The 115343-nt window shown below is 61.8% G+C and carries 90 protein-coding genes, 10 pseudogenes and 1 riboswitch (1 of these 101 running past the window's edge); of the genes and pseudogenes, 59 read left to right on the top strand and 41 right to left on the bottom strand.

Annotated features, from left to right (window positions below):
• The 17 genes and pseudogenes from gltB to JWR98_RS02975 all read left to right on the top strand — a co-directional run.
• On the top strand, positions 1 to 1864 hold the final stretch of the coding sequence (gene gltB / locus JWR98_RS03050; RefSeq protein WP_205489261.1) for a glutamate synthase large subunit. The gene continues 2582 nt to the left of window position 1, outside the view; 1864 of the gene's 4446 nt are visible here — the last part of the coding sequence; its start codon lies beyond the left edge, outside the window; it ends in the stop codon at positions 1862 to 1864.
• Between the two features lie 35 nt (positions 1865 to 1899).
• Positions 1900 to 3318, top strand: coding sequence for an FAD-dependent oxidoreductase (locus tag JWR98_RS03045; RefSeq protein WP_078731229.1), 1419 nt, complete (start codon positions 1900 to 1902; stop codon positions 3316 to 3318).
• A 143-nt stretch (positions 3319 to 3461) separates the two neighbouring features.
• Complete coding sequence (gene hemE / locus JWR98_RS03040; RefSeq protein ID WP_078731230.1) at positions 3462 to 4529, top strand: uroporphyrinogen decarboxylase; 1068 nt, start codon at positions 3462 to 3464, stop codon at positions 4527 to 4529.
• A 328-nt stretch (positions 4530 to 4857) separates the two neighbouring features.
• Positions 4858 to 6315: an N-acetylglucosamine-binding protein GbpA gene (gene gbpA, locus JWR98_RS03035; protein ID WP_205489260.1), complete on the top strand. Its 1458-nt coding sequence runs from the start codon at positions 4858 to 4860 to the stop codon at positions 6313 to 6315.
• A 179-nt stretch (positions 6316 to 6494) separates the two neighbouring features.
• Positions 6495 to 6992 carry a type II secretion system protein N gene (locus JWR98_RS03030; RefSeq protein ID WP_205489259.1) on the top strand — a complete coding sequence of 166 codons (498 nt, stop codon included), beginning with the start codon at positions 6495 to 6497 and terminating at the stop codon, positions 6990 to 6992.
• Positions 6993 to 6996: 4 nt separating this feature from the next.
• Positions 6997 to 8865 (top strand): type II secretion system secretin GspD, encoded by a 1869-nt coding sequence (gene gspD / locus JWR98_RS03025; protein WP_205489258.1) that lies wholly within the window; start codon positions 6997 to 6999, stop codon positions 8863 to 8865.
• A complete protein-coding gene (gspE, locus tag JWR98_RS03020; RefSeq protein ID WP_078731234.1) occupies positions 8862 to 10310 on the top strand; it encodes a type II secretion system ATPase GspE in 1449 nt (482 codons plus the stop codon). Before gspD ends, gspE begins: the two co-directional genes overlap by 4 nt.
• A 2-nt stretch (positions 10311 to 10312) precedes the next feature.
• Entirely contained in the window at positions 10313 to 11518 is a 1206-nt protein-coding gene (gene gspF, locus JWR98_RS03015) for a type II secretion system inner membrane protein GspF (RefSeq protein WP_078731235.1), read from the top strand.
• A pseudogene (gspG, locus tag JWR98_RS03010) lies at positions 11519 to 11952 on the top strand (type II secretion system major pseudopilin GspG).
• Positions 11953 to 11956: 4 nt separating this feature from the next.
• Positions 11957 to 12418, top strand: coding sequence for a type II secretion system minor pseudopilin GspH (gene gspH, locus JWR98_RS03005; protein WP_179119873.1), 462 nt, complete (start codon positions 11957 to 11959; stop codon positions 12416 to 12418).
• A complete protein-coding gene (gene gspI, locus JWR98_RS03000) occupies positions 12408 to 12803 on the top strand; it encodes a type II secretion system minor pseudopilin GspI (RefSeq protein WP_225908518.1) in 396 nt (131 codons plus the stop codon). The genes gspH and gspI overlap by 11 nt, the downstream gene beginning before the upstream one ends.
• Complete coding sequence (locus JWR98_RS02995) at positions 12796 to 13344, top strand: type II secretion system protein GspJ (RefSeq protein WP_078731237.1); 549 nt, start codon at positions 12796 to 12798, stop codon at positions 13342 to 13344. Before gspI ends, JWR98_RS02995 begins: the two co-directional genes overlap by 8 nt.
• A complete protein-coding gene (locus JWR98_RS29945) occupies positions 13341 to 13652 on the top strand; it encodes a hypothetical protein (RefSeq protein ID WP_341870851.1) in 312 nt (103 codons plus the stop codon). Before JWR98_RS02995 ends, JWR98_RS29945 begins: the two co-directional genes overlap by 4 nt.
• Positions 13649 to 14200, top strand: a complete 552-nt coding sequence (locus JWR98_RS29940; RefSeq protein WP_341870850.1) for a type II secretion system minor pseudopilin — start codon at positions 13649 to 13651, stop codon at positions 14198 to 14200. The genes JWR98_RS29945 and JWR98_RS29940 overlap by 4 nt, the downstream gene beginning before the upstream one ends.
• 92 nt (positions 14201 to 14292) lie before the next feature.
• Positions 14293 to 15297, top strand: a complete 1005-nt coding sequence (gspL, locus tag JWR98_RS02985; RefSeq protein WP_225908517.1) for a type II secretion system protein GspL — start codon at positions 14293 to 14295, stop codon at positions 15295 to 15297.
• Positions 15294 to 15725 (top strand): type II secretion system protein GspM, encoded by a 432-nt coding sequence (gene gspM, locus JWR98_RS02980; protein ID WP_078731240.1) that lies wholly within the window; start codon positions 15294 to 15296, stop codon positions 15723 to 15725. The genes gspL and gspM overlap by 4 nt, the downstream gene beginning before the upstream one ends.
• Before the next feature lie 41 nt (positions 15726 to 15766).
• Complete coding sequence (locus tag JWR98_RS02975) at positions 15767 to 16384, top strand: cytochrome b/b6 domain-containing protein (RefSeq protein WP_225908516.1); 618 nt, start codon at positions 15767 to 15769, stop codon at positions 16382 to 16384.
• Here the strand turns inward: JWR98_RS02975 and JWR98_RS02970 are convergent.
• Positions 16308 to 17528 (bottom strand): MFS transporter, encoded by a 1221-nt coding sequence (locus JWR98_RS02970; RefSeq protein ID WP_225908525.1) that lies wholly within the window; start codon positions 17526 to 17528, stop codon positions 16308 to 16310. The two genes, JWR98_RS02975 and JWR98_RS02970, sit on opposite strands and share 77 nt — an antisense overlap.
• Positions 17529 to 17698: 170 nt before the next feature.
• Between JWR98_RS02970 and JWR98_RS02965 the strand changes: the two are divergent.
• Both JWR98_RS02965 and JWR98_RS02960 read left to right on the top strand, forming a co-directional pair.
• Positions 17699 to 18591, top strand: a pseudogene (locus tag JWR98_RS02965) (LysR family transcriptional regulator).
• Positions 18592 to 18678: 87 nt separating this feature from the next.
• Positions 18679 to 18933, top strand: coding sequence for a type II toxin-antitoxin system PemK/MazF family toxin (locus JWR98_RS02960; protein ID WP_225908515.1), 255 nt, complete (start codon positions 18679 to 18681; stop codon positions 18931 to 18933).
• 343 nt (positions 18934 to 19276) lie between these two features.
• Here JWR98_RS02960 and JWR98_RS02955 read toward each other — a convergent pair whose 3' ends face one another.
• The 20 genes and pseudogenes from JWR98_RS02955 to JWR98_RS02860 all read right to left on the bottom strand — a co-directional run bounded on the left by JWR98_RS02955 (position 19277) and on the right by JWR98_RS02860 (position 36571).
• Positions 19277 to 19729, bottom strand: a complete 453-nt coding sequence (locus JWR98_RS02955; protein WP_078731244.1) for a hypothetical protein — start codon at positions 19727 to 19729, stop codon at positions 19277 to 19279.
• A gap of 26 nt (positions 19730 to 19755) precedes the next feature.
• Positions 19756 to 20982: a beta-ketoacyl-ACP synthase gene (locus tag JWR98_RS02950; protein ID WP_205489257.1), complete on the bottom strand. Its 1227-nt coding sequence runs from the start codon at positions 20980 to 20982 to the stop codon at positions 19756 to 19758.
• Positions 20982 to 21710, bottom strand: a complete 729-nt coding sequence (locus JWR98_RS02945) for a 3-ketoacyl-ACP reductase FabG2 (protein ID WP_078731246.1) — start codon at positions 21708 to 21710, stop codon at positions 20982 to 20984. Before JWR98_RS02945 ends, JWR98_RS02950 begins: the two co-directional genes overlap by 1 nt.
• On the bottom strand, positions 21707 to 22168 hold the full coding sequence (locus JWR98_RS02940) for a hotdog family protein (RefSeq protein ID WP_078731247.1): 462 nt from the start codon (positions 22166 to 22168) through the stop codon (positions 21707 to 21709). The genes JWR98_RS02945 and JWR98_RS02940 overlap by 4 nt, the downstream gene beginning before the upstream one ends.
• Positions 22165 to 23328, bottom strand: a pseudogene (locus tag JWR98_RS02935) (beta-ketoacyl-[acyl-carrier-protein] synthase family protein). Before JWR98_RS02935 ends, JWR98_RS02940 begins: the two are co-directional and overlap by 4 nt.
• Complete coding sequence (locus JWR98_RS02930) at positions 23325 to 23807, bottom strand: hypothetical protein (RefSeq protein WP_003171239.1); 483 nt, start codon at positions 23805 to 23807, stop codon at positions 23325 to 23327. Before JWR98_RS02930 ends, JWR98_RS02935 begins: the two are co-directional and overlap by 4 nt.
• Positions 23804 to 24538 (bottom strand): class I SAM-dependent methyltransferase, encoded by a 735-nt coding sequence (locus tag JWR98_RS02925; RefSeq protein WP_078731249.1) that lies wholly within the window; start codon positions 24536 to 24538, stop codon positions 23804 to 23806. The genes JWR98_RS02930 and JWR98_RS02925 overlap by 4 nt, the downstream gene beginning before the upstream one ends.
• Positions 24535 to 25781, bottom strand: a pseudogene (locus JWR98_RS02920) (NAD(P)/FAD-dependent oxidoreductase). The gene JWR98_RS02925 and the pseudogene JWR98_RS02920 overlap by 4 nt, the downstream one beginning before the upstream one ends.
• Before the next feature lie 33 nt (positions 25782 to 25814).
• A pseudogene (locus JWR98_RS02915) lies at positions 25815 to 28126 on the bottom strand (MMPL family transporter).
• Positions 28116 to 28706, bottom strand: coding sequence for an outer membrane lipoprotein carrier protein LolA (locus JWR98_RS02910; protein ID WP_078731252.1), 591 nt, complete (start codon positions 28704 to 28706; stop codon positions 28116 to 28118). The pseudogene JWR98_RS02915 and the gene JWR98_RS02910 overlap by 11 nt, the downstream one beginning before the upstream one ends.
• Positions 28703 to 29128, bottom strand: a complete 426-nt coding sequence (locus tag JWR98_RS02905; protein WP_205489256.1) for an acyl-CoA thioesterase — start codon at positions 29126 to 29128, stop codon at positions 28703 to 28705. Before JWR98_RS02905 ends, JWR98_RS02910 begins: the two co-directional genes overlap by 4 nt.
• Entirely contained in the window at positions 29121 to 30662 is a 1542-nt protein-coding gene (locus tag JWR98_RS02900; protein WP_078731254.1) for an HAL/PAL/TAL family ammonia-lyase, read from the bottom strand. The genes JWR98_RS02905 and JWR98_RS02900 overlap by 8 nt, the downstream gene beginning before the upstream one ends.
• Positions 30646 to 31581: an LpxL/LpxP family acyltransferase gene (locus JWR98_RS02895; RefSeq protein ID WP_078731255.1), complete on the bottom strand. Its 936-nt coding sequence runs from the start codon at positions 31579 to 31581 to the stop codon at positions 30646 to 30648. Before JWR98_RS02895 ends, JWR98_RS02900 begins: the two co-directional genes overlap by 17 nt.
• Positions 31578 to 32311, bottom strand: a pseudogene (locus tag JWR98_RS02890) (glycosyltransferase family 2 protein). The gene JWR98_RS02895 and the pseudogene JWR98_RS02890 overlap by 4 nt, the downstream one beginning before the upstream one ends.
• 33 nt (positions 32312 to 32344) lie before the next feature.
• Positions 32345 to 34014, bottom strand: a pseudogene (locus JWR98_RS02885) (ApeI family dehydratase).
• A complete protein-coding gene (locus JWR98_RS02880; protein WP_078731258.1) occupies positions 34011 to 34556 on the bottom strand; it encodes a COG4648 family protein in 546 nt (181 codons plus the stop codon). The pseudogene JWR98_RS02885 and the gene JWR98_RS02880 overlap by 4 nt, the downstream one beginning before the upstream one ends.
• Positions 34553 to 34807: an acyl carrier protein gene (locus JWR98_RS02875; protein WP_003171252.1), complete on the bottom strand. Its 255-nt coding sequence runs from the start codon at positions 34805 to 34807 to the stop codon at positions 34553 to 34555. The genes JWR98_RS02880 and JWR98_RS02875 overlap by 4 nt, the downstream gene beginning before the upstream one ends.
• Before the next feature lie 9 nt (positions 34808 to 34816).
• Entirely contained in the window at positions 34817 to 35086 is a 270-nt protein-coding gene (locus JWR98_RS02870) for a phosphopantetheine-binding protein (RefSeq protein WP_078731259.1), read from the bottom strand.
• Positions 35064 to 35876 carry a lysophospholipid acyltransferase family protein gene (locus tag JWR98_RS02865; protein WP_078731260.1) on the bottom strand — a complete coding sequence of 271 codons (813 nt, stop codon included), beginning with the start codon at positions 35874 to 35876 and terminating at the stop codon, positions 35064 to 35066. The genes JWR98_RS02870 and JWR98_RS02865 overlap by 23 nt, the downstream gene beginning before the upstream one ends.
• Positions 35852 to 36571, bottom strand: a complete 720-nt coding sequence (locus tag JWR98_RS02860; protein ID WP_078731261.1) for a beta-ketoacyl synthase chain length factor — start codon at positions 36569 to 36571, stop codon at positions 35852 to 35854. Before JWR98_RS02860 ends, JWR98_RS02865 begins: the two co-directional genes overlap by 25 nt.
• A 327-nt stretch (positions 36572 to 36898) precedes the next feature.
• On the opposite strand from JWR98_RS02860, the gene JWR98_RS02855 reads away from it, so the two are divergent.
• Positions 36899 to 37669 carry a ParA family protein gene (locus JWR98_RS02855; RefSeq protein WP_078731262.1) on the top strand — a complete coding sequence of 257 codons (771 nt, stop codon included), beginning with the start codon at positions 36899 to 36901 and terminating at the stop codon, positions 37667 to 37669.
• A gap of 377 nt (positions 37670 to 38046) precedes the next feature.
• On the top strand, positions 38047 to 38280 hold the full coding sequence (locus JWR98_RS02850; RefSeq protein ID WP_205489255.1) for a DUF6124 family protein: 234 nt from the start codon (positions 38047 to 38049) through the stop codon (positions 38278 to 38280).
• A 67-nt stretch (positions 38281 to 38347) separates the two neighbouring features.
• On the opposite strand, the gene trxC is transcribed toward JWR98_RS02850, so the two are convergent.
• The 6 genes from trxC to JWR98_RS02820 form a co-directional block, all read right to left on the bottom strand.
• A complete protein-coding gene (gene trxC, locus JWR98_RS02845) occupies positions 38348 to 38782 on the bottom strand; it encodes a thioredoxin TrxC (protein WP_012721842.1) in 435 nt (144 codons plus the stop codon).
• A gap of 102 nt (positions 38783 to 38884) precedes the next feature.
• Positions 38885 to 40048, bottom strand: coding sequence for an MFS transporter (locus JWR98_RS02840; RefSeq protein ID WP_341869764.1), 1164 nt, complete (start codon positions 40046 to 40048; stop codon positions 38885 to 38887).
• Positions 40049 to 40079: 31 nt separating this feature from the next.
• The gene (locus JWR98_RS02835; protein WP_141063058.1) at positions 40080 to 40355 is read right to left on the bottom strand and encodes a hypothetical protein; all 276 of its coding nucleotides are present in this window, start codon (positions 40353 to 40355) and stop codon (positions 40080 to 40082) included.
• 123 nt (positions 40356 to 40478) lie between these two features.
• Positions 40479 to 41942: a protein adenylyltransferase SelO gene (gene selO, locus JWR98_RS02830; protein ID WP_205489253.1), complete on the bottom strand. Its 1464-nt coding sequence runs from the start codon at positions 41940 to 41942 to the stop codon at positions 40479 to 40481.
• 48 nt (positions 41943 to 41990) lie between these two features.
• Positions 41991 to 45374, bottom strand: a complete 3384-nt coding sequence (gene mscK / locus JWR98_RS02825; RefSeq protein WP_205489252.1) for a mechanosensitive channel MscK — start codon at positions 45372 to 45374, stop codon at positions 41991 to 41993.
• 52 nt (positions 45375 to 45426) lie between these two features.
• Positions 45427 to 47169 carry a potassium/proton antiporter gene (locus JWR98_RS02820; protein ID WP_078823016.1) on the bottom strand — a complete coding sequence of 581 codons (1743 nt, stop codon included), beginning with the start codon at positions 47167 to 47169 and terminating at the stop codon, positions 45427 to 45429.
• Between the two features lie 359 nt (positions 47170 to 47528).
• Here JWR98_RS02820 and JWR98_RS02815 point away from each other — a divergent pair, with 359 nt between their 5' ends.
• Entirely contained in the window at positions 47529 to 47759 is a 231-nt protein-coding gene (locus JWR98_RS02815; protein ID WP_042944076.1) for a hypothetical protein, read from the top strand.
• A complete protein-coding gene (locus tag JWR98_RS02810; protein WP_205489251.1) occupies positions 47756 to 48046 on the top strand; it encodes a cell division protein ZapA in 291 nt (96 codons plus the stop codon). Before JWR98_RS02815 ends, JWR98_RS02810 begins: the two co-directional genes overlap by 4 nt.
• Here JWR98_RS02810 and JWR98_RS02805 read toward each other — a convergent pair.
• Together JWR98_RS02805 and putA are read right to left on the bottom strand one after the other, a co-directional pair.
• A complete protein-coding gene (locus tag JWR98_RS02805) occupies positions 48043 to 49845 on the bottom strand; it encodes an acyl-CoA dehydrogenase (RefSeq protein ID WP_205489250.1) in 1803 nt (600 codons plus the stop codon). The genes JWR98_RS02810 and JWR98_RS02805 overlap by 4 nt on opposite strands.
• A gap of 166 nt (positions 49846 to 50011) precedes the next feature.
• On the bottom strand, positions 50012 to 53965 hold the full coding sequence (putA, locus tag JWR98_RS02800; RefSeq protein ID WP_205489249.1) for a trifunctional transcriptional regulator/proline dehydrogenase/L-glutamate gamma-semialdehyde dehydrogenase: 3954 nt from the start codon (positions 53963 to 53965) through the stop codon (positions 50012 to 50014).
• 461 nt (positions 53966 to 54426) lie between these two features.
• Here putA and putP point away from each other — a divergent pair, with 461 nt between their 5' ends.
• The 3 genes from putP (at position 54427) to JWR98_RS02785 (ending at position 58875) form a co-directional block, all read left to right on the top strand.
• Positions 54427 to 55911: a sodium/proline symporter PutP gene (putP, locus tag JWR98_RS02795; protein WP_078731270.1), complete on the top strand. Its 1485-nt coding sequence runs from the start codon at positions 54427 to 54429 to the stop codon at positions 55909 to 55911.
• 207 nt (positions 55912 to 56118) lie between these two features.
• Positions 56119 to 58134 carry a type VI secretion system Vgr family protein gene (locus JWR98_RS02790; protein ID WP_205489248.1) on the top strand — a complete coding sequence of 672 codons (2016 nt, stop codon included), beginning with the start codon at positions 56119 to 56121 and terminating at the stop codon, positions 58132 to 58134.
• Positions 58135 to 58149: 15 nt separating this feature from the next.
• On the top strand, positions 58150 to 58875 hold the full coding sequence (locus JWR98_RS02785) for a DUF4123 domain-containing protein (RefSeq protein WP_078731272.1): 726 nt from the start codon (positions 58150 to 58152) through the stop codon (positions 58873 to 58875).
• On the opposite strand, the gene JWR98_RS02780 is transcribed toward JWR98_RS02785, so the two are convergent.
• The gene (locus JWR98_RS02780) at positions 58861 to 60138 is read right to left on the bottom strand and encodes an O-acetylhomoserine aminocarboxypropyltransferase/cysteine synthase family protein (protein ID WP_078731273.1); all 1278 of its coding nucleotides are present in this window, start codon (positions 60136 to 60138) and stop codon (positions 58861 to 58863) included. The genes JWR98_RS02785 and JWR98_RS02780 overlap by 15 nt on opposite strands.
• Before the next feature lie 174 nt (positions 60139 to 60312).
• Here JWR98_RS02780 and JWR98_RS02775 point away from each other — a divergent pair, with 174 nt between their 5' ends.
• Positions 60313 to 61149, top strand: a complete 837-nt coding sequence (locus JWR98_RS02775; protein WP_078731274.1) for a 23S rRNA (adenine(2030)-N(6))-methyltransferase RlmJ — start codon at positions 60313 to 60315, stop codon at positions 61147 to 61149.
• A 94-nt stretch (positions 61150 to 61243) separates the two neighbouring features.
• On the opposite strand, the gene msrA is transcribed toward JWR98_RS02775, so the two are convergent.
• From msrA to aceE, 4 genes are all read right to left on the bottom strand, one after another.
• The gene (msrA, locus tag JWR98_RS02770) at positions 61244 to 61891 is read right to left on the bottom strand and encodes a peptide-methionine (S)-S-oxide reductase MsrA (protein WP_078731275.1); all 648 of its coding nucleotides are present in this window, start codon (positions 61889 to 61891) and stop codon (positions 61244 to 61246) included.
• 72 nt (positions 61892 to 61963) lie between these two features.
• Entirely contained in the window at positions 61964 to 64657 is a 2694-nt protein-coding gene (locus tag JWR98_RS02765) for a putative bifunctional diguanylate cyclase/phosphodiesterase (protein ID WP_078731276.1), read from the bottom strand.
• 316 nt (positions 64658 to 64973) lie between these two features.
• Complete coding sequence (aceF, locus tag JWR98_RS02760) at positions 64974 to 66593, bottom strand: dihydrolipoyllysine-residue acetyltransferase (RefSeq protein WP_205489247.1); 1620 nt, start codon at positions 66591 to 66593, stop codon at positions 64974 to 64976.
• Positions 66594 to 66604: 11 nt separating this feature from the next.
• Complete coding sequence (aceE, locus tag JWR98_RS02755; protein ID WP_078731278.1) at positions 66605 to 69250, bottom strand: pyruvate dehydrogenase (acetyl-transferring), homodimeric type; 2646 nt, start codon at positions 69248 to 69250, stop codon at positions 66605 to 66607.
• Positions 69251 to 69633: 383 nt separating this feature from the next.
• Here aceE and glnE point away from each other — a divergent pair, with 383 nt between their 5' ends.
• From glnE to JWR98_RS02675, 16 genes and pseudogenes are all read left to right on the top strand, one after another.
• Entirely contained in the window at positions 69634 to 72573 is a 2940-nt protein-coding gene (gene glnE / locus JWR98_RS02750) for a bifunctional [glutamate--ammonia ligase]-adenylyl-L-tyrosine phosphorylase/[glutamate--ammonia-ligase] adenylyltransferase (RefSeq protein ID WP_205489246.1), read from the top strand.
• 54 nt (positions 72574 to 72627) lie between these two features.
• Positions 72628 to 73662, top strand: coding sequence for a lipopolysaccharide heptosyltransferase II (gene waaF / locus JWR98_RS02745; protein WP_078731280.1), 1035 nt, complete (start codon positions 72628 to 72630; stop codon positions 73660 to 73662).
• Position 73663: 1 nt separating this feature from the next.
• Positions 73664 to 74725, top strand: coding sequence for a lipopolysaccharide heptosyltransferase I (gene waaC, locus JWR98_RS02740; RefSeq protein ID WP_078731281.1), 1062 nt, complete (start codon positions 73664 to 73666; stop codon positions 74723 to 74725).
• Complete coding sequence (locus tag JWR98_RS02735) at positions 74725 to 75849, top strand: glycosyltransferase family 4 protein (RefSeq protein WP_078731282.1); 1125 nt, start codon at positions 74725 to 74727, stop codon at positions 75847 to 75849. Before waaC ends, JWR98_RS02735 begins: the two co-directional genes overlap by 1 nt.
• Complete coding sequence (gene rfaP, locus JWR98_RS02730) at positions 75846 to 76652, top strand: lipopolysaccharide core heptose(I) kinase RfaP (RefSeq protein WP_078731283.1); 807 nt, start codon at positions 75846 to 75848, stop codon at positions 76650 to 76652. Before JWR98_RS02735 ends, rfaP begins: the two co-directional genes overlap by 4 nt.
• Entirely contained in the window at positions 76652 to 77386 is a 735-nt protein-coding gene (locus tag JWR98_RS02725; RefSeq protein ID WP_003171289.1) for a lipopolysaccharide kinase InaA family protein, read from the top strand. The genes rfaP and JWR98_RS02725 overlap by 1 nt, the downstream gene beginning before the upstream one ends.
• On the top strand, positions 77383 to 78135 hold the full coding sequence (locus tag JWR98_RS02720; RefSeq protein WP_078731284.1) for a lipopolysaccharide kinase InaA family protein: 753 nt from the start codon (positions 77383 to 77385) through the stop codon (positions 78133 to 78135). Before JWR98_RS02725 ends, JWR98_RS02720 begins: the two co-directional genes overlap by 4 nt.
• Positions 78135 to 79585: pseudogene (locus tag JWR98_RS02715) on the top strand (lipopolysaccharide kinase InaA family protein). Before JWR98_RS02720 ends, JWR98_RS02715 begins: the two are co-directional and overlap by 1 nt.
• A 162-nt stretch (positions 79586 to 79747) precedes the next feature.
• Positions 79748 to 80083: a YceK/YidQ family lipoprotein gene (locus tag JWR98_RS02710; protein WP_078731286.1), complete on the top strand. Its 336-nt coding sequence runs from the start codon at positions 79748 to 79750 to the stop codon at positions 80081 to 80083.
• Positions 80084 to 80216: 133 nt separating this feature from the next.
• Positions 80217 to 81974, top strand: a complete 1758-nt coding sequence (locus JWR98_RS02705) for a carbamoyltransferase family protein (protein WP_078731287.1) — start codon at positions 80217 to 80219, stop codon at positions 81972 to 81974.
• Positions 81958 to 83088: a glycosyltransferase gene (locus JWR98_RS02700; RefSeq protein WP_078731288.1), complete on the top strand. Its 1131-nt coding sequence runs from the start codon at positions 81958 to 81960 to the stop codon at positions 83086 to 83088. Before JWR98_RS02705 ends, JWR98_RS02700 begins: the two co-directional genes overlap by 17 nt.
• Positions 83088 to 83984, top strand: coding sequence for a GNAT family N-acetyltransferase (locus tag JWR98_RS02695; RefSeq protein WP_078731289.1), 897 nt, complete (start codon positions 83088 to 83090; stop codon positions 83982 to 83984). Before JWR98_RS02700 ends, JWR98_RS02695 begins: the two co-directional genes overlap by 1 nt.
• Positions 83981 to 85378 carry a PIG-L deacetylase family protein gene (locus tag JWR98_RS02690; protein ID WP_205489245.1) on the top strand — a complete coding sequence of 466 codons (1398 nt, stop codon included), beginning with the start codon at positions 83981 to 83983 and terminating at the stop codon, positions 85376 to 85378. The genes JWR98_RS02695 and JWR98_RS02690 overlap by 4 nt, the downstream gene beginning before the upstream one ends.
• A gap of 11 nt (positions 85379 to 85389) precedes the next feature.
• On the top strand, positions 85390 to 86346 hold the full coding sequence (locus tag JWR98_RS02685; RefSeq protein WP_078731291.1) for a glycosyltransferase family protein: 957 nt from the start codon (positions 85390 to 85392) through the stop codon (positions 86344 to 86346).
• A 41-nt stretch (positions 86347 to 86387) separates the two neighbouring features.
• Positions 86388 to 87152, top strand: a complete 765-nt coding sequence (locus JWR98_RS02680; RefSeq protein ID WP_205489244.1) for a glycosyltransferase family 2 protein — start codon at positions 86388 to 86390, stop codon at positions 87150 to 87152.
• Positions 87153 to 87191: 39 nt separating this feature from the next.
• Complete coding sequence (locus JWR98_RS02675) at positions 87192 to 88289, top strand: glycosyltransferase (protein WP_205489243.1); 1098 nt, start codon at positions 87192 to 87194, stop codon at positions 88287 to 88289.
• Here the strand turns inward: JWR98_RS02675 and JWR98_RS02670 are convergent.
• Positions 88278 to 88844 carry a BUD32 family EKC/KEOPS complex subunit gene (locus tag JWR98_RS02670; protein WP_003171302.1) on the bottom strand — a complete coding sequence of 189 codons (567 nt, stop codon included), beginning with the start codon at positions 88842 to 88844 and terminating at the stop codon, positions 88278 to 88280. The genes JWR98_RS02675 and JWR98_RS02670 overlap by 12 nt on opposite strands.
• 148 nt (positions 88845 to 88992) lie before the next feature.
• On the opposite strand from JWR98_RS02670, the gene JWR98_RS02665 reads away from it, so the two are divergent.
• The 4 genes and pseudogenes from JWR98_RS02665 (at position 88993) to JWR98_RS02650 (ending at position 94460) form a co-directional block, all read left to right on the top strand.
• Complete coding sequence (locus JWR98_RS02665) at positions 88993 to 90171, top strand: O-antigen ligase family protein (protein ID WP_078731293.1); 1179 nt, start codon at positions 88993 to 88995, stop codon at positions 90169 to 90171.
• Between the two features lie 8 nt (positions 90172 to 90179).
• Complete coding sequence (gene msbA, locus JWR98_RS02660) at positions 90180 to 91988, top strand: lipid A export permease/ATP-binding protein MsbA (protein WP_078731294.1); 1809 nt, start codon at positions 90180 to 90182, stop codon at positions 91986 to 91988.
• Positions 91989 to 92108: 120 nt separating this feature from the next.
• A pseudogene (gene hldE / locus JWR98_RS02655) lies at positions 92109 to 93532 on the top strand (bifunctional D-glycero-beta-D-manno-heptose-7-phosphate kinase/D-glycero-beta-D-manno-heptose 1-phosphate adenylyltransferase HldE).
• On the top strand, positions 93525 to 94460 hold the full coding sequence (locus tag JWR98_RS02650) for an NAD-dependent epimerase/dehydratase family protein (protein WP_205489242.1): 936 nt from the start codon (positions 93525 to 93527) through the stop codon (positions 94458 to 94460). Before hldE ends, JWR98_RS02650 begins: the two are co-directional and overlap by 8 nt.
• A 61-nt stretch (positions 94461 to 94521) precedes the next feature.
• On the opposite strand, the gene JWR98_RS02645 is transcribed toward JWR98_RS02650, so the two are convergent.
• The 4 genes from JWR98_RS02645 to JWR98_RS02630 form a co-directional block, all read right to left on the bottom strand.
• A complete protein-coding gene (locus JWR98_RS02645) occupies positions 94522 to 95481 on the bottom strand; it encodes a hypothetical protein (protein ID WP_003171312.1) in 960 nt (319 codons plus the stop codon).
• 41 nt (positions 95482 to 95522) lie between these two features.
• Complete coding sequence (locus JWR98_RS02640) at positions 95523 to 96335, bottom strand: aldo/keto reductase (protein WP_078731297.1); 813 nt, start codon at positions 96333 to 96335, stop codon at positions 95523 to 95525.
• A complete protein-coding gene (locus tag JWR98_RS02635; RefSeq protein ID WP_078731298.1) occupies positions 96332 to 97501 on the bottom strand; it encodes an NAD(P)/FAD-dependent oxidoreductase in 1170 nt (389 codons plus the stop codon). Before JWR98_RS02635 ends, JWR98_RS02640 begins: the two co-directional genes overlap by 4 nt.
• Positions 97502 to 97629: 128 nt before the next feature.
• Positions 97630 to 97965: a DMT family transporter gene (locus JWR98_RS02630; RefSeq protein WP_003171317.1), complete on the bottom strand. Its 336-nt coding sequence runs from the start codon at positions 97963 to 97965 to the stop codon at positions 97630 to 97632.
• Between the two features lie 103 nt (positions 97966 to 98068).
• Here JWR98_RS02630 and JWR98_RS02625 point away from each other — a divergent pair, with 103 nt between their 5' ends.
• Positions 98069 to 98959, top strand: a complete 891-nt coding sequence (locus JWR98_RS02625) for a LysR family transcriptional regulator (RefSeq protein ID WP_078731299.1) — start codon at positions 98069 to 98071, stop codon at positions 98957 to 98959.
• Positions 98960 to 98982: 23 nt separating this feature from the next.
• Positions 98983 to 100260, top strand: coding sequence for a lipid IV(A) 3-deoxy-D-manno-octulosonic acid transferase (waaA, locus tag JWR98_RS02620; protein WP_205489241.1), 1278 nt, complete (start codon positions 98983 to 98985; stop codon positions 100258 to 100260).
• A 16-nt stretch (positions 100261 to 100276) separates the two neighbouring features.
• On the opposite strand, the gene JWR98_RS02615 is transcribed toward waaA, so the two are convergent.
• On the bottom strand, positions 100277 to 101716 hold the full coding sequence (locus tag JWR98_RS02615) for a TolC family outer membrane protein (protein WP_078731301.1): 1440 nt from the start codon (positions 101714 to 101716) through the stop codon (positions 100277 to 100279).
• 196 nt (positions 101717 to 101912) lie between these two features.
• Positions 101913 to 102018, top strand: a riboswitch (TPP riboswitch).
• A 149-nt stretch (positions 102019 to 102167) separates the two neighbouring features.
• On the opposite strand from JWR98_RS02615, the gene thiC reads away from it, so the two are divergent.
• The gene (gene thiC / locus JWR98_RS02610) at positions 102168 to 104057 is read left to right on the top strand and encodes a phosphomethylpyrimidine synthase ThiC (RefSeq protein WP_205489240.1); all 1890 of its coding nucleotides are present in this window, start codon (positions 102168 to 102170) and stop codon (positions 104055 to 104057) included.
• Between the two features lie 143 nt (positions 104058 to 104200).
• Complete coding sequence (gene cytX, locus JWR98_RS02605; protein ID WP_205489239.1) at positions 104201 to 105490, top strand: putative hydroxymethylpyrimidine transporter CytX; 1290 nt, start codon at positions 104201 to 104203, stop codon at positions 105488 to 105490.
• Here the strand turns inward: cytX and JWR98_RS02600 are convergent.
• Entirely contained in the window at positions 105459 to 106196 is a 738-nt protein-coding gene (locus JWR98_RS02600) for an RsiV family protein (RefSeq protein ID WP_205489238.1), read from the bottom strand. The genes cytX and JWR98_RS02600 overlap by 32 nt on opposite strands.
• Before the next feature lie 192 nt (positions 106197 to 106388).
• Between JWR98_RS02600 and JWR98_RS02595 the strand changes: the two genes are divergently transcribed.
• The 8 genes and pseudogenes from JWR98_RS02595 to JWR98_RS02560 all read left to right on the top strand — a co-directional run bounded on the left by JWR98_RS02595 (position 106389) and on the right by JWR98_RS02560 (position 115193).
• Entirely contained in the window at positions 106389 to 107006 is a 618-nt protein-coding gene (locus tag JWR98_RS02595; protein WP_003171322.1) for an NUDIX domain-containing protein, read from the top strand.
• On the top strand, positions 106997 to 107446 hold the full coding sequence (locus JWR98_RS02590; RefSeq protein ID WP_003171323.1) for a DUF1249 domain-containing protein: 450 nt from the start codon (positions 106997 to 106999) through the stop codon (positions 107444 to 107446). The genes JWR98_RS02595 and JWR98_RS02590 overlap by 10 nt, the downstream gene beginning before the upstream one ends.
• 98 nt (positions 107447 to 107544) lie before the next feature.
• Positions 107545 to 108360 carry a 3',5'-cyclic-AMP phosphodiesterase gene (gene cpdA / locus JWR98_RS02585; RefSeq protein WP_078731305.1) on the top strand — a complete coding sequence of 272 codons (816 nt, stop codon included), beginning with the start codon at positions 107545 to 107547 and terminating at the stop codon, positions 108358 to 108360.
• A gap of 49 nt (positions 108361 to 108409) precedes the next feature.
• A complete protein-coding gene (locus JWR98_RS02580) occupies positions 108410 to 109018 on the top strand; it encodes a YqiA/YcfP family alpha/beta fold hydrolase (RefSeq protein ID WP_205489237.1) in 609 nt (202 codons plus the stop codon).
• 54 nt (positions 109019 to 109072) lie between these two features.
• Positions 109073 to 110977 carry a DNA topoisomerase IV subunit B gene (gene parE, locus JWR98_RS02575; RefSeq protein WP_205489236.1) on the top strand — a complete coding sequence of 635 codons (1905 nt, stop codon included), beginning with the start codon at positions 109073 to 109075 and terminating at the stop codon, positions 110975 to 110977.
• Entirely contained in the window at positions 110977 to 111972 is a 996-nt protein-coding gene (locus tag JWR98_RS02570; RefSeq protein WP_078731307.1) for an esterase-like activity of phytase family protein, read from the top strand. Before parE ends, JWR98_RS02570 begins: the two co-directional genes overlap by 1 nt.
• 73 nt (positions 111973 to 112045) lie before the next feature.
• A pseudogene (gene parC / locus JWR98_RS02565) lies at positions 112046 to 114309 on the top strand (DNA topoisomerase IV subunit A).
• Positions 114310 to 114485: 176 nt separating this feature from the next.
• Positions 114486 to 115193 (top strand): PqiC family protein, encoded by a 708-nt coding sequence (locus JWR98_RS02560; RefSeq protein ID WP_078731308.1) that lies wholly within the window; start codon positions 114486 to 114488, stop codon positions 115191 to 115193.
• Positions 115194 to 115343: the final 150 nt, after the last annotated feature.

Raw genomic sequence — 115343 nt, 5'->3', positions numbered from 1 at the left:
TATTTCCCTGGGCGCCCTGTCGCCCGAGGCACACGAAGCCCTGGCCGAAGCCATGAACCGCCTGGGTGCGCGTTCCAACTCCGGCGAAGGCGGCGAAGACCCGGCGCGCTACGGCACCATCAAGAGCTCGAAAATCAAGCAGGTCGCCACCGGTCGTTTCGGTGTGACCCCGGAATACCTGGTCAACGCCGAAGTGCTGCAGATCAAGGTCGCCCAGGGCGCCAAGCCCGGTGAAGGCGGCCAGCTGCCAGGCGGCAAGGTCAACGGCCTGATCGCCAAGCTGCGTTATGCGGTGCCGGGCGTGACCCTGATTTCGCCACCGCCGCACCACGACATCTATTCGATCGAAGACTTGTCGCAGCTGATTTTCGACCTCAAGCAAGTCAACCCGCAGGCCCTGGTCTCGGTGAAACTGGTGGCGGAAGCCGGCGTGGGCACCATTGCCGCCGGTGTGGCCAAGGCCTATGCCGACCTGATCACCATCTCCGGCTACGACGGCGGCACCGGCGCTTCGCCGCTGACCTCGATCAAGTACGCCGGTGCGCCATGGGAACTCGGCCTGGCGGAAACCCACCAGACTCTGCGCGGCAACGACCTGCGCGGCAAGGTGCGGGTACAGACCGACGGCGGCCTGAAAACCGGCCTGGACGTGATCAAGGCTGCGATCCTCGGCGCCGAAAGCTTCGGCTTCGGCACCGCGCCGATGATCGCCCTGGGCTGCAAATACCTGCGCATCTGCCACCTGAACAACTGCGCGACGGGCGTTGCGACTCAGAACGAAAAGCTGCGTAAAGATCACTACATCGGCACCGTCGACATGGTGGTGAATTTCTTCACCTACGTCGCCGAAGAGACCCGTGAGTGGCTGGCCAAGCTGGGTGTGCGTTCGCTGGAAGAGCTGATCGGGCGTACCGATCTGCTGGAAATCCTCGAAGGCCAGACCGCCAAGCAGCATCACCTGGACCTGACGCCGCTGTTGGGCAGCGATCACATTCCTGCCGACAAGCCGCAGTTCTGTGGCGTTGAGCGCAACCCGCCGTTCGACAAAGGCCTGCTGGCCGAGAAGATGGTCGCGATGGCCGGTTCCTCGATCAGCGACGCCAGCGGTGGTGAATTCGCCCTGGATATCTGCAACTGCGACCGTTCCATCGGCGCACGCGTCTCCGGCGAAATCGCGCGCAAGCACGGTAACCAAGGCATGGCCAAGGCACCGATCACCTTCCGCTTCAAGGGCACCGCGGGCCAGAGCTTTGGCGTGTGGAACGCCGGCGGCCTGCACATGTACCTGGAAGGCGACGCCAACGACTACGTGGGCAAGGGCATGACCGGCGGCAAGCTGGTCATCGTTCCGCCCAAAGGCAGCGTGTACAAGACCCAGGACAGTGCCATCATCGGCAACACCTGCTTGTACGGCGCCACCGGCGGCAAGCTGTTCGCCGCGGGTACGGCCGGTGAGCGTTTCGCCGTGCGTAACTCCGGTGCCCACACCGTGGTGGAAGGCACTGGCGATCACTGCTGCGAGTACATGACCGGGGGCTTTGTCGCGGTACTGGGCAAGACCGGCTACAACTTCGGCTCGGGCATGACCGGCGGTTTCGCGTACGTGCTCGACCAGGACAACACCTTCGTCGACAAGGTCAACCACGAGTTGGTCGAGATCCAGCGGATCAGCGGCGAAGCCATGGAGTCCTACCGGAACCACTTGCAGCACGTGCTGGACGAGTACGTCGAGGAAACCGGCAGCGAATGGGGTCGTAACCTCGCCGAGAACCTCGATGATTACCTGCGTCGTTTCTGGCTGGTCAAGCCCAAGGCTGCCAACCTGAAATCGTTGCTTTCCAGCATCCGTGCCAACCCGCAGTGATATGCGCCTGAAGAGTTTGATGAGGTTTTTTTAACATGGCTGAACGTCTGAATAACGACTTCCAGTTCATCGATGTCGGGCGCAAAGATCCGAAGAAGAAACTGTTGCGTCAACGCAAGAAAGAGTTCGTGGAAATCTACGAGCCCTTCAAACCCCAGCACTCGGCCGACCAGGCCCACCGCTGCCTGGGGTGCGGTAACCCGTATTGCGAATGGAAGTGCCCGGTGCACAACTTCATTCCCAACTGGCTCAAGTTAGTGGCCGAGGGCAACATCCTCGCGGCCGCCGAGCTGTCGCACCAGACCAACACCCTGCCGGAAGTCTGCGGCCGGGTGTGCCCGCAGGACCGTCTGTGCGAGGGTGCGTGCACCCTCAACGACGGCTTCGGCGCGGTGACCATCGGTTCGGTGGAGAAGTACATCACCGATACCGCGTTCGCCATGGGCTGGCGCCCGGACATGTCCAAGGTCAAGCCGACCGGCAAGCGTGTCGCGATCATCGGCGCGGGCCCTGCCGGCCTGGGTTGTGCCGACGTGCTGGTGCGCGGCGGCGTGACCCCGGTGGTGTTCGACAAAAACCCGGAAATCGGCGGCCTGCTGACCTTCGGCATCCCCGAGTTCAAGCTGGAAAAAACCGTACTGAGCAACCGTCGTGAAGTGTTCACCGGCATGGGTATCGAGTTCCGTCTCAATACCGAAATCGGCAAGGACATCACCATGGAACAACTGCTCGCCGAATACGATGCCGTGTTCATGGGCATGGGCACCTACACCTACATGAAGGGCGGTTTTGCCGGTGAGGACCTGCCGGGCGTGTATGACGCGCTCGACTTCCTGATCGCCAACGTCAACCGCAACCTGGGCTTTGAAAAGTCGCCGGAAGATTTCGTCGATATGAAAGGCAAGAAGGTCGTGGTGCTCGGCGGTGGCGACACCGCGATGGACTGCAACCGCACCTCGATCCGCCAGGGCGCCAAGTCGGTGACCTGTGCCTACCGTCGTGACGAAGCCAACATGCCCGGCTCGCGTAAAGAGGTGAAGAACGCCAAGGAAGAAGGCGTGAAATTCCTCTACAACCGCCAGCCGATTGCGATTGTGGGTGAAGACCGCGTCGAAGGCGTGAAGGTGGTCGAGACCCGTCTCGGCGAACCGGATGCCCGTGGCCGTCGCAGCCCCGAGCCGATCCCGGGTTCCGAAGAGATCATCCCGGCCGACGCCGTGGTCATCGCCTTCGGTTTCCGCCCAAGCCCGGCGCCGTGGTTCGAGCAGTTCGAAATCCAGACCGACAGCCAGGGGCGTGTCGTGGCCCCGGAACAAGGCCAGTACAAGCATCAGACCAGCAACCCGAAGATCTTCGCCGGCGGCGACATGGTGCGCGGCTCTGACTTGGTGGTAACCGCGATCTTCGAAGGCCGCAACGCCGCCGAAGGCATCCTGGATTATCTGGGCGTCTGACGACGCCCGCTTCGAGCTATAAGCTGCAAGCGGCAAGTTGAAGCAACAGCGCTTTTCACTTGCAGCTTGTAGCTTGTCGCTAGTCACTGTCTTTCTCCGTCTCGCTCTGAGAAAATGCCCGCACTTTTTTTGCGGATGCCGACATGACTGCCCTCAAGAACGACCGTTTCCTTCGTGCCCTGCTCAAGCAACCCGTAGACGTCACCCCGGTGTGGATGATGCGTCAAGCCGGTCGCTACCTGCCGGAATACCGCGCCAGTCGCGCCAACGCCGGTGATTTCATGAGCCTGTGCATGAACCCGGAGTTCGCCTGCGAAGTCACGATGCAGCCGCTGGATCGCTACCCACAACTGGATGCGGCCATCCTCTTCTCCGATATCCTCACCATCCCTGACGCCATGGGCCAAGGCCTGTACTTCGAAACCGGCGAAGGCCCGCGCTTCAAGAAAGTCGTCAGCACCCTGGCCGATATCGAAGCCCTGCCGATCCCTGACCCACACAAAGACCTGGGCTACGTGATGGACGCCGTGAGCACCATCCGCCGCGAGCTGAACGGCCGCGTGCCGCTGATCGGTTTCTCCGGCAGCCCCTGGACCCTGGCCACCTACATGGTCGAAGGCGGCTCGTCGAAAGACTTCCGCAAGACCAAAGCCATGCTCTACGACAACCCGCAAGCCATGCACCTGTTGCTGGACAAGCTGGCGCAGTCGGTCACGTCCTACCTCAACGGTCAGATCATGGCGGGTGCCCAAGCAGTACAGATTTTCGACACCTGGGGTGGCAACCTGTCGGCGGCGGCGTACCAGGAGTTCTCCCTGGCCTACATGCGCAAGATCGTCAGCGGCCTGATCCGTGAACACGAAGGCCGCAAGGTTCCGGTGATCATGTTCACCAAAGGCGGCGGCCTGTGGCTGGAAAGCATCGCTGACGCGGGCGCCGATGCATTGGGCCTGGACTGGACCTGCGACCTCGGCGAAGCGCGCCGTCGCGTCGGCAACCAGGTTGCCCTGCAAGGCAACATGGACCCGACCGTGCTGTACGCCAAGCCAGAAGCGATCCGCGCCGAAGTCGGACGCATTCTGGCCAGCTATGGCAAGGGCACCGGTCATGTGTTTAACCTGGGTCATGGCATTACGCCTGAAGTGAATCCTGAGCATGCCGGGGCTTTCCTGCAGGCGGTGCATGAGTTGTCCGCGCAATATCACGTGTAGTCCCAAGGATTTACGTCATCACCCTCTTTCAATAAGAGGGTGATGTTGTCACTGATAACTTGAAAAAACTGTTTATGGCTGGGCGGATTTCTTATCGCCTGGCCACAATTCGTTTAAATTGTTTCAGTGCGTAGGACTATTCCTGCTCTAACGTGGTGTTTTTGTTTTTTGAGAGAATTCGGTTGGTAATATTCAACTATTCCTACATTAATTAATTTCTCTATCCGTAAAATTCGATCCCGAACGTAGTACAGAAACCTTAAAAAACGTATTCCATATTTTCGGATGTGGTTTTTATTGTCTGGTTAAGTAGGGCTCGAATTTAATGATGAAAAAAGACCTGTCACGTTGGGGCGGTGTTTCTTCGCTGGCGTTGTTAAGTGCATTGTTGATACCCGCTCAGAGTGCACAGGCGCATGGTTATCTGAACGATCCACCTTCACGCGCCTTCCAATGCCAGAAAGGCCTGAACAAAGATTGCGGCGGCGCGCAATACGAGCCGCAAAGTGTGGGTGAAACCTTCAAAGGGTTTCCCGCCGGGGTAGGCGGTGCTCCGTTGCAGGGCCCTATGGACGGCAAGATCGCCAGCGGTGGTATCGGCCTGTTCTCGGCCATGGACGCCCAATCCGCCAATCGTTGGTACCAGACCGAAATCAAAGACAGAAACATCAACTTCGACTGGAAATACACGGCGGCGCACCCAGCCACCAAACATGAGTACTTCATTACCCGTAATGGCTGGAACCCCAACGAACCGCTCAAGCGTGCATCGTTTGACGGTACGCCATTCTGTGCGGTGGATGGTGGCAATGTGCTTCCCGTCAGTGGCGACAAGCATGCCTGTGTGATCCCCCAGGATAAGAGTGGGCCACATGTGATCCTAGGCGTCTGGACGGTCGGTGATACCGACGCGGCCTTCTATAACGTGGTCGATGTGAACATCCTGGCGGAGCCCGAGTTGCCGGGCGGTTGGAGCGCCGTTGGTAGCATCGCGCCATCCGCTACGTTGCTGGTGGGTGACAAGGTCAAGGCCCGGGCTTTCAGCGCTAGTGGCGAGAGCGCGGCCTATTCGGTTGAAATCACGATTGATAGCGTCGACGAGGGTCAACCGCAGAACTGGTCGTTCAAGCTGGCTGAAAAGGTCAATCAGTCCCAGACCCTGATCCAGGCGGGCATTCGCGATGAGCAGGGCAATATTGCCCCTGTCAAAGGCAGCAACAATCTGTTCGCTCAAAAGGACAGCGGCGTTATTCGCTATGAGCTGACCCTGGACGTCAAGGAGGACACGCAGGCGCGCATGGCGTTGTCCGCAATCGCCAGCGAGTACGTATTGGACAAGGGCCGCGCAAAGGTACGCTTTGCGATGATCGCCAACCGCGACATGAACGTCGAAGCCACGCTGTTCGATGCCAACAACAAGTCGGTCGGCACGCTCAAGGCCCTCGCGCAGGGCTACAGCAACTGGCTGGAAATGGACGTGCGTAGCGAGCCGGGCACGCATCATATGACGCTGCTGGGCACCACGGTCGATGGGCGTACCACGCGCCAGGATACCCAGCCTGTGAACCTGACGGGTGAAGGCGGGGCGAAGGACTATCACTTCGTCTTCCCTGAAGGGCTGGCAAGCTACGAAGCGGGTACCCGCGTATTGCATTCGAAAACGGGTGAAGTTTATGAGTGCAAACCGTTCCCTGCGTCGGGTTACTGCAAACAATACCTGCCCACTGCCAACGGCTTCGAACCGGGGGTAGGCCATCACTGGCAGGCGGCGTGGGATCAACTTTGATTCATTAGTCAACTAAGCCCAGGCAAGTTGTATCGAACTTGCCTGGGTGTTTTTTCTTATATGAATACTTTTTTAACAGGCTGTATTAATTGATGGCGCCTCTAGGTTGGTCCGTTGCCAGGACTTTCGTGGGTCTCTGTTACTTGATGCTATTTGTTTCAAGGTTTTGATTTCTCGCTATGAAGCCGACCGTATTGTTGCTGCTATTGCCTTTAAGCTATGGGCTCACGCTCGCCTATCAAGAATGGCAGTTGCGCCAAGCGTCGATTACATCTGTGCCGACGGCGCCTCTGCCGGTAGCCGCGGCACCGCAGGCCGTCACGCTCAATCCCCTTGCAGTGGCGACAGTGTTTGGCCTGGCGACCCAAGGCAGTCGCTTGAACAGTGCCGAGCCGCTGACACTGCGGGCCATTGTAGTTGCCAACGACAGCGATTCGCGCGCGCTTTTGGACGGCCCTGACGGGGCGCGGTTTTACCGTACCGGCGAGCGCTTGCCGGGAGGCAGCGTGCTGCGTCGCATCGAGACGGCGCAGGTGGTGTTGTGGCGCCAGGGGCGTGAAGAGTCGCTGAACCTGCACAGGGCAAGCACCGGGCGATTTCTTCAGCTTGCGCAGGTGCAGAGCTCGGCCGCCACCGTTCATTTACGGCCTACGGTCGAAAAAACCAGGAGTCACTAGGCCCATGAGTACCCTGAAAGGCGCTGTCGGGGCATTGATGCTAGGCATGTTGTGGTATGCCGGGCAATCGTTGGCAGCAGAGCAACGCTGGCAGTTGGCGATGAACGATGCCGAGCTGCGCGATGTCGTGGAGGAGATGTCGAGTATCCTCGACACCACGGTGATCCTGGACCCGACGGTCCAGGGACGCATCAGCGTGGTGTCGCGTCAGGCGTTGGATCGCGAGGGTGTGCGACGACTGTTTTACAGTGTGCTCGATGCCCATGATTTTACGGTGATCGACCAAGGCGACCAGTTGCTCATCATTCCGGCAGCCCAGGCCAAGAGCCAGTCCGGTGATGCCGACGCGCAGGTATCGGCTGCACAGCAGTTCGTCACTCAAGTCATTGCCTTGGGGGCCAGCAACGCAGCAGATCTGGCGGGACTGGTGCGGCCATTGATTTCGGCCAACGGTTACGTCGGTCCTTCGGTATCAGCCAATGCGTTGGTGATCACGGATACCGCTCGCAATGTGCGTCGTATTGGCGATGTCGTCCGGCAGTTGGATTCCGGTGCGAAGAATGCGCACGAACTGGTGGTCTTGCAGCATGGTGTGGCGGCAGATATTGCGCGCCTGATGGAGGCGTCCATCGGCAAGCAGAGTGCCGACAGTCCCATCCAGGTGCTGGCCGATACGCGTAGCAACCGGCTGGTGATCGTGGGCACGGCGGCTGCGCGCCAGCGTCTGGTGCAACTGGCGCGTAGCCTGGATACGGCGACGCCCGCCCGCCTGGACAATGCCCGCGTCATCCGCCTGCGCTACAGCGACGCCAAGCAATTGGCCGAGGTGCTGGATTCCATGGGGCAAGGGATGAAAACCCAACCCTCCGGCGCAGCCCTGAAAGAATCGACGGCCAACGCGCCTTTCATGGTCAGGGCCGATGAAAGCCAGAATGCTCTGGTGGTCGTTGCCGAAGCGGTACAACTGGCCACCCTTGAGGGCATCGTGCGCGAGCTGGACCAGCCGCGCGCCCAAGTATTGATTCACGCCGCCATCGTTGAAGTCAGCGGTGATATCAGCGAGGCACTGGGGGTGCAATGGTCGTTCAATCGCGGTAGCAGCCAAGGGCTCGTGAACTTCCCCGGTACTGGTATCCCGATCCTTGGCGCGCTCAAGTTCGATGATAAAACCGTCGCGCCGGAGGGGGCCCTGCTCAAGCTGGGTGGCGATCGATTCGGTGCGTTGGTATCCGCCCTGGCCAGCAACACGCGTAGCAACCTGTTATCGACGCCGAGTCTGCTGACCCTGGACAACCAGGAGGCGGAAATCATCGTCGGTCAGAACGTGCCGTTCAAGACCGGCTCCTACGCGACCAACAGCAGCGGTGCGGATAATCCCTTCACTACGGTGGAGCGCAAGGACGTCGGGATCAGCCTCAAGATCAAGCCCTATATCAACGAGGGCTCGACCCTGCGCCTGGAAGTCGCGCAAGAGGTGTCCGATATCGCGCCTGCGGTCGCCGGCGTCGACTCCTCTGACCTGATCACCAACAAGCGCGCGCTCAAAAGCACGATCCTGGCGGATGATGGCGAGATCATCGTGATCGGTGGCCTGATCAAGGACAGCGTACGAACGCAGGCCAGCGGTGTGCCGCTGTTGCGTGACATTCCTTACCTGGGCGCATTGTTTCGCTGGAGCCGTGATACCCAGGTCAAGAGCAACCTGATGGTCTTCCTGCGCCCGACGATCGTCCGCAGTGGCCAGGACTTGTCCAGGCTCAGCCAGGAACGCTATCAGGACTTGCGCGGCGAGCGTCCACCTGGCGCCATGCAATTGCCCGATGAAGCGGCGCAATTGTTCGACCCGCGCCAGCGTCCCGGGGTCAGCCAATGAAGCCATTGCCCTTCGGGTTTGCCCGGCGTTTCGGTGTACTGATCGACGATGGACATTTAATGGTCCGTGGCGCTACGCCATTGAGCGCGATTACCGAGGCCCTGCGCCTGTGTGAGCAAGAACTGCCGCCACGCCTGGTGACTGACGAAGCGTTTGCTCTGGCGTTGGCGAGGATTTACAGCGAGGGGCAGGCGGCAGCTGAACAGGTCGCCCAAGGCTTGGACGAGGAACTGGACTTGTTCAGCCTGGTGGACCAGGTGCCGCAAACGGCCGACCTGCTGGAGCAGCAAGGGGATGCGCCGATCATTCGGTTGATCAACGCATTGCTCAGTGAGGCCGTGCGGGCAAAGGCCTCGGATGTCCACCTGGAGACCTTCGAGCACACGCTGGTAGTACGCATGCGCGTTGATGGGCAACTGCGCGAAATGCTGCGGCCACGGCGTGAGCTGGCGACCTTGCTGGTGTCGCGAATCAAAGTCATGGCACGCCTGGATATCGCCGAAAAGCGTGTGCCGCAGGACGGCCGCATGGCGCTGCGCCTGGCAGGGCATGAGGTGGACGTACGGGTATCCACCTTGCCTTCGGCTCACGGCGAACGTGTGGTACTGCGCCTGCTCGACAAACAGGCCGGGCGCCTGCAACTGGCGCGCCTGGGGATGTCGCCGAGTACCCTCAGTCAGTTGCAGCAATTGCTTGGCAGACCTCACGGGATCTTCCTGGTGACCGGCCCGACCGGTTCGGGCAAGACCACCAGCTTGTATGCCGCGCTGGCCCATCTCAATGACCAGACCCGCAACATCCTTACGGTGGAAGACCCGATTGAATATCACCTGCCGGGCATCGGCCAGACGCCGGTCAACCCCAAGGTCGACATGACGTTTGCGCGTGGCTTGCGAGCGATCCTGCGCCAGGATCCGGACGTGGTGATGGTGGGCGAGATCAGGGACAGTGAAACCGCCGAAATTGCCGTTCAGGCTTCCCTCACCGGGCACCTGGTGCTGTCGACGCTGCACACCAACAGCGCGATTGGCGCCGTCACTCGCCTGGTGGATATGGGCGTAGACGCTTATCTGCTGGCTTCGTCCCTGGTGGGTGTACTTGCGCAGCGCTTGTTACGCACGTTGTGCCCCGCCTGCAAGACCGCCGTGGCGGCCGATGCCGAGGTGTGCCGCCGGCTGGGGCTCGATCCTGCCCAGGCGCCGCGTGTGTTCAAGGCTGCGGGCTGCGAAAACTGCCGGCAGGGTTACTGCGGGCGTATCGGTATCTACGAACTGGTCACGGTTACGCCGGCACTGTCCGCATTGATACATCAGGGGGGCAGTGAGCAGGCGCTACTGGCCGAGGCACGGCGGTACTCGTGCAGCTTGTTCGAGGATGGTCGTCGGTGCGTGCTTGAAGGGCTGACCAGCGTGGATGAGTTGCTGCGGGTAACCCAGGAAGACTAGCCATGCCTACCTATGACTATCGCGCCCATGACCGATCTGGCCGTTCATGCAAGGGGCGCCAAGAGGCCGACAGCCCGCGCCATGCCCGGCAATTGCTACGTGAGCGTGGCCTGCTGCCGAGCCGCATGCGACTGGCAAGCGAACGCATGGGGGCTGGAGTGGGCGGGGCGACGAGAATGAGCGCTGCGGACCTGGCGCTGTTGACCTTGCAGTTATCGACCCTGGTCCAGGCCGGGCTTCCGCTGGAACAGGCACTGCAAGCGGTGGCCCAGCAAAGCCAGAGGCGCCGGGTCAGCACGATGCTCTCGCAGGTACGCGACCGGGTGATGGAGGGGCAATCCCTGGCTTCGGCCCTCGGCGCCTATCCCAGGGCCTTTCCTGATGTGTTGCGCGCCACCATTGCGGCGGGTGAGCGCTCTGGGTACTTGGGGCATGTCCTTGACCAGTTGGCGGCGTATACCGAAGCCCGTCAGGCGTCGCGCCAGAAGATCCAGTTGGCGCTGGTGTATCCGGCGTTGTTGATGTTTGCCTGCGTGGCCATCGTCGGTTTCCTGCTCGGCTATGTGGTGCCGGATGTGGTGAAAATCTTCGTCGACAGTGGCCAGCCGTTGCCCTGGCTGACCCAAGCGATGATCACCCTCAGCCAGGGTGTGCGCGGATATGCCTGGGTACTCGCGCTGATGCTGGCGGGCGCAGGCCTGCTGCTGCGTTGGAGCCTGCGTCAGCCGCACTGGCGCTGGCGGTGGCACCGCCTGATGCTGCGCCTGCCGTTGTTGGGGGGTGTGTTTCGTGAGATGGAGGCGGCCCGGTTCGCCAGTACCTTGGCCATCCTTGGCAAGAGCGCCGTGCCTCTGGTGGATGCGCTGGAAATTGCCGCGGCGGTAATCGGTAACGTGACTATCCGCAGCCGCATGTGCGATGTCGCGCGCTCGGTGCGAGAGGGCGGCACGTTGACCCGAGGCCTCGAGGCCGGTGGGGATATACCGCCGCTGATGCTGCACATGATTGCCAGCGGCGAACGCGCCGGTGAACTCGACAGGATGCTGGCGCGCGCCGCCGAGCAACAGGAAAAAAGCCTCGCCGCCCGCATCACGCTGGTGGTGAGTTTGTTCGAACCGGCAATGCTGGTGGTGATGGGCGGTGTGGTGCTGCTGATCGTCATGGCCATTCTGTTGCCGATCCTCAGCCTTAACCAACTGGTGAACTGAATGCCCAAGGGACAACGCGGTTTTACCCTGATCGAAATCATGGTGGTGGTGGTCATCATCGGGGTGCTGGGGGCCATTGTGGTGCCGCAGTTCATGGGGAGCCTGATCAGGCCAAGGTGACCGCGGCCAGGACCGATGTGCAGGCCGTCGCCACCAGCCTGGAGATGTACCGCCTCGACAATGGGCACTATCCGTCGACCCTGCAAGGCCTCGAGGCCTTGAGCAAACGGCCCGCGGGCAGCCCATCGCCGAGGCACTGGAACCCCCAGGGCTACCTGAAAAGTGTGCCGGTCGACCCTTGGGGTACGCCCTATCAATACCTGAACCCGGGCGTGCGTACCGTCAATGGTGGCTACGACCTGTATTCCCTCGGCGCCGATGGCGCGCCGGGCGGCGAGGGGCATGCCGCCGATATCGGTAACTGGGGAGACTGATCCAGTGCCCAGGTATAGCCGTGGTTTTACCTTGCTGGAACTGATGGTGGTGATTGCACTGGTCGGCATCGTGCTGGGCGCGATAAGCCTGGTGTCCGGGAATAACCCCGCTCGTCAGGCGCGGCAGGAGGCTTCGCAGTTAGTGCAACTGATCGAGCATTTGCGCGAGCAAGCGGTGATCGAAGGGCATGAATACGGCATTCGCGTGCGGCGCGACGAATTTCAGGCCTATCGCCTCGACCCCGAGGGTTGGCGCCCTGCGGGTGGGGCCCGGCTGCTGGAGGAAGGCGTGCAGTTGCACCTTGAACAGGAAGGGCGGCGCTCGAGCCTTGAAAGCTTCGCGCCGCAAGTGCTGATGCTCAGCAGCGATGAAGTCAGCGCGTTTGTCTTGTCCTTCGTATCCGAAGGGCAGGTGTGGACGCGCATTATCAGTGATGGGATCGGAGCGTTGTCCATTGAAAGCTAAGCACCGGCGGCGTCGCAATCGCCACGCGAGCGATCGTGGTTTCACCTTGCTGGAAGTCATGATCGCCTTGGTGATCTTCGCAACACTGGCCGGCGCCGTGATCACTGCCAGTCACTACTCGTTGCGCCAGAATGCACGACTGCAAGAGCTGGCACAGTGTGCCTGGGTGGCGGACAACCAACTGACTGAACTGCGTTTGCAGCCAGCCGCGTCGGGACATCAGCAACTGCTGCGGCGCTTCGATGGACGCGATTGGCTCGTCGATCAGGCGATAACCCCGACCACTGATGCTCGCCTGCTCAAAGTCGATATCAGCGTGAGTCCCGTCGGCAGTGATTTGCCGGTCTATCACACCCAGGGTTGGATACGCGCCGAGGATGAATAAGCAGGCGGGTTTCACCCTGTTGGAGCTGGTGATCGCATTGGCCATTTTCGCCCTGCTTGGGCTGGCCAGCGGGCGTCTGTTCGACACCGTGGTACGGGCGCAACAAGGCACTGCCAGTCATGAACAGGAACTGCGTCGCCTGCAACGCGCCATTGCGGTCATCGAGCGGGATGCCTTGCAAGTGGCTTCCTCGGTGTTTGCCCTTGGCCCCACCTCCCTGCAACTGCTGCGCACTCACTGGCGTAACCCGCAGGACTTGCCACGCAGTGAGCGCCAGCAAGTGCTCTATCGCCTGGACAATCAGGTGCTGTGGCGTGAAAGCCGAGGCTTGGAGTCGTCGAGGGTCGAGCGCCAGAAGTTGCTGGAGGACGTGCGCTTGTTGAATTGGCGCCTGTTTGACCCCGACACCGGCTGGAGCAATGTGTGGCCGGTGGGCAGGGGCGCTGCCCAGACGCCTCCTCAAGCACTCGAGCTGGTGTTGTCGGTCGGTCGCTTCGAGCAGATACGCCGCGTGTTGCTTCTGCCCCAGGGGCCGCCATGAGACAGCGGCAGCGGGGCGTCGCCCTACTCAGCGTGTTGCTGGTCATGAGTCTGGCGTTGTTGCTCACTGCGGGCATGCTGCGCAGCCATCATTTGATGGTGCAGAGCAGTGCCCGCCAGATCCACCAGTTGCAGCTGCGCCAGTTGGCGTTGTCGGCCGAGGCGTGGGCCATGGTGACACTGACGGCGCCGCACGATGACGCATCATCGTTGATCCACCACGCCAGGCATGGTCAAGCGCGGCCTGGCCCTTTGATGCGCACGGCGCGCGCGTCACGCTTGAGATCGAAGACCTTTCTGCACGCTTGAACATCAATGCCCTGCTTGGCACGGGGCAAGTGGATCAAGTCATCGAGCAGCGCTGGTTGCGTTTGCTCGCCTCCCTGGGGTTACCGGCGCTGGATCTACGTGCCGCAGGTGACGTGCCGGCGCAACGTGAACTGAGCCAGTTGCGCCTGCTGCCGGGCATTGACGGCCAGACGCTACGACGGCTGGAACCGTGGGTAGCGCTGCTGCCCAAGGACGCTAGCTTGAACATCAACACCGCTTTGCCGCAGATGCTGGCGACCCTGGAGGGTGTCTCGCCACCAACTGCCGTCGCCTTGGCCAGCCAACGCCCGGCAACTGGCTACGCGAGTGTGCAGGCATTCACCCGTGACCCGCTGATTGCCGGGTTGGGCGTGAGCGGCCATGGGCTGGGCATCAGCAGTCGTTGGTTTCGGATCAAGGTGGACGTGCGTCTGGGCACCGGCCGCTTGCATCTGGCCAGCGAGGTGGAGCGCGAGCTTAAAACCGGGCGCTGGCGCGTCGTACAACGTCGCTTTCCTGCGCCATCACTGAGCGAGACCTCATCATGAAAACCTGGCTTCATTTAAGCCCCGAGGGCCGTGTGGGAACGTTGAGCGAATGGCCTTGCTGTGTCTGGCGAGCGCCGGATGACTGTCGACCGATGCATTTGGCTGACGCGGCTCTCGACCTGGAAGGGCAGCCTGTTCAATTGTTGTTGCCAATGGAAATGTGCAGTGCGTTACGCAGCCAGGCATGGCCCTCCAAGCGCCAGCCCGGCCCCCAGGCTGTTGCTTTCGCCATAGAAGACCAGTTGGGCGAAGAGCTGGAGGCCGTGCATGCCGGGCTTGCTCAGCGTGACGCAATGGGTTGCTTCACGGTGCTGGTGACCCACAAGGCACGTTTCAAGGCGCTGTTGGATGAACTGGTAACGTTGGGCATCAAGGTGCGCAGCGTGCATGTCGACGCCGACCTTCTTGGCGATGGCGGCCAGGTCGCGGTGCAGTGGTATGGCCGTCGGGTCGTGGGCGAGCCCGTGCGCCTGGCGATGTCCGTTCCGGCCCTCAAAGCGCTGGAGCCATTGCTGGAAACACCCCTGCAATGGCCTGACGAAGAGCAGAGCCGGGTTCATATCGAACGCGCGCTATGGGGCAACCCGGGTCAAACGATCGATTTGCTGCAAGGTGAGTTTCGTCGGGTTGGATATGCCTGTCCCTGGTCAACCGTCGTGTTGGCGGCAGCCCTGGCGTGCGTGCTCGATTGGGGCTTCACGCAGCTGCGTATCCAGTACGTCGAAGGGCAAGCCCAGCAGCTTTATGCGCAGAGTGTGGCGCGCTTCCAGGCGCTGTACCCGCAGCAGGGCCGTATTGTCGATCTCGCCGCGCAACTCAAGGCCGTGCAGGGCCAGAACCCGCACGAGGCAAAGGCGCCGCTGGTACGCCTGGTCAGCCTCGCCGAACAGGTTATTGGCAGCGCCGACGTAGAAGTCCACCGCATGGAGTTTCGGCGTGGCGATGGCTGGAAGATCCAGTTGACGGCCCATGACCTCGGCGCGCTTGCCCGTTTGCAGGAACAAGGACGCCAGAGCGGCATGCCGGTTCGCATGGGCAGCGCCAGCAAGGAAGGTAATCGTGTTCAAGCCGTGCTGATGCTGGAGGACCCGTCATGAGGGGGCTGCAAGCCTGGAATGCATTGTCGTCGCGTGACCGTTTTCTACTCAAAGGGTTGGCAGTGTTTTTGATCGGTGTGCTGCTGTTCCAGACGCTATGGCTACCCGGTCGTGAGCGGTTGGCCACCGTTGAACGGTATCACCAGCAACAACTGCTATTGGCTCAGCAGGTACAAAGCGCCCAGCCGCAGCGTACCGGGCCCGCGGCCGTCCAGCCTTCGGCATCGAGCATCAACGACAGCGCCGAAGCGTCGGGGCTTAACGTTACCCAGGTCGAGGTACAAAACGAGCGCCTGCGTTTGAGCCTCAACGGCGAGGCAGAGGCATTGCTCAACTGGTTGGCAGTATTGGAGCGAGACGTGGATACCTTCGAGGTGCTCACGCTGGTGAAGCGCGCAGACCGTCTTGAGGCTCACATTGAGCTGTAGCTCGTGGCAACTATGGGCTGGATTTTTACAGGTGTACTTGGATGAAATTGTCAGGTGATCAAACGATGAAAACTTCCCCTTATTCAGCGACTCAAAAATGGCTGCATTGGGTCTCGGCCATCGTCATTCTGTGGTCATTGCTGTCCGGCTTTTACGTAGCTGTGTTTACTGTTCCTGAATCGGTCAAAGCGTGGGTCGGGTTCTTCAACGTGTCATTGACCGCTCTCTATATCCCGGTATTTGTCTTGAGGGTTTATTGCTCCTTTACCCACGGTCTGGATGCATTCGTCAAACGTTCGCCGCAGCAGTGGCTGGCGCTCCTGGTTCATAAAGCTATGTATGGGGTATTGGGTGTGGTGCTGGTGACTGGCGTGCTGATGATGGACCGTCCGATCAATATCTTTAATCTGGTCTTCATTCCACCGTTCGACAGTGACCCGGCCGAGATTGCCGCGTTCACTCGCGTGCATGTCTTGTCCTGCGTGGTATTGCTGCTGGTGCTGATGGCGCATATCGGCGCGGTTGTTCTGCATGAGCTTCGGGGCAATCGGGTGATGGCCAGGATGTCATTCGCCACGAACCTCACGCTGAGGCCAACGGCGGCAACTTCGCCAGCTTCAACGCCACCAGCAAGGCGCCAACCAACAGAGCGACGATGAACGCGCCAATCCCATTCCACCCGGCCAAGTGCCAGAAAAATCCGCCCGCCGTGCCGGCAATACTCGACCCCGCGTAATAGCTGAACAGGTACAACGATGACGCCTGCCCCTTGGCTTTCACCGCGCGGCGGCCGATCCAGCTGCTGGCTACCGAGTGGGCGCCGAAGAAGCCGAAGGTGAACACCAGCATGCCGGGTATCACCAGCCACAACGGCGTGAAGAGGGTCAGCGCCATACCGCCGAGCATCAGCACGATGGTCGCCCACAGCACGCGACGGCGGCCGAGGCGGTCGGCGAGGGAGCCGATCTTGGCTGAGCTGTAGATGCCCGACAGGTACACCAACGACAGCAGGCCGACCACGGCCTGGCTCAGGTCGTAGGGATCGGCCAACAGGCGATAGCCGATGTAGTTGAACAGGGTCACGAACGCGCCCATCAGCAGGAAGGCTTCGAGGAACAGCCACGGCAGGCCCGCGTCCTTGAAGTGCATGACAAAGCCGTCCAGCAGGCTGCGCGGCTTGAGGCTGCGAGCGCGGAAGTTGCGCGATTCGGGGAGGATCTTCCAGAACACCGTGGCAGCGATCAACGCCAGTGCACCGATGATCAGCATTGCAGTGTGCCAACTGACGAAGTCGATCAACACGCCGATGATCAGGCGCCCGCTCATGCCGCCAATCGCGTTGCCGCCGATGTACAGGCCCATGGCCAGGCCGATGTGTTGTGGGTGGATCTCTTCGCTGAGGTAGGTCATCGCCACGGCAGCCAGGCCGCTGAGCGACAGGCCCACCAGCGCACGCATCAGCAGGATCCCTTCCCAGGACGGCATCAGGCCGCTGGCAATCGTGGCCAGCGCCGCGCAGAACAACGCGGCGACCATCACCGGTTTGCGCCCCAAGGTGTCGGAAATCGGCCCGGTGATCAGCAAGCCCAGGGCCAGCATCGCAGTGGCCACCGACAGAATCAGGCTGCTTTGCGCCGCATTGATGGAAAACTCGTGGGACAGCGCGGGCATCATCGGCTGCACGCAATACAGCAGGGCAAAGGTGGCAAAACCTCCGGAGAACAGCGCCAGCACGGTACGCAGGAACATCGGCGTGCCTTTTTCGATGAACTCGTCATTGAGCTGAGCCACCACCTCATCCAGCGCGGTGGGCGGGACATCCTGATCAAGTGGCGCGGCAGCAGATTTCACGGGAACCTCGGGAGCAAAAGCCTGGCAGGTTGGCAATGCAAAAAAGAATATAGCTGGCTAATGATTCTTTCCAATATATTGTTCGACCTGTTTGATAGCTTTAACGACCTAATGAGGTTTGCATGGAATTGCGTCATCTGCGGTATTTCATCGCTGTCGCCGAAGAGCTGCATTTCGGCCGCGCGGCGCAGGTGCTGGGCATCTCGCAACCGCCGCTGAGCCAGCAGATCCAAGCGCTGGAGCAGGAGGTGGGGGCACGGTTGTTCGAACGTACCAATCGTCGGGTTGAGCTGAGTGAGGCCGGGCGCTGTTCCTGCACGAAGCGCGGTTGGTGCTGGCCCAGGTGGACAAGGCGTCGGATGTAGCGCGGCGCGCACAGTTGGGTGAGTTGGGGGAGTTGAAGATTGGCTTCACCTCTTCCGCACCGTTCAACGCCAGCATTCCCCAGGCGATCTTTGCGTTTCGCCAGGCCTTCCCGGCGGTGCACCTGAACCTTCAGGAAATGAGCAGCACCGAAGTGGCCGAGTCGCTGGTGGATGAGTCGATCCAGGTGGGGCTGATGCGCCCGCTGCCGTTGCCGGACTCGTTGAGCGTCATCGAGCTGATGCGCGAACCGCTGGTCGCTGTCTTGAGCGCCGGTCACCCATTGGTGGAAGGCAGCGAGCGAGGCTTGCATCTGGCGCAACTGGCTGACGAGCCTTTTGTGTTTTTCCCACGCAGCTACGGCAGTGGTCTGTACGCCCAACTGCTCAGCCTGTGCCGCGACGCCGGCTTCAGCCCCCACTTCGCCCAGGAAGCAGGAGAGGCGATGACTATCATCGGCCTGGTGGCGGCGGGGCTGGGCGTGTCGGTGCTGCCGGCCTCTTACCAGCGCATCCGTATTGATGGGGTGGTGTATCGTACTTTGCTGGACCCGGAGGCGGTGACCTCGGTATGGCTGGTACAGCGCAAGGGCGTTCAGACGCCGATGGCGAAGGCGTTTGTGGAGTTGTTGACGCGTAAGGCAGGGGTGTAGGCATCGTCACATATCAGGTAACGCAACCGGCTTAGTTATTCGCTGGAAACTTGCGCAAAATCGCCTTTTTACAAGCGAGTGATATGGATGGCACTTCTTTATCAGCCCAAGGAGGGCAGCGTGTTGATATGTGATTTCCGAGGCTATGAGGTCCCGGAAATCATCAAGATCCGGCCGGTCATTGTGATACGTAAGCACCGAACCAATAAGTTGCTGGTGACGGTTGTTCCTCTGAGTACGACTGCTCCGCAAACGGTGCTGGCGCATCATTTACAGCTCGACAGTCATCTTCAAGGCGAGCCCGATCTGTTGGGCGAAATGCGATATCGTAGCGACCGTTAGTCTGGGGCGACTCGATAGAATTAAAAGCAAAGACCGGCAGGGCAAACGAACTTACAAAATTGCGGAGCTTTCCCATGAGCAGTTTTCAGCCGTAAAGGTGGCAGTACGCAGTGCTTTGGGGGTGTGATGAGCTGAGCGGTGCACGAACGGCACTTTGCCACGTGTTGCAGGAGAGCTGATTTCAGGCATACTGCCCGAGTTCCCGAAAGGGGCTTGTGAGACTCTGAGGATCCTGGGCAACCAGCCATCGCAGAGCCAGGCAGGAGGCGGCGATGACAAGCCAACCTGTTTGTGAAGAGGGCGCCGAAAGGCGCCCTTTGTCGTTTCTGAAGGATTGAACGCCTCAGTTCTGCTTGGACGTCCCGGTCTGCTCAAACAACTGCGCCGCCGACCCGGCCTCACCACTCACGCCATTGTTGCGCAAGCCCGCCATGATGTCGCTGTCCAGGTTGTTCACCCAGCGGTTGTAGTTGCGATGAATCTTGCCGTCCTTGTAGCCCAGCGCACGGCTGTCGCGGTAGGTGATGGCGTAGCTGGTGCGGGTGTAGCGGATGTCGATGGCCGCGTAGTACTGGTTACGCACGGTGATCTCGGCCTGCACCAGTTGCGGGCTCAGGCGTTGCACCGTCCACTCGCGTTTTTGCAGGGCGTTGACGATGACCTGTTTCATTTTTTCTTCGCTGACCTGGGTGTCGGCCTGCAGGTCGTGCTGGGTGTTGAGCACTGGTTTGCTGGTGCAACCGGCGGCGGTCAGCAGGGCCAGGGTGATCAGGGTGGCGCGTAGCAAGGAAGACATTCCGTATTCTCCAATCGATTAAAAAGTCAGGACCAGCGGCGGAAAATCAACGAGGTGTTGACGCCGCCAAAGGCAAAGTTGTTGTTCATCACGTAGTCGTGGTGCATCTGGCGAAAGCCGCCTTGCAGGTAATCCAGCTCACCGCATTGCGGGTCGACTGACTCCAGGTTGAAGGTGTGCACGTACTGGTCGCGGTTCATCATCTCAATGCTGAACCATGACTCCAGCGCCCCGCATGCGCCCAGGGTGTGGCCGAGGAAACTTTTTTGCGAGCTGATCGGCATACGCGGGCCGAACAGGCTGCTGGTGGCCAGGGTTTCGGCGATGTCGCCCTGGTCGGTGGCGGTGCCGTGGCCATTCACGTAGCCGATGGCGGACGGTTCAAGTCCGGCATCTTCCAGGGCCAGCTCCATGGCGCGGCGCATGGTTTTCTGTTCCGGACGGGTGGTGTGTTGGCCGTCGGCGTTGCTGCCGAAGCCGACAAGCTCTGCGTGGATGTGCGCGCCACGGGCCAGGGCATGCTCCAACTCTTCCAGCACCAGCATGCCGCCGCCTTCGCCGATCACCAGGCCATCGCGGCCGCTGTCGTAGGGGCGTGGGCTGGTCTGCGGTGCGTCGTTCTTCAGGCTGGTGGCGTAGAGCGCGTCGAACACCATGGCTTCGGTGGGGCACAGTTCCTCGGCGCCACCGGCGAGCATCAGCGGCAGGCGGCCGAACTTGATCGCCTCGTAGGCGTAACCGATGCCCTGGCTGCCGCTGGTGCAGGCGCTGGAGGTGGGGATCAAACGTCCGGTCAGGCCAAAAAAGATGCTGATATTCGCCGCCGTGGTGTGCGGCATCATGCGCACATACGAGTTGGCATTGAGCCCCTCGGCCACCGAGTTGAGCAACATATTGCCGAAGGCCTTGATCTCGTCGGTGCTGCCGGTGGACGAACCACAGGCCACGCCCATGCGCCCGTCCTTGATCGACTCGTCACCGAGCAAGCCGGCGTCCTGCAACGCCCGCTCCGCCGCCCACACCGCCAGGCGCGAGACACGGCCCATGCTGCGCAATTGCTTGCGCGTCCAGTGCGCGGGCACCACGAAATCATCAATCGGCCCGGCCAGGCGCGTGTTCAGCTCGGTAAACCGGTCCCACTCGTTCATGCGGCGAATGCCGCTGCGGTTGGCGCGAAAGTTGGCCGAGATGGTGGCCCAATCGCCGCCCAGGGAGGTGATGCCGGCCATGCCGGTGACGACTACGCGTTTCATCAGCACAAGCCCCCATTCACCGCCAACACCTGGCGAGTGATATAGCCGGCTTCGGCCGACATCAAGAAATTCACCGCACCGGCGACCTCCTCCGGGGTGCCCATGCGCTGCGCCGGGATCATCTTCATCAGTTCTTCCACCGGTACGTTTTCATCCAGCATGGCGGTATCGATCAACCCCGGTGCCACACAGTTGACGGTGATCTTGCGCTTGCCCAGTTCGATGGCCAGGGCCTTGGCGGCGCCGATCAGGCCGGCTTTTGAGGCGCTGTAGTTGACCTGACCACGGTTGCCGATCAGCCCGGAAACCGACGTGATGCACACGATACGCCCGGCGGCACGACGCCGGATCATCGGCATCATCACCGGGTGCAGTACGTTGTAGAAACCGTCCAGGTTGGTGCGCATCACCACGTCCCAATCGTCGTCCGACAAGGCCGGGAACGCGCCGTCGCGGGTCAGGCCGGCGTTGAGCACCACGCCGTAGTAGGCGCCATGTTGCTCTACATCAGCCTCAAGGATTTCTTTGCAAAGGGCGCGATCCGCCACGTCGAATTGCAGCACCCGCGCCTGGCGTCCCAGGGCCTGGATTTCGACCTGTACTGCGTCGGCTTCGGCGCGCCCACTGCGGCAGTGCAGCGCGATGTCATGCCCGGCCTGGGCCAGGCGCAGTGCGATGGCGCGGCCGATGCCACGGCTGGAGCCGGTGACCAGTACGGATTCAGTCATGACGTTTGGTCCTTCGATTCAGCTAAATAGTTGGCCGCCTGGGGCGGTCGAAATACGTTCAAGCGCGCACTGGCCTGGATACCGCTGCCGGTGAGGTGGCATTCGAACACACCCATGCCGTTGTCGTCTTCCAGGGAGCGCAGGCCGTGGATGGTCAGCTCGGCGCCGGCGGGAAAGTGCGCCACGTTGCACTCGAATTTGCGGGTGCCCAGCAGGAAGCCCAGTGCCACGGCTTCGCCTTTGCGGCGCGCATGGCAACCGGCGTAGGCGGCGACACTTTGCGCCATCAACTCGATGCCGACCCAGGCCGGCAGGCTGCCGTCGGCGGCGTTGAACAGGCCGCCGGGCTTGACGGTGGTGCGGGTGCGGATCTGCTCTTCATCGAACGACAGCACCTGGTCGATCAGGATCATGTCGCCCGCATGGGGCAGCAGTTCGGCGAGTGGCCAATCGATCATGGGGCCTCTCCGATAATCAGGCTGACATTATTGCCGCCGAAGGCAAACGAGTTGCTCATCAGGCAGGGTTTTTCCAGGGTGTCGCCCAGGCGCGCCCAGTGCAAGGCGGGCAGCGCAGGGTCGGGCTGGCCGTCCCACACGTGGGGCGCACCGGCCGTGGGCCAGGCTCAGCCAGCAGAACGCCGCCTCCAACGCACCGGCTGCGCCCAGGGTATGGCCGCTCATGGGTTTGGTCGATGAGCAGGCCACGCCGTCGGGGAACAGGCTGGCGACGGCCAGGCTTTCCATGGCGTCGTTGTGCTGGGTGGCGGTGCCGTGCAGGTTCAGGTAGCCGATCTGCCCAGGCACCCGGTTCGCGCAGGCCAAGGCCTTGCGCATCGCCTGCAACGCGCCCTTGCCGGTGGGCTCGGGCGCGGAAATATGGTGAGCGTCACAGCTGGCGCCGCCGCCCAGCAAGGCCACGGACGCCGCTCGCGGCTCATCAGAAACAGGACCGCCGCTTCGCCGATATTGATGCCATCGCGGTTCGCCGAAAATGGATTGCAGCGCGTGTTAGAGACCGCATCCAGTGCGATAAACCCGTTCAGCGTGAGCTTGCACAGGCTGTCGACCCCGCCGCAGATCACCGCGTCGCACACGCCCAGGTCGAGCAGGCGCTGGGCGCTCATCAAGGCACGGGCGCTGGAGGTGCAGGCAGTGGAGATCACATAGGCCGGACCGCTCAGTTGCAGCCAATCGGCGAGGAAGTTCGCCGGGGCGCTGAGTTCCTGTTGCTGGTAATCGTAGCCGCCAGGGAACCGCTGTTCCCGCAGGTACTGGGCGATGCCGCGACTGGCTTCGTCGATGCCCGAGGTGCTGGTGCCCAATACGACGCCGACCCGCGAGGCCCCATAGGTGTGGATGGCCTGGCGAATCTGGCCCTCGATCTGCAGCGCAGCCTCCAGCAGCAACTGGTTATTGCGGCTGCTCTGCTGGCCAAGCTCCGGCGGGATGCTCGCCAGTTTGCCGTGCACGCCGGCCACCGGCAGCACGCGCTCCGGCACCCAGCCGCTTTCGGCGCGCATGCCCGAGCAATCGCCGGCAAACAGGCTGCGGCTGACGTCCGCCTGGCCACGGCCAAGTGCGCAGATCAGCCCAAGGGCATTGAGGTACGCGGTCATCGGCTAGCCCCAAGCGGTGTGATGCGATAACGCAAGGGCTGCCCGGTCATGTTCACGCTGAACACTTCCGAGGATTGGTAAACGATCTGCCAATGGCCCGGCAACGTACGCGTCAGGTCCATCGCCTGGGCGCTGGGGTAAAGCGCGCGGACCTCATCCGCCGAGGTCAGGGCAAACAGCAGCGCGGCGAACAGCTCGCGTGCCTGGGGGTTGGGCGGCAGCAAACCGTCGGCTTGCCACTGGCCATCGACCAGCTTTTGCCGGGCCTGGGGGATGCCCAACGGGTCCATCATCGACCAGCGGACCGCGCCATCTTCGCGCTGGATCACCAGCAGCCAGTCCTGGCTCTGGCCGTCCGCCAGGCGCTGCACATGCAATTGCATCGGCAAGGCCAGGGCCGGTGTTCTTTGCGGCAGCGGCGGCTGGCTGGCGCAGGCGCTCAGCAGCAACAGGCAACCGAGCAGTAACCCGCGAGTCATGGTGCGGCGCTCCGCAGGGGCTTGCGCGCCACGCAGTTGACCAGGGTTTCCTCACGCTGGCCCACCGGTTTTGGCTGACGCAGGCCCCAGCGCTCAAGCAGGCCGAAATCGGTGGCGCGGCTCCACCACAGATACGGGTACGAGACGTTCTGCGCGGCGAACTCAAAGCCCTGCTCGCGGAGCATCTGCAGGTACGCTTCGGCGCTTTTTTGCACATGCATGGGGTGACGGAACAGCCAGCGAATCACCCAGGTGTCGATATAGGCTTCGGTGGACTCGGCAAACAGCAAGTAGCCGCCGGGCTTGAGCACCCGGTAGAACGCCTGCAATGCGTGGTGCTGCTCGACCAGGTGGTGGAAGGTCTGGTGACAGAACACAATGTCGACGCTGGCATCGGGCAGGTCGAGAGTGGCGCAATCGCTGCCGATCAGCTCGACGGCCAGGTGTTGGCGGGTCGCTTCCTCCCGGCTCATTTCCAGGCTGTGCGGGTCGGCGTCCACGCCGATCAGGCGCCCAGGCGCGAACACCTGCTGCAGCAGCTTGAAGGACTTGCCCTGGCCGCATCCGGCGTCCAGCAGCACCGGCGCGTCTGGCAGCGGCTCGCTGAACAGGCTGCGCAGGTCGTTGATCGCCACGCGCAACACATGATGCTGCCAGGTGTGGCTGCGCAGGAACCAGAAGCCGAATCGGGTTTCTTCGACGTAGTTTTTACTCAGGTACCGGGACGTCATACCGGTTCACTCGCACAAATCTGCGACAACATCCGCAACCGCCGCTTGGGCTCGCTGACGAACGGGTTGCGTTCGTCCCAGGCGTAGCCGGCGAGGATCGAGCTGATCATGGACTTGATCTCGGGCGAGCGCCCATGTGGAAAATCACGTCCTGGAAGGTGCCCGCGTACCAGCCTTCGACGTAGCAGCGGAAGGTGTCGACGCCGCGTTTCAACGGTTCGGCAAACTCGGTTTGCCAGTCCACGGTTTCGCCTTTGAGCTGACGGTCCAGCAGGCCCGCGGCCATGCTCGCCGAACGCATAGCGATGGTCACGCCGGACGAGAACACCGGGTCGAGGAATTCCGCCGCGTTGCCCAGCAGCGCGAAGCCTGGGCCATGCAGGGTTTTGACGTTGGCCGAGTAGCCGCCGATGGTGCGCGCCGGGGTGTCCCACACGGCATGTTGCAGCACGCCCGCCAGGCTCGGGGTTTCGTCGATAAAACCGCGCAGGCAGGCGTCGAGGTCGGTGTCACGGCCGTCGAAATGCTCCTTGGCCGCGACCACGCCTACCGAGCAGCGGCCGTTGCTGAACGGGATGGTCCAGAACCAGATATCGCGCTTCGTCGGATGCGTGGTGACAAGAATCTTGCTGCGATCGAAGCCCGGGTGTTCGATGCGGTCTTCAATGTGGGTGAACACCGCCTGGCGTACCGGGAAGTTCGACGGCGCTTCCAGGTCCAACAGACGCGGCAGCACGCGGCCGTAACCGCTGGCGTCGAGCACGAACTTGGCCTTGAGGTGGTACTCGCTGCCGTTCTCACGGCGCACGTGCAGGTAGCGGGTTTCGCCTTTGAGGTCCACGCCGACGATGGTTTCGCCGTAGCGAATCTCCACGCCTTGCAGCGCGGCCTGGTCGGCCAGCAACTTGTCGAACTCGCCGCGCTGCACCTGGAAGGTCGTCGGCTTGCCGTTGCTGAACGTGTCGCTGAAATCAAAGGCGTTGTAACGCTCGCCCCAGGCGAACGCCGCGCCGGTTTTTACCTGGAAGCCGGCCGCCTGCACAGCGTCGAGCATGCCCGCTTCTTCGATAAAGTCGATGCAGTGCGACAGCAGGCTTTCGCCGATCGAGAAACGCGGGAAATGCTGGCGCTCGATGATCAATACATCATGCCCTTTACGCTTGAGCAGCGCGGCGGCGATGGCGCCGGACGGACCGGCACCGATCACCACGACCTGGCGGCGTTCCATTTCAACTATGGGCACGAGGGCTCCTTGCCGCATGGGCGATAATCAGATTCATAAGGCGTGTTTGCGATGACCGGCCCAGGGCGCCAGCATAAAGCTGAACGCCAGGCCCAGGCTCACCGATAAACCGAAGTTACTCACCGCCGGGGTACTGGACACCGCCAGCAGGCCGAACGACAACCAGGTCGTCAGCGCCGCCAGCAGCGTCCCCAACAGGCTGACAGCAGCGCCGCCAATCTGTTCACGCATCAGGATCGCGTAGTCGACGCTGATCGCCGTGACCAGCAGTAAACCGAACAGGCTGAACAACGTCAGCGGCTGGCCCAGCCAACCCAGGCTCGCCAGGCTGCACAGCGCGGCCAGCAAGGGCAGGGCAACGATGCGCAAGGCGCCGCTGAAGCCGAACGGCAGAATCAACAGCAGCACGATCAGTCCGCACGACATCAGTTTCAATTCGGCGGCGCTGATCTGCGTGGCGGCGAAGACGCGGTTCAAATCACCGAGGCGATCGACCAACTGCACGCCGGGCAAGTCCACCGCCTGCACGCGCAGCAGCGCCGGGTTGTTCAAGCCTTGCAGGCTGACCATTGCCGCCACGCCACCGTCCATCGGGCCGAGCCACAGCGTGCGCCAGGGTTCGGCCAACGGGCCTGCCAGCGCGGCGTCGATGTCTTCGGTGGGCAACGCTTGCAGCTGCGCGACTTCGGCTTGCAGGGCGCTGGCCGGTACGCCGAGGTCCAGCAGCGGTTGCCAATGCGGCGCGAGGGCGTTCAGGGCATCGCGCAGCTGCTGCTGCTCGGCCGGCAGGTTGACCAGTTGAGTGAGCGCCAGGTAACCCTGGAGCTTATCCATGTTCACCAATTGATCCAGGCGCTGGCCCAAGGCACGTTGGCGCTCCAGCAACTGTTGCTGTTCTCGGCGCGCACCAGGAAGAACTGGCTGGTGGGCTGGAACCCGGTAATGCGCGCCACGGCCTGGGCCTCTTGCAGCAATTGCGGCGGTGCGCCGATCCACTGGCGGATATCGTTTTTGCTGTTCAACTGCCACAGGCCACCGGCGCAGAACAGCAGCACCAGCGCCAGCAACACCGGGCTGGGGACGCGCTTGAGTAAGGCCTCACGCAGCAACCACAGGCATTCGGCGATACGCAACGGCCATTGTGCCGGGCGCAGTTCGACACCCTTGAGCAGCGCCGGCAACAGGCACACGGCGCACAGGTAGGCACCGACCAGGCCTGCGGCGGAGAACACGGCGATTTGTGTCAGCGCCGGGAACGGCGTCCAGGCCAGCGCCAGGTAACCGATGCAACTGGTGGCCAGGCTCAGGCTCAGCCCTGGCAGGGTCAGGCGCAACGCCGGCCAACTGCGCCACGGCTTGAGGCTCCAGCTTTTCGACAGGTAGTGCAGCGGGTAATCCACCGCCACGCCGATCAGGCTGGAGCCCAGCACCAGGGTCATCACATGCATATGGCCGAACAGCGCCACGCAGGCCACCGCGCCAAACAGCATGCCCACCAGCACCGGCACGAAGGCCAGCAACACCCGCCAGCGACGGAACGCCAGCAGCAGCAATACCAGGATGCCCACGGTCGCGCCGCCGCCGACCCAGGTCATTTCCCGGGTCGCCTGCCGCTGACCGTTGGCCGCGTAGAGCAAACCGCTGGCCGCCAGCAGCTGTGCGCCTTGCTGGCCGGCTTGTTCGCGACTGGCCTGGAGCAAATCCGCCACCTGCAGCGGCAGTTTCATATCGAAGGCATTGCCGGTGGTGCGCGCGCGCAACAGCACCCAGCTTTTGCCGTCGGCATCGGCGATCAATGCACCGCTGCCGATATCCAACTGCACCGCGCCGCGTTGCGGCTGGCTGTTCTGGATGCGCCCGGTCAGGCCCAGCCAGTCCTCCTGGCTCGGCACCAGGCTGAAGCCGGTGAAGGGGTCGAACAATGACTGCACGCGTTGCTGGATAAACGCGTCGGGCTGTTCGATCAGTTGCTCGCGGTCCTTGGCCGAAAGCATTGCCAGGCGGCCGCGCAGCAATTGTTCGCGCAGTGCCGGCAGGTCGGCTTGCAGGTTCCACTGCACCTTTTCAAACACGCCACTGGCCTGCCATCGCTCACCCAGTTGCTGCGCCACGGCCACCGCTTGCTGGCGGTCGGCGTGCCCCACCAGTACGAGCATCTCGCGGTTCAGCGGCTCCTGCATGCGCTGTTCGGCCAGCAGCTCCAGGGCATCCGGCGTGCTGCCCGGCACCAGTTCCATCAGGTTGGCCGACAGCGGCGCGCCATGGCGCCATTGCCAGCCGGCCAGGGCCAGCACGGCCACCAGCAGGATCAGGAACAGGCGCGGCAACAGGCGCTCACTGGGCAAAGTCGTGTTGCTCCGCTTCACTTAACGGTTGATCGGCGGTGCTGTCCTGCATGCGCAATAGGGTGCTGTCGCCCTGGGTTTCCAGCAGTTCGATGCTGTGCACCAGCGCGCCACCGTCGATATTGATCTGGTTGAACACCTGTTTGAGCAACATCGAACGCGGGGTCAGCGTGAGCTTCCACTGCGTGGCCTCGCCCTGCAGCTGCAGCTCGAAGTCACGCTGCAAGCCGCTGCTGTCGCCCTGCAGCACGGCGAGGAACAAACGATTCTGCTCGGCCCCGGCGCTCTTGTTCGGCAGCAGTTGCCAGCCGTTGGCGTCACGGCGGGCGATACCCTGGGCGCTGATGCGGTAGTCCTGTTGCAGCGGGGTCTTGAGCAGCCACAGCAGGCCGTGGTCCTTGGCGAGGACGAAGGTGCCCTTGCTGACCAGCGGTTGGGGCAGAGCACGCAAGTGTTTTTCCTGGGTGAAGCTGCCGTGGATGACGCTGGGTTTGGCTAGCTGGTCGCTCAGTTGTTGCAGGTCGAAGGCCTGGGCTTGAAGTGACAGCAGCAGTGCGCCGAGGAAGGTGATCAGTTTCATGACAAGGCCCTTTCGACGGCATCGGTGAACACTTTGGGCGAGGCCAACTGCATCTCGCGGCTGGCGATCTCGACCGCCACTTGCACGGTGCTGGCGCGGGTCAAGCGCTCGCCGCTGGCCAGGTCCGTAATCAGGTAGTTGACCTTCAAGCGGTTCTCCCACTCCACCAGACTGGCGCGTACGTTGATCGTCTGGCCGAAGGTGGCGCCGCGCACGTAGCGCAGTTGCATGTCGATCACCGGCCAGGCGTAGCCGGCTTCGAGCATCGCCGTGTAGTTGTGGCCGATCTTGTCCAGCAGCGCGCAGCGCGCCACTTCCAGGTACTTCACGTAATGCCCGTGCCACACCACGTTCATGGTGTCGATATCAAAAAACGGCACGAGGATTTCGGTGTCGTTGTGCAATACGCCTTGGCTACGCATGCAGCCTCCAGTGTTGTTCGGCGATGCGTTGCAGGCACAGGCGCAGTTCGCCTTCCAGGGCGCGGTCTTCGATCACCGGTGGGAAATCCTTGGCCAGTGCTGCGTGCATCGCGGCCAGTGCGGGCGGTAACGGGCGCGCATCCTCGGCCTGGGCGCGTAGCCACACGCCTTGGTTGGCGGCGAGCAAGGTGGCGGCAGCGACCTGCTCGGTCAGCTCTAGCACGCGGATCGCATCGCGGGCGGCGATGGTGCCCATGCTGACTTTGTCTTGGTTATGGCATTCGGTGGAGCGTGAGAACACGCTGGCCGGCATGGTGTTTTTAAGGGCTTCGGCAGTCCAGGCACTGGTGCCGATCTGCACGGCCTTAAAGCCATGGTTGATCATTGCGCGGTCGGCCGGGGCGCCCGACAGGTTGCTCGGCAGGCCGTGGTTGTAGCGCACGTCCACCAGCAGCGCGAGCTGGCGATCCAGTAAGTCGGCGACGTTCGCCACCAGGGTCTTGAGGCTGTCCATGGCAAAGGCGATATGCCCACCGTAGAAGTGCCCGCCGTGCAGCACGCGCTCTGCTTCAGCGTCGATGATCGGGTTGTCGTTGGCGCTGTTCAATTCGATCTCAATGAAGGACCGCAGCCAGTTCAGGCTGTCGGCCAGCACACCGAGCACGTGGGGCGCGCAGCGCAGCGAGTAGCGGTCCTGCAAGCGGTGCAGCGGCGCGGTGGGCGCGTCGATGGCCAGGTCCTGGCGCAGCCACGCGGCGACTTGCATCTGCCCCGGGTGCGGCTTTGCGGCGAACAGGCGTTCGTCGAAATGTTCCGGGTTGCCTTGCAGCGCCACCACGTTGAGCGCGGTGATGCGTGTGGCCAGTTGCAGCAGGTAATCGGCGCGGGCGAAGGCCAGGCAGGCGAGGCCGGTCATTACGGCGGTGCCATTCATCAGCGCGAGGGCTTCCTTGGGGCGCAATACCAGCGGCGTCCAGCCGAGTTCGCGGTGCACATCCGCAGCCTGGCGGCGCTCGCCACGGAACATCACTTCGCGCTCGCCGGACAGGGTCGCGGCCACGTAGGACAGCGGCGTCAAATCACCGCTGGCGCCCACCGAGCCCTCTTCCGGGATCAGCGGCAGTACGTCCTGCTCCAGGAAGGCATGCAGACGCTCCAGCAGTTCCACGCGCACCCCGGACACGCCGTGGCACAGCGACTGCAACCGCGCGGCGAGCACGGCGCGGGTGGCTTGGGCATCGAGCAGCTTGCCCAACCCGCAGCCGTGGAAGGTGTACAGGTGACGCGGCAACGCTTCGACGTGCTGCAACGGCACCGCCACCACGCACGAGTCGCCGTAGCCGGTGGTCACGCCGTAGATCACGCCTTCCTTGTCCAGCAGCGAGTCGAGGAACTGCGCGCCCTTGGCAATGCGCTGGCGATACGCGGCATCGCCCTGCAACTGCGTGGGCGCCTGACGGTTGGCCAGGGCCAGCACGTCTTCTATGCGCAGAGGGCGTTCGCCAAAGATTACCGGCTCAAGATGCGTCGTCATCGGTCTTCCAGAAAGGGTAAAAGTTGAACCATTGTTGAGGTGCTTGCAGGCAGAACTGGCCCAGGCGAGCGGCGTAGCGCGCGGTCCACTGAGCGATGACCTGTTCGCGGGTGCTGCGCTTCCATTCGATCGATTCGGCAAACGGCTCGATGGTCAGGTGATAACGGCCCTGCCGCTTGAGGCACATCAGCAGGTTCACCGGGCATTTGAGCAGGCCGGCGAGCAGCCACGGCCCTTGGGGGAACGCCGCAGCATGCCCGAGGAAATCCACGCGCACCGTGCGACCGCCATGCAGCGGCACGCGGTCACCGGCAATTGCCAGCCACTCGCCGTCGTCCAGGCGCTGGCTGAGCAGCAGCATGGTGGCCGGGTCCAGCTCGCTGACCTGGATCAGGCGCAAATGGGTCGCGCCGGCTTCGCCGAGCAAGCGGTTGAACCGTTCGGCATGCTTGGTGTGCACCAGCACATTCATGGTCACTTGTTCGCCGATCTCCGCCAGCGCACGACACACTTCGAGATTGCCCAGGTGTGCGCCGACCAGCATCTGCCCGCGTCCGCCACGCAGTTGCCCGCGCAATTTGGCCGGGTCGTTGATTTCGATCTGCTCGATGCGCAGCTTGCCGTTCCATACGTCGAGCTTGTCGAGCAGGGCGTCGGCGAAGGCCATGAACTGGCCGAAGACTTTGCGCTGGTTCGGGCGCAGCTCGTCGCGCCCGCTCCACTCGGCCAGCCGCCGCTGGTAGTCCCAGGCGCTCTGGCGCGCGGCACGGCCGAACAGGAAAAAGTACAGCACGATCCCGTACAGCACCGGGCTCAGCAGCCGGCGGCCGAGGACCTTGGCGGCCACTGCGGTGAGCTTCATCAGCACGTAGCTGCCGCGTTCTTCGCGATCGGCCCAGTGTTTGGTGCTGTCGTTCATGCCTGCCACCGTCGCCACAGGATCATCGGCGCGCGGATCAGCATGCCGAAGAACAGCCGAGTGTGCATGGCCGAGATGCGTACGTTGTCGCGCAACAGCCGGAAATGCGACAGGCCGTCGGCGGGGTAATGCACCTGCGTCGGCAGCCAGCGCATCGGCTGATTGCGCCAGGCCAGGCGTACCAGAATGTCCGAGTCGAAGTCCATGCGCGTGCCGATGTAGGCCGAGTCCATCAGCGCCAGCACTGGGGCCAGCGGGTACACACGAAAACCGCACATGGAGTCGCGGATCTGCAACGACAGCGTGTTGATCCACACCCACACGTGGGTCAGGTAGCGCGCATACAGGCGGCCTTTGGGCACGCTGTCGTCGTATTCGGGATAGCCGCAGATGATCGCGTCGGCGTGCCGGCGCGAGGTGTCGATAAAGGTCTCGACTTCGCGCAGGTCATGCTGGCCGTCGGCGTCCACTTGCAGGGCATGGCTGTAGCCCAGGCGCGCCGCTTCGCGAAAACCCGCCATCACGGCGCGCCCTTGCCTTGGTTGTGGGGCAGGGTCAGCAGGGTGACGTTATCCAGGGTTGCCAGTTGCGCCAGCACCGCCGCGCACGCCGGGCTGCTGCCGTCGTCCACCAGCAGGCACGGCAGGCCACTGGTCAGCAGGCTGCTGACCACGGCGGGCACGGCGGCCTCGTGGTTGTAGACCGGGATCAGGGCGCAGGGGTTATGCATGATGGACCTTCTCAAGATTGCCGCCACAAGAACTTATGCATGCGCGGTCACCAATTGGATCCGGCCACTGGAACACGCGGCAACGCCGTTGCGGTAGGCGAAATACAACTTGCCGCGTTCGCGGTCGAAGCGCAGGTGCAGTTCAACGGTGTCGCCGGGGCGCACCAGTTGCTGGAACTTGAGCACTTCCATGCCGGCAAAGTTCGCGGCAGATCGAGCAGTTGCTGGCCCAGGTTGAACGCCCATTGCACCTGCACCACGCCCGGCAGCACCGGGGTGACCGGGAAGTGCCCGCTGAAGTAGGCCAGGTCCGGCGGAACGCTGAGTTGCAAGGTCCATTCGCCATCGGTTTCGGCCTGTTCCAGCACTTCCGGCGCCTTGGGGCGTGGTGCCAGCAACAGGGCTTCGATGTCGGCCTGGGGCAGTTTGCCCTGGGCATTCAGCGGCAGTTGGCGCAGCAGGCGCCAGCGACGCGGCAGCGCCAGGGCTTCGCAATGCTGGCTCAGGTGCTGGCGCAGGGCCAGGGTGAGGCCGCGCCGGCCTTGGTTGCGCAGGGCATGCAGGCCTGCGGCGCTCAATACCACCAGGGCGCCGAGGGAGGCGCGGTTTTCCTGCACCACGCCCAGGCGTGTTTCGGCGACCCATGGGTGAGTCATCAGCGCCTGTTCGAGCATGGGCAGGGAGATGCGTTTCTCTTCCAGTTTGACGATGCGGTCCAGGCGGCCGAGCAGTTCGAAGCGGCCATCGGCATGGATGCGCGCCGCATCGGCGGTGTGCTCGATATGCCCGGCGGGCAGGTAGGGCGAAGCGATACGCAGGGCGCCGTCGGCATCCTGGCTCAGTTGCACATCGGCAAACGGCTGCCAGGGTTGCGCGCCCTGGCGCCAGGCGATACCGCCGGTTTCCGAGCTGCCGAGGATTTCCGTCGGCCATTGGTGCAAGCGATCATACAAGCTGCCGGCCGCCTCGATCGGCAGCGCGCCACCGGAGGAAAATACCCGTGACACCTGGCTCAGCGCGGGCCAGTCGAGGTTGTCGCCCATGCGCTTGAGCAGCGCCGGGCTCGCCACCCAGGCGAACTGCGCGTGCTCGCGGCTGGCGCGTTGCAAATCTTCGGGGAAGGCCAGTTGCTTGCGCACGAAGGTGCGCCCGGCACATAGCGGCCACAGCACGCGGAACAGCAGACCATAGATATGCTGGGTGGCGACACTGCCGATGATGCACGCATCCTTGAGGTCGGCGCCCCACAGCGTCTCAAGGGCTTGAACTTCGTTGGCCAACTGGCGCAGGGTCTTGTCGATGCGCTTGGGTTCGCCGCTGGAGCCGGACGTGCACAGGCTTAGTTGGCAAGTGTCGAGGTCGAGCGCGGCCGGGCTCAAGGGGGCTTGATACAATACCTCCAGGTCTGCCGTTTCGGTCAACCAGGCGTCGACGGCATCGGCCCAGCGTTGGCGGGTTTGCGCTTGCAAATCGGCGGGCAGCAGCACGCTGACCCCGGCCCGCCAGGCCCCCAGCAGGGCGATCGCCAGGCTGCCGGCATCTTCCAGGTACACCGCCAGGCGCTGAATGCCGCGCGCTTGCAGGCCGGCCGCCAGGCTCAGGGAATATTCCCACAGCTGGGCGTGATTCATCGCAGGCTCGGTCGTGACCCTGCGTTGTTGCAGCGGCTCAAGCAGCAGGTGCTCAAGTTTCAACCCATTCATACGCGGCCTCGAACCCTTTGTCGTACCAGCCATTCCACGGCAAACAACAGCCCCATCAGCCCGTAGGCGATCAGGCCGTTGTACAACGTCCACCAGCTCAGCGGCGCCCACAGGGTCAGGGCGGCGGCGAGCAGGCCATTACACAGAAAAAATACGCTCCACACCACGGTGACCCGGCGTGTATACACCACCGCATTCGCAGGCAGGTTCGGTTCAGTCATGCGGGCCAGGCGTTCGACCATCGGCGGGCCGTATTTCAGGCTCAGCCCAAACAGCGCCAACATGAACGCACTGACCAGGCTCGGGTACCAGCGCAGTAGATGCGGGTTATCGAACCAGGCCAGCAACAGGCAGAACACGATCACCGCCGACGCCATCCAGCGACTGCCGGGGCGACGTGCGCCGGTGAAGGCGCGTAACAGCCACAGGCTGCCCAGCAACAGGCCGAATTGCCATGGCGCAAAGTGTTCGGTGCCGTAATACACCGCAAAGGGGTACAACAGCCCCGCCAACAACAGGCCAAGGCCGATCAGCCGGCTCATGCGGCGGGCTGGACCAGACGGTACACCGCCTCAACCACGTCGTTCACAGTGCGCACCGCCTTGAACTCTTCGGCGGCGATTTTCTTGCCGGTCTGGCGCTTGATATGGTCGATCAGGTCCACGGCATCGATGCTGTCGATTTCCAGGTCCTGGTACAGGTTGGCGTCAAGGGTGACGCGCTCCTGGGGCAGTTCAAACAGTTCCACCAAGGCATCGCGCAGGGTGTTGAAAATATCGTCACGAGTTTGCATGGTCCGGTCTCAAGCTGCCTGTCTGGCCGTGACGAACGCCGCAAGGCTGGCCACGTTGGTGAAGTGATTGCGCGTGTCCTTGGCGTCGGCGTCGATCTTGATGCCGTACGTTTTCTGGATTGCCAGGCCCAGTTCCAGGGCGTCTACCGAATCCAGGCCCAGGCCTTCGCCGAACAGGGTCTGCTCGCTGCCGATGTCGTCGGGGCTGATGTCCTCCAGGCCCAGGGCCTCGATGATCAGCATCTTTATGTCGTGCTCAAGGCGTTGTTGGTCGCTCATCTTCGGCGAGCTCCTTAATAAAATAGTCATGCAGGTAATCGTTGAGCTTACGTGAGGCCTGGGGCGCGGGCCCCAGTGTTGCGAACGCCTGTGGTTCTATATCGGCACCCACGCGCAAACTGAAGTGAAAACGGCGTTTGGGGATGCGATACCAGGGTTCGGCCTTGGTCAGCGTGGTGGGGCTGACCTTGATCACCACCGGGGTGATGATTGTCGCACCCCGCAGTGCAATGGCGGCGCCACCGCGATGAAAGGCAGGCGCCGCGCCGGGTGTGGTGCGCGTGCCTTCGGGAAAAATAATCAAGGTCTGGCCCGCGCGCAGGGCGTCTGCAGCGGCATCGAGCATGTCCGAGCTGCCGTCATTGCTGATGTAGCCTGCGTCGCGCACCGGGCCCCGCATGAATGGATTTTGAAACAGGCTCTGCTTGACCACGCAGTTGGTCTGGCGCATCAGGCCGATCAAGAACACGACGTCGATCAGCGATGGGTGGTTGGCGATGATCATCTGGCCGGGGCGACCAAGCTTTTGCGCGCCTTCAACGCTGTAGGTCAGCACACCGGCACGAAACATCATGCGGATAAAGAACCAGAACAGTTTGCTGATGGTGTGGCGGACACGCCGTTGATGTTTTTCCGCGCTGCCCGGCAGGCAACTGAGTAATGGAAATACCAGCAAACGCAGGCACAGCCCACCGAAGCCGAACAGCGTGAAGCTGGCGGCGGTGGCGAACAGGCGCCAGTAATAGGCGTCCCGTGGTTTGTCGGTCAGGCCTTGCGTTGCCAGTTCCATACGCGGTTCTTCCAGGCATGTTGGCAGGCGCCCTGTTCGGTGAGCAGGGTGCGCAGCAGGTTCAGGGCGTGGGGCCACTGGGTTCGAGTGGGTTGGACAGTGCCGGGGGTGAGTTCCAGTTGCCACTCGTCGCCTGGTGTCAGCAGCAGACCAAGGGCGTAGGGGAAGGGCACATCGACGATCCAGTTGGCGTAGGCTTCGGGTGGTTGTTCTTCAGTGATCACCAGCAACACCGCGGGCGCGCCTTCGTTGAGCAGCGCCGCGGCCTCAAGCACGCCGTGTTCCAGGCCGTCGCCGGCGGCGGCGAGGGCGGTCATTTCGCTGGTTTCATTGCGCAGGATCGACCACAGGCCAATCACCGCGTTGTGCACCGACAGGCTGAATTGGGTCGGCGACAACGGCTGGTCGTTGGCCAGATCGCTGAGGATGTCGAGGGTGCGCGGGGTTTCGCCATGTCGGGAAATAAACACCAGCGGCAGATCCGCCAAGCCCTCGGCCAGCGGCCAGCCCACGCTGAAGGCCATGCGCGCCAGACGGCTCAGGCGGCGGCGCTGCATGGCCGGCAAGAACGACACGTCGGGCGAGGCTTCGCTGGCGGGCAGCGACACCGGAGCCTCGCACCAGGCGTGCCAGTCGTCCGCACTCTCCAGGCCAGGGGCCCAGGCGCGCCATTGGGTGATGTTGAAGTTGATCACTGAGAAGTTATCCCGCCCCTGCGGGCTTCCATGTGCAGCGTTTGGCCCCGAATACCGGGACAGGGAGCAATCGCCGAATGGCGCGCATTATCCCGGTGCCGTGGGGTTCTAGCAAACTTTGGTAAATAATTGTTCACGGCTGATTACAGAATAGTGGGAGGAATTTACAGATTGTCCTTTACCCAAGGTCGGGTTGGATTGTCGGGCCGTTCCTGTTCACCTGTACGTGACCTGACTTTATTGCAGCGATGTATCGATGAACGAGGTAGCTAACAGGCGCTTTTGCCCTCTACACTCGGATAATTATTGATACACGGAGGTTTTTCCATGCGGCGTGTGGTGTTCAATCAGAAAGGCGGCGTGGGCAAGTCCAGCATCGCCTGCAACCTGGCGGCGGTCAGCGCCAGCGAAGGCTATCGAACCCTGTTGGTGGACCTCGATGCACAAGCCAACTCTACCCAGTACCTCACCGGGTTGACCGGCGACGACATTCCCATGGGAATCGCGGATTTTTTCAAGCAAACCTTGTCTTCCGGGCCGTTTTCGAAGAAGAACAAGGTGGATATCTACGAAACCCCGTTCGATAACCTGCATGTGATCACCGCCACCGCGGAATTGGCCGACCTGCAACCCAAGCTTGAGGCCAAGCACAAGATCAACAAGCTGCGAAAGCTGCTCGATGAGCTGGGCGAGGATTACGACCGAATCTATCTGGACACTCCTCCGGCGTTGAACTTTTATGCGGTTTCAGCGTTGATTGCCGCTGATCGCGTGTTGATTCCTTTCGATTGCGACAGTTTCTCGCGCCAGGCGCTGTACGGCCTGCTGGCGGAAATCGAAGAATTGAAGGACGACCATAACGAAGGCCTGGAAGTGGAAGGCATCGTGGTCAACCAGTTCCAGGCCCGTGCGAGCCTGCCGCAACAGATACTCGATGAACTGATTGCCGAAGGCCTGCCGGTGTTGCCGGTGTACCTGGCCAGCTCGGTGCGCATGCGTGAGTCGCACCAGGAGAGCAAGCCGCTGATCCACTTGGACCCACGGCACAAGCTGACCCTGCAGTTTGTGGAGTTGCATAACTTGCTGGAAAACGGCTGATTTGGCCGACGACACAAAAACCTGTGGGAGGGGGCTTGTATGGCGTTCCAGCAGGGGAAATGGATTTGTCCCACAGAAGCTGTAGGAAGGGTCTGGCAATAGACCCTGTGCCTTGTCTCAATGCCTACAGCTAAGCCAGAATCGGCCGGCTTGTGCGTCTGGATGGGCTTCTTTTAAGGTTCTGCGGTCACTGAATGTTCAGTGATCGGGTTTAGTAGCCCTTCAGACAAAGTAGGTGCACAGCTTGATGGTGGCTGTGCGCAGGGCACTTACGGGTGCGCCGGTCTTTGCTTTGTTCTCCGGTCTACTAACCTGCGTACAGCCGCCACCCTTTGTTTAGTAGCAAAGGGTCGAGGCCCTATCAGAGAACAAAGAATATGTTTGAAGCTCATTCGAATCTTTTCACCGTTACACCCAACCTCCCCACCGAAACCCTCATCCTCAACAGCTACGAAACCTTCTCCTCCGTCCGCACCCTATTGCTCAACCTGTCCAACGACCTCAGCGGCGAACACCGCGATGTGGCCTTGGCCATCCACCAATTGAGTGAGCTGGGCATCATGCTCGTCGGCCAGATGATGGACCGCGAAGCCCCGTTATCCCCACGGTAAAAACGCGGTTAAAAATGTGGGAGAGTGCTTGCTCCCACACTGTCCAGCACTGTTCTCAGGGTCCGGGTTACACGCCCTGGCTACGCAACCAACTCATCAACTGCGGCAACGGAAACGCCCCGCTCTGGCGCGCCACTTCGCGGCCATTCTTGAACAGAATCAAACTCGGGATCGACCGAATCCCCAACTGCGCCGACAACTGCTGGTTGGCCTCACTGTCGAGCTTGGCCAGCCGGCACTTGCCCGCAAGCTGCCCAGCCGCCTGTTCAAACACTGGGGCAAACGACTTGCACGGCCCGCACCAGTCGGCCCACACATCCACCAGCAACGGCAGGTCGCCCTTGATCTGGCTGGCATAGTCGCCTTGTTTCAATTCAAAAGGTTTGTTCAGCAACACGGGTTGCTTGCAACGCCCGCACTTGGGCGCATCACCCAGGCGTTCGCCGGGGATGCGGTTGAGGCCGTTGCAGTGAGGGCAGGGGATTACGAGAGGTTCGGACATCCGGGGCTCCTGGGGGTGGCCAATGGATTCAATCTGGAGTCGACAACAAGATTTATCAAGATCAGATGAAAAGGATGAAGCATGTCGGGATGTCGGAACATTTCATGGTGCGGCTCCTTGCGAAGGACAATTCGATACACCGGGGTGAATAAAATTGAGCAGTAGGAGCCCCAGTGCGCATACACCCAGGACAAACATCAATATAAAAAATAATGACGCATGCATCTGAGCGCCCAACCCTGTGGTCAATCCAGCGGTGGCGACTGTGACGCTTCCAAACACAGCCGAGGCTCCAGCTTGCTGCGAAGGTGCTACGTCTAGTGCACGGGCAATGGTTAACGGCAGCAGAATGCAAAAGGCGAAACTGGTCAACGCAGCGGCAAACAGGTACAGGCTCAAATCGTATTGAAACCATGCCGCAACCATTCCTATGGCACCTAGGCCCTGAACGAGCAAGCCCACTTTGAGACGCTGCGCCTCGGTAAAATACGCGACCGCTTTGCCTGCGGCAAAAAATGCCGAAGCAACCAGCGCTGCCCAGGCTGAAAGGATCGCCCCAATGGTCGATGTAGATAACTGGAATACACCGTCAAGGATGAATGCCTTGCTGAGGTTTAACGGGGTAAAGGCGCTTTGAATCAATATGCCCATCAGCAATGCGCTGACGAACCTCGACTGCCTCCAAAGGGCGGTAGCTGCAGTTGAGCCGGGTGGATTCCTGGACTCTTCTGTGCGCTGGAAGAAAAGCCAGAGGCTGACAACTAGAAGACCTCCCGCCAGCGTGCCCATTACCCCTCTCCAACCCCAGGCTGAGGCTGAAAGCATCAGTACCAGCGGACCCAACGCAGCAAGTACGCTGATGCCGGCGTACAGGTAAGCCGTCGTACTTTGAAATTTCGTCTGACCCAGGTGCTGGTGAAGCCATAAGCGCGAGGCTGTAGTTGCCAGAGCGTTGGCCGCAAACATTGCAATAAGGGCGATTGAAAGCATCGAGCGGCTTGCGGTGAAAGTCGTCGCCAAGCATAAAAGCGCAACCAGTGTTGAGCCGGTGGCTAGACTGAGTGAGGCGCCTGCTCGGTTGATTAAAGGCGTTGAGAGCCACTGACTCAAGGCGAAAACAGCGAGACAAAGAGCGAGCATGCTTTGAAAGTAAGCCGCCGACACATTCAGGTCTTGGGCTATAAACGGGGAAAGAGGGACCAAAGCATCGAATACAACAGCGCTGATCAGTGTCCTGGCCATTACTACTTTAAGGGCTGTTGTCACTGGGTGATGCTCCAATCCCTCCGTGTCATTGCTACGTGTTCACTGCGCGTAGAGTAGTGATTGGCTCGTTAGCCTCAGCTCTGGCCTGGCTGCCTTCGAGCCATAGCGTTATCACTTCCCTGTGCTGTGGGTATCGCTCGATCAAAAACAGCTCAAGTTCCTTCCAAGCGCGCTGCTCCAGCCAATGGTTGACTTGGGACAGCTCGCGATGAGGAAAGGACAGGTCCATATGTAGACGAACAGCGGAATATTTATCGGGTGTAGCGTGATCGCACACCGATTCCAGGTTCGGAACATCGACGCCCATGACACACCTCCATATTTCATATCTGCTTAAGGTTCGTTGCGTGGTTGCAACAAGGCGACCCTAAGGCGAAGCGATGTTCAATGATGTCAGGCGCGTCCGGTTTTTATTTCTGGATATTTCCCGTCACGACGAACAACTAATCTCCAAATGCTTACCCCAATCCGGCGGCCGCTGTGCGTATTGCTCCATTCCCGCTTGTTCCTCAAACGGCTTGGAAAGCACCTCATGCAACCGCCGCACTTCGCTGTAATCGCCTGACTCAGCAGCGGTGATCGCGTTCTGCGCCAGGTAGTTGCGCAGGATGTACAACGGGTTGACCGCGTGCATCCGCTCACGGCGCTGCACTTCGCTGTATTCCCCGTCCCGTGCGACACGTTCCTTGTACTGCTCGGCCCAGGCATCAAACCCGGCCCTATCGACAAAATCATCGCGCAGCCGTGCCACGGCCAACGCCGCCGATTCATCTCCCAAACGGCGGAAGAACAGCGTGTAATCCACGCCACTGTTCTGCATCAGCTTGAGCAGGCGCTCCACCAATTTCTGGTCGTCTTCTTCGGCCGTGGTCAGCCCCAGGCGGCGGCGCATCAGGTCCAGGTAGTGGGCCTGGTAGAACGGCAGGTACAGGCCAAGGGCTTCCTTCAAGGCGTCGACGCTGATAAACGGCGTGAGCGCCTGGGCCAGCGCGCTGAGGTTCCATTGGCCGATGGGCACCTGGTTGCTGAAGGAGTAACGCCCCTCGTGATCCGAATGGTTGCAGATGAAGTGCGCGTCGAAATCATCCAGAAACGCATACGGCCCGTAGTCGAAGGTGATGCCGAGGATCGACATGTTGTCGGTGTTCATCACGCCATGGCAGAAGCCGTAGGCCTGCCACTTGGCGATCAGTTCGGCGTTGCGCTCGACGACTTCGCGGAACATCGCCAGATACGGCTCGGGCTGTTCGCGGCATTCGGGGTAATGCAGATTCAAGACGTGTTCGGCCAGTTCGGCCTGCTGTTCGGGTTTCTTGGTGTAGTAAAAATATTCGAAATGTCCGAAGCGGATATGGCTGGGCGCCAGGCGCAACACCATCGCGCCGCGCTCCTGTTTCTCGCGCCATACCGGCGTGCTGGAGCCGATCACGCACAAGGCGCGGCTGGTGGGAATACCCAGCGCATGCAGCGCTTCGGAGGCGAGGAATTCACGAATAGAAGAGCGCAGCACCGCGCGGCCATCGCCCATCCGCGAGTACGGGGTCATCCCGGCGCCCTTGAGGTGCAGGTCCCAATGTTCGCCGGCTTCGTTATACACCTCGCCCAGCAACAGCCCGCGGCCATCGCCGAGTTGCGGCGTGTAGCCGCCGAATTGGTGCCCGGAATAGACCATCGCACGCGGCTCTGCTTCGGCCCACAGTTTGTGACCGCCAAACAGCTCGGCGAATACCGGCGTTTCAGCCACCGCCGGGTCGAGGTCGAGCAGGGCCATGGCGGCCTCGCTCGCCACGACAAGACGCGGCTCATCGAGGGGGTCGGGCAGGACGTGGGTTGAGAACGCGTCGCCCAGGCGTGCGAAGCGGTTGTCGAAGGTCAGTTCGTCGAGGGCTTTCACCGGCCATCTCCAGCAGAATGTCCGAGCATTCTGCTGGGGATAGGCGCGTTAGTCGAGTTTGCTCGGTGGTGGCTCCGGTGCATCCGCGACTTTTCCGGCAGGTGGTTCGGGTGCGTCCTGCTCCTGGGTGGGGGCGGCAAGGGTCTTGCGATTATCTTCGGCCGGCACCAGTTTGTATTCCTGACCGTTCATGTTTTTCAGGTACACCTCCATCTGTCGGAACGAGATGTTGATGTGCTGTTTCTTGAATTCACGGTTGATGTAGCGGTTGACCTCGTCCAGCACCGGGTTGCGGTCACCCAGGTCACGTACGTGCATGCGCAGTTCGTGGTCGAGGGTGCTTTCGCCGAAGTTGAGGAAGTACACGTGAGGCTCGGGGTCTTTGAGCACCCGTGGGTTTTCCCTGGCAGCCTTGAGCAACAATTCCTTCACCAGGTCCAGGTCGGAGCCGTAGTCCACGCCGAGTTTGAGGGTGACGCGGGTGATGGTGTCGGTCAGCGACCAGTTGATCAGTTGCCCGGTAATGAAGGTTTTGTTCGGGACGATGATGTCCTTGCGGTCGAAGTCGGTGATGGTGGTGGCGCGGATGCGGATCTTGCTCACCGTGCCCGACAGGTTGCCGATGGTAATGGTGTCGCCGATACGCACCGGGCGTTCGAACAGGATCATGATGCCGGAGATGAAGTTGGCGAAGATCTCCTGCATGCCGAAGCCCAGGCCCACCGACAGCGCGGCCACCAGCCATTGCAACTTGTCCCAGCTCACGCCGAGGGTGGACAGCGTGGACACAAAACCCACCCCGGCAATCACGTAGGACAGCAACGTGGTGGTGGCGTAGGCGCTGCCCTGCGCCAGGTCGAGCTTGGACAGCACCAGCACTTCCAGCAAGCCGGGCAGGTTGCGCGCCAGGGCGAAGGTGATGCCGATAATGATCAGCGCGCCCAGAAAGTCGCCGATGCTGATGGGCACCATGCTGATATTCGCACCGGTGCCGCTGGTGTATTCGTACAGCGTGACGTTATCCAGATAGGAAAACACTGAGATCAGGTCCGACCACACCCAGTACAGCGCGGCGATAAAACCGCCGAGCAGGGCCAGGCGGATCAGGCGCAAGGACTGTTCATTGACCTTTTCGATGTCCAGGGTCGGTTCTTCAACCACCGCTTCACCTTCACCGGCTTCCTTGGCTGCCTGGCGTTTGGCCAGGGCGCGCGCGTAGGCCAGGCGCCGTGCGGCGACGCTCAGCCAGCGCACGAAGGTGGCTTCGGCCACCAGCCAGAACATCAGCAGGTACAGGGTGTTGATCAGACGGTCGCTGAGCTTGAGGGCGGTGTAGTAGTAGCCGAAGCACACGGCGATAAACAGTGCGACGGGTAGCGCGGTAAACAGCAGGCCCATGGCTTTACGAAACAGTGAGGCTTTTTCGTGGGTGGGGCTGTTCAGCAACAGGCGGCCCAGCAGCCAGGCCATCAGCGCATAACAGGTCAGCACCACGCCGATGCCCAGCACGTCATCGGCCAGCGCCGCCGGCTGATGCTCGGCAACCGCCACCACGGCGACCAGGGCCAGTACCACCAGCCCGAGCTTGCGCACCCAGCCTTGGAGGAATTCAACCTGGGGTTTTTCCCAGCGAAAATGCAGTTCGGCCACGCCACCTGGGGCGAGAATCCGGTAGGCGGTATAGAACACCAGCCACGCCTGGGCCAGTTGCAGCAGGGCGGAACCCAGGTTGGCGTTTTGCCCGCGGGCGTCGATCTGCAGCGCATAGCCGCACAAGGCCAGGCCCAGGGACACCGGCAGGGCCAGCAGGATATTGATCAGGATGGCCTGCGGCGTGTGCCACTGGCTGTCGCGCTTGAAGTGGCCGATGTCCAGGTGAACCTTGCTCAACCGCTGGTACAGCGCCTTGCGTCGCCACAGCAGGGCGCCGATCAACAGCAGCAACGGCAGGAACAGCAGCGGGCGCTGGGTGAGGCCGTCATACAGTTCGCTGACGCTGGAGGCCCACGGCAGGCTGGTGACTTGCTTGCTCAGATGCGCCGGCACCGTTTCCAGCCACTCTGTGTCCAGCGGCTTGTTGCTGGGGATCCAGAACATCTGTTCATCGAGCGTCGCGCGCAGGGTGGTGGCGGTGCTCAGCAATTGTTTCTGGTTCAGTTGCAGGGTGATGGATTCGTTGAGCAGCGCGCTCAGCTCACGGCTCAGGCGTTCCAGCAAGTCACTGCGGGTAATCGCCAGTTCCAGCAAGGTGCGACGCAGTTGCGGGGTCACGTCATCCGGCGGCTGGTTGGCCAGCAGGTTATCCACATAAGCGCTGGGGGAGCTGATCAACTCGCGTTTCTGGTTGACCTCGAACTGGTACAGGCGAATGTTGGCGATGTCGTCGGCCAGGTCGCGGTCCACCGTGAGACGCGGCAGTGCCTGTTTTTGCTTATACAGAATCTTGGAGAGCAGCAGGCTGCCCCTGAGCACGTTGATCTGGTCGTCCAGTGCCGCGTCGTTCTGGGTCACCGTGTCCAGTTGCTGCTTGGTCTGCAGGTTTTTCTGGGTCAGCTCGTTGAGCCGGTCGGTGCTTTTGAGCAGGTAGTCGGAGAGCTTCAGGTTCTCTGCGCTTTCCGTGGCCAGGATGGCGCTGCCGCCGGACTTCTGCGCCTCGATGGACTGCTGCGTGACGGTCTGCTGGGACTGGGCCAGGCGTTTCTGGTTGATCAGGTTTTGCAGGTCCTGGATCTCTTGTTCCAGGCGCGCGGCTTTTTCCTGGATCAGGTCGTGCTGGCTGTTGCCCAGGTCTTGCAGTTGACTGTTGCCGGCCAGTTCCTGGCGGCGTAGCGGGATCAAGGCGTTGAGGGCTGCCAGCTCGGCGTTCAACTGGTTGCGTTGGTCGCCGCTGAGGGCTTTGCCATTGTCCTTGCCGGCCTTGAGGGTCGCATTGATCTGCAGGATGCGCGCCTGGCTGCTGCTGATTTCGGTCTGTGCACGCTCGGGGCGGGTCTGCGCGGCGATGGTCATGCTGTTGGCGTCGGCCAGCTCTTTTTGCAGGTCGCCTTGCTGGGTGCTGCGCTGCACCAGCAGTTGTTCCAGCTGCGGTATCGGCAGCGTCGCGTAACGCTGGGCTACCGGGATGACTTTGGTGGCCTTGAGTCGGGTCAGCTCGCGCTGGTTTTCGCTGGTCTGGCGCGGGGCATCTTCCAGCTGGCGCTTGACGTCGGCGAGGCGCTGTTCGTAATCCTGCTGGTTGCCCAGGTACGTCAGGGTCTGCTGCAGGATGGTTTGCAGCGCCTTCATGTCGGCGTCGGGCAGTTTGCGGTCGGGCAGCTTGTCCAGGGTTTGCTGGATGGCGTCGGCGCTGGGCGGGTCGGCGGCGTAGACGTTGCCGACACAAAGAGTCAGGCCCAGCAGGGCGGTGGCGAGAAATGTGCGCAGGGTTGGCATAGAGACCGATTGAGCAAGGTGAAGAATCGGGAGCGTGGCGTCGCTCCGCAGTTTAGAGGAAGAGTCCGGGGCCCGGGCGACTTCCTTCGGGGAATCTGACGCCCACTTTGCCGATCTTGTTCCCGTCCATGACCGCGACGGTCCAGATGGTGTTGTTCCACTCCACCTGGTCGCCGACCACCGGTGCGCCACCAACTTTTTGGGTAATGAAACGGCTTAGTGGCATGTCCGGGTCGATCCCTTCGAGCTTGAGGCCATACAACGCCGATACCGCGCCCAGCTGGGCGTCGCCTTCGAGGACGAAGTCGCCGAAGAAGCGTAGGTCGAGGCCGCGTTGCGGTGCCTGGCTGAACAGTTTGCCCAGGGCCGGCAGGTTGTGTTCGTGGCCGATCACGCAGAGCAGATCGTCGACTTCCAGTACCGTACTACCCGACGGATGGAGCAGTTGCTGACCACGGAACAGGGCGGCGATACGCGTGCCTTCGGGCATTTTCAACTCGCGCAGGGCCGCGCCGATGCACCATTTTTCCGCGCCCAGGCGGTAGACGAACAGTTCCCACTCACTGGTGACATGCACTTCCAGGGCGGAGCGGGAGATCGGCGCGGGGTCCGGCGGTACCGTCACTTTCAACAACTTCGCCACCCACGGCAGGCTTGTGCCCTGCACCAGCAGTGACACCAGCACGATAAAGAACGCCAGGTTGAAATACAGCTGTGCATGCGGCAGCCCGGCCATCAGCGGGAACACCGCCAGAATGATCGGCACCGCGCCGCGCAGGCCGACCCAGGCGATAAAGGCTTTTTCGCGGCCGTGGAACGCTTTGAACGGCAGCAGGCCGACCAGTACCGACAGCGGCCGCGCAAACAGAATCATCCACAGCGCCAGGCCCAGCGCCGGCAGGGCGATTGGCAGCAAATCATGGGGGGTGACCAGCAGGCCCAGCACCAGGAACATGCCGATCTGCGCGAGCCAGGCCATGCCGTCGAGCATATGCAAAATGCCATGACGGCTGCGCACCGGGCGGTTGCCGATCACCAGGCCGCACAGGTACACGGCGAGGAAGCCGCTGCCGTGCAGGGCGTTGGTCAGGGCGAACACGAACAGGCCGCCGGCGATCACCAGGATCGGGTAGAGCCCGTTGGCCAGATTGATGCGGTTGACCATCTGCAGCATCAACCAGCCGCCGCCGAGGCCGACGATGCCGCCGATGCCGAATTCGCGCACCAGGTGCGTCAGCAGGCTCCAGTGCAGGCCGGTCTGGCCGCTGGCGAGCATGTCGATCAGGGTCACGGTGAGGAACACCGCCATTGGGTCGTTGCTGCCGGATTCAATTTCCAGGCTGGCGCTGACCCGTTCGTTCAGGCCCTTGCCGCCAAGCAGCGAGAACACCGCCGCGGCGTCGGTGGAGCCGACGATGGCGCCGATCAGCAAACCCTGGATGATGTTGAGATTAAACAGCCACGCCGCCGCCATGCCGGTGAGGCCGGTGGTGATCAACACCCCCACCGTGGCCAGCGACAACGCCGGCCATAGCGCCACGCGAAAACTCGCTACCCGGGTGCGCAAGCCGCCGTCGAGCAAAATCACGGCCAATGCCAGGTTGCCCACCAGGTAAGCGGTCGGGTAGTTATCGAAGATGATGCCGCCGCCATCGACACCGGCCAGCATACCCACGCCCAGGATGATCACCAGGATCGGGATGCCCAGGCGCGACGAAAGAGAACTCACCAGAATGCTCGCACTCACCAGCAACGCGCCGATCAAGAACAGGCTGTTGATGGTCGTCGCATTCAAAGGCAGTACTCCATAAGCAAACAAGACAGGGCGCAGGCTGACCATGCAGTCTGCGTGCCAGCGATTCTAACCTGTTGAATTGCTGCGCTGTCAAAAAGCTTTTCCTGATTCGCATGGATCCAAATGTGGGAGGGGCAAGGCCCCCTGGCACATTTTTAATTGAGTACAGTCAGTTGGAGACGCAAGCGCCCGACCAGGGGTTTTACGGTTTCAGGAACCAGATGGGGGAAATGCAGTCACTAAGGCTCGAAAGTGTGGCCCGGCCCTTAAAAAGCGGGCTGCGCGCCGGGGATAACCCTGGCATCCGAGGTGATTTTTCTTTATCGTCACCGCCCTTTGAAAAAGCCCGAGAAATCAAAATGTTAGAAGCATCCCTCAGCCAATTGGAACAACTGGTCAACGACCTGGTACAGCAAAACCAGGACCTGTTGGGCGCCAATCAATCCCTCAAGGCCGAACTCGCCAGCGCCAAGGATGAGAACGACAGCCTGCAACTGAGCCTGATGGAACAGGAAGAGAAGCACGGCGCCACTGCGGCGCGTATTCAGGCGTTGGTTGAGCGCGTGAGCGCAGGTCCTGTCAGCGCATGAATGAAGGGATAAAGGTCGTTTCGATTCTCGGAGAGGATTACTCGATCAAGGCGCCGGTCGGGGAAGATAAAACCCTGATGCACGCCGTGACCATGCTCAAGGCTTCCCTGGCCAACACCAAGAAAAAGTACCCGACCCTGATCGGAGACAAATTACTGGTGCTGGCGGCGCTGAACCTGTGCGCCGAGCAGATCGAAATGCAGCAGGCCCATCAACAGGAACTCGATCGTTACCAAGAGCAAGTCAGCGCCACGGTCGAAGTGATTTCCAAGGCGATCCAGCCTTAGAACCACGCATCCTGCATCCCCAGGCACGTATCATCACGTGCCTCCAGAATCGCCAGTTCATGATGGCAGCCCGGTACTTCCCAGGTCAGGAAGTAACGGGCGGCCTGGAGCTTGCCTTTATAAAAGGCCACATCCACCGCCTTGCCCAAGGCCAGTCCTTCTTCGGCGCGAATCGCCTGTTCCAGCCAGCGCCAGCCAATCACCGTATGCCCGAATACCTTCAGGTACAGCGCCGAGTTCGCCAGGCTGCTGTTGACCTGGCCTTGGGCGAGATCCGTCAGCAATCCCAGTGTGACGTCCTGCAGGCGCGCCACCAACTGTTCCAGAGGTGTTCTCAAGGCTGTGAGTGACGGGTATTTCTGTGCCCGCGCAGCGGTTTCGGCGATCAGGCGGATCAGTTGCTTGAGCCCCGAGCCACTGTTCTGCGCCAGTTTGCGACCCAGCAAATCCAGGGACTGGATGCCATGGGTACCTTCATGGATGGGGTTCAGGCGGTTGTCACGGTAGTACTGCTCCACCGGATATTCACGGGTGTAGCCGTGGCCGCCGAGGATCTGGATTGCCAGTTCGTTGGCCTTGAGGCAGAACTCGGACGGCCAGGATTTGACGATGGGCGTGAGCAGATCGAGCAGTTCGTGGGCCTGCTTGCGCTCGGTTTCGGTGTCCAGCGTGGTGGTGTCGTCGAACAGCCGCGCGGCGTACAGGCCCAGGTCGAAGGCGCCCTCCACGTAGGCTTTTTGCGTGAGCAGCATGCGTTTGATGTCGGCGTGCTGGATGATCGACACCGGCGCGGTGGTGGGGTCCTTGCTGTCGGGCAGGCGGCCTTGCGGGCGTTCGCGGGCGTATTCCAAAGAATACAGATAGCCGGCATAACCGAGCATCACCGCACCCATGCCGACGCCGATACGCGCCTCGTTCATCATCTGGAACATGCAGCTCAGGCCCTGATGCGGCTTGCCCACCAGATAGCCGACGCAGTTACCGTTATCGCCGAAATTCAGCGCGGTGGACGTGGTACCCCGCCAGCCCATCTTGTGAAACAGCCCGGCCAGCAGCACATCGTTGCGCGCGCCGAGGCTGCCGTCATCGTTGACCAGGAATTTGGGCACGATAAACAGTGAAATACCCTTCACCCCGGCCGGTGCATCCGGCAGTTTGGCCAACACCATGTGCACGATGTTTTCCGATAGCGGATGGTCGCCGCCGGAGATGAAGATCTTGTTGCCCTTGAGCCGATAGGTGCCGTCAGCCGCAGGTTCTGCGCGTGTACGAATATCCGACAGGGATGAGCCCGCGTGGGGCTCGGTCAGGGCCATGGTGCCGAAGAAGCGCCCCTCGATCATCGGTTGCAGGAAGCGTTGTTTCTGCTCTTCGGTGCCGAAGCTTTCGATCAGGTTGGCCGCGCCCATGGTCAGGAACGGGTAGGACGTGGACGCCGCGTTGGCTGATTGGAAGTGTGCGAAACACGCCTGGGACAGCAGGGTGGGCAACTGCATGCCGCCCGCGTCGAAACTGCGCGCAGCGTTGAGAAAACCCGCTTCCAGAAACGCATCCACGGCCGGCTTGACCTCAGGAATCAGAATGGCCTTGCCGTCCTCGTAGCGCGGTTCGTTTTCGTCGTTCTTGCGGTTGTGCGGCGCGAAGTACTTTTCGGCAATGGTGCGCGCGGTGCTGATGGCCGCATCGAAGGTTTCGCGGTTGTGCTCGGCAAACCGCTCGCGCTGGGTCAGGCCCTCGGCATCGAGGACTTCGTACAGCTCGAAAGCCAGATTGCGGGAACTGAGCAGCGTCTCGGACATGGCGGATTACCTTTAGAAAAGTATGCCGCAGTCTAGGAGCGCTAATAAAAACGGGGAAGGAAGATAGATGGGGGTGATGGGGCGGCACAAGTTGCAAGCTTCAAGCTACAAGTAAGCGCGCGATGCTTTTACTTGCAGCTTGTAGCCTAAAACTTGCCGCTGCTGCTTAACCGATGGTCATCAGGCTGGCGTTACCACCCGCTGCCGCCGTGTTAACACTCAACGCCCGCTCAATCACCAGGCGTTCCAGTGCAATCGCCGTCTCACCTTGCGACAAACCATGCACGCCAACAATCGCACCGCCACGCTGGGCCACCTGTTTGCACACCGCGCGCAGTTGGTCGGAATCGCCGTGGTGCAGGACGGCGTCGAACACCACTTCGTCCTTGGTCCAATCGACCACGCGCTGGATCTTCGCCTGAATCTCCTTCGGCAGGCGTGGGAACACCGCCTTGGTCAGGTCAGTTTCCGGCCATACCGCTGAGCCACCGACCGCCAACACCGCGGCCAGTTGGGTCAACAGGTCGCCTTCCACGTCCGCCAGGCACAGCACGTGCTCGCGGGGCAGGATGGCGTAGCTGTTGCGCTCGCCGGTCGGGCCGGCCAGTTGGCGGGTGATACCGCTTTGCGATTGCGCGGCGAATTGAGTACAGAGGGTGCTCAGTTCGCTGAACTTATTGCTGTCGGCCCAGGCTTTCAGGGCGGTCAGCGGTTGGCTCATGGCGTCGCGCAGACGCACGTCCGGGGCGGCCAGTTTGTCGCCACGTACGAAGGATTGCTCGATCGCATCGGTAGGACGGGTCGACAGCAGGCGGTACAGGTACAGCGGACCACCGGCTTTCGGACCCGTGCCCGACAGACCCTCGCCACCGAACGGCTGCACACCGACCACGGCCCCCACGATATTGCGGTTGACGTAGACGTTGCCGGCATTGACGTTGTCGATCACCTTGGCGATGGTCTCGTCGATGCGGGTATGCACGCCCAGGGTCAGGCCATAGCCGGATGCATTGATCTGGCCGATCAACTGGTCGATCTCTTTACGCTTGTAGCGCACCACGTGCAGCACAGGGCCGAAGATCTCGCGTTGCAGCTCGTCGAAGCTTTCCAGTTCGATCAGGGTTGGCATCACGAAGGTGCCGCGCTTGATCTCTTCACCGTCGGCAATCGCCACTTGGTAAACGTTGCGGCCTTTGTCGCGCATGGCCTGGATGTGTTTCTCGATGCCGGCCTTGGCTTCGGCGTCGATCACCGGGCCGATGTCCACCGACAGGCGCTCCGGGTTGCCCAGGCGGCATTCAGCCATGGCGCCCTTGAGCATTTCGATGACGCGGTCGGCCGAATCTTCCTGCAGGCACAGCACACGCAGGGCCGAGCAACGCTGGCCGGCGCTGTCGAAAGCCGAGGACACCACGTCGATGACCACTTGCTCGGTGAGTGCCGAGGAGTCCACGATCATGGCGTTCTGGCCGCCGGTTTCGGCGATCAGCGGGATCGGACGGCCCTGGGCATCCAGGCGGCCGGCGACATTACGTTGCAGCAGGCGCGCCACCTCGGTGGAACCGGTGAACATCACACCTTTGACGCGGTCATCACCCACCAGGCGGGCACCGACGGTTTCGCCCTGGCCCGGCAGCAGTTGCAGCACGCCTTCCGGGATGCCGGCTTCCAGCAGGATGCGCACGGCCTGGGCCGCTACCAGCGGGGTTTGCTCGGCAGGCTTGGCCAATACCGGGTTGCCGGCCGCCAGCGCAGCCGCCACCTGGCCGCTGAAAATCGCCAATGGGAAGTTCCACGGGCTGATGCAGACCACCGGGCCCAATGGGCGGTGGGCATCGTTGGTGAAATCGTTGCGTGCCTGTACCGCGTAGTAGCGCAGGAAATCCACGGCTTCACGCACTTCGGCGATGGCGTTGGCGAAGGTCTTGCCGGCTTCGCGAGCCAACAGGCCCATCAGTGGCTGGATCTCGCCTTCCATCAGGTCGGCGGCGCGTTCCAGGATCGCGGCACGTTCGGCGGGCGGGGTGGCCTGCCAGATCGGGCCCGCATTGATGGCGCACTGGATCGCGTTGTCGACGTCTTCGACAGTGGCTTCCTGTACCTGGCCGACCACATCACGCAGGTCGGAGGGGTTCAGCACTGGCGTCGCCGCTTGTTCGCTGGCGGCGCAACCAAGCATCGGCGCGGCTTTCCAGTGGTTGTGAGCGGTGGCCAGCAGGGCGCAGGACAGCGACGCCAAGCGGTGTTCGTTGGCCAGGTCGATACCGGCCGAGTTGGCGCGGTCGGCACCATACAGGTCACGCGGCAATGGGATGCGCGGGTGTGGCAGGCCGAAGCCGCCTTCCTGCGTGGCCATTTGCTCGATGCTGGCTACCGGGTCGGCCACCAGTTCCTGGATCGAGATGGATTGATCGGCGATGCGGTTGACGAACGAGGTGTTGGCGCCGTTTTCCAGCAGGCGACGTACCAGGTATGCCAGCAGCGTTTCGTGGGTGCCGACCGGTGCGTACACGCGGCACGGACGGTTCAGCTTGCCTTCGGAAACCTTGCCTACAACCTGCTCGTACAACGGCTCACCCATGCCGTGCAGACATTGGAACTCGTACTGACCGGGGTAATAGTTCTGACCGGCGATATGGTAGATGGCCGACAGGGTATGGGCGTTGTGCGTGGCGAACTGCGGGTAGATGACTTCCGGCACCGACAGCAGCTTGCGTGCGCAGGCGATGTAGGACACGTCGGTGTACACCTTACGGGTATAGACCGGGTAGCCTTCCAGGCCTTCGACCTGGGCGCGCTTGATTTCGCTGTCCCAGTACGCGCCTTTTACCAGGCGGATCATCAGGCGGTGGCGGCTGCGGCGTGCCAGGTCGATCACATAGTCGATCACGTACGGGCAACGCTTCTGATATGCCTGGATCACGAAACCGATGCCATTCCAGCCGGTCAGTTGCGGCTCGAAGCACAGGCGCTCGAGCAGGTCCAGGGACAGTTCCAGGCGGTCGGCTTCTTCGGCATCGATGTTCAGGCCGATGTCGTATTGCTTGGCCAGCAGGGTCAGGGACAGCAGGCGCGGGTACAACTCATCCATCACGCGTTCGTACTGTGCACGGCTGTAACGCGGGTGCAGGGCCGAGAGTTTGATGGAGATGCCCGGGCCTTCATAAATCCCACGGCCATTGGAGGCTTTGCCGATGGAGTGAATGGCTTGTTCGTACGAGGCCAGGTACTTCTGGGCGTCGTGTTCGGTGAGCGCGGCTTCACCGAGCATATCGTAGGAATAGCGGAAGCCCTTGGCTTCGAACTTGCTCGCATTGGCCAAGGCTTCGGCGATGGTTTCGCCGGTGACGAACTGCTCGCCCATCAGGCGCATGGCCATGTCGACGCCCTTGCGGATCATCGGCTCGCCGCTCTTGCCGATGATGCGGCTCAAGGACGAGGTCAAGCCTGCTTCGTTGTGCGTGGCGACCAGTTTGCCGGTCAGCAGCAGGCCCCAGGTAGCGGCATTGACGAACAGCGACGGGCTGTTGCCCAGGTGCGGCTGCCAGTTTCCGGTGCTGATCTTGTCGCGGATCAGGGCGTCGCGGGTGCCCTTGTCCGGGATGCGCAACAGCGCTTCGGCCAGGCACATCAGCGCCACGCCTTCCTGCGATGACAGGGAAAACTCCTGCAGCAGGCCCTGAACAATACCGGCACGGCCGCCGGCGCTCTTCTGATTGCGCAGTTTTTCGGCAATGGTGGCGGCCAGCTTATTGGTGGCTTCGGCCATCGGGGCCGGCAGGCGGGCCTGCTCGATCAGCATCGGCACCACTTCCGGTTCCGGACGGCGGTAAGCAGCGGTGATCGAGGCGCGCAGCACTGATTGCGGCAGGATGCTCTCGGCGAACTCAAGGAAGCACTGGTGCGCGTGGTCGGCCTGGACCTCGCCGGCATCATCGGCGTCCTTGCTGCTCAAGCCATTGAGCTCGTTCAGGGTTGCACCACCCTCGAGTTTCTCCAGGTAATTGAAAATCGCCTGCTTGATCAGCCAGTGCGGCGTGCGATCAATGGAGGTCGCGGCAGCCTTCAGGCGTTCGCGGGTCGGGTCGTCGAGTTTGACCCCAAGGGTGGTCGTCGCCATTTTCTTATCCTCATGGGTGCCACTACCGAGTGGCATTAGCTGGCGGCAAGATTAGCTTTGCCCATGACGAGGTGCAACCGGGTGCAACCTTTTTATGCGTGAAATTTTCCGACGTTCATCCGAAATAATTTTCCGCTCAGCGGATTACGCTTTGCGTTGGTGCGTTTACTTCTGAGATCGGCTGTTCTTGCTCCGAAAAGGAGCAAAAACACAGCGTTTGGTCGAATTCACATCCGGGTGCAACTTATTCGCAAGAAACTGGTTGCACCTTATTTGCTTTGTTGAATAGCATTCGCGCCCAAGGTGCAACCATCCTGGAAATGGGGGTTCATCGGCTGACGGCTTTCCTGGGGAAACGTCAGTCATAAATGCGCGGCACGCAGGTTCGTTTACCCAGCTATACAGTGGGTGGCGTCCGACAGACCGCTGCCACATAAAAACAAAGCCAGGGCATCACTCTTATGAGCGTTAGTAATCCAACCCTGATCACGTTCGTGATCTATATCGCAGCAATGGTGCTGATCGGCTTGATGGCCTATCGCTCCACCAACAACCTTTCCGATTACATCCTTGGCGGTCGCAGCCTCGGTAGCGTGGTGACAGCCTTGTCCGCCGGTGCTTCCGACATGAGCGGTTGGTTGTTGATGGGCTTGCCGGGCGCGATCTACATGTCCGGCCTGTCGGAAAGCTGGATCGCCATCGGCCTGATCATCGGCGCCTACCTCAACTGGCTGTTCGTGGCCGGTCGCCTGCGGGTACAGACCGAGCACAACGGCGACGCCCTGACGCTGCCTGACTACTTCTCCAGCCGTTTCGAAGATAAAAGCGGCCTGCTGCGGATCATCTCGGCCATCGTGATCCTGGTGTTCTTCACCATCTACTGCGCTTCCGGCATCGTGGCCGGCGCCCGTCTGTTCGAAAGCACCTTCGGCATGTCCTACGAGACGGCGTTGTGGGCGGGTGCCGCGGCGACCATTGCCTACACCTTTATCGGTGGTTTCCTGGCCGTGAGCTGGACAGACACCGTACAAGCCACGCTGATGATCTTCGCGCTGATCCTGACGCCGATCATCGTGTTGCTGGCCACCGGCGGTGTAGACACCACGTTCCTGGCGATTGAAGCCAAGGACCCGACCAGCTTCGACATGCTGAAAAACACCACCTTCATCGGCGTTATCTCGCTGATGGGCTGGGGCCTGGGTTACTTCGGCCAGCCGCACATCCTCGCGCGTTTCATGGCGGCGGATTCGGTCAAGTCGATCGCCAAGGCGCGTCGTATCTCCATGACCTGGATGATCCTGTGCCTGGCCGGCACTGTGGCCGTGGGCTTCTTCGGTATCGCCTATTTCTCGGCGCACCCGGAAGTGGCAGGTCCCGTGACCGAAAACCCTGAGCGCGTGTTTATCGAACTGGCCAAAATCCTCTTCAACCCATGGGTCGCCGGCGTGCTGCTGTCGGCCATCCTCGCGGCTGTCATGAGCACCCTGAGCTGCCAGTTGCTGGTGTGCTCCAGCGCCCTGACCGAAGACTTCTATAAAGCCTTCCTGCGCAAGAACGCCTCCCAGCTTGAGCTGGTGTGGGTCGGTCGTCTGATGGTGCTGGTGGTTGCCCTGATCGCCATCGCCATGGCTGCCAACCCGGAAAACCGCGTACTGGGCCTGGTGAGTTACGCCTGGGCCGGTTTCGGCGCCGCGTTCGGCCCTGTGGTGCTGATCTCGGTGATCTGGAAAGGCATGACCCGTAACGGCGCGCTGGCCGGTATCCTGGTCGGTGCGATCACCGTGATCGTGTGGAAACACTTCTCGCTGCTGGGCCTGTACGAAATCATCCCAGGCTTCATCTTCGCCAGCCTGGCGATCTACTTCGTGAGCAAGATGGGCGCACCGACGGCCGGTATGGTTGAGCGCTTTGATGCTGCGGAGAAAGACTACAACCTCAATAAGTAATTCGCCGGGCATTAAGTGCCGGTCGAGTTGAAAAAAAAGGCCCGCGTCCTACGGATGGCGGGCCTTTTTTTGGGTGTGATTTGGGGATGGCCTGAAGAAGATTCAGACGCCTGCGTGTAGGGTTTTACTGATTTGTCTGGGGCTTGCTCAGCGGGGCGCGGCAGTAATGCAGAATCTGTCGCCCACCCCCTCGCAGAGAAACACCGGATGTTCGCTCCTGCCAATCAAAGCGCTTTTACCCTGACCCTCGACGGTGTGCCAAGCGAACTCAAGGTGTTTGAGTTCCAAGGCACCGAAGCCATCAGCCAACCTTATCGTTTTGACCTGGAACTGGTCAGCGAACAGCCTGACCTTGATCTGGAAGGCTTGCTGCATCGCCAGGTCTACCTGGGTTTCGATGATCAGGGCCATGGCGTGCATGGCCTGGTCTACCGCGTGGCGCAGGGCGACTCGGGGCGGCGCCTGACCCGTTATCAGATCAGCCTTGTGCCGCAACTGGCGTACCTGATGCACAGCAGTCACCAGCGGATTTTCCAGCACCAGACGGTGCCGCAGATCGTTGCGCAGGTACTGGTGCGGCAGGGGATTCTGAGCGACCAATTCGATTTTCGCCTGAGCGGTACTTACCCCGAGCGCGAATATTGCGTGCAATTCGGCGAAACCGATCTGGCGTTCATTCAACGGTTGTGTGCCGAGCTGGGCATTCATTACCACTTTCAGCATTCGCCCGATGGGCACCTATTGGTGTTTGGGGACGACCAGACGGTATTTGCCCAGGCCGATCAGCCCACCCCTTATATGCCGGGTTCCGGGATGGTGGCGGATACCCCGGCAATCAAACGTTTTGCGGTGCAGCTGGAAACCCGTGCGACCGCTGTCAGCCTGCGCGATTACGACTTTCGCAAACCTGACCTGGTACTTGAGAGCAGCGTTGCCGGCGACTCGTTGCCACGGCTTGAAGAGCAGGTGTACCCCGGTCATTTTTCTGATCGCGCCCATGGCAAATATCTTGCGCAACGGGGGCTGGAGCGACGTCGGAGTGACTATCGAATCGCCCGTGGCAACGGTGATGAACCTGCATTGAGCAGCGGGCGGTTCCTCAGGCTGGCCGGGCACCCGCGTGAGCAATGGAATGACGTGTGGCTGGTGACCCATGTTGCTCACGAGGGCCGGCAACCCCAGGTATTGGAAGAGGCGGTCACCGAGGTGGCCGGTGGGGATTCTCGTCAAGGCTATCGCAATGAGTTCGTCGCTGCGCCGTGGGATGTGATCTTTCGTCCCCCCATGCCTGAGCAGGCACGGCCGACCCTTTCGGGTTATCAGAATGCAGTGGTCACCGGGCCTTTGGGCAGTGAAGTTCATTGCGACGAGTATGGGCGGGTCAAGGTGCAATTGGCCTGGGACCGTGCCGGGGAGCGCAACGACCATTCCAGTTGTTGGCTGAGAGTTGCCAGCGGTTGGGCACATGATCGTTACGGCGCAGTGCTGCTTCCCCGGGTCGGTATGGAAGTATTGGTGGGCTTCGTCAACGGCGACCTGGATATGCCGCTGGTGATGGGCTGTCTGCCCAACGCGGCCACTGCGGTGCCACTCGATCTGCCGGCGGACAAGACCCGCAGCATTTTCCGCAGCCAGAGCAGCCCCGGCGGTGGCGGCTATAACGAGCTGCGTATTGAAGATCGTAAGGGTGCTGAGGAAATCTACCTGCGTGCTCAGCGCGATTGGACACAGCATGTGTTGCGTGACCAGCAGGTGCAGGTCGATAACCAGCGGCGGGTGAGGGTGGGCGGCGAATCGCATCATGAGTTGCAGGGCGAAGAACAGCGCATCACCCATGGCAATCGCCTGACCGAGCTCAAGCAGGACGATCACCTTGTAGTGGGTGGTTCGCAGCAGATGCACGCCGGGCGGACCATTCGGATCGGCGCCGGGCAAAGCGTGGTTATCGATGCGGGGGCCAGCGTGACGGTTCAGGCCGGCGGTCAGTCGATCACGCTGTCGGCGGGTGGGATTTTCAGCAGCGTGCCGATTCAGCTGGGCGGTGCGCCGGCTCCAGTCGCGTCCCCGATGATGCCGGGCGTGAAGGAAAAATTGCTGGCGGTGATTCCTGCCCCGTTGAGCCGGGTGCAGGTGGCCAGCCTCAAGCGTAGCGCGCCGTTTTGCGAAGAGTGCGAGCGCTGTAAGAACGGGCAGTGCGATCTGCCCCATTCCATTCAACCGTAAAAGGAATTTACTTTGATGTCTCAGCCCTTGTCCCCCGCCGCCTGGCTTGCACAATCGCCTTTGCTGGCCAATCAAAAACTCTTCGTGGTGCTGAGCGGTGCCAGCGACGCCACACCGCTTGCCGCTTGGCAAACCACGGAAACGGGAGTGCCACCTCAATCGATCTGGGCCGGTACAGCTTATGCACAATGGGATGAGGTGATGCCTTACGTGGGTATCGTCGAGCCCGGCAGTGCCTTCCTTGACTGGGTCGCAGCCACTGAAGCCACGGATTGGGGCTGGCTGGCGGTATCGTCCAGCCCGCTGGAAACCGTCGTTGCTCACCTGCAAGGCCTGACCAAGGTGTTGCTTCCCCATGGCCAGGATGTGTTTTTGCGCTTCTGGGATGGCGCTCAGTTTCTGCCGATCGTGCAACACCTGGGCGACGAGGCGAGTGAGTTGTTGCCGGTGTTCCGACGCTACCTGATCAATGGCCGACCACTCACGGTGGCGACGGCGCCAGTCACTCCGGCCAAGGCCAGCCCGTGGTGGCGCGTGCCCGTATCGTTACTCGAACACCTGGCAGAGCAATCACCACAAACCCTGATCGACAATCTGCTGCAATGGCTGCAAGAGCAGCGTCCCGACCTGTACACCGCGTTCACGCCGGCGACCTTGCAGCATAAGGTCGCCTACTTTGCGCGCAGGCCGGCTATCAGCCATGAAGCCCTGGCCGACTATCTCGCCTCAGAGTCGAGTTGAGCCCAGTGCCTGCTGCAGATCATCGATCAGGTCTTCAATTGCCTCGATGCCCACCGAGAGGCGAATCATCTCCGGTTTCACGCCGGCCTTGGCTTGCTCTTGCTCGTTCATTTGCCGGTGGGTCGTAGACGCCGGGTGGCAGGCCAGGGACTTGGCATCGCCGATATTCACCAGGCGCTTGAAGATTTGCAGCGCATCGTAGAAGCGCACGCCGGCATCAAAGCCGCCCTTCAAGCCAAAGGAGAGGATCGCCGAGGGTTTGCCCTGCAGATATTTTTGCGCCAGTGCGTGATGCGGGTGATCCGGCAGCCCGGCGTAGCTGACCCATTCCACGGCCGTATGGCCTTGCAGGAACTGCGCGACCTTCAGCGCGTTCTCGGTGTGGCGTTCCATGCGCAGGGCCAGGGTTTCCAGGCCTTGCAGCAGCAGGAACGCATTCATCGGTGCCAGCGCCGCGCCAGTGTTGCGCAGCGGCACGGTGCGGGCACGGGCGATGAAAGCGGCAGGGCCGAATTTTTCGGTGTAGACCACGCCGTGATAGGCCGGCTCCGGGGTGTTGAGGCCGGGGAATTTCTCCGGGTATTGGGCCCATGGGAAAGTGCCGCTGTCGACGATCACGCCGCCCAGGGAGTTGCCATGGCCGCCGATGTATTTGGTCACCGAATGCACCACGATGTCGGCGCCGAACTGGATCGGCTTGCACAGGATCGGCGTGGCCACGGTGTTGTCCACCATCAACGGCACACCACGGCCGTGGGCTACGTTGGCCAAGGCTTCGAGGTCGACGATATTACCCGCCGGGTTGCCGATGCTTTCGCAGTACACCAGCTTGGTGTTGTCGTCGATCAGTTCAGCAATGGCGTCGGCCGAGTCGTCGCGGGCGAAACGCACATCCACACCAAAACTGGGCAGCAGGTGGGCGAACAGGGTGTAGGTGCCGCCGTAGAGCTGCGGTGTGGTGACGATGTTGTCGCCGGCCCGGGTGAGGGTCTGGATTGCATAGTGGATCGCCGCGCTGCCGGCCGACACGGCCAGGCCTGCGATACCGCCTTCGAGGGCGGCGAGGCGCTGCTCCAGCACATCGTTGGTGGGGTTCATGATGCGCGTGTAGATATTCCCGGGCACGTCGAGGTTGAACAGGTCGGCACCGTGCTGGGCGTTATCGAATTCGAAGGCGACGTTCTGGTAGATCGGCACGGCCACAGCCTTGGTGGTCGGGTCCGACTTGAAGCCGTGGTGCAGCGCGATGGTGGCGTCTTTCATGATGGTTGTTGGCCTCCCTGGAGAATGGATGGCCACAATAAGTCCGCCCAGGCACCGCCATTTAGATTTTTTTCAGCCGGCTTCCTGTGTTTAGGGCATAAGCACCGCCCGACACGCAGCCCTGCACCTTTGTCCGTGTAGAAGGTAAACTTCGCCCCCTGCGCAGGAGCAACCATGAATTATCGTCACGCCTTTCACGCCGGCAACCACGCCGATGTCTTCAAACACCTGACCTTGACCCGCCTCATCGCCTTGATGTCGCGCAAGGAGCAGCCGTTCGCCTATCTCGACACCCATGCCGGGATCGGTCTGTATGACCTGCAAGGCGACCAGGCCAACCGCACGGGTGAATACCTCGAAGGCATCGCCCGTCTGTGGGATCAGGACGACCTGCCGCCGTTGACCGCCGACTACATGCGCGTGCTGCACGAGATGAACCCGGATGGGCTGTTGCGCTACTACCCAGGCTCGCCGGAGCTGGCGCGGCGGCTCACGCGTCCTCAAGACCGTGTATTGCTCAATGAAAAACACCCGGAAGACGGCGTGCTGCTCAAGGACAACATGAAGGGCGACCGTCGGGTCAAAGTGCACCTGGGCGAAGGCTGGCATGTGCCGCGCGCCTTGTTGCCGGTGCCGGAAAAACGCGCGTTGATGCTGATCGACCCGCCGTTCGAAAAGCTCGACGAAATGCAGCGTTGCGCCGCGTCCCTCAAGGAAGCGGTCAGCCGTATGCGCCAGACCGTCGCGGCGATCTGGTACCCGGTCAAAGACCAGCGCATGCTGCGTCGCTTCTACCAGGACCTGGCCGGCACCGGCGCGCCGAAATTGCTCAGGGTTGAATTGCTGGTGCATCCCCTGGACACGCCCAACACCCTGACCGGCTCGGGCCTGGCGATTGCCAACCCGCCGTGGGGCCTGGAGGAGGAGTTGCGCGAGCTGCTGCCGTGGCTGTCCAGGAAACTGGGCCAGACCCAGGGTGGTTGGCAGATGGATTGGCTCATTAGTGAATGAGAGCTGCGAGTTTCAAGCTACAAGTTGCAAGCTACAAGAGAGGTGTCCCAGCCTTTACTTGTAGCTTGCAGCTTAGAACTTGCCGCTCCGATCGTCAGATCGGACACGTCACGCCAGTACCGCCGATCCCGCAGTAACCCTGGGGATTCTTCGCCAGGTACTGCTGGTGATATGTCTCGGCGAAGTACACCGTCGGTGCTTCGTCTATTTCAGTGGTGATTTCCCCCAGACCAGCCTTGCTCAGTTCTTGCTGGTAAGCCTCGGCGCTGGCCTTCGCCGCCGCCAATTGCTCCGACGTGGTGGCATAAATCACTGAGCGGTACTGGCTGCCGATGTCGTTGCCCTGGCGCATGCCCTGGGTCGGGTTGTGCAGCTCCCAGAACATTTTCAACAGGTCTTCGTATTTCACTTTGGCCTGGTCATACACCACCAGCACCACTTCGCTATGACCGGTCAGGCCGGAGCAGACTTCTTCGTAGGTCGGGTTCGGCGTGAAACCGCCGGCGTAACCCACCACGGTGCTGACCACGCCATCGCGCTCCCAGAATTTGCGCTCAGCGCCCCAGAAGCAGCCCAGGCCGAAGATCGCGAAACCGACGTCGTCGAGGAACGGGCCCAGCAGCGGGTTGCCGTTGACGAAGTGCGTTTCGGGCAGGGTCATCGGCGTTTCACGCCCAGGCAACGCTTGTTCTTGAGTAGGCAGCACGTTTTTGTTCACCAGAATTTCCGAGCGCAAGACCATGATCAGTCCTCTCGTCAGGTTGAGTTAGCAGTAAAAGTCAGACAGCCAGTGTGCCCGAGTGTTACAGCGCTGTCAGGCGATTGGCCCGCGCGGGTAACGTTTGAGCATTTTCAGCAGCTCTGCGCCGGGGATTGGCCTGTCGAACAGGTAGCCCTGGCCTACGTCACAGCGATGCCGGCGCAGGAACGCCAGTTGTTCGGCGGTCTCAATGCCTTCGGCCACGACCTTGAGCTTGAGGTTGTGGGCCATGGCGATCACGGCCGAGGTGATTTCCATGTCGTCCTGGTTGTCCGGGATCTCATGGATAAAGCTTCGATCGATCTTAATGATGTCGATGGGGAATTTTTTCAAGTAGCTCAGCGACGAGTAACCGGTGCCGAAGTCGTCCATGGCCAGGGTCAGGCCGAAGCTCTTCAACTGGTCCAGTTGCAGGCGCGTGTCTTCCGTGGCTTCCAGCAGCAGGCCTTCGGTGAGTTCCAGCTCCAGCAGGTTCGCCGGCAGGTCTTCCTCCTTGAGGATCGCGGCAATCGACGCCACCAGGTCCGGGTCGGAGAACTGCTTGGGCGACAGATTGATTGCCACCTGCAGGTTGCCCATGCCAGCGGCGCTCAGGCGCTTGCTCATGCGGCAGGCCTGGCGCGCGATCCATTTGCCGATGGGGATGATCAGACCCGTTTCTTCGGCCACGCTGATGAACTGGTCGGGGCGGATCATGCCCTTCTCCGGGTGGTTCCAGCGCAGTAGCGCCTCCATGCCCAGCAAGCGGCCGCTGCGCAGGCACAGCTTGGGCTGGTAGAACACGTCCAGCTCGTTCTGGGTGAGGGCGCGGCGCAGGTTGTTTTCCACGAACAGCTTGTAGCTGGCCTCGGCGTTCAGCGCTTCGGTGAACACCTGTACCTGGTGTTTACCGTTGGCCTTGGCCTTATGCAGCGCCAGGCCGGCGTTACGCATCAGGGTTTGCGGGTCGCGGCCATGCAGCGGTGCGCAGGCCAGGCCCACGGAACCGGTGACGCTGATCAATTGGTTATCCACGAACATTGGCTTGTCGAGGGTCACCAGCAGTTGACTGGCGACTTGCTGGCCACTTTCCAGGTCGGTGTCGTCGAGCAGCACCGCAAACTCGTTACTGGCAAAGCGCGCCAGGCTGCCGCCGGTACTCAGGCTGTTGCGCAGGCGTCGGGCCAGGCTGATCAGCAGCTTGTCGCCGGTCTGGTGGCCGAGGCTGTCGTTGATGCGCTTGAAGTTGTCGATGTCCACCAGCAGCAGGCTGATCGGGCTGTCGCTGTCGCGGGCAAAGCGTTCGTCGAGGTTGCGGATAAACGCCGGACGGTTGCCCAGGTTGGTCAGGTTGTCGGTATAGGCCAGGCGCTCTATGCGCTGTTGCGCCAGCTTGGTCTGGGTGATGTCTTCGTAGATGCCAATGTAGTGCGTCAGCTCGCGGTTATCGCCATACACCTTGGAGATCGACAGCTGGCCCCAGTAAGGTTCCAGATTTTTACGCCGACTCTTGAACTCACCCTGCCAGCTGTTGCTTTTAGCCAGGCTCGACGGCGCGTCGAACAGCAGCTCGCTGAGATTCTCCAGCGCCGGTAATTGCGCCAGGCGGTGGCCGTGGACTTCTTCGGCGCTGTACTGGGTGATCGCGGTGAAACTCGGGTTGACGTACTCCACCACGCCGTCGCAATTGACCAGCAGAAAGGCGTTGGCGCTTTGCTCCACCGCACGCTGGAACAGGTGCAGGGCGCTGGTGGCTGTGCGCCGGTTGTGATTGTTGATCACCTGCGCGAACTGGTCTGCCAGCTCGCCGGCAAAGGCAATTTCATCAGCCTGCCAGTCGCGTGGGCTGCCGGCTTGTTCCAGGCACAGCACGCCGACCACATGGCCGTCCACGCGGATACTCGCGTCGAGCACGGCGTGGATGTCCTTGGCGCGCAGGTGCTCGGCCATTTCCCGGGTGCGCGGATCGCGCAGGGCATGGGTGGCGTCGATGGCGCGGCTGGCGTGCAGGGCTTCCAGGTAGTTCGGGAAACAGCTGGCATCGATGGCGTCGGGCAGATGGTAGTTTTGGTCGGCGCGGTGGTACGCCGAGATCGGCACCAGGTGCTGACCTTCGAGGTTCCAGATGCTGGCGCAGTCAATCTGGTAGATGTCGCAGGCGCTGCGGGTGATCAGCTCGGCGGCTTCCTGCAGCGAATTGTTTGTGGTGTAGCGCTGGCGGGCCAGCAGCAGGATCAACTCCTGCTGTGCGCGCACCCGTTCCAGGTGCTGCAATTGTTCCTGCTGGGCGCGCTGGTTGAGTTCAAGGGCGATTTGCAGGCGGCTGTTCTGGTTCTCCAGGTCCGCGGTGGGGGCTGGCGAGGGCAATTCGCTGAACAGGCCGTCGACCACCATCAGGTAGCCGCGCAGCAGATGACGATTGTGTTGTTTATAGGCCTCGCCCATTTCCAGCAGGCTGAGGGGGCCGTCGTTGGTGTGCAGGGTGTAGCGCACCAGATAGTGAGGGCTCTGGGTCAGTTGCTGCTGGATGGTGTCGTGCAGTTGATAGCGCGCCTGGGGCTCCATCAGGCTGGCGTAGGGTGTGCCCAGCAGCGCGCACAGCTCGACCGCCGACAGGCCGAATTGACGCTCGCAATTGGGGTCCAGGTAAAGAAGGGACCAGCTCGCCTCATTAAGCCGTTCGAAGCGCAGCATACCGAGGCGCGAAGGCACCGGTAACTGCGTCACTACCTCGGCCGCCATTCGGGCGACATCGGGTTGGCTTTTCATGGGGGGAACTCACTTGAAATAACGCGCACGGCGCCGGGCTCACGCCCTCTTTTCTGCTGCCTGCGGCAAGGTTGCATCATGCAGCGCGGGCTGACAAGAGAGGATGAAGGCTAAGTGCTATAAGGCGGTTATCGGCCGCACGGGGGATTTCTGTAGGTGCGCTGACAGAAGGTGTACAAACCTGTTCGGTTTGTCCAGTTTCTGGTGGGTGATAGAGCAAAAAAAGCCCCGCCAATCGGCGGGGTTGAGGTACGAGCGTGGCGCTCGGAAATCGGTGCAACCGAGCCTCCCCGGTGAAAGGGAGGCCCGTAGTTGCTTACAGCAGGATGGTGCGGATGTCGTTCAGCAGTTGGCTCAGGCGCTGGGTAAAGCGCGCAGCCGCCGCACCGTTGATCACACGGTGGTCGTAGGACAGCGACAGAGGCAGCATCAGCTTCGGTTGGAACGCTTTACCGTCCCAGACAGGCTGGATAGTGGCCTTGGATACACCCAGGATTGCCACTTCCGGCGCATTGACGATTGGCGTGAAGCCAGTGCCGCCAATGTGACCAAGGCTGGAGATGGTGAAGCAAGCGCCCTGCATGTCGTCCGGGGTGAGCTTCTTGTCGCGGGCCTTGGCGGCCAACGCAGCCGCTTCGGCAGCCAGTTGCAGCAGGTTCTTCTGGTCGACGTTCTTGATGACCGGTACCAGCAGGCCATCCGGGGTGTCGACGGCAAAGCCGATGTGCACGTACTTCTTGCGAATGATCGCTTTGCCGCTTGGCGCCAGCGAACTGTTGAAGTCCGGCAGCTCCTTGAGCAGGTGCGCACAGGCCTTGAGCAGCAGCGGCAGTACGGTCAGTTTCACGCCGGCCTTCTCGGCCACGGCTTTCTGCGCAACGCGGAAAGCTTCCAGGTCGGTAATGTCGGCCTGGTCGAACTGAGTCACGTGCGGGATGTTCAGCCAGCTGGCGTGCAGGCCCGCCGCGCCGATTTGCATCAGGCGGGTCATCGGCACTTCTTCGGTTTCGCCGAAGCGGCTGAAATCCACGGTACGGATCGGCGGAATACCCGAGCCGCCGGTTGCAGCGCCGGCAGCCGGGGCTTCCTTGGCTTTCTGCATCATGGCTTTGACGTAGACTTGCACGTCTTCTTTGAGCACGCGACCGTGTGGGCCGGTGGCCGACACAGCGTTGAGCTCGACGCCGAATTCACGTGCCAGTTGGCGTACAGCCGGGCCGGCGTGAACCTTGGCACCGCTTGGTGCTGGAGCGGCCGGGGCTGGCGCGGCTTCGGCTTTTGCAGCAGGCGCAAGGGCGGCAGCGGCAGGAGCCGCTTCAGCCTTGGCCGCCGGAGCGGAAGCCGCGGCAGGCGCAGCGCCTTGTACTTTCAGCTTGAGAATGAAGTCACCGGTGCCGACTTCGTCTTCCAGCTTGACCGCAATGCTTTCCACCACGCCAGCAGCCGGCGATGGGATTTCCATGGAGGCCTTGTCGGACTCCAGGGTGATCAGCGACTGGTCGGCTTCGACGGTGTCGCCGACCTTGACCAGCAACTCGATGATCTTGGCCTTGCCTGACGAACCAATGTCCGGGACGTGAATGTCCTGGACGGTGGCGGCGGCAGGTGCGGCGGCCGGAGCTGGGGCCTCGGCAGCAGGTTTTTCAGCAGCAGGTGCTGGTGCGGCAGCAGGAGCGGCGGCCGCAGGCGCCGCATCGGCGGCACCTTCGATTTCCAGCTCCAGCAGTTCGTCGCCTTCTTTCAGGCGGTCGCCCAGCTTCACTTTCAGGCTCTTGACCACGCCGGCCTTGGGAGCAGGGATTTCCATGCTCGCCTTGTCCGATTCCAGGGTCAGGATGCTCTGGTCGGCTTCGACTTTGTCGCCGACCTTCACAAACAGCTCGATTACTTCACCTTCACCGCTGCCGATGTCAGGTACGCGAATGAGTTCGCTCACAAAAAGTCTCCTCAGCAGTCCAGTGGGTTGCGTTTTTCCGGGTTGATCCCGAACTTGACGATAGCGTCAGCCACCACCTTGGGTTCGATCTCACCACGGTCAGCCAAGGCTTCCAGGGCTGCCAACACCACAAAGTGACGGTCGACTTCGAAGAAGTGACGCAGCTTCTTGCGGCTGTCACTGCGGCCGAAACCGTCGGTGCCCAGGACTTTGAATTCCTTGGACGGGACCCACTGGCGAATTTGTTCAGCAAACAGTTTCATGTAGTCGGTAGAAGCAATGACCGGACCTTTACGGCCGTTCAGGCATTCTTCGACATAGCTCAGTTGTGGCTTCTGACCAGGGTGCAGGCGGTTGTTGCGCTCCACGGCCAGGCCGTCGCGACGCAGTTCGTTGAAGCTGGTAACGCTCCACACGTCGGCGCCGACGTTGAACTCGTCACGCAGGATCTTCGCCGCTTCACGCACTTCGCGCAGGATGGTGCCGGAGCCCATCAGCTGTACGTGATGCGCCGCTTCCTTGGTGTCTTCCTCGAGCAGGTACATGCCCTTGATGATGCCTTCTTCCACGCCGGCCGGCATGGCTGGCTGCTGGTAGGACTCGTTCATCACGGTGATGTAGTAGAAAACGTCCTGCTGCTCTTCGGTCATCTTCTTCATGCCGTCCTGGATGATCACCGCCAGCTCGTAGCCGTAGGTTGGATCAAAGGTGCGGCAGTTCGGGATGGTGGCAGCCAGGATGTGGCTGTGACCGTCTTCATGTTGCAGGCCTTCGCCGTTCAGCGTGGTTCTGCCTGCGGTACCGCCGATCAGGAAGCCACGGGTACGGCTGTCGCCGGCTGCCCATGCCAGGTCGCCGATACGCTGGAAACCGAACATCGAGTAGAAGATGTAGAACGGCAGCATCGGCTGGTTGTGGCTGGAGTACGACGTACCGGCTGCGATGAAGGAGCTCATGGCGCCCGCTTCGTTGATGCCTTCTTCGAGGATCTGGCCCTTCTTGTCTTCCTTGTAGAACATCACCTGGTCTTTATCGACTGGCTCGTAAAGCTGGCCGACGGAGGAGTAGATGCCCAACTGACGGAACATGCCTTCCATACCGAAGGTACGGGCTTCGTCCGGGATGATCGGGACGATGCGCGGGCCGACTTCCTTGTCCTTGACCAACTGCGCGAGGATCCGCACGAAGGCCATGGTGGTGGAGATTTCACGGTCGCCCGAGCCGTCCAGGATGGCCTTGAGCGTGCTCAGGTCCGGGGTCGGAACGCTCACGCTCTTGGCGCGGCGCTGCGGCACGAAACCGCCCAGTGCGGCACGACGCTCGCTCAGGTAGCGGGCTTCGGCGCTGTTCGGCTCCGGCTTGAAGAACGGCAGGTTCTCCAGCTCTTCGTCCTTGACCGGGATGTCGAAGCGGTCGCGGAACAACTTCAGGCTGTCGACGTCGACTTTCTTGGTGTTGTGCGCGGTGTTCTTCGCTTCGCCGGCACCGGTGCCATAACCTTTGATGGTCTTGGCCAGGATAACGGTCGGTTGTTCCTTGTGGTTCACCGCTTCGTGGTACGCCGCGTAGACCTTGTATGGGTCGTGGCCGCCACGGTTGAGCTTCCAGATTTCGTCGTCGGACAGGTCGGCAACCATCGCCTTGAGTTCAGGCGTGTTGAAGAAGTGTTCACGCACGAACGCGCCGTCTTTGGCCTTGTAGTTCTGGTACTCGCCGTCGATGACTTCGTCCATGCGACGTTGCAGGATACCGTCGACGTCCTTGGCCAGCAGTGGGTCCCAGAAACGGCCCCAGATGACTTTGGTCACGTTCCATTGCGCGCCGCGGAACACACCTTCGAGTTCCTGGATGATCTTGCCGTTGCCGCGAACCGGGCCGTCGAGGCGCTGCAGGTTGCAGTTGATGACGAAGATCAGGTTGTCCAGCTTCTCGCGGCCGGCCAGGGAGATGGCACCCAGGGATTCCGGCTCGTCGCACTCGCCGTCGCCCAGGAAGCACCAGACTTTCTGCTTGCCTTCAGGGATGAAACCACGGGCTTCCAGGTACTTCATGAAACGTGCCTGGTAGATCGCTTGAATGGGACCCAGACCCATGGATACGGTCGGGAACTGCCAGAAATCAGGCATCAGCCAAGGGTGCGGGTAGGACGACAGGCCCTGACCGTCGACTTCCTGGCGGAAGTTGTTCATTTGTTCTTCGCTGATGCGACCTTCCATGAACGCACGGGCGTAGACGCCTGGCGAAGTGTGGCCCTGGAAGTAGATGAGGTCGCCGCCGTGTTCGTCGGTCGGGGCCTGGAAGAAGTAGTTGAAGCCGATGTCATACAGGGTTGCGCTGGAGGCGAAGCTGGAGATGTGACCGCCCAGGTCAGAATCTTTCAAGTTCGTGCGCATTACCATCGCCATGGCGTTCCAACGTACCAGCGAGCGAATGCGGCGTTCCATGAACAGGTCGCCAGGCATGCGTGCTTCGTGGGTAACGGGGATGGTGTTGCGGTATGGCGTGGTGATGGCGTAGGGCAGTTGCGAGCCGCTGCGGGTCGCGAGTTCGCCCATACGGGTCATCAGGTAGTGAGCACGGTCTTCGCCTTCTTTGTCGAGAACCGATTCCAGGGCGTCCAGCCATTCCTGGGTTTCGACGGGATCGAGGTCTTGCATGGCTTGCTCCAGGGCGGAAAGGCTACCAGAATCGGTTGCCTGAAGTTTGCGACTGGCCTTGTGGGCAGACGACATAAATTCTTGGATGGCCGAAGTTTGCTTCGGCGTCCTGTAGTTTTACTACAAATCGTCGGCCATTTCAGCCTTTCGAATGTATATACGAGTAGTAAAACTACACAAGACCGAGCGGATTGCTCGGTCTGGCTGGTGAGCATAAACGTTATTGTTGATCTTTTGCGAACAAGAAAAGGTATGGATTTAATGTTGCCTGCCAAAAATTATGAATTTTCAGCTATTTATAACCTTTGTTCGACAGTCCGTCACCGAACGTGGTTCCCGCGTTCACAGCTACACGCCATCTACGCGCCGAACAAGGATAGACCATGAGCCTTCCAACGCTGGCCGACGTGCCTGCCATTCTTCTTCCCATTGCCCAGCGCGCCGAGCAGTCATTTCGTGACGCCGTGGCCACGCTGGACGACGATCATGGCCTTTGCGCGTGGACGCCGCAACGGTGGGCCGACTTCGCCCGCGTGTGCGCCGCCAGTGATTTCGTCATTGAACAGAGTGTTCGTGACCCTTTGATGTTGCTCGAACTGGTCGCCTGGGGTGAGCTGGACCGTGGTTTCGCCCCGGGCGAACTGTGCGGGCAAATCGCCGGTGCCGTGCAACAGGCTGCAACAGAAGATGAACTGGGCCGCCTGTTGCGTCGCCAGCGTACTCGCCAGCAGGTGCGCATCATCTGGCGCGACCTGACGCGTCAGGCCGACCTGGTGCAAACCTGCCGTGACCTCTCCGACATGGCCGACGCCTGCATCGACCAGGCCTACCAGTGGCTGTACCAGCGCCACTGCGTGCAGTTCGGCACCCCCACCGGCCGGCGCAGCGGCGAGCCGCAGCACATGGTCGTCCTCGGCATGGGCAAGCTTGGCGCGATGGAGCTGAACCTGTCATCGGATATCGACCTGATCTTCGCCTACCCCGAGGGCGGTGAAACGGTGGGTGTGAAACGTTCGCTGGATAACCAGGAATTTTTCATCCGCCTTGGTCAAAAACTGATCAAGGCCCTCGATCCGATGACCGTCGACGGCTTCGTGTTCCGCGTCGATATGCGTCTGCGTCCCTACGGTTCGGCCGGTGCGCTGGTGCTCAGCTTCAATGCGCTGGAGCAGTACTACCAGGACCAGGGCCGCGACTGGGAGCGCTACGCCATGATCAAGGCGCGGGTGGTTGCCGGTGATCAGGTGGCCGGTGCGCAGTTGCTGGACATGCTGCGGCCGTTCGTCTATCGCCGCTATCTGGACTTCTCCGCCATCGAAGCGCTGCGCACCATGAAGCAGTTGATCCAGCAGGAAGTGCGGCGCAAAGGCATGGCCGACAACATCAAGCTGGGCGCGGGCGGCATTCGCGAGGTGGAGTTCATTGCCCAGGCGTTCCAGCTGATCCACGGCGGCCGCGACCTAAGCCTGCAGCAGCGGCCATTGCTCAACGTGCTCGGCACCCTCGAGGGCCAGGGCTATCTGCCACCCGCGGTGATCGCCGAGCTGCGCAACGGCTATGAATTTCTGCGTTACACCGAACACGCGATCCAGGCGATTGCCGACCGACAGACGCAGATGCTCCCGGACGGCCCGCAAGACCAGGCGCGCATTGCTTTTATGCTGGGCTTTGCCGATTGGTCGGCATTCCATGAGCGCTTGATGTACTGGCGCGGTCGGGTGGACTGGCACTTCCGCCAAGTGATTGCCGACCCCGATGAAGAAGAGGGCGAGGAGAGCGAATTGGTCGTGGGCGGCGAGTGGTTGCCGCTGTGGGAAGAATCGCAGGATGAAGACGCCGCCTGTCGTCAATTGACCGAAGGGGGGTTCAGCGACGCGCCCAAGGCCCTCAAGGCCCTGGCCGGTTTGCGTGGCAGCCCGCAGTTGCGCGCCATGCAGCGCCTGGGGCGCGAGCGACTGGACGCGTTTATCCCGCGCCTGCTGGCCCAGGCGGTTGAGCATGCCGATCCGGACCTGGTGCTGGAGCGCGTATTGCCCTTGGTCGAGGCCGTCGCCCGTCGTTCCGCTTACCTGGTGCTGCTCACCGAAAACCCGGATGCCCTGCGTCGCCTGTTGACCCTCTGCGCCGCCAGCCCCTGGATCGCCGAACAGATCACGCGTTTCCCATTGCTGCTCGACGAACTGCTCAACGAAGGCCGCCTGTTCAAGCCACCGCTGGCTCCGGAACTGGCCGCCGAGCTGCGCGAGCGCCTCACACGCATCCCCGAGGATGACCTTGAGCAGCAGATGGAAGCGTTGCGTCACTTCAAGCTCGCCCACCGCCTGCGCGTGGCAGCCTCGGAAATCGCCGGCAGCCTGCCGTTGATGAAGGTCAGCGATTACCTGACCTGGCTTGCCGAAGCCATCCTCGAACAAGTGCTGGCCCTGGCCTGGCGCCAGACCGTGGCGCGCCATGGCTCGCCGCAACGCCTGGACGGCACCCTGTGCGATCCTGGGTTCGTCATTGTCGGTTATGGGAAAGTCGGCGGGATCGAACTGGGGCATGGTTCGGACCTGGACCTGGTGTTTATCCACGATGGCGACCCCCATGCCGAAACCGATGGGGCCAAGCCGATCGATGGCGCGCAATTCTTCACCCGCCTGGGCCAGCGCATTATTCATTTGCTGACCACTCAGACCAACTCGGGCCAGTTGTACGAAGTCGACATGCGCCTGCGGCCTTCCGGTGCCTCTGGTTTGCTGGTGAGTTCCCTTGGCGCCTTTGAGCGCTATCAGGAAAACGAAGCCTGGACCTGGGAGCATCAGGCCCTGATCCGTGCGCGGGTGTTGGTCGGCAGTCAGGATGTGGGCCAGGCCTTCGAGCAGGTTCGGGCCAAGGTGTTGGGGCGTGAACGCGACCTGGCGAAGTTGCGCCAGGAGGTCAGCGAGATGCGCGCCAAGATGCGTGACAACCTGGGTACCAAGGGCACGGCGGCCGGTACCGGCGCCAATGCCTTCGAAGCGACGACCGTGTTCGACCTCAAGCAGGACGCCGGAGGTATCGTCGATATTGAATTTATGGTGCAATACGCCGCTTTGGCGTGGTCTGCGCAACATCCATCGTTGCTGCGCTATACCGACAATATCCGCATTCTGGAAGGCTTGGAGCAGGTGGGGTTGATGCCCGCCGCCGATGCCCATCTGCTGCGCGAGGTGTATAAGGCCTACCGTTCCGCCGCGCATCGCCAGGCCTTGCAAAACGAGGCCGGTACGGTGCCCGGTGATCAGTTCGATGACGAACGGCGCCAGGTGATGCGAATCTGGCAGGCGCTGGGGTTGAGCTGAAACACTATTAGGGCGGGGAGGCATAAGCCTCCCCGCATCGTTTGTGGAAACTACATGAATATTCTGATCGTTGGGCCCAGTTGGGTCGGTGACATGGTGATGGCCCAGACACTGTTCCAGTGCCTGCGCCAGCGCCATCCAGACTGCCAGATCGACGTGCTCGCCCCTGAGTGGAGCCGGCCGATCCTTGAACGCATGCCGCAAGTGCGCAAGGCCTTGAGCTTCCCGCTCGGCCACGGCGCCCTGGAGCTGGCAACGCGCCGTCGCATCGGCAAATCCCTGGCCGGCCAGTACGACCAGGCGATCCTGCTGCCCAATTCGCTCAAGTCGGCGCTGGTGCCGTATTTTGCCGGCATCCCCAAGCGCACCGGCTGGCGCGGCGAGTTCCGCTACGTGCTGCTCAACGATGTGCGCACGCTCGATAAAGCGCGCTACCCGCTGATGATCGAGCGCTTCATGGCCCTGGCCTACGCGCCGGGTGCCGAATTGCCCAAGCCGTACCCGCGCCCGAGTTTGCGGATCGACCCGCTGACCCGCGATGCGGCGCTGGCCAAGTTCGGCCTGAGCCTGGATCGCCCGGTGTTGGCGTTGTGCCCCGGGGCCGAGTTCGGCGAGTCCAAGCGCTGGCCGGCGGAGCACTATGCCAAAGTCGCCGAGACGAAGATTCGCGAAGGTTGGCAGGTATGGTTGTTCGGCTCGAAAAAAGATCATCCGGTGGGCGAAGACATCCGCCAGCGCCTGATCCCCGGCCTGCGCGAAGAGGCCGTCAACCTCAGTGGCGACACGTCGCTGGCCGAGGCGATCGACTTGCTCTCCTGCGCTGATTCGGTGGTGTCCAACGATTCCGGCCTGATGCATGTGGCGGCGGCGCTGAATCGCCCGCTGGTGGCGGTATATGGCTCCACCTCGCCAGGCTTTACCCCGCCGTTGGCCGACCAGGTCGAAGTGGTACGACTGGGCCTCGATTGCAGCCCGTGCTTTGACCGTACCTGCCGTTTCGGCCACTACAATTGCATGCGCCAGCTGTTGCCGCAGCCGGTGAACGAGGCTTTGCAGCGGTTGCAGGGCACTGTGGTCGAGGTTAACTGAGTTGCGGGTACTGGTAATCAAGACCTCATCCCTGGGCGATGTGATCCATGCATTGCCGGCACTCACCGACGCGGCGCGGGCGATCCCCGGCATTCAATTCGACTGGGTGGTGGAAGAGGGCTTTGCCGAAATTCCCACCTGGCATCCGGCGGTGGACAAGGTGATCCCGGTGGCGATTCGCCGCTGGCGCAAGAACCTCTGGCAAACCCTCAAGAGCGGTGAATGGCGACGCTTCAAGCAGCAAGTCCAGTCGACCAAATACGATCTGGTGATCGATGCCCAGGGCCTGCTCAAAAGCGCCTGGCTGACTCGCTACGTGCGTGCGCCGGTGGCGGGTTTCGACAAAAGCTCCGCCCGTGAACCGCTCGCCGCGCGTTTCTATTCGCGACGCCTGGCCGTGGCCCGTGGGCAGCATGCGGTGGAGCGTCTGCGCCAGTTGTTCGCCGTGGCGCTGGGGTATGACTTGCCCAAAGGCCTGGGCGACTACGGCTTGAGCACCGACAAGCTGCTCGGCCTGCCGCCCAAAAAACCCTTTGTGCTGCTATTGCACGGCACCACCTGGGACACCAAGCACTGGCCCGAAGCCTACTGGCGCGAGCTGGCCGAGCGTATGGGGCGGCTGGGCGTGGACGTAAAATTGCCCTGGGGCAACGCCGCCGAAAAGGCCCGCGCCGAACGCCTGGCCCAAGGCCTGGACAATGCCGAAGTGTTGCCCAAGCTCAACCTGGCCGGCGTGGCCCGCGTACTGGCCGGTGCCCGTGCCTGCGTGGCGGTGGACACTGGCCTTGGCCATTTGGCCGCCGCATTGGATGTGCCGACCATTTCCCTGTTCGGCCCCACCAATCCCGGCCTGACCGGCGCCTACGGCAAGGGCCAGATTCACTTGGCCAGCGACTGGTCGTGCGCGCCGTGCCTGCAAAAGCACTGTACTTATCAACCGACGGCCGACGACCTGCGTCGGTTCGATATCACGCGCGAGTCGCCCCTGTGCTTCACGCGTCTGAACCCTGAGCGTGTGGCCAGCCGACTGAGCACGTTGTTATTGGCTGAGGAGCTGCACTGATGCAACTGGCTTTTGTTCTGTACAAATACTTTCCCTTCGGTGGCCTGCAGCGTGACTTCATGCGCATCGCCCTGGAGTGTCAGCAGCGCGGCCATCAGATTCGTGTGTACACGCTGATCTGGGAGGGCGATATCCCGCCCGGTTTCGAAGTGCTGGTGGCGCCGGTCAAGGCGTTCTTCAATCATCGGCGCAACGAGAAACTCAGTGCATGGATGGAAGCCGACCTGGCCAAGCGCCCGGTGGATCGTCTGATCGGCTTCAACAAAATGCCCGGCCTGGACGTGTACTACGCGGCCGATGGCTGCTTTGAAGACAAGGCGCAAAACCTGCGGCATTCGCTGTACCGCTATTTTGGCCGCTACAAGCACTTTGCCGACTACGAGCGCGCAGTGTTCGCCAAAGACGCCAAGACCGAAGTCCTGATGATTTCCGAAGTGCAGCAGCCGCTGTTCATCAAGCACTACGACACCCCGCTGGAACGCTTCCACCTGCTGCCGCCGGGTATCGCCCAGGACCGTCGCGCACCGCCGAACGCGGCCGAGATCCGCGCAGGGTTTCGCCAGGAATTCAACCTCGGCGATGACGACCTGCTGCTGGTGCAAATCGGCTCGGGCTTCAAGACCAAGGGCGTCGACCGCAGCCTCAAGGCTGTGGCCGCCTTGCCGGCGGAACTGAAGAAACGCACCCGTCTGTTTGTAATCGGCCAGGACGACCCCAAAGTATTCCAATTGCAGAGCGCCACGTTGGGCTTGGGCGATAACGTGCAGTTCCTCAAGGGACGCAGTGACATTCCGCGTTTCCTGCTGGGCGCCGACCTGTTGATTCACCCGGCGTACAACGAAAATACCGGCACCGTGTTGCTCGAAGCCCTGGTGGCCGGCCTGCCGGTGCTGGTTTCGGCGGTGTGTGGTTATGCCCATTACATCAATGAGGCCGACAGCGGCCTGGTGCTGGATGAGCCGTTTGAACAAGCGCAGCTCAACGGCTACCTGGTACGTATGTTGAGTGACGCTGCACAGCGCGCGGCCTGGAGCCGCAATGGGTTGGCCTTCGCCGAGACGGCCGACCTCTACAGCATGCCGCAGCACGCTGCGGATGTGATTCTGGCGGAGCCAAAACCATGAAGTTGATGCTTGCCGAACCGTTCAAGACCCTCTGGGCCGGGCGCGATGCGTTCGCCGCCGTCGAGGCGCTGGAAGGCGAGGTGTACCGTGAACTCGAAGCGCGTCGCACCTTGCGTACCGAGGTGGATGGCCGTGGCTATTTCGTGAAGATTCACCGTGGCATCGGCTGGGGCGAGATCGTCAAGAACCTGGTCACCGCCAAACTCCCGGTACTGGGCGCCGGCCAGGAATGGTTGGCGATCCAGCGCTTGCAGGCACTGGGTGTGCCGACCATGACCGCGGTGGCCTATGGCGAGCGCGGCAGCAACCCGGCCGATCAGCATTCGTTCATCGTCACCGAGGAGTTGGCGCCCACCGTCAGCCTGGAAGATTTCAGCATCGACTGGCGCAAGCAGCCGCCCGAGCCGCGTCTCAAGCGTGCGCTGATCGCCGAAGTGGCGCGCATGACCGGCATGATGCATCGCGGCGGGGTCAACCATCGCGACTGCTACATCTGCCATTTCCTGCTGCACACTGACACACCGGTGACCGCCGACCACTTCAAACTTTCGGTGATTGACCTGCACCGCGCCCAGACCCGCGACAAGATCAGTCATCGCTGGCGCGACAAGGACCTGGCCGCGCTGTACTTCTCGGCGCTGGACATCGGCCTGACCCGCCGCGACAAGCTGCGCTTTCTCAAGGGCTACTTCCAGCAGCCGCTACGCCAGATCCTGGCCGAAGAAAGCGCGTTGTTGCAGTGGCTGCAAGCCAAGGCCGACAAACTCTACGCACGCAAGCAGCGATATGGGGATGCGCTCTGATGGCGGGTTGGATCCTGGAACCTGCGTACGCCAACCTGGCGGATGATTTCGGCAGCCTCGAAGCAGTGTTCGCCCTGCAAGGCGAGCGCCTGACCCGTGACCCGTTGTCGGAGGTGATCCGGGTGCAGCGCGGTGGGGTCAATTACTACGTCAAGCGCTACGTCGGCGCCGGCAAGGGCCTGCGGCGCTACCTGGGCAAGCCGCGGGTCAAGTCCGAATGGCAGAACCTCAAGCGCTTCGCCAAGTGGGGTATACCCACCGCCGACGTGGTGGCCTGGGGCCTGGAGCGCAACGGCCTGGCCTATGATCGTGGCGCGATGATCACCCGCGAGTTGCCACGCACCGAAGACCTCTCGGTGCTGGCCGAGCACCGCGATGCGCGCCTGCGCGATCCCAAATGGGTCGACGCGGTCAGTCGCCAGCTCGCCGAATACACGCGCACCATGCACGATCATCGCTTCACCCATAACGATTTGAAGTGGCGCAACCTGCTGGTCGATGATCAGTCGACCCTGTATTTGATCGACTGTCCCAATGGCGATTTCTGGCGTGGTTTCTGGCTCAAATACCGCATCACCAAGGACCTGGCCTGCCTGGACAAAGTGGCCAAGTATCACCTGTCGGCTACCCAGCGCCTGCGTTTTTACTTGCAGTACCGTGGCAGTCGGCACCTGAGTGATTCGGACAAACGGCGGATTCGCCACGTGGTGAAGTTTTTCGAGGGGCGCGAATGAGTGATTTTCTGGCGGCTGAGGACCGTGCCGTGCTGGAGCGTAACGGCCTGGCGACGTTCGACGCGCTGTGGGCCAAGCAGCTGGACGCCGTCGACGAGCCGAACACCAGTCGCGGCGGTTGGAGCAGTGTGTTTCGTCTGGAGATCGAGGGCCACGGGTATTACCTCAAGCGCCAGAGCAACTACCTCACCCGCAGTCTGCACCGGCCGTTGGGCGAGCCGAGTTTCTCCCGCGAATTTCGCAATATCAGCCGTTATCGCACGCTGGGCATCCCGGCGCTGCAGGCGGCGTTCTATGGCGAACGCAAGGTGGCTGGCGAACACCGCGCGATGTTGCTGACCCGTGCCCTGGATGGCTGGAACGACCTGGATTCGGTGCTGGAGCAATGGCCGCAACTGAGCGACGCCCAGCACCGGGCCATCCTGCTGGCCTGTGGCCGGCTGGCGCGCCGGCTGCATAGCGTGGGCCAGGTGCATGGCTGTTTTTACCCCAAGCATATTTTTTTGCAGGCGACCGGTGACGGTTACGCCGCGCAGTTGATCGACCTGGAGAAAACCCGCCCGTTGCTGTTCGGCTGGCGTGACCGGGTCAAGGACCTGGAGCCGTTGTTGCGCCGCGCACCGCAGTGGTCGAACGCGCAGGTGCGCCAATTGCTGGCGGCTTATCTCGACCAGCCTGAAGACAGTCCGCTGGTCGCCACCTGGCTGCAGCGCCTGACGAAGCGGCGTAGCCACAAGGAGAACCGCTGATGCGCCTGTCCGAGCTGAAAAAGGCCGGCCGCACCCTGAGCCTGCCCCTGACTCTCGATCTTGCGGACGCCGTCGGCCCCGGCCAGTTGCAACTGCTGAGCCTGTTGCGTGTATTGCCGGGCGAGCGTTACGTGGGCGCGGCGGTCTGGCGCGGACGTGCGGTGCTGGCCAAGTTATTGGTGGGCAGCAAGGCCGCGCGGCATTTTCAGCGTGAACTCACGGGCGTGCGCCTGCTGGCCGAACACGGCCTGACCACCCCCCGGTTGCTCGCCGATGGCTTGCAGGAAGGCGAGGGCGGTTGGCTGCTGTTCGAGTTCCTCGAAGGCGCCGAAAGCCTGGCCGATGCCTGGCAGGCCGTCGAAGCGCTGCCGCCGCTGGCCGACGAACAAACCGCGGTGCTCGCCCAAGCGCTGGGTGCGATCGCGCAGATGCACACCAAAGGGCTGTGGCAGGAAGACCTGCATCTGGACAACCTGCTGCGCCAGGACGGCAAGCTGTACTTGATCGACGGTGCGGGCATCCGTGTCGAAGAGGCCGGTAAACCGCTGTCGCGCAACCGAGTACTGGAAAACCTCGGCGTGTTTTTCGCCCAATTGCCGAAAAACCTCGAGCCGTTTACCGAGGAGCTGCTGGTGTATTACCTGCTCGGCAACAGTGAGCACGCGTTGCCGCTGCAAGCGCTGGAAAAACAGGTTCGCAAGGTCAGTGCCTGGCGCTTGAAGGACTTTTTGAACAAGGTCGGCCGTGAATGCACGCTGTTCAGCGTGGTGCGCGGTGCGTTTGGTTTGCGCGCGATTCGTCGCGAAGAAGAGCCTGCGATGCTGCCGGTGCTGGAACAGGCCGATGCGCTGCTCGACCGCGGCCATCTGTACAAGACCGGCGGTGCCGCCAGCGTGGCCAAGGTCGAGGTGGCCGGTCGTCCGTTGGTGATCAAGCGTTACAACATCAAGGGGTTCGCCCATTGGCTCAAACGCTTCTGGCGCCCAAGCCGCGCCTGGCACTCCTGGCGTGAAGGCAACCGCCTGGCGTTCCTGGGCATTGCCACGCCCAAGCCGCTGGCCGTATTGGAAAAGCGTTTTTTCTGGCTGCGCAGCCGCGCCTACCTGATCACTGAATACCTGCCGGCCCGGACATCATCGAGCGCTTTGCGCCCTACATCGATAACGGTGACGCGCCGGAAAACGAACTGCTGGCCCTGGACCACTTGTTTACCGAACTGATCCGCGAGCGCATCAGCCATGGCGACTTCAAGGGCCATAACCTGTTCTGGCACGAAGACCGCTGGGCGCTGATCGACCTCGACGCGATGTGCCAGCACCGCTCGGTCGCGAGCTTCGCTCCAGCCTTCGCCAAGGACCGTGCGCGGTTTATGCGCAACTGGCCGCGGGAAAGTGCGTTGTACCAGTTGATCGATCAGCGCTTACCCAGGGATGTTGGCGTGGCGGGCTGAAGCGCGAGCCCGCTTAGAGGGCATGGCGCAATTGGAACACACTCGGCTTCCCGGCCATCGAGCGGAACAGGACATTTCCCACGCCAAGTTGCGCATCCAGGCTCTGAACATTGGGTTTTCGTGGTGCTAGATTTTCGCTCCCCTTAAAAAGAAGAGCTGGCCATGCGCACTGAAATTGTCGGGTTGTTGGTAGTGGGGTGGGTGTCTCTGTTTGCGAGTGGCTGCGGTACTGTGACCACGGCGATGCGTGAAGACACCGCCACCGTTCAATCGCTCAAGGCGAAAAAAACCTATTGCGAATCTGTCCCGCGTATCTACAGCGGCGTGGCTTACAACCTGTGTGTGCTGCATGCACCGCCGAATTCGGGAGCTGGGCTCTCGTTGAATGACGTTCCCTGGGCTTTCATCGATGTGCCCCTCTCCGGCGTCTTGGATACGCTCATTCTGCCTTACACGATCTACCGGCAGAATGCCGACGGCAGCATCGAGCTTCGCTAGCCCTTTGTCGCTAACGGCTTTTCAGTGCTTTTAAGCTATAATCCCGCCCTTTAGCTGTTTCCTGCCCAGGCGGGAAGCACACTTTTTTCAGGCGCGACCCGCCTGCATGCAGACTAAAAGAGGCTAGACCCCTGTGGCATTGACGATTCTTGGCCTGTCCGGCGCCCTTAGCCATGATCCTTCCGCAGCCCTGTATATCGACGGCAAGCTGATCGCGGCCGCCGAAGAAGAGCGCTTCGTACGCGACAAACATGCAAAGAACCGCATGCCCTACGAGTCGGCGAAGTTCTGCCTGGAACAGGCCGGCATCAAACCTTCCGACGTTGACGTGGTGGCGATCCCGTTCGCCCCGATCAGCCTGTTCGGCGAGGCGCGCTGGCACTACGCCAAGCGTTACTGGTATGCCCCGGACCGCGCTCTCGACGCGATCCTGATGGGCAACCGTCGCTACAAGCGCTACCGCAACAAGATCGTCTGGTGCCTGGAGCAACTGGGCTTCGATCCGAAGAAAATCAAGATCGAACCGGTTGAGCACCACCTGGCCCACGCCTCCAGTGCTTACCACTGCTCGGGCTTCCAGGAAAAAACCGCGATCCTCGGTATCGACGGTAAAGGTGAGTACGCCACCACGTTCTTCGGCTACGGCGAAAACGGCAAGATCCACAAGATCAAGGAATTCTACGACCCGGACTCCCTCGGCGGCCTGTACGGCGCGATCACCGAGTTCCTCGGTTTCGAGATGCTCGACGGTGAGTTCAAGGTCATGGGCATGGCGCCTTACGGCGACGCCAGCAAATACGATTTCTCGCGCCTGGCTTCGTTTGAAAACGGCGAATTGGTGATCAACACCGACTACGCCAACGTCATCGGCCTGCGCCGCTATAAAGAAAAGGGCAAGGGTTTCTACTTCTCGCCAAAACTGATCGAGTGGCTGGGGCCCAAGCGCGAAGGCGATATCGCCGACGAACCCTACATCCACTACGCCGCCAGCATGCAAGCGTTGTTCGAGAAGCTGGCCCTGCAGATGATCGACCACTATCTGGGCGACATCCTCAAGGACACCGGCAAGCTCGCCTTCGCCGGCGGCTGCGCGCTGAACGTCAAGTTGAACCAGAAGATCATTGCCCGCAACGACGTCAAGGAGCTGTTCGTGCAGCCGGCGTCCGGCGACGCCGGCACCGCCGTGGGTGCGGCTGCCTATGTGTCGCATGCCCGTGGTGTACCGGTGGAGAAGATGGAGCACGTCTATCTCGGCCCGTCCTACAGCAACGAGGATGTGATCGCGGCGTGCGCCAGGCACGAGAGCAAGCCGAACTGGCGCAAGATCGAGAACATGCCCCAGCGCATCGCCAAGATCATGGTCGACGGCAACCCGGTGGCCTGGTTCCAGGGCCGCATGGAGTTTGGCCCGCGTGCGTTGGGCGGTCGTTCGATCATCGGGTGCCCGAGCGCCACCGGCGTTGCGGATCGCATCAACCACCAGATCAAGTTTCGCGAGCGCTGGAGGCCTTTCTGCCCGTCGATGCTCGACACCGTGGCCCCGCAGATGATCAAGGTCGATCACCCCGCGCCGTTCATGACCTTCACCTTTGAAGTCGCCGAAGAATGGAAGGCCCGCGTGCCGGAAGTGGTCCATGAAGATGGCACCTCCCGCGCCCAGGTGCTCAAGCGCGAATACAACCCGCGTTACTACGACATGATGAAAGAGCTCGAAGTGCTGACCGGCAACGGCGTGTCGCTGAACACCTCGCTCAACCGTCGTGGCGAAGCGATGATCTGCTCGCCGAAAGACGCGCTGGACATGTTCTTCGGTTCCGACCTGCAGTACCTGATCATGGAAGACATCCTGGTCGTCAAAGACGGCGTGGACCCTTATGACGCGCTCGGCTGACCGCCACGTCCTGCAGTTCTGCCACGGTTATGACGGGCCGTTCCTGGACTGCGCGCGGCAATACGCCAGTTTGTTCGCAGGCACAGGCTACAAGGTGACGACGGTGTTTCTCACCGGGGTCGCCGATCCGCGTGTCGCCGCCGGCTGTGCGTCGGACGAGGTGCTGTTCATGGAATTCAGCTCCAAGGCCATTCGTGGCCTGAAGCTGGGCGCCATCCGCGAACTGCGCAGGATCGCCGCATCGCGCAATTTCAGTCTGTGTATCGCTCACCGTTTCAAGCCGATCTACATCGCCTTGCTCGGTACGCGCCTGCCGGTGATCGGTGTGCATCACGCCTTTGGTGATTATCAACGTGGCAGCCGCAGGCTGTTTGCCGGAATTTTCCGCAAGCGCCTGAGCCTGCTGGGCGTGTCCGACGCGGTGCGCGACGACATGCGCCGCTGCCTGCCGGAGTGGCCTGCGGCGCGTATCCAGACTTTGTACAACCGTATCGATGTTGAGGCGTTACAGGCCATCCAGGTATCTGCGGACCAGGCGCGTGATGCCTTGGGGCTGTCGCCGGATGAATGGGTGATCGGCAATGTCGGCCGCCTGCACCCGGACAAGGACCAGTCCACGCTGCTCAAGGGCTTTGCCCTGGCGTTGCCGCATTTGCCGGCGCAAAGCCGCCTGGCGATCCTCGGCACCGGGCGTCTTGAGCAGGCGCTCAAGGAGCAGGCGCGTGAGTTGGGTATAGCCGACAAGGTGCTGTTCCTCGGCCAAGTGCCGGATGCGCGCCGCTATTTCCGCGCGTTCGATGTGTTTGCCCTGAGTTCCGACCATGAACCGTTCGGCATGGTGCTGCTCGAAGCCATGGCGGCCGGCGTGCCGTTGCTGGCTACGGCCTGTGGCGGGGCGAAAGAAGTGGTCGAAGGCGTGGGTATCCTGTTTCCCTTCGGCGACGCCGAGCACCTTGCCCAGGGGCTGCGGCACCTGGCGGCCATGGATCGGCAGCAGCAACGCCAGTGCGCCGAGATGATGCTGGAGCGCCTGCGCACGCAGTTCTCGGATCAGGCGGTACGCGATACCTTCTGGCAACTGCCGCACGTTATTGAACTGACCGCGGGGGCTTGATGCTCAATCGATTCCAAGGCTGGCGCGAGCGGGGCTGGTCCGTCGTCGACGCCCCGGCCTACAGCGAGGCCTGGCAGCGTTTTGGCGGCAGCGTCGCGACCCATCCGCAGGTGATAGAGCGCCTGGCCGGGCTGGCCGATATCCCGGTGCGTTACCTGGCCTGGGAATCGGGCGGGGAACGCCAGGCCTGCATCGCCACCTGGGGCCGCGACCTGGCGTTGTCCAAGGACGTCCTCAAGAAAAACGGCAAGAAAGGCCTGTTCGACCTGGGTAATGCCGAGTTGATCCTGCCGGCCGCCACCAATGCCCAGGCGCCGTTGCGTCATCGGGCGCGCTACCTGTCGACCTTGAACGAAGGCCGTTTCAGCGGTCTCAGGCCCCAGGCCGAGCAGTTGGCCATGGCCCGCACCCCGGAAGAGCTGTCGAAGAAGTTTCGCTACAACCAGCGCCGCGAACTGCGCCTGCTGGAAGAGGCCGGCGGTGTGGTGCGGCCGGTGAGCGAGTTTTCCAGTACCGAGCTGGCGGCCATCTACTGCGATCTGTTCCTGCGCCGCTGGGGCTTTGTCGCCACGGGCGCCGAGCACATGGCCGAAGTAATCGAGCTGCTGCGCGAGTGGCTGATCGGTTCGGTCATCTTCCTCAATGACGCACCTATTGCGGTGCAGTTGGTGTACCGGGTCGAGTCGCCCGAGTGGATCAGCGTGGAGTACGTCAACGGTGGCGTCGACCCCGAGACCCGTGCGTTCAGCCCGGGCAGCGTGTTGAGCTTCCTCAATACGCAGAGCGCTTGGGAACAGGCCCGCGAAGTCGGCAAACCGCTGCGCTTTTCCTTCGGGCGCGCCGACCGTGAATACAAGGACCGTTGGTGCAACGCTGTACCGGTGCTGAGCGTATGAGCCGCAAACAGCAGTTGCTCAAGCGCCATCGGCGTAATAAGCGGGTTGGCCTGCTGATCGGTCTGTTGCTGCTGGTGATCATCGGTGTCTGGGTGGCCTGGTGGTTGCCGTTTGTCCTTGGCGTGCTGGCCTGGGTCGCCCATGAGGCCTGGTTTGCCGACCACCTGTTTTATGCCCCCGGCGAAGACTATCAATACCGGTTTGCGGCGGACGCCGAGGTGGCCGGGGTTCGCTTTGAGGGCGGCCGACTGCTGGCAGACCAGCCCTTGGCGGCCGATGCGACTCTGGTGCTGGCCGTCAAAATCAAAGGTGGCTGGCTGGGGCGTTTTTTCGACCCCGTCGTTGAGGTTTCGGGAGGCGACAGCCCGGATCGTCAGGCCTTCGAGCGCGGCGTGAACGGTGTGCGTTTCCTTAATCTCAGTGGCTTGGCGCCTGTGCTGATGGCGGGTGAGCTGCGCTTGCGCGGGCGCTTCTGCAGCGTGCAAGGCATCCCAAGGCTGTGGGCCTGGCGCCACCCGGATTACTCGGCGCAGCGCGTGATGGTGATCGCGCCCCATGCCGACGATGCGGAACTGGCCGCGTTCGGTCTTTACGGCCAGGCGCACGCGCCGTGGATCGTGACCCTCACGGCGGGTGAAATCGAAGCCGAGCACTATCGGCACATGGGCCTGGACCCGGTCGAAGCCTCGCGGCTCAAAGGTCGCTTGCGTGCCTGGGACAGCATCGCCGTGCCGCGTTGGGCCGGGGCGCCCGAGGCGCAGTGTGTGCAGTTGGGCTACTTCTGCCTGCAACTGCCGGCGATGCGCGCAACGCCGGATCAGCCGGTTGCCTCCCGGGAAGCCGACCTGATGGATATTCGTCTGTTTCGCCAGTTCAATCCGTTCCCCTTGCCGGCGGATCAAGACGGTTTGCCGACCTGGAACAACCTGCTGGCCGATCTTCGCCAGTTACTGTTGACCGCACGCCCCGAGGTGATCGTATTGCCTCATCCGATCCTCGACCCACATCCGGATCACATCTGCGCGCAGCAAGCCGTGATGGAGGCTTTGGCGGGATTGGAGTGGCAACCGGCGACTGTCCTGGGGTACGCCAATCACCTGCATGACAACGACCGCTGGCCCATGGGCGACGCCGGCACCGGCATCGCTTTGCCGCCGCAGTTCGACGACGCGCTTGAGCTACATCCGTGCAGCCTGCCGCTGTCGCTGGCACAGCAGCGCGACAAGGCCATGGCGCTTGGCATGATGCACGACCTGCAACCCCCGGCGCCGTTCAAGCGCCGTGTGCGGCGCTGGCTGCAGCGTGTATTGGCGCGGCGGTCGCGGTCGCCGTATGGCGAGAACGAGTTTTTCCGCAAGGCCGTACGACGGCATGAGTTGTTCTGGCGTTTGTGAAAGGAAAAGTCATGAGAGTTTTGTTTCTGGTCCAGAAAGAACAGCGCGCCATTCTGGATCGCTTGTACGACGGCATTGCCGAGCGCTGCGAATGCGATACCCGCTGGTTGAGCAGTGACGAGCAACGCAACCTGCGCGGATATTTCCGGCGTGAAGTCGATGTGAGCCGCTATGACCGCATTGTGTTCTTCCTGCGCTTCAAACAGGAGATTCGTCAGGCCGGTTTTATCCGCACCATCCCGAACCTGGTGATCCTCGAACACGATGCCTACCAGAACTACATCCCGTGCAAATACACCGGCAAGTTCAGTGCGCACTACCGCCGCTTGCCGTGGGCGCGGGTGATCAGCTCGGGGTACATGGTCACCGAGCGCCTGCGCGCCGAAGGCTTCGACGCGGTGTTCGTGCCCAAGGGCTACGACCAGGCACTGCTGCAACCACAGGATCGTGAGCGGGACATCGAGCTGGCGTTTGTCGGCAGTACCAACAGCGTGGCCTACAGTGGTCGCAAGGCGTTGCTCGATGAGCTGGCCAAGGTTGAACCTTTGGTGGTGACGCGCACCAAATCCGGTGAGGAATACTGCGCGACCCTCAACCGCATCCGTTTTTTCGTCAGTGCCGATGTGGGCATGGGCGAATACATGATCAAGAATTTCGAGGCCATGGCCTGCGGTTGCGTGTTGCTGGCATTTGACCAGGGCGCTGCGGAAAACGCGGCGCTGGGTTTCAAAGACATGGTCAATGTGGTGTTCTACAAGGACATCCCTCAGTTGCAGGAAAAACTCGCGACCTTGCGCGCCAACCCGCAATTGGCCGCGGACATTGCGCGCAGCGGGCAAACGCTGGCTGTGAGCGAGTTCAGTTTTGCGCGTATTGGCCAGCGCATCGTCGAGGCGCTGGCTCCCCCGCTGCGGGAGCGTGCGCCATTGAGCTTGATGGAAAGGTTGCGCCTGAAACTGGGCATGTGATTAAGGTCAAGTGATGGCCATATAATACTATCGAGGCTTGGATGCAATTCTCAGATCAGAGCGACATAACACTTGTCGTCACCAGTTGCGGTCGTTTCGATTTGTTGAAGCGCACGCTTGAGAGCTTCGACCTGTTCAACACGGCGGATATCCGTGAAGTCCTGATTACCGAAGACGCCGGCGACGACGCGGCACGTCTGGCGATTCCCGAACACTGGCGCAGCCACTGCACTTTTTTCGTCAACCGGCCAAAGCTTGGTCAATTGGCATCCATCGACTTGGCTTACGCGTCGGTCAAGACGCCTTACATCTTCCATTGCGAGGATGACTGGGCGTTTTATCGACCGGGGTTTGTCGAGGATTCCAAGACGGTACTGGAACAGCGCCCCGATATTCTCCAGGTCTGGTTGCGCAACTACGTGTACGACTTGCAGGTGCACAGCCCCTATATTCACCTGGGGCCGCGCGAAGTGATCGGCGGGGTGCCGTGTTATCCGTTGCTGTCCGACAAGCCCGAGTGGCAGGGGTTCTCGCTGAACCCTGGCCTGCGGCGGATCAAGGAGTACCGCTTGTGCGCGCCCTATGCGGGGTTCGCGGGCGAGAAGGGGCTTTCCAAGCGTTACGCACAGTTGAACCTGGCGGCCGTGACCCTGGAAGGCGATGCGGTCCTGCACACCGGTTTCGGTTTGCATGTGTCGACGGCGGAAGAGCGCTTGACCAAAGCGCGACGCAAGCGGCGAGAGCGGATCAAACTGGCGGTCATGCTGGTCCTTGGGGTCGGCATCGGCTGGTTGATCCATCTGTAGGCCCGATTAGTCATACCCACGCCGCATAAGGTTTTTTTGATGAGTATCCTCAACGTCATGTGGGCTGGTGGTACTGCATTTGCTTCGGTGCAGAAGGTTCATCAGCAAATACTGTCCCACGCCGACAGCGGCGTACCTGTGCACACCTGGCTGCTTCAAGGCAGCGCGACCGACAGTGAGGGCCTGGTCGAACAGGCCGTGGAGTGGAACCTTTCCTCTGCGAGGCTCAAGGGGCGGCACCTGTGGAAGTTGCTGATGCCCTGGATGCGCGCACGTTTCCGGAAGGCCTTGCCTGAGGACGTGCAGGTTGTGCTGCTTGACGGTATCGGTGTCGCCCGCGTGCTTTTACCGGTACTCAAGCGCTTGCCGCATGTGCGGGCTGTGGTGATCTTTCATGGCGCCACGCGTTTGCGCCGCGCTGATCAACAGCTGGTGGCGCAGTTTCCCGCGTCGCAACTCACGCTGGCCGCCGTGTCGCAGACCCTGGCCGACTCCCTTGAACGTCACCTGCAGAGGCCGGTGGCGGTGCTGCGCAGCGCCTTCGACCCTGCCGTTTTCCGTGCGGCGGCGCTGTCCCGCGAACAGGCGCGAACGCGTCTGGAGTTGCCGTTGACGGGCTCGCCGGTGTTGGGCGCGGTAGGCCGGTTGGTCGACGGCAAAGGGTTTGCGTGTTTGCTGGAGGCCTTTGCCGGCGTGTCGGCCGATAAACCGGACGCACGCTTGGTGATCATTGGCGAAGGGCCGGCTCGGGAAGCGCTTGAGGCGCGTATCGAGCAGCTTGGTTTGCAGGGCAAGGTGACGCTTGCGGGGCACCTGCCTGAGGCGGCGACCCTTTACCGGGCGTTTGACTGGGTGGCGATTCCGTCAACCGAAGAGGGCTTGGGGCTGATCCTGCAGGAAGCGGTGATGGCCGGCGTTCCCGTGCTGACCAGTGAACTGGCGGTGTTCCGCGAGCAACTGGGGGACGCCGGCTGGTACGCCCCCGCCGATGATGCAGCCGCCTGGGGCGACCTTATGGCGCGCGCGTTCGCGACGTCGGGTGCGCAGGTCGTCGAGGCTCAGTCACGGGTGCTGGCACCGGACCAGGCCTGGGATGAGTTCACGCAAACTACCCGACGGCTGTTCTCATGCCGCTAGCAGCGCTTGCTCCAGTGCTTGCATTGGAAAGCGTTCGTTCAGCTTCTCACGGGCAATATAGCGTGCGAAGTGTTGCAGGTTACGCCGCGCGAGTTCCGGGTTCAGCGGCGCGCGCAGAAAACGCATGTCAGCCACGTCGATCAGGCCCATCTCGTTGTCGGGCGTGACCACGATGTTGCCCAGGTGCAGGGAGCGAAAGTAGATCCCCGCGCCGTGCAGGCGGCGAATAAGCGCTACCAGCGGGTCGAGGTTCGTCTGCCAGTCAAAACCTTCCTGATTGGAAATCTGGCGCAACGTTTCCCCTGGCAACGGGCGGTACAGCACGGCCGTCATGCCGGGAGCTGTCAATTGGTAGAACGCCAGTACGGTCAAGGTGGGGATGCCGCGCTGCTGCAATTGCGCCACGTTGTCGATGAACCGTTTGGAGTAGGGGCGAAACAGCGCGGACGAAAACAGACGCTTGCGGCGAAACAGTTTAAGGATATTCCCGTCGGTCAGCAGGTAGACTTTGGGGCCGTAGCTGTCCTTTTCGAGGATTTTGGCACCGTCAATCATCGCGTTTAAATCGGCTTGGGGAAGCCTTGAACATTGCATCGTCGGAAAGCCTTGTGGGAGTCGCGGGCACAGTGATCGGCAATAATGCCGAAAGTTTTGGGTTTTAACCATGCTGGGGTGGCAGGTTGAACGTATTCAGGAGCGGGTGATGCAGGCAAGTCGTGGGGCGCAGGTATGGATGATTTTGGGGCTGCTTTGGTTTTTGCTGGCAATTGCCTTCGCACCGACCAACAAGCTTTATCAACAAGGGCTGACCCTGTTTCTCTGGTTGCCGGCCATGGTGTTTGCCTGGGCGGCGCGAGAACGACTCAAGGAGGTCTGGCGTGAACAGCGCTGGCTGTGCGTGATAGTGGTGTTGCTGGCGGCCTGGGGCATGATCAGCCTGACATGGACCAACGCCCACGACCCTTCGCGCGAGGCCAAGCGCCTGTTGTATATCGGCGTGTTCCTGCTGTTTTTCCCGGTGTTCGCCTGTGGCCGAACCGAGCAGGTCATCCGCGTGATGCAATGGGGCGGTGCTGGCCTGGCGTTGTCGTCATTGGTGGCGATCATCAAGTTCTACGGCCTGGAGCACAACGTCTGGTACGCCCGCCTCGAAGGCCTGGGTGAGTTGTCCCATCCTATCCTGGGCGCCTATGTGATTGGCGTGGCGGCGGTCTGGCTGCTGCATTGGATGCCGCGTGGCCGCTGGATGCAGGTGGGTTGGGCGCTGGCCATCGGGCTTCTTGGGCTGTTCGTGGTGCTGAGCCAAAGCCGCGGCGCGGCCCTGGCGTTGTTGTTGACCATCGTCGCCATGCCCGCCTGGTGCCGCGACCGTCGCTCCAGCGTGATTGCCATTGGCGCGGTGGTGGCGGCGCTGGCGGTGTTCTTCGCCATGCAGTCGTTGATGCTGTCCCGTGGCGTGTCCTACCGTCCACAGATCTTCATGGCGGCCATGCAGATGATCAGCGAGCGTCCCTGGACCGGCCTGGGCCTGGGCGGCGAGTACAAGGTTTTTGCCGATAACCTTTATTTCGATCACTCCCACAATCTGTTCACCCATGTGACGATCGAGCTGGGCCTGCCGGGCCTGCTGCTGTGGTGCTGCCTGTGGTTCGGCGTGCTGTGGCAGGCCTGGAAAGCGCGCGACACGCTCTACGGCAAGGGCGTCATCGGCGTCTGGGTGTTCTCGTTCCTGGCCATGCAGTTCGATGCCGCCAGCCTGACCGGCACGCCACGGGCCGAGTGGTTCATCTCCTGGCTGCCGATCGCGCTCGCCAGTGTTTTGGTCTGGGCTCGGGCCAAACCCGACGCTTGTGATAAAGTTCGCGTCCCATCCGATCAGTGAGCTTGACCATGAGTGACGCACCGCCCAAAGCGGACCAGGAGTCCAGCCTGAAAATCTATCTCAGGCTGCTGGGCTATGTGAAACCCTACATCGGCATGTTCTTGCTGAGTATCGTGGGCTTCGTGATCTTTGCGTCCACCCAGCCGATGCTCGCCGGGATCCTCAAATACTTCGTGGATGGCCTGAGCAATCCCGACGTGGTGTTCATGCCCAAGGTCCCGTTGTTCAAGGACTTGAAACTGCTGATGGCCGTGCCGTTGCTGATCATCCTGATCGCCGCGTGGCAAGGGCTGGGCTCCTTCCTGGGCAACTACTACCTGGCCAAGGTGTCCCTGGGGTTGGTGCATGACCTGCGCGTGCAGTTGTTCAACAAGCTGCTGGTGCTGCCCAACCGTTATTTCGATACCCATAACTCGGGGCATCTGATTTCCCGGATCACCTTCAACGTGACCATGGTCACCGGCGCGGCCACGGATGCGATCAAGGTCGTGATCCGCGAGGGCCTGACGGTGGTGTTCCTGTTCGGCTACCTGCTGTGGATGAACTGGAAACTCACCCTGGTGATGCTGGCGATCCTGCCGCTGATCGCGATCATGGTCGGCAGCACCAGCAAGAAATTCCGCAAGCAGAGCAAGAAAATCCAGGTGGCGATGGGTGACGTGACACACGTGGCCTCGGAAACCATTCAGGGTTACCGCGTGGTGCGCAGCTTCGGTGGCGAAGGCTATGAAGAGCGCCGCTTTGCCGCCGCCAGCCAAGGCAATACCGACAAGCAACTGCGCATGAACAAGACCGGCGCGGTCTACACCCCGATGCTGCAACTGGTGATCTACACCGCCATGGCCACGCTGATGTTCCTGGTATTGCTGCTGCGCGGCGACGCCACGGCCGGTGACCTGGTGGCCTACATCACCGCGGCGGGCCTGTTGCCCAAGCCGATCCGCCAGCTGTCCGAAGTCAGCTCGACGATCCAGAAAGGCGTGGCGGGTGCCGAGAGCATCTTCGAGCAGTTGGATGAAGAACCCGAGGTCGACACCGGCACGGTTGAACGAGACCGCGTCAGCGGCCGCCTGGATGTGCGCAACCTGAGCTTCACCTACCCAGGGACCGAACGCGAGGTGCTCAAGAACATCTCCTTCAGCGCGGAGCCGGGGCAGATGATCGCCCTGGTCGGACGCTCGGGCAGCGGCAAATCGACACTGGCCAGCCTGATCCCGCGTTTCTATCACCACGAAGCCGGCGAAATCCTGCTCGATGAGGTGGAAATCGAAGACTATCGCCTGCGCAACCTGCGTCGGCACGTGGCCCAGGTGACCCAGCATGTCACCCTGTTCAACGATACCGTGGCTAACAACATCGCCTACGGCGACCTGGCCGACGCACCGCGCGCCGACATCGAAAAAGCCGCCGCCGATGCCTATGCCATGGACTTCATCGCCGAGTTGCCCAAAGGCCTGGACACCGAAGTCGGTGAGAACGGTGTGCTGCTTTCCGGTGGCCAGCGCCAGCGCCTGGCAATCGCCCGCGCCCTGCTGAAAAACGCGCCGCTGCTGATCCTCGATGAGGCGACGTCGGCGCTGGATACCGAGTCCGAGCGGCATATCCAGGCGGCGTTGGACAAGGTCATGAAAGGGCGTACCACCCTGGTGATCGCGCATCGCTTGTCGACCATCGAGAAGGCCGACCTGATTCTGGTGATGGACCACGGCGAAATTGTCGAGCGTGGGACACACGTCCAATTGCTGGCCATGGGCGGCTACTACTCGCGCCTGCACGCCATGGGGCTGGATGAACCGGCCACCCAAAACATCACTTGACGCGCCGGGGCGTGCAACGCGCCCCGTGTTTCTGAAAACTGGGTGAACGCGCCGGAGTTGGGCGGCGCTCACCCTGTGCTAATATCGCGCCCCTGTTCATTTTTTGTAGTGGGTTGCTCCATGAAGTTGTCCATGCCGCGATTCGATCAAGCCCCTGTCTTGGTGGTCGGCGATGTCATGCTCGACCGTTACTGGCATGGCGGTACCTCACGGATTTCCCCTGAGGCGCCGGTACCGGTAGTCAAGGTCGAGCAAATCGAAGACGTCCAGGCGGCGCTGCCAACGTTGCCCTCAACATCGCCGCCCTCGGCGCCCCGGCCTCTCTGGTGGGGGTGACCGGCGACGACGAAGCCGCCGACAGCCTGGCCAACAGCCTGCGCGGTGCCGGCGTGCGTGCGCTGTTCCAGCGTATTGCGCACCAGCCGACTATCGTCAAGCTGCGGGTCATGAGCCGTCACCAGCAATTGCTGCGTATCGATTTCGAAGAACCGTTCGCTACCGACGCCCTGGTCCTCAGTGAGCAGGTCGACGCGCTGCTCGAAGGCGTCAAGGTGCTGGTGCTGTCCGATTACGGCAAGGGCGCGTTGAAGAATCACCAGCTGCTCATCCAGGCCGCCAAGGCCAAGGGCATTCCGGTGCTGGCCGATCCCAAGGGCAAGGATTTCTCGATTTATCGAGGCGCCAGCTTGATCACGCCGAACCTCAGCGAGTTCGAAGCCATCGTCGGCGGGTGTGCCGACGAGCACGAACTGGTGAGCAAAGGTGCCGCGTTGATGGCCGATCTTGACCTCGGCGCCCTGCTGGTGACCCGTGGCGAACACGGCATGACCCTGCTGCGTCCCGGTCACCCGGCGATGCACCTGCCGGCACGCGCCCGTGAAGTGTTCGACGTCACCGGCGCCGGCGACACCGTGATTTCCACCCTGGCCGCCTCCATCGCGGCCGGCGAAGAGCTGCCCCACGCCGTGGCCCTGGCCAATCTGGCGGCGGGAATCGTGGTCGGCAAGTTGGGTACCGCTGCCATCAGCGCGCCTGAACTGCGCCGGGCCATCCAGCGCTCCGAAGGCTCGGAGCGCGGTGTGCTGACCATCGAGCAACTGCTGCTGGCGATTGACGATGCGCGCGCGCACAACGAAAGCATTGTGTTCACCAATGGTTGCTTCGACATCCTGCACGCCGGGCACGTGACGTACCTGGAGCAGGCTCGCGCCCAAGGCGATCGCCTGATCGTTGCGGTCAACGACGACGCTTCGGTCAGCCGCCTGAAAGGGCCGGGCCGTCCGATCAACAGCGTCGACCGGCGCATGGCCGTGCTGGCCGGTTTGGGTGCGGTGGACTGGGTGATCAGTTTCCCTGAAGGCACGCCGGAAAACCTGCTGGCCCAGGTCAAGCCGGACGTGCTGGTCAAAGGCGGCGACTACTCCGTCGACCAGGTGGTCGGCGCCGATATCGTCAGCGCCTACGGCGGCACGGTCAAAGTGCTGGGCCTGGTTGAGAACAGCTCGACCACGGCGATTGTCGAGAAGATCCGCAACAATGAATAAGGCCGATCCGTTGGTGCTGATCACTGGCGGCGCGGGCTTTATTGGCTCGCACCTGGTCGACGCGTTGCTCGCCAAAGGCTATGCCGTGCGTGTGCTGGACAACCTGTCCACGGGCAGGCGCGGCAACCTGGCGTTGGATAATCCGCGTGTCGAGCTGATCGAAGGCGACGTGGCCGATGCCGAGCTGGTGGCGCGTGCCGCCGTCGGCGCGATGGCGGTGGTGCACCTGGCGGCGGTGGCGTCGGTGCAGGCTTCGGTGGATGACCCGGTCAGCACGCACCAGAGCAATTTCGTCGGTACCCTGAATGTCTGCGAAGCCATGCGCAAGGCGGGCGTCAAGCGCGTGGTGTATGCGTCCAGCGCCGCGGTGTACGGCAACAATGGCGAAGGTGCCTCCATCGATGAAGAGACCACCAAGGCACCGTTGACGCCCTACGCGTCGGACAAACTGGCCGGTGAGCACTACTTTGATTTCTACCGCCGCCAGCATGCTCTGGAGCCGGTGATCTTCCGTTTCTTCAATATCTTCGGGCCGCGCCAGGACCCATCATCGCCGTACTCCGGTGTGATCAGCATCTTCTGCGAGCGGGCCCGGCAGGGCCTGCCGATTGCCGTGTTTGGCGATGGCGAGCAGACCCGTGACTTTATGTACGTGGAAGACCTGGTGGACGTATTGGTGCAGGCCATCGAAGTGCCGGATGCGCCTATGGGCGCGATCAACGTAGGCTGGAACCGCACCACCACGCTCAAGCAGGTATTGCAGGCGTTGGAAGATGCGCTGGGCGCGCTGCCTGCCGTGACCTACGGGGCTGCGCGTTCGGGGGACATCCGGCATTCGCGGGCGAATAACCGGCGGTTGTTGGCGAGCTTCACGTTGCCGGAACCTACGCCGTTGAAGGTCGGGCTGGAACGATTGCTTAACGGCTGACCGCGATCCAACTGTGGGTGGGCATGCCACCTCCCACAGTTGGGTCCTGGTCCATCAGTCTTTAGCCCTTGGCCTTTTTCTTCGGCACAATTTTGCGCAGCACCCGCCGTGCCAAACCCTTCAATTTCGATTCTTTCTCAGGCTCCGCCAGCCCTTGCTGCCTCAGCCAATCCTTCCAGCGAATACGTTCCTCGCGTACCAGCCAGCCTTCCTGCTGGGCGAAGCTTTCTGCCAGATACAGGCCCCGTGTGCTGGCCGGGTACAACTGGTCTTTCTTGACGGTGTAAAGCTCCGGCAGGGGCTGACCATCTTTGAGCGGCATCAGGTACAGGTCCGGCCGCTTGCGATCAAGGCGCGCTACCAACTGGTCGCCCTCCAAGCGTTCGTCCACATGGAACAGGCTCAAGGATTTGGCTTCCTTGGGCACTTCCAGGCGCAGGTCATAAATCAGTTGCAGCGATGCCGTGGGCAAATGCACGTAGGCCCGTGGCCGCTCGATCAATTGGGTGGTGGCGCAACGCACCGGGCGGGCCGCGCCGGACAGCGGGCTCAAGCGAAATGGCAGCGCTTCGCGGTAATGCAGCGCGGCGGAATAGGGCGCGGGTAGCCAGGTGTCATTGAAGCGCCCGCCAAGCCAACCTTCGGGGGTTTCCAGCAGGCACTCCTCGGCAATTTCCTGAATGGCAGTGTGCAGCGGCAGGTTCAGTTCATGGGCCGGGACGTAGCCGGAGATCAGCTTGAGCACCACATCGCCACGGTCCTGGCGACGCTGGCGCACCAGTACCCAGTAGTCGCGATTTTGCCAGTGCAGGGTCAGTCGCACCGACACGCCGAGGTTTGCCAGTTCAACGGCGAAGCGTTCAGGGTCTGGCACGTCGACCGGCTTGCGCCGTTGCAGGGTCTGGGCGAAGTTGAGCGGCATGCCCACGCTTTGGTAGCTCAGGCCTTCGGGTGTGGCTTCGACGTGCAGCGGCAGTGTTTTGAAGTTGCTCGGGTTTTTTCTAATGAGCGTTCGCGGCATGTCGGCTCCTTTGTGCGACGGGGTCGGCCGCGTCGGCGGCATCAGAGTTGACGAATGACCTTGGCGGCGGTTGCCGCGTTATGGGCCAGGTGCAGCGGATTGATGGTCCCGACAATAGCACTGGCAACGCCCGTTTGCGCAAACAACAGCATGAAACTGGCGTGTATTGGATCCATTCCAGGCTCCAGGCAGACATGGCCGCTGGCCAGCGCCTTTTTGACCAGGATGCCCTTGCCATGGGCCGCCGCGTAATCAATGACGGCTTTCTCGGCCTGTTCGTTCAAATTGTAGGTGACCATCGCGCAATCACCCTGCTCCAGCGCCTTCACGCCGCCTTCGACGGTTTTGCCGGAGAAACCGAAACCACGAATCTTACCCTCTTGCTTCAACTGCGCCAGGGTTTGGTAAACCTCGCAGTCGTTGAGGATATGCAGGTCGTTGCCGTCGGAATGCACGAGCACCAGGTCGATAAAATCCGTTTCCAATCGTTTCAGGCTGCGCTCGATCGACAGGCGCGTATGGGCAGCGCTGAAATCGTGGCGGGACACGCCATCGTCGAACTCTTCGCCGACCTTGCTGACGATCACCCAGTCCTTGCGCTGGCCGCGTAGCAGCGGCCCCAAGCGTTCTTCGCTGCGCCCGTAGGCAGGCGCAGTGTCAATCAGGTTGATGCCCAGTTGACGTGCCTGGCGCAGCAACATCCGCGCTTCATCGTCGTCGGGAATCTGGAAGCCGCTGGGGTACTTCACCCCTTGGTCGCGGCCCAGCTTCACGGTGCCCAGACCGAGTGGCGAAACCAGCAGGCCGGTACTGCCCAGGGGGCGATGCAGGTCGTGCAAGGTCGGCAGGCTCATGGCAACAGTTGCTCCCAAGCCGGTACGCCGATGGTGGGTTTTGGCAGGTCTGGCAGCGGTGTTGTTACGCTTGGGCGGATGCCGTCACGTTCGAGGCTGTTGATCACTCGATCGGCGAAGTCCGGCGCCAGGGCCAGCTTGGTCGGCCAGCCGACCAGCAGGCGGTCGTTTTCGGCGAGGAAAGCGTTGTCGGGACGGCTCAGGCCCGACTGCAACGGTTCGGCCCGTTCGACGCGCAGGGTGGTCCACTGAGTCTGGCTCATGTCGATCCACGGCAGCAGTTGCGCCAGTTCTTTCTGCGCGGTGGCGATTTGTTCTTCGGGTGTGCGCGCCACACCGTCGGCCTCGGCGATATCACCGCCCATGTACCACACCCAGTTGCCATCGGCTGCGGGGTGAGTGGTCACGGTCAGGCGCGGTTTGGTGCCGCCACCCAGGCAGTGCGCGTACAACGGCTTCAGGCCTGGGCCTTTGGCGATGATCATGTGCAATGGGCGGGTCTGCATGGCCGGCTGGCTCAGGCCCAGGGCCGCCAACACGTCGGCGGTGCCGCCGCCGGCGCTCAGTACGATGCGTTGGGCGCGGATCTCGCGGCCATCGACCTTCAAACCTACCAAGGTGTCGCCTTCGCGCAGCGGTTCGATGTGTTGCCCGGCGAGCAGGCCGTCACCGGCCAATTGCGCCAGGCGGTTGATCACGCTGGGCACATCCACCACCAGTTCCGCCAGGCGATACACCTTGCCCTTGAAGCGGCGGTCCTGCAGTGCCGGCGGCAAATCGTCGCCCTTGACCTGGTCGACCCGGCCGCGCACGGCCTTGCTCGCGAAAAAGCTGGTGAGGTTGCCGGCGAGCGTGCCAGGGGACCACAGGTAATGGGCCTGGGACAGCACGCGCACGCCGGACAGGTCCAGCTCGCCGCTACCGGCCAGGGCTTCGCGCCAGCGGCGCGGCATATCGGCAATCGCTTCGGAGGCGCCGGTGAGGGCGCCGTGCAGGGCGTATTTCGCGCCACCGTGAATGATGCCCTGGGACTTCACGCTCTGCCCGCCACCCAGGGTGGCGTTTTCCACCACGACCGTGGAAAAGCCCTGGCGGCGCAGGCGCGCATTCAGCCAAAGGCCGGCAACCCCGGCGCCGACAATCAGAACGTCGGTGGAAATAGACATGCGCACGGGACCTCTGGTGTAGAAAAAGGGACGCTAGTATAGCGTGCAGCGGCAAGTTATCAGCGGCGAGCGGCAAGTTAGAAGCGATTCGCGCCGCTCTTTCTTGCAGCTTGTGGTCGGGTATCGACTCAATGCCCCGCTGTTTTCGAAAAAAGTTGAATCACCACAACCCCAAGCACAATCAGGCCCATCCCCAGCATTGCCGGCACGTCGAGCTTTTGCCCGTAGATAAACAGCGCCGCAATGCTGACCATCACGATCCCCATCCCGGCCCACACCGCATAGGCCACGCCCACCGGCACGGTACGGACCACCAGCGTCAGCATCCAGAAGGCCACGCCGTAGCCGACGATCACCAGCAGCAGCGGGATGGGTGTGCTCCAGCCTTTGATGGCTTTCATGGAAACGGTGGCAATCACTTCCGAGCAAATGGCGATGGCCAGGTAGTAGTAAGCGATGTTCATGGCGTTGTTCCTCGGTGTAGAGCGCTTTGATATGGCCGCTATTCTAGAGGTTGCTCAGATGCGGTAAAGTCATTACCTATCCGAATTGAAGATAGGTTGCGGCATGAGCGTGCAGTGGAATCTGGAGCAGATGCGGCTGTTTGTGAGTGTCGCCGAGCAACGCTCGTTTTCGGCGGTGGCGCGCGGGCAGCACAAGGCCCAATCGGCGGTGAGCAATGGGATAGCGTTGCTGGAGGCCGACTTGGGCGTGAGCCTGTTTGACCGCAGCAGCGGCCGTCAGCCCCGCCTCACCGAAGCCGGCGCCGTGCTGCTCGAAGAAGCCAGAGAAGTGTTGCGCCAATGCGAGCGCCTCAACGGCCGGGCGCTGTCGTTGATGCGCGGCGAAGAAGCCCGCCTGCGCCTGGCCCAGGACGAGGCCATGTTGTACCAACCGGTACTCGACAGCCTGGATGCCCTGGCCGGGAGATTTCCGAACCTGGAGGTGCAGCTTTCCAGCGCCGCACAGGGCGATGTCGCACGCAAGCTGGTGGAGCGCAAGGCTGACCTGGGCATGCTGTTCTATCACGACCAGATCCCGGAAGCGCTGGAGCGCAGGGTGGTGGGCAGTGTCGAGATGGTTACCGTGTGCGGGCGCAACCACCCCTTGGCGGCGCGAAATACCGTGGATTGCCAGCGCCTGGCGCAGTTTCGGCAGTTGCTGATGTCGACCCAGACCAGCGTTTACCCCGGCAGCGAAGCCGCCAGCCCACAGGTGTGGCGTGCCGACAGCTTCTACGTACTGGCCGAATGGTTGATGCGCGGCCTGGGCTGGGCCTGGTTGCCTCGGCATGTGGTGCAGTACCCCGCCTATCAAGACCATATGGTCGAACTCGACAGCGAATGGACGCCGCCGGCGCTGGTGGTCGAGTTGGTGTGGCGCCGCGACGAGCCCCTCGGCCCCGCCGCACAATTTCTCGCCCAACGTTTTGCCGAGTGCCTGCGGGCCATTGACTGAAAAAGCCGATAAACTCCGCCGCCATGAATAGAACTCTCTACAGCTGTCTGTTTTACCTGGCGCTGCCGTTGGTGGCTTTACGTCTATGGCTGCGCGCGCGCAAGGCACCGGCTTATGCCAAGCGTGTCGGTGAGCGGTTTTCCTACGGCTTGCCGGCCATGCAGCCCGGCGGGATCTGGGTACATGCCGTGTCAGTGGGCGAAAGCATTGCCGCAGCGCCCATGATCCGTGGACTGCTGGAACGGTATCCACAGCTTCCAGTAACCGTCACCTGCATGACGCCCACCGGTTCGGAGCGTATCCAGGCGTTGTTCGCCAATGAGCCGCGTATCCAGCACTGCTATTTACCCTATGACTTGCCTTGCGCCGCCAAGCGTTTTCTCGATCACGTGCAGCCCAGGCTTGCAGTGATCATGGAAACCGAGCTGTGGCCCAACCATATCCATGCCTGTGCCCGGCGCAACATTCCGGTGGCGCTGGCCAATGCGCGGCTGTCGGCGCGTTCGGCCAAGGGGTATGGGCGGTTTGCCAGGCTGACGGCGCCGATGCTGGCGCAAATGAGTTTGTTCGCCGTGCAGACGCAGACCGAGGCCGAGCGTTTCCTGAGCCTGGGCGCCCGGCCGGAAACGGTGGAGGTGACGGGCTCGATCAAGTTCGACCTGACCATCGACCCGCAACTACTGGAGCGGGCCGCCGCCTTGCGTGAGCAGTGGGGCGCCAGCGAGCGTCCGGTGTGGATCGCCGCGAGTACGCACGAAGGTGAAGATGAGGTGGTGTTGGCGGCGCATCGTCAGCTGCTCGCCAACTATCCCAATGCGTTGCTGATTCTGGTGCCGCGTCACCAAGAGCGCTTCGGGCCGATGTTCGAGTTGTGCGAACGGCAGGGTTTTGCCACGGTGCGCCGTTCCATGGGTGAGCCTGTGAGCGCGGGCACCTCAGTGTTGCTTGGCGATACCATGGGCGAACTGCTGTTTCTGTACGCCCTGGCGGACAGCGCCTTCGTCGGCGGCAGCCTGGTCGCAACCGGCGGGCATAACCCATTGGAGCCGGCGGCACTGGCCAAGCCGGTGATCATGGGACCGCATGTATTCAACTTTCTCGAAATCACCGCAATGCTGCGTGACGCCGGGGCGTTGCGCGAAGTGGATGACGCCGACGGGCTGGCCGAAGCCGTGCGGCAGCTGTTCGAGCTGCCGCAGGACGCGCGCAGGATGGCGCAGGCGGGGCTGAAGGTGATGCAGGCCAATCAGGGCGCGCTGAAGCGCTTGCTGGATGGGCTAGGCAGACTGCTAAGTCGCTGACTGTGGGGCGTTGTTATCAGTAGCCCGGGCGAGCCTTGAGCTGCTCGGCCGCGGCTTTGGCCAGGTCCGGCGGCAGGAAGTCCTTGTCCGGGTTGTAGTCGGCCTTGAGGTAGCGTGCCAGGTCCTGCAGGTCCCCCGGATTCAACGTGCCCGCCGCCTGCTTCAAGCGCAGGTTATCGAGGATGTAGTCGTAGCGGCTGTTGTTGTAGTTGCGCACCGACGCGTACAGCTGGCGCTGGGAGTCGAGCACGTCGACGATATTGCGTGTGCCCACCTGGTAACCGATTTCCGTGGCTTCCACCGCGCTCTGGTTAGAGATGATCGACTGCCGGCGCGCCTGCACCTGCTCCACATCGGTGTTCACCGCGCGGTGCAGGTTGCGGGTGTTTTCCACCACCTGGCGGCGCAGGCCTTCGCGTTGCTGCTCGGTCTGGCCCAGGCGCGAGTAGGATTCACGCACCTGCGAACTGGTCAGCCCGCCGCTGTAGATCGGGATGCTCAGGCGCAAGCCGATGGTGCGTTGTTCCACATCGCCACGATACGGCGTGCCGAAGGCATTCGGGTTGCTGAAGCCGAGGGCGTCGTTATCGCCTTTTTCATACTGCGCCACCGCGTCCAGGGTCGGCGCATGCCCGGCCTTGCGCTGCTTGAGGGTTTCTTCGGCGGCGGTCACGGCGTAGTTGCTGGCGAGCAGGTTCAGGTTCTGGCGGCCGGCGGTTTCAACCCAGGCCTTGGCGTCGTTCGGCAGCGGCGGCAATACCGGCAGCGTGTGCACGATGCCCTGGATCGAATTGTATTGGCGGTTGGTCAGGGTGATCAGCGCTTCGAAGGCGTCTTCCACCTGGCGCTGCGCGAGGATGCGGTTGGCTCTTGCGGTGTCGTAGCTGGCCTGGGATTGCAGCACGTCGGTCTTGTCCGACAGGCCCACGTCGAAGCGTTCGTTGGATTGGTCCAATTGACGCTTGAAGGCATTTTCTTCGGCCTTGGTGGAGGCCAGGTTGTCCTGGGCGCGCAGCACGGCGAAGTAGTTTTCGGCGCTTTGCAGGATCAGGTTCTGTTCGGTGGCCGACAGTTGCAGCGCGGCCTGTTCGTTGACGGCTTCGGCAGCTTGCAGCTGGAACCAGCGGTCGGCGCGAAACAGCGGCTGGCTCAGGGTGGCGCGCCAGGAGTGCGCATCGCGGTTGGCGGTGGCCGCGGGTGTATCGATCTGGGTACGCACATTGTTGATATCGGCACCCCCCGATAGATTCGGCAGCAAGCCGGCACGGGCCTGGGGCACCACTTCCTTTTGCGCGCCGTACTGGGCGCGCGCGGCGGCCAGGTCGGCGTTGTTGTCGACGGCCTCCTGGTAGACGCTGACCAGATCGGTTCTGGCGGACAGGGGCGCTTCAGCTGCCCAGACCATTCCGTTGGTCGCACAAGACACGGCGACAGCCAGTGAGAGTTTGCGCAGCATGAGGCGATCCCTAGTATGAATATTACGGTGATAATTTAGCGCTCAAGGCTACGGCTGGCCAATCCTGGCGTCAAGCATTGAGGCAGCACACGAGTGTAGTGGCGAGATCCCGGCGCAACAATCCTGTAATCACGCCATTCATCACGCTGAATGCACCGCCGTTGGCAATTTGCCCCCACCCTGGTCTAGACTGGCCGGGTTCTTGTCGGGGTGCCTTGTTGGAAGGCTGAGATCGGTAAATACCGGATCCCGTTGAACCTGATCAGGTTAGCGCCTGCGTAGGGAACAAGATTTCTCGTCACCCGGCGAGTCCTCTTGTGCTTCGTCCGGGATGCTGTTCGACAATCGAACAGTCCTCTTGTATTGAGCACAGCACTGCTTCCAGTGCGTCCGTCCGTCTCAGGTTCGCTCCGACAACAATCCACCGCCTGGATAAGTTGGAGAGCCCGTGATGAGCACAAAACCAAAAAACACCGTGCATTTGAGTGAGTCGGCCAAGGTCGACGCAGGCTCTGTGCAACCCTTTACCCGCTCGCAAAAAATCTACGTACAGGGCACTCGCCCGGACATTCGCGTGCCGATGCGCGAAATCAGCCTGGATGTGACGCCTACCGATTTCGGCGGTGAGATCAACGCGCCAGTGGTGGTGTATGACACCTCCGGCCCCTACACCGCCCCCAACGTGATTATCGATGTGCGCAAAGGCCTGGCCGATGTGCGCTCACCCTGGATCGAAGTGCGTGGCGACACCGAGCGCCTGCCTGGTCTCACTTCGCACTTCGGCCAACAGCGCCTGAGCGATGCCGAACTGACCGCCCTGCGTTTCGCCCACGTGAAAAACCCGCGCCGCGCCAAGGCCGGTGCCAACGTCACCCAGATGCATTACGCGCGCAAAGGCATCATCACCGCCGAGATGGAATACGTCGCCATTCGCGAAAACATGAAGCTTGAAGAAGCCCGCGCCAGCGGCCTGCTCGACCAGCAACACGCCGGCCACAGCTTCGGCGCCAGCGTGCCGAAGATCATCACGCCAGAATTCGTACGCGAAGAAATCGCCCGCGGCCGCGCGATCATCCCGGCCAACATCAACCACACCGAGCTGGAGCCGATGATCATTGGCCGTAACTTCCTGGTGAAGATCAACGGCAACATCGGCAACAGCGCCCTGGGTTCGTCCATCGAAGAAGAAGTGGCGAAACTCACCTGGGGCATTCGCTGGGGCTCGGATACGGTGATGGACCTGTCCACTGGCAAGCACATTCACGAAACCCGCGAGTGGATCATCCGCAACTCGCCGGTGCCGATCGGTACCGTGCCGATCTACCAGGCCCTGGAAAAGGTTGGCGGTGCCGCCGAAGACCTGACCTGGGAGCTGTTCCGCGACACCCTGATCGAACAGGCCGAGCAGGGCGTCGACTACTTCACTATCCACGCCGGCGTCCTGCTGCGCTACGTGCCGCTGACGGCCAAGCGCGTCACCGGTATTGTTTCTCGTGGCGGTTCGATCATGGCCAAGTGGTGCCTGGCGCACCATAAAGAGAACTTCACCTACACGCATTTCGACGAAATCTGCGAAATCATGAAGGCCTATGACGTCAGCTTCTCCCTCGGCGACGGCCTGCGCCCCGGTTCGATTGCCGACGCCAACGACGCCGCGCAATTCGGCGAGCTGGAAACCCTCGGCGAGCTGACCAAGACCGCCTGGAAGCATGACGTGCAAACCATGATCGAAGGCCCCGGCCACGTGCCGATGCAACTGATCAAGGAGAACATGGACAAGCAACTGGAGTGCTGCGACGAGGCGCCGTTCTACACCCTCGGCCCGCTGACCACCGACATTGCTCCGGGCTACGACCACATCACCTCCGGTATCGGTGCGGCGATGATCGGCTGGTTCGGCTGCGCCATGCTCTGCTACGTCACGCCCAAGGAACACCTGGGCCTGCCGAACAAGGATGACGTTAAGACCGGCATCATCACCTACAAGATCGCCGCCCACGCCGCCGACCTTGCCAAAGGCCACCCAGGCGCGCAGATCCGCGACAACGCCCTGAGCAAGGCGCGCTTCGAGTTTCGCTGGGAAGACCAGTTCAATCTCGGCCTGGACCCGGACACCGCGCGGTCCTATCACGATGAAACCCTGCCGAAGGATTCGGCCAAGGTCGCGCATTTCTGCTCCATGTGCGGGCCGAAATTCTGTTCGATGAAAATCACCCAGGAAGTGCGCGAGTACGCGGCCAACCAGCGCATTGATGCGGTGGATGTGGACGTGGCCAGGGGGTTGGCGGAGCAGGCGCAGCGGTTCAAGCAGGAAGGTAGTCAGCTGTACAAGAAGGTCTGATCCGGGATTGGCGGTTGCTGTACCGGCCTCATCGGGGGCAAGCCTCCTCCCACATTTGAATGTGTTCGCAATTCAAAATGTGGGAGGGGGCTCGCCCCGATGGCTATCTCCCAAACAACAAATGTTTCTCAGAGACAACACCCTTGAACATTCAAACCAGCGCCTACTCCCCCGACATCGCGGTGCCTGCTGACAAGCGCGTGTTCGGCGCCCGCGACCTGTTCTCCCTGTGGTTCTCCCTCGGCATCGGCCTGATGGTCCTGCAAACCGGCGCTTTGCTCGCGCCGGGCCTGGGCCTGTCCGGCGCCTTGCTGGCGATTTTTCTCGGCACGCTGGTGGGCGTGCTGTTGCTGGCCGCCGTCGGCGTGATCGGCAGTGACACCGGCCTGTCCGCCATGGCCGCGCTCAAGCTCAGCCTCGGCGCAAAGGGTGCCAGCCTGCCGGCGCTGCTGAACCTGCTGCAACTGATCGGCTGGGGCTCGTTTGAAATCATCGTCATGCGCGATGCCGCCAGCCTCCTGGGCGCGCGGGCGTTCAGCGACGCCAGCCTGATGGCCAGCCCGTTGGTGTGGACGCTGTTTTTCGGTGGCTTGGCGACGTTGTTGGCGGTCAGCGGGCCACTGACCTTCGTGCGCCAGATTTTGCGCAAATGGGGCATCTGGCTGCTGCTCGGCGCGTGCCTGTGGCTGACCTGGAACCTGTTCGCCAAGGCTGACCTGGCCGCGCTCTGGGCCCAGGCCGGTGACGGTTCGATGCCGTTTGCGGTGGGGTTTGATATTGCCATCGCCATGCCGCTGTCGTGGTTGCCGTTGATCGCCGACTACTCACGTTTCGGCAAACGCGCCCAAAGCGTGTTCGGCGGCACCGCACTGGGGTTCTTTATCGGCAATTTCTGGCTGATGAGCCTGGGCGTGGCCTATACCCTGGCGTTTGCGCCGAGCGGTGAGGTGAATGCGCTGTTGCTGGCGCTGGCCGGCGCGGGCCTGGGGATTCCGCTGTTGCTGATCCTGCTGGATGAGTCGGAGAACGCGTTTGCCGATATTCACTCGGCGGCAGTGTCCAGCGGGATTCTATTGCGCTTGAAGGTCGAGCACCTGGCATTGGCAATTGGCGTGATCTGCACCTTGATCGCCTGTTTTGCCCCGTTGGCGCAGTACCAGAACTTCCTGCTGTTGATCGGTTCGGTGTTCGCGCCGCTGTTCGGCGTGGTGCTGATGGATCATTTCGTCCTGCGCCGCCGTGGCCAGGGCGTGCTCACCGGCCTGCGTTGGCCGGCGCTGTTGGCCTGGCTGGGAGGCATCGCCACCTATCATCTGCTCGCCAACCTCTACCCGGATGTCGGCGCAACCCTGCCGGCGCTGGTGCTGGCAGGGCTGTTGCAGTTCATCCTGGGGCGGGCCTTCAGCGGCGTGCGGGCACCAGTTCAGGCCTGAGGATGCCGTCGAGGCGCGAGTAGGGGATCTGCAGCTCGACGTGGCCCAGGGCGTACGGCGCGATGGTAGTGGTGGGGTACTTGAGGATCACGCCACCGTAGGTCAGCGCCACGTTCGGGGTTTTCTGGAAGGGGTATTTTTTGACGAATTCCGCTTCCAGGCTCAGGCGGGTGCTGATCAGCCAGCTGTTATGCGCCACCTGGGCGGCTTTCCAGAACGCGTCTTCCTTGCCCGGCAGCAGCATGTCGGTGAGTGACAGGGCCTTTTGCTGCTGGCGCGAATAGTTGATGAACGCGCGGCCCGGCTCGCCATGGGTGGCGCCCTGGTCCAGATAGCTGGACAACTCGATGATCACCAAGCCGTCATGCTGCTCACGTACTTTGGCCTGCAAGTACATGCTGTTGTTCGGCGCGGCGGTTTTCAGGAATTGCTCGCGATACGTCTCCAGGCTGGTCGGCAGCGGGTTGGCGCCGGTCATTTCCAGCAGGCGCTGTTCGATCAGCGCGTCCAGCTTGGGTTCCTTGGCAAAGTGCACGGTGTCGATATTCACCAGTGCGCAATCGGCGCTGGCACAGCCCGGCCGAGTTTGTTCGGAGGTGTCACGGGTGGCCTCCAGCGGGGTGCGCCAGCTGGGTTGGAACAGGCTTTGACAGGCGCCGAGGGTTAGGGCGATGCAGGTCACGGAGGCGATTTTTAACAGCGACATGGAAGTCCTTCGTCTATCGATAAGAGCGAAATTGTGCAGCTTCGACTACCGGCAAGGCAGTCAGTTCGCCACTAAGCTCATTAGAGTGAATTTGACGCCCGCCGTCTATCCCGGCAACCGGAAAGGGGCTGCGCCAAGGGGCATGAGCGCGTTAGGATGGCGCGAATTGCCCAGGCATAACGAGGAAGGGATATGACGGACTTTGCAAAGTCGACGCCGAGCACGATTGAAATCGTTCAGCGCGAAAATGCCTACAAAGGCTTCTACAAACTTGATCGCGTGCAACTGCGTCATGAGAAATTCGACGGCGGCATGAGCCGGGTGATCAACCGTGAAGTCTTCGTCCGTCATGACGCCGTGTGCGTGCTGCCCTACGACCCGCAGCGTGATGAAGTGGTGTTGATCGAGCAGTTCCGCATAGGCGCCATGGGCCGTACCGATAATCCGTGGCTGGTGGAAATGGTCGCCGGCCTGATCGACAAGGACGAAGAGCCGGAGGAGGTTGCGCACCGCGAAGCCGAGGAGGAAGCTGGGCTGACCTTCTCCGCGCTGTGGCCGATTACCAAGTATTTCCCGTCGCCCGGCGGCAGTACCGAATTTGTGCATTTGTTTCTGGGTCGTTGCGACAGCTCGGGGGCAGGTGGCGTCCATGGACTGGAAGAAGAGGCAGAAGACATCCGCGTGACGGTCTGGGCATTCGAAGACGCCCTGCAAGCTGTGCGCGACGGCAGGATTTCCAACGCAGCCAGCATTATCGCCCTGCAATGGCTTGCGCTTAATCGCGCGGAAGTGAGGGGGTTATGGCAGTAAAGGCACGGGAACGTTATCGGGTCGACCTGATCGGGCTGCAAGCGGCCTGCGAGGCCAACTATGCGCGGCTGATGCGTCTGCTGCCCGACATGCGCCACGCGCCCGAGGCGCGGCGCATCGGGGTGACCCACGGCGATCAGATGCTCGGCGTGCTGGCCCTGGAAGTCATCGTCAATTGCCCGTACACCACCACCTTGCGCGTGCGCCAGGAGCACAGCCTGCCGTGGCTGCCGGTGCCGCAACTGGAAGTGCAGGTGTATCACGACGCGCGCATGGCCGAGGTGATCAGCGCCGAACATGCGCGGCGCTTTCGCAGCATCTATCCTTACCCGAATGTGTTCATGCACCAGCCCGATGAGAAAGCACAGCTCAATGTGTTCCTCGGTGAATGGTTGAGCCACTGCCTGGCCTTGGGCCATGAGTTTGAAGTCGTGCGCTAGATGTGAACTGCGTTTGCTTCCCTGGGTTTCCTCTTTGTGTCCTGCCCCAGCATAATCACGCCACACCTCCATTTTTGTGATTGCCTTGGGAGAACGCCTTGCCGAGCGTATCCGTCGTGAACCCCGATGCACCGGTATTACTGGTGCAACTGTCCGACAGCCATTTGTTTGCCGAGGCCGACGCTGTGCTGTTGGGCATGAATACCCGTGAGAGCTTGCGACGGGTGATCGAGCTGGTGCGCGCGCAACAGCCGCAGGTCGACCTGGTGCTGGCTACGGGCGATTTGTCCCAGGACGGTACGCTGTCGTCCTATCAGCAGTTTCGCGAGATGACCGCGCTGCTCGACGCCCCGGTACGCTGGATTCCCGGCAATCACGATGAACCGCGGATCATGGCGCAGGCCGCTGTGCACAGCGACCTGCTGGAGCCGGTGGTGGACGTGGGCAACTGGCGCATTACCCTGCTCGACTCCGCTGTGCCAGGCTCGGTGCCGGGCTACCTGCAGGATTCACAGTTGCAATTGCTGGCCCAGGCGTTGAGCGAAGCGCCTGCTCGCCATCATTTGGTGTGTTTTCACCATCATCCGGTGCCCATCGGCTGCGCATGGATGGAACCCATCGGCCTACGCAATCCGGATGCTTTGTTTGCCGTCCTCGACCGTTTTCCCCAGGTGAGGGCAGTGCTCTGGGGCCACGTGCATCAGGAGATCGACAGCAAACGCAACGGCGTGCGCCTGCTGGCGTCGCCATCCACTTGCATCCAGTTCGCACCGGGCAGCGAGGACTTCAAGGTCAGCGAGGAGGCGCCAGGGTATCGTTGGCTGCGTTTGCATGCCGACGGACGGTTGGAGACTGGCGTAGAGCGGTTGGTCGGCTTCGCGTTTATGGTGGATTACGGTAGCAACGGCTACTGAGATTTACCTGTAAACTGCGCCCTTTTGGCGCAAGCACGGAGAGCCCGGCATGTCCGCTTCGATCCTGTACATCCATGGCTTCAACAGCGCGCCGGCGTCCAACAAGGCCAGCCAGTTGATCCGCGTGATGGACGCCCTCGGCCTGGCCGACCAACTGCGTGTGCCGGCCCTGCATCACCATCCCCGTCAGGCGATTCCTCAGTTGGAAGACGCGATTGCGCAACTGGGCCGGCCACTGCTGGTCGGCAGCTCGCTCGGCGGCTACTATGCAACCCATCTTGCCGAACGCCATGGCCTCAAGGCGCTGCTGGTCAACCCGGCGGTGAGCCCCCATCGGATGTTCGACGGTTACCTGGGCACCCAGAAGAACCTCTACACCGATGAAAGCTGGGAGCTGACGCATGATCATGTGACGGCGCTGGCCGAGCTGGAAGTGCCGGCCCCCCAGGATGCCGCGCGTTATCAGGTGTGGTTGCAGACCGGGGATGAAACTCTGGATTATCGCCTCGCCCAGCAGTATTACCGGGCCTGTGCCTTGCGTATCCAGGCCGGTGGCGACCATGGTTACCAGGGGTTCGCCCGGCAATTGCCGGCGCTGCTGAGCTTTGCCGGCATTGGCGCGGATCAGTACCAATCCTTCGATTTTTCGGCACTGTAATTGCCTTGGAAATCGCAGGTCACTTTTTAATCGAACGACTCACGACGAGACCCCATGGCCACTCCCAGCGCTAGCTCTTATAACGCCGACGCCATCGAAGTCCTCTCGGGCCTCGACCCGGTGCGCAAACGCCCCGGCATGTACACCGACACCAGTCGGCCGAACCACCTCGCCCAGGAAGTCATCGACAACAGCGTCGACGAGGCCTTGGCCGGGCACGCCAAGTCGGTGCATGTCATTCTTCACGCTGACCACTCCCTGGAAGTGTCCGACGACGGTCGCGGCATGCCGGTGGACATTCACCCGGAAGAGGGTGTGTCGGGCGTCGAGCTGATCCTCACCAAGCTGCACGCCGGCGGCAAGTTCTCCAACAAGAACTACCAGTTCTCCGGCGGTTTGCACGGCGTGGGTATTTCGGTGGTCAACGCCCTGTCCACCCTGGTGCGGGTCAAGGTCAAGCGCGACGGCAACGAGTACGAGATGACCTTCGCCGATGGCTACAAAGCCACCGACCTGCAAGTAATCGGCACCGTTGGCAAGCGCAACACCGGCACCAGCGTGTACTTCGCGCCGGACCCGAAATACTTCGATTCACCGAAATTCTCCATCAGCCGCCTCAAGCACGTGCTCAAGGCCAAGGCGGTGTTGTGCCCCGGCCTGCTGGTCACCTTTGAAGACAAAGGCACGGGCGAGAAGGTCGAGTGGCATTACGAAGACGGCCTGCGTTCGTACCTGGAAGACTCGGTCAGCGACTTCGAACGCCTGCCCAACGAACCGTTCTGCGGCAGCCTGGCCGGTAATAAAGAAGCCGTCGACTGGGCGCTGCTGTGGTTGCCCGAGGGTGGCGACAGCGTGCAGGAAAGCTACGTCAACCTGATCCCCACGGCCCAGGGCGGTACCCACGTCAACGGTTTGCGCCAGGGGCTGCTGGATGCCATGCGCGAATTCTGCGAATACCGCAGCCTGTTGCCGCGTGGCGTGAAGCTGGCGCCGGAAGACGTGTGGGAGCGCATTGCGTTCGTGCTGTCGATGAAGATGCAGGAGCCGCAATTCTCCGGCCAGACCAAGGAGCGCCTGTCGTCCCGCGAGGCCGCCGCGTTTGTGTCCGGTGTGGTCAAGGACGCCTTCAGTCTGTGGCTTAACGAGCACCCCGAACTGGGCCTGGCCCTGGCGGAGCTGGCGATCAACAACGCCGGCCGTCGTCTCAAGGCGAGCAAGAGGGTCGAGCGCAAACGCATCACCCAGGGCCCGGCACTGCCCGGCAAGCTGGCTGACTGCGCCGGACAGGATCCGATGCGTTCCGAACTGTTCCTGGTGGAGGGTGACTCCGCCGGTGGTTCCGCCAAGCAAGCACGGGACAAGGAATTCCAGGCGATCCTGCCGTTGCGCGGCAAGATCCTCAACACCTGGGAAGTCGATGGCAGCGAAGTGCTGGCCAGCCAGGAAGTGCACAATATCGCCGTGGCCATCGGCGTCGACCCTGGCGCGGCGGACATGACGCAACTGCGCTACGGCAAGATCTGCATCCTCGCCGACGCCGACTCCGACGGTCTGCACATCGCGACCTTGCTGTGCGCGCTGTTCGTGCAGCACTTCCGCCCACTGGTGGATGCCGGTCACGTCTACGTCGCCATGCCGCCGCTGTACCGCATCGACCTGGGCAAGGAGATTTTTTACGCCCTGGACGAAGCCGAGCGCGATGGCATCCTTGACCGCCTGGTAGCCGAGAAGAAACGCGGCAAGCCACAAGTCACGCGATTCAAGGGCCTGGGCGAGATGAACCCACCGCAACTGCGTGAAACCACCATGGACCCGAACACCCGGCGCCTGGTGCAGCTGACCCTGGAGGACTTTGCCGCCACTTCGGAAATGATGGACATGCTGCTGGCGAAGAAACGCGCGCCTGACCGTAAGTCTTGGCTGGAGTCCAAAGGCAACCTGGCCGAGGTGCTGGGTTGATGCGCAGCGGTTTCGCCCTGGCGATACTGTTGTTCTGCGCTTTGGAGACCGCCCCGGTGGTCGCCGAGCCCAAGACCGAGCTCAGCTTGATCGCCGAGCACCCGGTGGAGGGCATGCGTGGCGGTAACCTGTCGGGCCTGGCCTTGTGCGGTGATGAGTTGTGGGCGGTTTCTGATCGTGATGACGATCAGATTTACCTTCTGGATACCCGTACAGCAACGTGGCAGGCCCAGGCACTGAACATCGATGTGCCGCCGGTGCCGGAGTCCGGGCTGCCCTGGGGCTTGCGCTCGCGCACCAAGGCTGCCTCGTTCGTTCGAGGCGGGGACCTGGATTTTGAAGGCATCACCTGCGATGCCGTGGGTAACCGCTACATCGTCAGCGAAGCCCATGCGGCGGTGCTGCAGGTGCCGATGGCCGGTGCGCCGCAGTGGCTGAAAATCGCCCCGGGCATGGTGCGTGAAGCCCGCGCCAGTGGCCTGTTACTGCACTTCAACGCGTTGTTCGAAGGCGTGGCGATCAACCCTGAGGGTAACCAGATCTGGCTGGCGGCCGAGCGTGAGCGGCGTGGGCTTGTCTCGATCAAGCGCCCGCAAAGCCTGTGGGATTGCGACGGTCCATGCGTATTGCTGAGCGAGGCAGGGATTGAAATGCAGCCTGGCCAGATGCCCAAGGCCAAGGCCATCTCCAGGAATTTCTCCGATGTGACGCTGTTCAAGGGCAAGTTGTTCACCCTTGAAAGCAGCCAGTACCAACTGTGTCGCCGCGATGCCGTGACCGCTGCGGTGGAGCGGTGCTGGTCGTTTGCCGCCGACATGCTCGCACCGCAACGCCAATATGATCAGCCCTACGGCCTGGCCGAGGCGCTGGTCATTGATGACGGCGGTGCCTGGATCGGCCTGGACAACAACTTCGGCCCACGCGCCGATGGTGAAAAACGTCCAATGGTCTACCGTTTTGCCGCCCCGGCCGGTGGCTGGGGCGCCCAGCCATGAGCCATCCCTTTTTTGAAACGACCCGGCACAGCGGCATTAGCGCTGCGCCTGACCCAACATTGATGAGGCCCGCATGAGTGACATCCTCGCAGACAGTTTAGATGGCGTAGAGCGCCGGTCGCTGGCTGACTTCACCGAAAATGCCTACCTCAACTACTCCATGTACGTGATCATGGACCGTGCCTTGCCGCATATCGGCGACGGCCTCAAGCCCGTGCAACGGCGCATCATTTACGCCATGAGTGAGTTGGGGCTGGACGCGGATTCCAAGCACAAGAAATCGGCGCGTACCGTCGGTGACGTGCTGGGTAAATTCCACCCCCACGGTGACTCGGCGTGCTACGAAGCCATGGTGCTGATGGCCCAGCCGTTCAGCTACCGCTATACGCTGGTGGATGGCCAGGGCAACTGGGGTGCGCCGGATGATCCGAAGTCCTTCGCCGCCATGCGCTATACCGAGGCGCGCCTGTCGCGTTATTCGGAAGTTCTGCTGAGCGAGTTGGGACAGGGCACCGCCGACTGGGGCCCGAACTTCGACGGCACGCTCGACGAACCCCTGGTGTTGCCTGCACGTTTGCCGAATATCCTGCTCAATGGCACCACCGGCATCGCTGTCGGCATGGCGACCGACGTGCCACCGCACAACTTGCGCGAAGTCGCCACGGCCTGTGTGCGCCTGCTCGATGAGCCAAAGGCCACCGTCGAACAGTTGTGCGAGCATATCCAGGGCCCGGACTATCCGACCGAAGCGGAAATCATCACGCCGCGCGCCGACCTGCTGAAGATGTACGAGACCGGCAAGGGGTCGGTGCGCATGCGTGCCGTGTACCACGTCGAGGATGGCGACATTATCGTCACCGCACTGCCGCATCAGGTGTCCGGTGCCAAGGTGCTGGAGCAGATCGCCGCGTTGATGCAGGCCAAACCGTCGAAACTGCCGCAGGTCGCCGACCTGCGTGACGAGTCCGACCACGAAAACCCCTGCCGTATCGTGATCATTCCGACCAACAGCCGGGTCGACCACGAAGTGCTGATGCAGCATCTGTTTGCCAGCACGGATCTTGAGTCCAGCTACCGCGTCAACATCAACATCATCGGGCTCGATGGCAAGCCGCAGTTGAAGAACCTGCGCAACCTGCTGGTGGAATGGCTGGCGTTCCGGGTACAGACCGTTCGTCGCCGTCTGCAATTCCGTTTGGACAAGGTCGAGCGTCGCCTGCACCTGTTGGACGGTTTGCTGATCGCCTACCTCAACCTGGATGAGGTGATCCACATCATCCGCACCGCCGAGCACCCGAAAGCCGAACTGATCGCGCGTTTCGAGCTGAGCGAGATCCAGGCTGACTACATCCTCGACACCCGTCTGCGTCAGTTGGCGCGGCTGGAAGAAATGAAACTGCGCGACGAACAGGACGCGCTGCTCAAGGAACAAGCCAAGCTGCAAGCCCTGTTGGGCAGCGAAGCCAAGCTGAAAAAGCTGGTGCGCAGCGAGCTGATCAAAGATGCCGAAACCTATGGGGATGATCGCCGTTCGCCTATCGTTCAGCGTGCAGAGGCGAAAGCGCTGACGGAAACCGAGCTGCTACCGAACGAGAAAATTACCGTCGTTCTGTCGGAAAAGGGTTGGGTTCGCTCCGCCAAAGGGCATGATATTGACGCCACCGGCCTTTCCTATAAGGCCGGCGATGGCTTCAAGACCGCAGCGGCCGGGCGTTCCAACCAGTTTGCGGTGTTTATCGATTCGACTGGGCGCAGCTATTCGGTACCGGCGCATACGTTGCCGTCTGCACGAGGGCAGGGCGAACCCCTGACCGGGCGGCTTACGCCGCCGCCGGGAGCGAATTTTGAATGTGTGTTACTGCCTGACGATGATTCGCTGTACGTGATCGCGTCTGATGCGGGCTACGGCTTTGTGGTCAAGGGTGAAGACCTGCAGGCCAAGAACAAGGCGGGCAAGGCGTTGTTGAGTCTGCCGAACAACGCCAAGGTGATCCTGCCACGGCCGGTGGACGACCGTGAGAGTAATTGGCTGGCGTCGGTGACCACCGAAGGGCGCCTGCTGGTGTTCAAGATCAGTGACTTGCCGCAACTGGGCAAAGGCAAGGGCAACAAGATTATTGGTATCCCAGGTGAGCGCGTGGCCAGTCGCGAAGAGTACGTGACCGACATTGCGGTGATCCCGGAAGGCGCGACCCTGGTGCTCCAGGCCGGCAAGCGCACGCTGTCGTTGCGCCCCGATGACTTGAACACTACAAGGGCGAGCGTGGCCGGCGCGGTAACAAACTGCCTCGGGGCTTCCAGCGGGTGGATGCCTTGTTGGTGGAAACGCCGGTTTAAGGCGTACTAGAGGGCTCGATCTACGATTTAACCCGTAGATCGACGCTTTGGCGCTGGAGTCATGGCGCATATTCACGGATGATATGGCCTTTCCAGCGCCGGCGTGGCCGAGCGTGTTTAGGTTATTTTTAGTATTACATTGTGGTTCGCCTTGTGGCAGCCACCTGGATGGGATGATGACTGCTCCACGCCTTCCTTTTATTTTCATGCTCGCTGGCCTACTGGGGCTGGCGGGTTGCAGCACGCACCAACCGGTGTCGCTGTACCAGCTGGACAGCGGAAGTCCGGCGCAGCCAGAACAAGCTGCCGGCATGGCCGTCCTGTTGGGACCGGTGGTCGTCGCGGACTACCTGCAACGCGAAACCCTGCTGCAGCGTCAGAGTGACGGCAGCCTGCAAGGTTCAACCGATGGCCGTTGGGCGGGCAGTTTGTCGTCCGATATCAACCAGTTGGTCTTGCGCCAGGTCGCTGGCCATCTCGATAGCCAGCGCGTCGTCCTCGCGCCCGCACCGACTGGTTTCAGCCCGGATGTGCAGGTGCTGTTGACCATCACTCGGCTCGATTCCGGCAAGTCGCAACCGGCGATTCTCGACGCGCAGTGGCGCCTGATCGACCGTCGCGGCCAGGTACGTGATAACCGCATCGTGCACCTGCAGGAAGAGCATACCGGGACTACCGCGTCCCAGGTCCAGGCCCAGGGCGTGCTGTTGCAGCATCTGGCGCAACAGTTGTCGGTGGCCCTCAAGCCACTGGCCAACCAGCCGCCGATTGCCGAGGCGCCGCGCAAGCAAGCCCCGGCGCAGGCCAAGCCGGCCGCACCGCAAAGGCCAAAAATGCCAATGGCTGCACCGATTCGTACGGATATGGAAGTGTTCAGGTTCTGACCTGAAACGCAGACAAACAAAAGGCCCGCTGACTCAGCGGGCCTTTTTGTTGATGCGCGACTTAAGCCGCGCCACGGAGCAAATGTGGGAGCGGGGCTTGCCCTGATGCCAGTCAGTTAAGGCTTTGAATGGGTAAAAAGTGATCTGTGG

The sequence above is a fragment of the Pseudomonas lactucae genome, from assembly GCF_016937615.1.
In the GTDB taxonomy this organism is placed as follows: domain Bacteria; phylum Pseudomonadota; class Gammaproteobacteria; order Pseudomonadales; family Pseudomonadaceae; genus Aquipseudomonas; species Aquipseudomonas lactucae.
This window is presented reverse-complemented; position numbering and strand designations above follow the sequence as displayed.

What these genes read in the sequence shown, in the direction of transcription:
- trxC (WP_012721842.1), bottom strand. Translation starts at nt 38,782, where the DNA reads ATGTCCGAACCTCTCGTAATCCCCTGCCCTCACTGCAACGGCCTCAAC.
- JWR98_RS02805 (WP_205489250.1), bottom strand. Translation starts at nt 49,845, where the DNA reads ATGTCCGAGACGCTGCTCAGTTCCCGCAATCTGGCTTTCGAGCTGTAC.
- JWR98_RS02725 (WP_003171289.1), top strand. Translation starts at nt 76,652, where the DNA reads ATGGCGGGTTGGATCCTGGAACCTGCGTACGCCAACCTGGCGGATGAT.
- putA (WP_205489249.1), bottom strand. Translation starts at nt 53,965, where the DNA reads ATGGCGACGACCACCCTTGGGGTCAAACTCGACGACCCGACCCGCGAA.
- JWR98_RS02735 (WP_078731282.1), top strand. Translation starts at nt 74,725, where the DNA reads ATGCAACTGGCTTTTGTTCTGTACAAATACTTTCCCTTCGGTGGCCTG.
- JWR98_RS02680 (WP_205489244.1), top strand. Translation starts at nt 86,388, where the DNA reads ATGCAATTCTCAGATCAGAGCGACATAACACTTGTCGTCACCAGTTGC.
- JWR98_RS02950 (WP_205489257.1), bottom strand. Translation starts at nt 20,982, where the DNA reads ATGAAACGCGTAGTCGTCACCGGCATGGCCGGCATCACCTCCCTGGGC.
- JWR98_RS02880 (WP_078731258.1), bottom strand. Translation starts at nt 34,556, where the DNA reads ATGAGCCGGCTGATCGGCCTTGGCCTGTTGTTGGCGGGGCTGTTGTAC.
- aceE (WP_078731278.1), bottom strand. Translation starts at nt 69,250, where the DNA reads ATGCAAGACCTCGATCCCGTCGAAACCCAGGAATGGCTGGACGCCCTG.
- JWR98_RS02900 (WP_078731254.1), bottom strand. Translation starts at nt 30,662, where the DNA reads ATGACGACGCATCTTGAGCCGGTAATCTTTGGCGAACGCCCTCTGCGC.
- JWR98_RS02695 (WP_078731289.1), top strand. Translation starts at nt 83,088, where the DNA reads ATGCTCAATCGATTCCAAGGCTGGCGCGAGCGGGGCTGGTCCGTCGTC.
- JWR98_RS02600 (WP_205489238.1), bottom strand. Translation starts at nt 106,196, where the DNA reads ATGTCGCTGTTAAAAATCGCCTCCGTGACCTGCATCGCCCTAACCCTC.
- gbpA (WP_205489260.1), top strand. Translation starts at nt 4,858, where the DNA reads ATGAAAAAAGACCTGTCACGTTGGGGCGGTGTTTCTTCGCTGGCGTTG.
- JWR98_RS02700 (WP_078731288.1), top strand. Translation starts at nt 81,958, where the DNA reads ATGACGCGCTCGGCTGACCGCCACGTCCTGCAGTTCTGCCACGGTTAT.
- JWR98_RS02675 (WP_205489243.1), top strand. Translation starts at nt 87,192, where the DNA reads ATGAGTATCCTCAACGTCATGTGGGCTGGTGGTACTGCATTTGCTTCG.
- waaF (WP_078731280.1), top strand. Translation starts at nt 72,628, where the DNA reads ATGAATATTCTGATCGTTGGGCCCAGTTGGGTCGGTGACATGGTGATG.
- JWR98_RS02925 (WP_078731249.1), bottom strand. Translation starts at nt 24,538, where the DNA reads ATGACGTCCCGGTACCTGAGTAAAAACTACGTCGAAGAAACCCGATTC.
- JWR98_RS02960 (WP_225908515.1), top strand. Translation starts at nt 18,679, where the DNA reads ATGGCACTTCTTTATCAGCCCAAGGAGGGCAGCGTGTTGATATGTGAT.
- JWR98_RS02775 (WP_078731274.1), top strand. Translation starts at nt 60,313, where the DNA reads ATGAATTATCGTCACGCCTTTCACGCCGGCAACCACGCCGATGTCTTC.
- parE (WP_205489236.1), top strand. Translation starts at nt 109,073, where the DNA reads ATGGCCACTCCCAGCGCTAGCTCTTATAACGCCGACGCCATCGAAGTC.
- JWR98_RS02625 (WP_078731299.1), top strand. Translation starts at nt 98,069, where the DNA reads ATGAGCGTGCAGTGGAATCTGGAGCAGATGCGGCTGTTTGTGAGTGTC.
- JWR98_RS02940 (WP_078731247.1), bottom strand. Translation starts at nt 22,168, where the DNA reads ATGATCGATTGGCCACTCGCCGAACTGCTGCCCCATGCGGGCGACATG.
- JWR98_RS02690 (WP_205489245.1), top strand. Translation starts at nt 83,981, where the DNA reads ATGAGCCGCAAACAGCAGTTGCTCAAGCGCCATCGGCGTAATAAGCGG.
- JWR98_RS02640 (WP_078731297.1), bottom strand. Translation starts at nt 96,335, where the DNA reads ATGAGCCTGCCGACCTTGCACGACCTGCATCGCCCCCTGGGCAGTACC.
- JWR98_RS02910 (WP_078731252.1), bottom strand. Translation starts at nt 28,706, where the DNA reads ATGAAACTGATCACCTTCCTCGGCGCACTGCTGCTGTCACTTCAAGCC.
- JWR98_RS02710 (WP_078731286.1), top strand. Translation starts at nt 79,748, where the DNA reads ATGCGCACTGAAATTGTCGGGTTGTTGGTAGTGGGGTGGGTGTCTCTG.
- JWR98_RS02645 (WP_003171312.1), bottom strand. Translation starts at nt 95,481, where the DNA reads ATGCCGCGAACGCTCATTAGAAAAAACCCGAGCAACTTCAAAACACTG.
- JWR98_RS02590 (WP_003171323.1), top strand. Translation starts at nt 106,997, where the DNA reads ATGGCAGTAAAGGCACGGGAACGTTATCGGGTCGACCTGATCGGGCTG.
- JWR98_RS29945 (WP_341870851.1), top strand. Translation starts at nt 13,341, where the DNA reads ATGAGACAGCGGCAGCGGGGCGTCGCCCTACTCAGCGTGTTGCTGGTC.
- gspD (WP_205489258.1), top strand. Translation starts at nt 6,997, where the DNA reads ATGAGTACCCTGAAAGGCGCTGTCGGGGCATTGATGCTAGGCATGTTG.
- mscK (WP_205489252.1), bottom strand. Translation starts at nt 45,374, where the DNA reads ATGCCAACCCTGCGCACATTTCTCGCCACCGCCCTGCTGGGCCTGACT.
- waaA (WP_205489241.1), top strand. Translation starts at nt 98,983, where the DNA reads ATGAATAGAACTCTCTACAGCTGTCTGTTTTACCTGGCGCTGCCGTTG.
- JWR98_RS02790 (WP_205489248.1), top strand. Translation starts at nt 56,119, where the DNA reads ATGTTCGCTCCTGCCAATCAAAGCGCTTTTACCCTGACCCTCGACGGT.
- JWR98_RS02975 (WP_225908516.1), top strand. Translation starts at nt 15,767, where the DNA reads ATGAAATTGTCAGGTGATCAAACGATGAAAACTTCCCCTTATTCAGCG.
- JWR98_RS02855 (WP_078731262.1), top strand. Translation starts at nt 36,899, where the DNA reads ATGCGGCGTGTGGTGTTCAATCAGAAAGGCGGCGTGGGCAAGTCCAGC.
- JWR98_RS02780 (WP_078731273.1), bottom strand. Translation starts at nt 60,138, where the DNA reads ATGAAAGACGCCACCATCGCGCTGCACCACGGCTTCAAGTCGGACCCG.
- JWR98_RS03030 (WP_205489259.1), top strand. Translation starts at nt 6,495, where the DNA reads ATGAAGCCGACCGTATTGTTGCTGCTATTGCCTTTAAGCTATGGGCTC.
- JWR98_RS02650 (WP_205489242.1), top strand. Translation starts at nt 93,525, where the DNA reads ATGAATAAGGCCGATCCGTTGGTGCTGATCACTGGCGGCGCGGGCTTT.
- JWR98_RS02850 (WP_205489255.1), top strand. Translation starts at nt 38,047, where the DNA reads ATGTTTGAAGCTCATTCGAATCTTTTCACCGTTACACCCAACCTCCCC.
- JWR98_RS02875 (WP_003171252.1), bottom strand. Translation starts at nt 34,807, where the DNA reads ATGCAAACTCGTGACGATATTTTCAACACCCTGCGCGATGCCTTGGTG.
- JWR98_RS03045 (WP_078731229.1), top strand. Translation starts at nt 1,900, where the DNA reads ATGGCTGAACGTCTGAATAACGACTTCCAGTTCATCGATGTCGGGCGC.
- JWR98_RS02630 (WP_003171317.1), bottom strand. Translation starts at nt 97,965, where the DNA reads ATGAACATCGCTTACTACTACCTGGCCATCGCCATTTGCTCGGAAGTG.
- putP (WP_078731270.1), top strand. Translation starts at nt 54,427, where the DNA reads ATGAGCGTTAGTAATCCAACCCTGATCACGTTCGTGATCTATATCGCA.
- glnE (WP_205489246.1), top strand. Translation starts at nt 69,634, where the DNA reads ATGAGCCTTCCAACGCTGGCCGACGTGCCTGCCATTCTTCTTCCCATT.
- gspL (WP_225908517.1), top strand. Translation starts at nt 14,293, where the DNA reads ATGCATTTGGCTGACGCGGCTCTCGACCTGGAAGGGCAGCCTGTTCAA.
- JWR98_RS02720 (WP_078731284.1), top strand. Translation starts at nt 77,383, where the DNA reads ATGAGTGATTTTCTGGCGGCTGAGGACCGTGCCGTGCTGGAGCGTAAC.
- JWR98_RS02765 (WP_078731276.1), bottom strand. Translation starts at nt 64,657, where the DNA reads ATGAAAAGCCAACCCGATGTCGCCCGAATGGCGGCCGAGGTAGTGACG.
- JWR98_RS02670 (WP_003171302.1), bottom strand. Translation starts at nt 88,844, where the DNA reads ATGATTGACGGTGCCAAAATCCTCGAAAAGGACAGCTACGGCCCCAAA.
- msbA (WP_078731294.1), top strand. Translation starts at nt 90,180, where the DNA reads ATGAGTGACGCACCGCCCAAAGCGGACCAGGAGTCCAGCCTGAAAATC.
- JWR98_RS02930 (WP_003171239.1), bottom strand. Translation starts at nt 23,807, where the DNA reads ATGACTCGCGGGTTACTGCTCGGTTGCCTGTTGCTGCTGAGCGCCTGC.
- msrA (WP_078731275.1), bottom strand. Translation starts at nt 61,891, where the DNA reads ATGGTCTTGCGCTCGGAAATTCTGGTGAACAAAAACGTGCTGCCTACT.
- JWR98_RS02835 (WP_141063058.1), bottom strand. Translation starts at nt 40,355, where the DNA reads ATGGGCGTCGATGTTCCGAACCTGGAATCGGTGTGCGATCACGCTACA.
- JWR98_RS02870 (WP_078731259.1), bottom strand. Translation starts at nt 35,086, where the DNA reads ATGAGCGACCAACAACGCCTTGAGCACGACATAAAGATGCTGATCATC.
- hemE (WP_078731230.1), top strand. Translation starts at nt 3,462, where the DNA reads ATGACTGCCCTCAAGAACGACCGTTTCCTTCGTGCCCTGCTCAAGCAA.
- gspF (WP_078731235.1), top strand. Translation starts at nt 10,313, where the DNA reads ATGCCTACCTATGACTATCGCGCCCATGACCGATCTGGCCGTTCATGC.
- JWR98_RS02945 (WP_078731246.1), bottom strand. Translation starts at nt 21,710, where the DNA reads ATGACTGAATCCGTACTGGTCACCGGCTCCAGCCGTGGCATCGGCCGC.
- gspM (WP_078731240.1), top strand. Translation starts at nt 15,294, where the DNA reads ATGAGGGGGCTGCAAGCCTGGAATGCATTGTCGTCGCGTGACCGTTTT.
- JWR98_RS02995 (WP_078731237.1), top strand. Translation starts at nt 12,796, where the DNA reads ATGAATAAGCAGGCGGGTTTCACCCTGTTGGAGCTGGTGATCGCATTG.
- JWR98_RS02785 (WP_078731272.1), top strand. Translation starts at nt 58,150, where the DNA reads ATGTCTCAGCCCTTGTCCCCCGCCGCCTGGCTTGCACAATCGCCTTTG.
- JWR98_RS02895 (WP_078731255.1), bottom strand. Translation starts at nt 31,581, where the DNA reads ATGAACGACAGCACCAAACACTGGGCCGATCGCGAAGAACGCGGCAGC.
- JWR98_RS02905 (WP_205489256.1), bottom strand. Translation starts at nt 29,128, where the DNA reads ATGCGTAGCCAAGGCGTATTGCACAACGACACCGAAATCCTCGTGCCG.
- JWR98_RS02955 (WP_078731244.1), bottom strand. Translation starts at nt 19,729, where the DNA reads ATGTCTTCCTTGCTACGCGCCACCCTGATCACCCTGGCCCTGCTGACC.
- JWR98_RS02865 (WP_078731260.1), bottom strand. Translation starts at nt 35,876, where the DNA reads ATGGAACTGGCAACGCAAGGCCTGACCGACAAACCACGGGACGCCTAT.
- JWR98_RS02635 (WP_078731298.1), bottom strand. Translation starts at nt 97,501, where the DNA reads ATGTCTATTTCCACCGACGTTCTGATTGTCGGCGCCGGGGTTGCCGGC.
- thiC (WP_205489240.1), top strand. Translation starts at nt 102,168, where the DNA reads ATGAGCACAAAACCAAAAAACACCGTGCATTTGAGTGAGTCGGCCAAG.
- JWR98_RS02685 (WP_078731291.1), top strand. Translation starts at nt 85,390, where the DNA reads ATGAGAGTTTTGTTTCTGGTCCAGAAAGAACAGCGCGCCATTCTGGAT.
- JWR98_RS02665 (WP_078731293.1), top strand. Translation starts at nt 88,993, where the DNA reads ATGCAGGCAAGTCGTGGGGCGCAGGTATGGATGATTTTGGGGCTGCTT.
- JWR98_RS02810 (WP_205489251.1), top strand. Translation starts at nt 47,756, where the DNA reads ATGAATGAAGGGATAAAGGTCGTTTCGATTCTCGGAGAGGATTACTCG.
- JWR98_RS02615 (WP_078731301.1), bottom strand. Translation starts at nt 101,716, where the DNA reads ATGCTGCGCAAACTCTCACTGGCTGTCGCCGTGTCTTGTGCGACCAAC.
- JWR98_RS02580 (WP_205489237.1), top strand. Translation starts at nt 108,410, where the DNA reads ATGTCCGCTTCGATCCTGTACATCCATGGCTTCAACAGCGCGCCGGCG.
- gspE (WP_078731234.1), top strand. Translation starts at nt 8,862, where the DNA reads ATGAAGCCATTGCCCTTCGGGTTTGCCCGGCGTTTCGGTGTACTGATC.
- JWR98_RS02815 (WP_042944076.1), top strand. Translation starts at nt 47,529, where the DNA reads ATGTTAGAAGCATCCCTCAGCCAATTGGAACAACTGGTCAACGACCTG.
- JWR98_RS02570 (WP_078731307.1), top strand. Translation starts at nt 110,977, where the DNA reads ATGCGCAGCGGTTTCGCCCTGGCGATACTGTTGTTCTGCGCTTTGGAG.
- JWR98_RS02595 (WP_003171322.1), top strand. Translation starts at nt 106,389, where the DNA reads ATGACGGACTTTGCAAAGTCGACGCCGAGCACGATTGAAATCGTTCAG.
- JWR98_RS02560 (WP_078731308.1), top strand. Translation starts at nt 114,486, where the DNA reads ATGACTGCTCCACGCCTTCCTTTTATTTTCATGCTCGCTGGCCTACTG.
- rfaP (WP_078731283.1), top strand. Translation starts at nt 75,846, where the DNA reads ATGAAGTTGATGCTTGCCGAACCGTTCAAGACCCTCTGGGCCGGGCGC.